91 protein-coding genes, 1 tRNA gene and 3 pseudogenes (1 of these 95 only partly in view) are annotated in these 98,353 nt (G+C 65.0%); 54 read left to right on the top strand and 41 right to left on the bottom strand.

Going from position 1 to position 98,353, the window contains the following annotated elements:
• A pseudogene (locus BRA1253DRAFT_RS43545) lies at positions 1–196 on the top strand (IS5/IS1182 family transposase); the annotation flags it as partial.
• A 135-nt stretch (positions 197–331) separates the two neighbouring features.
• Here BRA1253DRAFT_RS43545 and BRA1253DRAFT_RS13630 read toward each other — a convergent pair.
• On the bottom strand, positions 332–1,258 hold the full coding sequence (locus BRA1253DRAFT_RS13630) for a helix-turn-helix domain-containing GNAT family N-acetyltransferase (protein ID WP_007594986.1): 927 nt from the start codon (positions 1,256–1,258) through the stop codon (positions 332–334).
• A 61-nt stretch (positions 1,259–1,319) separates the two neighbouring features.
• Positions 1,320–1,895 carry a hypothetical protein gene (locus BRA1253DRAFT_RS13625; RefSeq protein ID WP_007594985.1) on the bottom strand — a complete coding sequence of 192 codons (576 nt, stop codon included), beginning with the start codon at positions 1,893–1,895 and terminating at the stop codon, positions 1,320–1,322.
• A 323-nt stretch (positions 1,896–2,218) separates the two neighbouring features.
• On the opposite strand from BRA1253DRAFT_RS13625, the gene BRA1253DRAFT_RS13620 reads away from it, so the two are divergent.
• Positions 2,219–3,058, top strand: coding sequence for an RMD1 family protein (locus BRA1253DRAFT_RS13620; RefSeq protein WP_007594984.1), 840 nt, complete (start codon positions 2,219–2,221; stop codon positions 3,056–3,058).
• 233 nt (positions 3,059–3,291) lie between these two features.
• On the opposite strand, the gene BRA1253DRAFT_RS13615 is transcribed toward BRA1253DRAFT_RS13620, so the two are convergent.
• Together BRA1253DRAFT_RS13615 and BRA1253DRAFT_RS13610 are read right to left on the bottom strand one after the other, a co-directional pair.
• Positions 3,292–4,479, bottom strand: coding sequence for an acetate/propionate family kinase (locus tag BRA1253DRAFT_RS13615; protein WP_007594983.1), 1,188 nt, complete (start codon positions 4,477–4,479; stop codon positions 3,292–3,294).
• An 8-nt stretch (positions 4,480–4,487) separates the two neighbouring features.
• Positions 4,488–6,902, bottom strand: coding sequence for a phosphoketolase (locus tag BRA1253DRAFT_RS13610; protein WP_007594982.1), 2,415 nt, complete (start codon positions 6,900–6,902; stop codon positions 4,488–4,490).
• Between the two features lie 211 nt (positions 6,903–7,113).
• Here BRA1253DRAFT_RS13610 and BRA1253DRAFT_RS13605 point away from each other — a divergent pair, with 211 nt between their 5' ends.
• The 4 genes from BRA1253DRAFT_RS13605 (at position 7,114) to BRA1253DRAFT_RS13590 (ending at position 11,284) form a co-directional block, all read left to right on the top strand.
• The gene (locus tag BRA1253DRAFT_RS13605; protein WP_007594981.1) at positions 7,114–8,277 is read left to right on the top strand and encodes a PA0069 family radical SAM protein; all 1,164 of its coding nucleotides are present in this window, start codon (positions 7,114–7,116) and stop codon (positions 8,275–8,277) included.
• Positions 8,278–8,301: 24 nt separating this feature from the next.
• Entirely contained in the window at positions 8,302–8,757 is a 456-nt protein-coding gene (locus tag BRA1253DRAFT_RS13600) for a VOC family protein (protein WP_007594979.1), read from the top strand.
• An 83-nt stretch (positions 8,758–8,840) separates the two neighbouring features.
• On the top strand, positions 8,841–9,677 hold the full coding sequence (locus tag BRA1253DRAFT_RS13595; protein WP_007594978.1) for a ribonuclease HII: 837 nt from the start codon (positions 8,841–8,843) through the stop codon (positions 9,675–9,677).
• 98 nt (positions 9,678–9,775) lie between these two features.
• Positions 9,776–11,284, top strand: a complete 1,509-nt coding sequence (locus BRA1253DRAFT_RS13590; protein WP_007594977.1) for a glycosyltransferase family 39 protein — start codon at positions 9,776–9,778, stop codon at positions 11,282–11,284.
• A 120-nt stretch (positions 11,285–11,404) separates the two neighbouring features.
• Here BRA1253DRAFT_RS13590 and BRA1253DRAFT_RS13585 read toward each other — a convergent pair whose 3' ends face one another.
• Complete coding sequence (locus BRA1253DRAFT_RS13585; RefSeq protein WP_007594976.1) at positions 11,405–12,214, bottom strand: uracil-DNA glycosylase family protein; 810 nt, start codon at positions 12,212–12,214, stop codon at positions 11,405–11,407.
• Positions 12,215–12,349: 135 nt separating this feature from the next.
• Between BRA1253DRAFT_RS13585 and BRA1253DRAFT_RS13580 the strand changes: the two genes are divergently transcribed.
• From BRA1253DRAFT_RS13580 to BRA1253DRAFT_RS13570, 3 genes are all read left to right on the top strand, one after another.
• A complete protein-coding gene (locus tag BRA1253DRAFT_RS13580; RefSeq protein ID WP_007594975.1) occupies positions 12,350–14,011 on the top strand; it encodes an electron transfer flavoprotein-ubiquinone oxidoreductase in 1,662 nt (553 codons plus the stop codon).
• Positions 14,012–14,347: 336 nt separating this feature from the next.
• Positions 14,348–16,150: a tetratricopeptide repeat protein gene (locus BRA1253DRAFT_RS13575; protein ID WP_007594974.1), complete on the top strand. Its 1,803-nt coding sequence runs from the start codon at positions 14,348–14,350 to the stop codon at positions 16,148–16,150.
• An 86-nt stretch (positions 16,151–16,236) separates the two neighbouring features.
• The gene (locus BRA1253DRAFT_RS13570; RefSeq protein ID WP_007594972.1) at positions 16,237–17,121 is read left to right on the top strand and encodes a 4-(cytidine 5'-diphospho)-2-C-methyl-D-erythritol kinase; all 885 of its coding nucleotides are present in this window, start codon (positions 16,237–16,239) and stop codon (positions 17,119–17,121) included.
• Here BRA1253DRAFT_RS13570 and BRA1253DRAFT_RS13565 read toward each other — a convergent pair.
• The 5 genes from BRA1253DRAFT_RS13565 to BRA1253DRAFT_RS13545 all read right to left on the bottom strand — a co-directional run bounded on the left by BRA1253DRAFT_RS13565 (position 17,118) and on the right by BRA1253DRAFT_RS13545 (position 21,775).
• A complete protein-coding gene (locus BRA1253DRAFT_RS13565) occupies positions 17,118–17,978 on the bottom strand; it encodes an alpha/beta fold hydrolase (RefSeq protein ID WP_007594970.1) in 861 nt (286 codons plus the stop codon). The genes BRA1253DRAFT_RS13570 and BRA1253DRAFT_RS13565 overlap by 4 nt on opposite strands.
• Before the next feature lie 7 nt (positions 17,979–17,985).
• Positions 17,986–18,618, bottom strand: a complete 633-nt coding sequence (locus BRA1253DRAFT_RS13560; protein ID WP_007594968.1) for a LysE family translocator — start codon at positions 18,616–18,618, stop codon at positions 17,986–17,988.
• A gap of 60 nt (positions 18,619–18,678) precedes the next feature.
• Positions 18,679–19,935: a beta-ketoacyl-ACP synthase II gene (fabF, locus tag BRA1253DRAFT_RS13555; RefSeq protein ID WP_007594967.1), complete on the bottom strand. Its 1,257-nt coding sequence runs from the start codon at positions 19,933–19,935 to the stop codon at positions 18,679–18,681.
• Position 19,936: 1 nt separating this feature from the next.
• Positions 19,937–20,452, bottom strand: a complete 516-nt coding sequence (locus BRA1253DRAFT_RS13550) for a helix-turn-helix domain-containing protein (RefSeq protein ID WP_007594966.1) — start codon at positions 20,450–20,452, stop codon at positions 19,937–19,939.
• Between the two features lie 315 nt (positions 20,453–20,767).
• On the bottom strand, positions 20,768–21,775 hold the full coding sequence (locus BRA1253DRAFT_RS13545) for a polyprenyl synthetase family protein (RefSeq protein ID WP_007594965.1): 1,008 nt from the start codon (positions 21,773–21,775) through the stop codon (positions 20,768–20,770).
• Positions 21,776–21,907: 132 nt separating this feature from the next.
• Between BRA1253DRAFT_RS13545 and BRA1253DRAFT_RS13540 the strand changes: the two genes are divergently transcribed.
• The 6 genes from BRA1253DRAFT_RS13540 (at position 21,908) to glyS (ending at position 27,563) form a co-directional block, all read left to right on the top strand.
• A complete protein-coding gene (locus tag BRA1253DRAFT_RS13540; protein ID WP_007594964.1) occupies positions 21,908–22,135 on the top strand; it encodes a DUF2007 domain-containing protein in 228 nt (75 codons plus the stop codon).
• Positions 22,128–22,898, top strand: coding sequence for a tRNA1(Val) (adenine(37)-N6)-methyltransferase (locus BRA1253DRAFT_RS13535; protein WP_007594958.1), 771 nt, complete (start codon positions 22,128–22,130; stop codon positions 22,896–22,898). The genes BRA1253DRAFT_RS13540 and BRA1253DRAFT_RS13535 overlap by 8 nt, the downstream gene beginning before the upstream one ends.
• A 211-nt stretch (positions 22,899–23,109) precedes the next feature.
• Positions 23,110–24,018: a S49 family peptidase gene (locus BRA1253DRAFT_RS13530; protein WP_007594956.1), complete on the top strand. Its 909-nt coding sequence runs from the start codon at positions 23,110–23,112 to the stop codon at positions 24,016–24,018.
• A 118-nt stretch (positions 24,019–24,136) separates the two neighbouring features.
• Positions 24,137–24,328: a hypothetical protein gene (locus tag BRA1253DRAFT_RS13525; protein WP_007594955.1), complete on the top strand. Its 192-nt coding sequence runs from the start codon at positions 24,137–24,139 to the stop codon at positions 24,326–24,328.
• A 200-nt stretch (positions 24,329–24,528) separates the two neighbouring features.
• Positions 24,529–25,464, top strand: coding sequence for a glycine--tRNA ligase subunit alpha (locus tag BRA1253DRAFT_RS13515; RefSeq protein ID WP_007594954.1), 936 nt, complete (start codon positions 24,529–24,531; stop codon positions 25,462–25,464).
• Positions 25,464–27,563, top strand: a complete 2,100-nt coding sequence (gene glyS / locus BRA1253DRAFT_RS13510; protein ID WP_007594953.1) for a glycine--tRNA ligase subunit beta — start codon at positions 25,464–25,466, stop codon at positions 27,561–27,563. The genes BRA1253DRAFT_RS13515 and glyS overlap by 1 nt, the downstream gene beginning before the upstream one ends.
• Before the next feature lie 264 nt (positions 27,564–27,827).
• Here the strand turns inward: glyS and BRA1253DRAFT_RS13505 are convergent, their stop codons facing one another.
• On the bottom strand, positions 27,828–28,181 hold the full coding sequence (locus tag BRA1253DRAFT_RS13505; RefSeq protein ID WP_007594952.1) for a DUF1236 domain-containing protein: 354 nt from the start codon (positions 28,179–28,181) through the stop codon (positions 27,828–27,830).
• A 223-nt stretch (positions 28,182–28,404) separates the two neighbouring features.
• On the opposite strand from BRA1253DRAFT_RS13505, the gene BRA1253DRAFT_RS41445 reads away from it, so the two are divergent.
• The 3 genes from BRA1253DRAFT_RS41445 (at position 28,405) to BRA1253DRAFT_RS13495 (ending at position 33,539) form a co-directional block, all read left to right on the top strand.
• Positions 28,405–28,560, top strand: a complete 156-nt coding sequence (locus tag BRA1253DRAFT_RS41445) for a DUF3096 domain-containing protein (RefSeq protein ID WP_007594951.1) — start codon at positions 28,405–28,407, stop codon at positions 28,558–28,560.
• Positions 28,561–28,656: 96 nt separating this feature from the next.
• The gene (gene ppdK, locus BRA1253DRAFT_RS13500) at positions 28,657–31,611 is read left to right on the top strand and encodes a pyruvate, phosphate dikinase (protein ID WP_007594947.1); all 2,955 of its coding nucleotides are present in this window, start codon (positions 28,657–28,659) and stop codon (positions 31,609–31,611) included.
• 473 nt (positions 31,612–32,084) lie between these two features.
• A complete protein-coding gene (locus BRA1253DRAFT_RS13495) occupies positions 32,085–33,539 on the top strand; it encodes a cell wall hydrolase (RefSeq protein ID WP_007594945.1) in 1,455 nt (484 codons plus the stop codon).
• 4 nt (positions 33,540–33,543) lie between these two features.
• On the opposite strand, the gene nadC is transcribed toward BRA1253DRAFT_RS13495, so the two are convergent.
• The 3 genes from nadC to nadA all read right to left on the bottom strand — a co-directional run bounded on the left by nadC (position 33,544) and on the right by nadA (position 37,228).
• Entirely contained in the window at positions 33,544–34,422 is an 879-nt protein-coding gene (nadC, locus tag BRA1253DRAFT_RS13490; protein WP_007594942.1) for a carboxylating nicotinate-nucleotide diphosphorylase, read from the bottom strand.
• An 11-nt stretch (positions 34,423–34,433) separates the two neighbouring features.
• Complete coding sequence (locus tag BRA1253DRAFT_RS13485; RefSeq protein ID WP_007594941.1) at positions 34,434–36,041, bottom strand: L-aspartate oxidase; 1,608 nt, start codon at positions 36,039–36,041, stop codon at positions 34,434–34,436.
• 80 nt (positions 36,042–36,121) lie between these two features.
• Positions 36,122–37,228 carry a quinolinate synthase NadA gene (gene nadA / locus BRA1253DRAFT_RS13480; RefSeq protein WP_007594940.1) on the bottom strand — a complete coding sequence of 369 codons (1,107 nt, stop codon included), beginning with the start codon at positions 37,226–37,228 and terminating at the stop codon, positions 36,122–36,124.
• Positions 37,229–37,558: 330 nt separating this feature from the next.
• Here nadA and BRA1253DRAFT_RS13475 point away from each other — a divergent pair, with 330 nt between their 5' ends.
• From BRA1253DRAFT_RS13475 to BRA1253DRAFT_RS13435, 9 genes and pseudogenes are all read left to right on the top strand, one after another.
• Entirely contained in the window at positions 37,559–38,812 is a 1,254-nt protein-coding gene (locus BRA1253DRAFT_RS13475; RefSeq protein ID WP_007594939.1) for an MFS transporter, read from the top strand.
• Positions 38,813–38,852: 40 nt separating this feature from the next.
• Entirely contained in the window at positions 38,853–39,839 is a 987-nt protein-coding gene (locus BRA1253DRAFT_RS13470; RefSeq protein WP_007594938.1) for an MDR family oxidoreductase, read from the top strand.
• Between the two features lie 112 nt (positions 39,840–39,951).
• Positions 39,952–40,551: a hypothetical protein gene (locus tag BRA1253DRAFT_RS13465; protein WP_007594937.1), complete on the top strand. Its 600-nt coding sequence runs from the start codon at positions 39,952–39,954 to the stop codon at positions 40,549–40,551.
• A 164-nt stretch (positions 40,552–40,715) separates the two neighbouring features.
• Positions 40,716–40,967 carry a hypothetical protein gene (locus BRA1253DRAFT_RS13460; protein WP_007594936.1) on the top strand — a complete coding sequence of 84 codons (252 nt, stop codon included), beginning with the start codon at positions 40,716–40,718 and terminating at the stop codon, positions 40,965–40,967.
• 207 nt (positions 40,968–41,174) lie between these two features.
• On the top strand, positions 41,175–42,908 hold the full coding sequence (locus tag BRA1253DRAFT_RS13455) for a methyl-accepting chemotaxis protein (protein WP_245285911.1): 1,734 nt from the start codon (positions 41,175–41,177) through the stop codon (positions 42,906–42,908).
• Between the two features lie 328 nt (positions 42,909–43,236).
• Positions 43,237–45,389 (top strand): annotated as a pseudogene (locus tag BRA1253DRAFT_RS13450) (methyl-accepting chemotaxis protein).
• 346 nt (positions 45,390–45,735) lie between these two features.
• The gene (locus BRA1253DRAFT_RS13445; protein ID WP_088940946.1) at positions 45,736–47,400 is read left to right on the top strand and encodes a methyl-accepting chemotaxis protein; all 1,665 of its coding nucleotides are present in this window, start codon (positions 45,736–45,738) and stop codon (positions 47,398–47,400) included.
• Positions 47,401–47,594: 194 nt separating this feature from the next.
• Positions 47,595–49,564, top strand: a pseudogene (locus BRA1253DRAFT_RS13440) (methyl-accepting chemotaxis protein).
• Between the two features lie 287 nt (positions 49,565–49,851).
• Complete coding sequence (locus BRA1253DRAFT_RS13435) at positions 49,852–51,540, top strand: methyl-accepting chemotaxis protein (protein ID WP_007594934.1); 1,689 nt, start codon at positions 49,852–49,854, stop codon at positions 51,538–51,540.
• A gap of 3 nt (positions 51,541–51,543) precedes the next feature.
• Here the strand turns inward: BRA1253DRAFT_RS13435 and BRA1253DRAFT_RS13430 are convergent, their stop codons facing one another.
• The 6 genes from BRA1253DRAFT_RS13430 to BRA1253DRAFT_RS13405 all read right to left on the bottom strand — a co-directional run bounded on the left by BRA1253DRAFT_RS13430 (position 51,544) and on the right by BRA1253DRAFT_RS13405 (position 58,263).
• Positions 51,544–54,258: a DUF2339 domain-containing protein gene (locus BRA1253DRAFT_RS13430; protein ID WP_007594927.1), complete on the bottom strand. Its 2,715-nt coding sequence runs from the start codon at positions 54,256–54,258 to the stop codon at positions 51,544–51,546.
• Positions 54,259–54,307: 49 nt separating this feature from the next.
• Positions 54,308–55,276, bottom strand: coding sequence for a hypothetical protein (locus BRA1253DRAFT_RS13425; protein ID WP_007594925.1), 969 nt, complete (start codon positions 55,274–55,276; stop codon positions 54,308–54,310).
• Positions 55,277–55,496: 220 nt separating this feature from the next.
• A complete protein-coding gene (locus tag BRA1253DRAFT_RS13420; RefSeq protein ID WP_007594910.1) occupies positions 55,497–56,003 on the bottom strand; it encodes a tyrosine phosphatase family protein in 507 nt (168 codons plus the stop codon).
• A gap of 144 nt (positions 56,004–56,147) precedes the next feature.
• On the bottom strand, positions 56,148–56,762 hold the full coding sequence (locus BRA1253DRAFT_RS13415) for a YfbR-like 5'-deoxynucleotidase (protein WP_007594908.1): 615 nt from the start codon (positions 56,760–56,762) through the stop codon (positions 56,148–56,150).
• Positions 56,759–57,385, bottom strand: coding sequence for a DNA-3-methyladenine glycosylase I (locus tag BRA1253DRAFT_RS13410; protein WP_007594906.1), 627 nt, complete (start codon positions 57,383–57,385; stop codon positions 56,759–56,761). Before BRA1253DRAFT_RS13410 ends, BRA1253DRAFT_RS13415 begins: the two co-directional genes overlap by 4 nt.
• On the bottom strand, positions 57,382–58,263 hold the full coding sequence (locus tag BRA1253DRAFT_RS13405; RefSeq protein WP_007594904.1) for a folate-binding protein YgfZ: 882 nt from the start codon (positions 58,261–58,263) through the stop codon (positions 57,382–57,384). Before BRA1253DRAFT_RS13405 ends, BRA1253DRAFT_RS13410 begins: the two co-directional genes overlap by 4 nt.
• A 101-nt stretch (positions 58,264–58,364) precedes the next feature.
• On the opposite strand from BRA1253DRAFT_RS13405, the gene BRA1253DRAFT_RS13400 reads away from it, so the two are divergent.
• The 5 genes from BRA1253DRAFT_RS13400 to BRA1253DRAFT_RS13380 all read left to right on the top strand — a co-directional run bounded on the left by BRA1253DRAFT_RS13400 (position 58,365) and on the right by BRA1253DRAFT_RS13380 (position 62,499).
• Positions 58,365–59,699 (top strand): dihydroorotase, encoded by a 1,335-nt coding sequence (locus BRA1253DRAFT_RS13400; RefSeq protein ID WP_007594902.1) that lies wholly within the window; start codon positions 58,365–58,367, stop codon positions 59,697–59,699.
• A 189-nt stretch (positions 59,700–59,888) separates the two neighbouring features.
• Positions 59,889–60,737 (top strand): sulfurtransferase, encoded by an 849-nt coding sequence (locus BRA1253DRAFT_RS13395; RefSeq protein WP_035993269.1) that lies wholly within the window; start codon positions 59,889–59,891, stop codon positions 60,735–60,737.
• A 105-nt stretch (positions 60,738–60,842) separates the two neighbouring features.
• A complete protein-coding gene (locus BRA1253DRAFT_RS13390; RefSeq protein ID WP_007594895.1) occupies positions 60,843–61,547 on the top strand; it encodes an RNA polymerase sigma factor in 705 nt (234 codons plus the stop codon).
• Positions 61,548–61,637: 90 nt separating this feature from the next.
• Positions 61,638–62,171 carry a DUF4142 domain-containing protein gene (locus tag BRA1253DRAFT_RS13385; protein WP_007594894.1) on the top strand — a complete coding sequence of 178 codons (534 nt, stop codon included), beginning with the start codon at positions 61,638–61,640 and terminating at the stop codon, positions 62,169–62,171.
• A 10-nt stretch (positions 62,172–62,181) separates the two neighbouring features.
• The gene (locus BRA1253DRAFT_RS13380; RefSeq protein ID WP_007594893.1) at positions 62,182–62,499 is read left to right on the top strand and encodes a cupredoxin domain-containing protein; all 318 of its coding nucleotides are present in this window, start codon (positions 62,182–62,184) and stop codon (positions 62,497–62,499) included.
• 93 nt (positions 62,500–62,592) lie between these two features.
• Here the strand turns inward: BRA1253DRAFT_RS13380 and BRA1253DRAFT_RS13375 are convergent, their stop codons facing one another.
• The 4 genes from BRA1253DRAFT_RS13375 to BRA1253DRAFT_RS13360 all read right to left on the bottom strand — a co-directional run bounded on the left by BRA1253DRAFT_RS13375 (position 62,593) and on the right by BRA1253DRAFT_RS13360 (position 64,657).
• Complete coding sequence (locus BRA1253DRAFT_RS13375; protein WP_007594892.1) at positions 62,593–62,859, bottom strand: hypothetical protein; 267 nt, start codon at positions 62,857–62,859, stop codon at positions 62,593–62,595.
• A gap of 253 nt (positions 62,860–63,112) precedes the next feature.
• Positions 63,113–63,490, bottom strand: coding sequence for a TIGR02301 family protein (locus tag BRA1253DRAFT_RS13370; RefSeq protein ID WP_007594891.1), 378 nt, complete (start codon positions 63,488–63,490; stop codon positions 63,113–63,115).
• A gap of 213 nt (positions 63,491–63,703) precedes the next feature.
• Positions 63,704–64,138 (bottom strand): NUDIX hydrolase, encoded by a 435-nt coding sequence (locus BRA1253DRAFT_RS13365; RefSeq protein ID WP_007594890.1) that lies wholly within the window; start codon positions 64,136–64,138, stop codon positions 63,704–63,706.
• 18 nt (positions 64,139–64,156) lie between these two features.
• The gene (locus BRA1253DRAFT_RS13360) at positions 64,157–64,657 is read right to left on the bottom strand and encodes a hypothetical protein (protein WP_007594889.1); all 501 of its coding nucleotides are present in this window, start codon (positions 64,655–64,657) and stop codon (positions 64,157–64,159) included.
• Between the two features lie 63 nt (positions 64,658–64,720).
• Between BRA1253DRAFT_RS13360 and BRA1253DRAFT_RS13355 the strand changes: the two genes are divergently transcribed.
• Positions 64,721–65,485, top strand: a complete 765-nt coding sequence (locus tag BRA1253DRAFT_RS13355) for an SOS response-associated peptidase (protein WP_007594888.1) — start codon at positions 64,721–64,723, stop codon at positions 65,483–65,485.
• Positions 65,486–65,610: 125 nt separating this feature from the next.
• Here BRA1253DRAFT_RS13355 and BRA1253DRAFT_RS13350 read toward each other — a convergent pair whose 3' ends face one another.
• From BRA1253DRAFT_RS13350 to BRA1253DRAFT_RS13325, 6 genes are all read right to left on the bottom strand, one after another.
• Entirely contained in the window at positions 65,611–66,804 is a 1,194-nt protein-coding gene (locus BRA1253DRAFT_RS13350) for a CaiB/BaiF CoA-transferase family protein (protein WP_007594887.1), read from the bottom strand.
• Between the two features lie 35 nt (positions 66,805–66,839).
• Entirely contained in the window at positions 66,840–67,769 is a 930-nt protein-coding gene (locus tag BRA1253DRAFT_RS13345) for a hypothetical protein (RefSeq protein ID WP_007594885.1), read from the bottom strand.
• 280 nt (positions 67,770–68,049) lie between these two features.
• Positions 68,050–68,631 carry a TrgB-like protein gene (locus tag BRA1253DRAFT_RS13340; protein WP_007594883.1) on the bottom strand — a complete coding sequence of 194 codons (582 nt, stop codon included), beginning with the start codon at positions 68,629–68,631 and terminating at the stop codon, positions 68,050–68,052.
• 9 nt (positions 68,632–68,640) lie between these two features.
• A complete protein-coding gene (locus tag BRA1253DRAFT_RS13335) occupies positions 68,641–69,084 on the bottom strand; it encodes a GNAT family acetyltransferase (RefSeq protein WP_007594881.1) in 444 nt (147 codons plus the stop codon).
• Complete coding sequence (locus BRA1253DRAFT_RS13330) at positions 69,081–70,508, bottom strand: FAD-binding oxidoreductase (protein ID WP_007594880.1); 1,428 nt, start codon at positions 70,506–70,508, stop codon at positions 69,081–69,083. Before BRA1253DRAFT_RS13330 ends, BRA1253DRAFT_RS13335 begins: the two co-directional genes overlap by 4 nt.
• Before the next feature lie 22 nt (positions 70,509–70,530).
• Complete coding sequence (locus tag BRA1253DRAFT_RS13325; protein WP_007594878.1) at positions 70,531–71,520, bottom strand: L-threonylcarbamoyladenylate synthase; 990 nt, start codon at positions 71,518–71,520, stop codon at positions 70,531–70,533.
• Positions 71,521–71,588: 68 nt separating this feature from the next.
• On the opposite strand from BRA1253DRAFT_RS13325, the gene BRA1253DRAFT_RS13320 reads away from it, so the two are divergent.
• Positions 71,589–71,665 (top strand) — tRNA-Pro (locus BRA1253DRAFT_RS13320).
• A 200-nt stretch (positions 71,666–71,865) separates the two neighbouring features.
• On the opposite strand, the gene BRA1253DRAFT_RS13315 is transcribed toward BRA1253DRAFT_RS13320, so the two are convergent.
• The 3 genes from BRA1253DRAFT_RS13315 to BRA1253DRAFT_RS13305 form a co-directional block, all read right to left on the bottom strand.
• Positions 71,866–72,192, bottom strand: coding sequence for a hypothetical protein (locus BRA1253DRAFT_RS13315; RefSeq protein ID WP_007594877.1), 327 nt, complete (start codon positions 72,190–72,192; stop codon positions 71,866–71,868).
• Positions 72,193–72,413: 221 nt separating this feature from the next.
• Positions 72,414–72,638, bottom strand: a complete 225-nt coding sequence (locus tag BRA1253DRAFT_RS13310) for a hypothetical protein (protein ID WP_007594875.1) — start codon at positions 72,636–72,638, stop codon at positions 72,414–72,416.
• Between the two features lie 156 nt (positions 72,639–72,794).
• The gene (locus tag BRA1253DRAFT_RS13305) at positions 72,795–72,974 is read right to left on the bottom strand and encodes a hypothetical protein (protein ID WP_371261319.1); all 180 of its coding nucleotides are present in this window, start codon (positions 72,972–72,974) and stop codon (positions 72,795–72,797) included.
• Between the two features lie 258 nt (positions 72,975–73,232).
• On the opposite strand from BRA1253DRAFT_RS13305, the gene BRA1253DRAFT_RS13300 reads away from it, so the two are divergent.
• The 6 genes from BRA1253DRAFT_RS13300 (at position 73,233) to BRA1253DRAFT_RS13275 (ending at position 77,944) form a co-directional block, all read left to right on the top strand.
• Positions 73,233–73,646, top strand: a complete 414-nt coding sequence (locus BRA1253DRAFT_RS13300) for a hypothetical protein (RefSeq protein ID WP_007594873.1) — start codon at positions 73,233–73,235, stop codon at positions 73,644–73,646.
• A 154-nt stretch (positions 73,647–73,800) separates the two neighbouring features.
• A complete protein-coding gene (locus BRA1253DRAFT_RS13295; RefSeq protein ID WP_007594872.1) occupies positions 73,801–74,760 on the top strand; it encodes an N-carbamoyl-D-amino-acid hydrolase in 960 nt (319 codons plus the stop codon).
• Between the two features lie 411 nt (positions 74,761–75,171).
• Positions 75,172–75,792 (top strand): TetR/AcrR family transcriptional regulator, encoded by a 621-nt coding sequence (locus BRA1253DRAFT_RS13290; RefSeq protein WP_035993264.1) that lies wholly within the window; start codon positions 75,172–75,174, stop codon positions 75,790–75,792.
• A 57-nt stretch (positions 75,793–75,849) separates the two neighbouring features.
• Positions 75,850–77,037: an MFS transporter gene (locus tag BRA1253DRAFT_RS13285; RefSeq protein WP_007594854.1), complete on the top strand. Its 1,188-nt coding sequence runs from the start codon at positions 75,850–75,852 to the stop codon at positions 77,035–77,037.
• A 139-nt stretch (positions 77,038–77,176) separates the two neighbouring features.
• The gene (locus BRA1253DRAFT_RS13280) at positions 77,177–77,596 is read left to right on the top strand and encodes a hypothetical protein (RefSeq protein WP_007594853.1); all 420 of its coding nucleotides are present in this window, start codon (positions 77,177–77,179) and stop codon (positions 77,594–77,596) included.
• Positions 77,597–77,734: 138 nt separating this feature from the next.
• On the top strand, positions 77,735–77,944 hold the full coding sequence (locus BRA1253DRAFT_RS13275; RefSeq protein WP_007594851.1) for a hypothetical protein: 210 nt from the start codon (positions 77,735–77,737) through the stop codon (positions 77,942–77,944).
• A gap of 257 nt (positions 77,945–78,201) precedes the next feature.
• Here BRA1253DRAFT_RS13275 and BRA1253DRAFT_RS13270 read toward each other — a convergent pair whose 3' ends face one another.
• Positions 78,202–79,167: a LysR family transcriptional regulator gene (locus tag BRA1253DRAFT_RS13270; RefSeq protein ID WP_007594850.1), complete on the bottom strand. Its 966-nt coding sequence runs from the start codon at positions 79,165–79,167 to the stop codon at positions 78,202–78,204.
• 121 nt (positions 79,168–79,288) lie between these two features.
• Between BRA1253DRAFT_RS13270 and BRA1253DRAFT_RS13265 the strand changes: the two genes are divergently transcribed.
• The 9 genes from BRA1253DRAFT_RS13265 to BRA1253DRAFT_RS13225 all read left to right on the top strand — a co-directional run bounded on the left by BRA1253DRAFT_RS13265 (position 79,289) and on the right by BRA1253DRAFT_RS13225 (position 88,473).
• The gene (locus BRA1253DRAFT_RS13265) at positions 79,289–80,326 is read left to right on the top strand and encodes a class 1 fructose-bisphosphatase (RefSeq protein WP_007594848.1); all 1,038 of its coding nucleotides are present in this window, start codon (positions 79,289–79,291) and stop codon (positions 80,324–80,326) included.
• A 12-nt stretch (positions 80,327–80,338) separates the two neighbouring features.
• Positions 80,339–81,214 (top strand): phosphoribulokinase, encoded by an 876-nt coding sequence (locus tag BRA1253DRAFT_RS13260; protein ID WP_007594842.1) that lies wholly within the window; start codon positions 80,339–80,341, stop codon positions 81,212–81,214.
• 16 nt (positions 81,215–81,230) lie between these two features.
• A complete protein-coding gene (tkt, locus tag BRA1253DRAFT_RS13255; protein WP_007594840.1) occupies positions 81,231–83,252 on the top strand; it encodes a transketolase in 2,022 nt (673 codons plus the stop codon).
• Between the two features lie 14 nt (positions 83,253–83,266).
• Entirely contained in the window at positions 83,267–84,352 is a 1,086-nt protein-coding gene (gene fba / locus BRA1253DRAFT_RS13250; protein WP_007594838.1) for a class II fructose-bisphosphate aldolase, read from the top strand.
• Positions 84,353–84,383: 31 nt separating this feature from the next.
• Positions 84,384–85,844 carry a form I ribulose bisphosphate carboxylase large subunit gene (locus BRA1253DRAFT_RS13245; protein ID WP_007594836.1) on the top strand — a complete coding sequence of 487 codons (1,461 nt, stop codon included), beginning with the start codon at positions 84,384–84,386 and terminating at the stop codon, positions 85,842–85,844.
• Between the two features lie 11 nt (positions 85,845–85,855).
• Positions 85,856–86,263, top strand: coding sequence for a ribulose bisphosphate carboxylase small subunit (locus BRA1253DRAFT_RS13240; RefSeq protein WP_007594833.1), 408 nt, complete (start codon positions 85,856–85,858; stop codon positions 86,261–86,263).
• A 98-nt stretch (positions 86,264–86,361) separates the two neighbouring features.
• Entirely contained in the window at positions 86,362–87,297 is a 936-nt protein-coding gene (gene cbbX, locus BRA1253DRAFT_RS13235; RefSeq protein WP_007594831.1) for a CbbX protein, read from the top strand.
• Positions 87,294–88,031: a ribulose-phosphate 3-epimerase gene (gene rpe, locus BRA1253DRAFT_RS13230; protein ID WP_007594829.1), complete on the top strand. Its 738-nt coding sequence runs from the start codon at positions 87,294–87,296 to the stop codon at positions 88,029–88,031. Before cbbX ends, rpe begins: the two co-directional genes overlap by 4 nt.
• 229 nt (positions 88,032–88,260) lie before the next feature.
• A complete protein-coding gene (locus BRA1253DRAFT_RS13225) occupies positions 88,261–88,473 on the top strand; it encodes a hypothetical protein (protein WP_007594821.1) in 213 nt (70 codons plus the stop codon).
• 114 nt (positions 88,474–88,587) lie between these two features.
• Here BRA1253DRAFT_RS13225 and BRA1253DRAFT_RS13220 read toward each other — a convergent pair whose 3' ends face one another.
• Positions 88,588–89,424 carry a universal stress protein gene (locus BRA1253DRAFT_RS13220; protein ID WP_007594814.1) on the bottom strand — a complete coding sequence of 279 codons (837 nt, stop codon included), beginning with the start codon at positions 89,422–89,424 and terminating at the stop codon, positions 88,588–88,590.
• A 210-nt stretch (positions 89,425–89,634) separates the two neighbouring features.
• Between BRA1253DRAFT_RS13220 and BRA1253DRAFT_RS13215 the strand changes: the two genes are divergently transcribed.
• Positions 89,635–91,173: a Do family serine endopeptidase gene (locus BRA1253DRAFT_RS13215; RefSeq protein WP_007594812.1), complete on the top strand. Its 1,539-nt coding sequence runs from the start codon at positions 89,635–89,637 to the stop codon at positions 91,171–91,173.
• 266 nt (positions 91,174–91,439) lie between these two features.
• A complete protein-coding gene (locus BRA1253DRAFT_RS13210; RefSeq protein WP_007594801.1) occupies positions 91,440–91,802 on the top strand; it encodes a hypothetical protein in 363 nt (120 codons plus the stop codon).
• A gap of 6 nt (positions 91,803–91,808) precedes the next feature.
• Here BRA1253DRAFT_RS13210 and BRA1253DRAFT_RS13205 read toward each other — a convergent pair whose 3' ends face one another.
• Together BRA1253DRAFT_RS13205 and BRA1253DRAFT_RS13200 are read right to left on the bottom strand one after the other, a co-directional pair.
• Positions 91,809–92,114, bottom strand: a complete 306-nt coding sequence (locus BRA1253DRAFT_RS13205; protein WP_007594799.1) for a DUF6496 domain-containing protein — start codon at positions 92,112–92,114, stop codon at positions 91,809–91,811.
• An 86-nt stretch (positions 92,115–92,200) separates the two neighbouring features.
• The gene (locus BRA1253DRAFT_RS13200; protein ID WP_007594797.1) at positions 92,201–92,395 is read right to left on the bottom strand and encodes a DUF3072 domain-containing protein; all 195 of its coding nucleotides are present in this window, start codon (positions 92,393–92,395) and stop codon (positions 92,201–92,203) included.
• A gap of 115 nt (positions 92,396–92,510) precedes the next feature.
• On the opposite strand from BRA1253DRAFT_RS13200, the gene BRA1253DRAFT_RS13195 reads away from it, so the two are divergent.
• Both BRA1253DRAFT_RS13195 and BRA1253DRAFT_RS13190 read left to right on the top strand, forming a co-directional pair.
• Positions 92,511–92,732, top strand: coding sequence for a hypothetical protein (locus BRA1253DRAFT_RS13195; RefSeq protein WP_007594795.1), 222 nt, complete (start codon positions 92,511–92,513; stop codon positions 92,730–92,732).
• A gap of 18 nt (positions 92,733–92,750) precedes the next feature.
• Positions 92,751–92,960: a hypothetical protein gene (locus tag BRA1253DRAFT_RS13190; protein WP_007594793.1), complete on the top strand. Its 210-nt coding sequence runs from the start codon at positions 92,751–92,753 to the stop codon at positions 92,958–92,960.
• A gap of 130 nt (positions 92,961–93,090) precedes the next feature.
• Here BRA1253DRAFT_RS13190 and BRA1253DRAFT_RS13185 read toward each other — a convergent pair whose 3' ends face one another.
• Both BRA1253DRAFT_RS13185 and BRA1253DRAFT_RS13180 read right to left on the bottom strand, forming a co-directional pair.
• Entirely contained in the window at positions 93,091–93,339 is a 249-nt protein-coding gene (locus BRA1253DRAFT_RS13185; protein WP_007594791.1) for a hypothetical protein, read from the bottom strand.
• Positions 93,340–93,434: 95 nt separating this feature from the next.
• Complete coding sequence (locus tag BRA1253DRAFT_RS13180) at positions 93,435–93,692, bottom strand: hypothetical protein (RefSeq protein WP_007594789.1); 258 nt, start codon at positions 93,690–93,692, stop codon at positions 93,435–93,437.
• A 138-nt stretch (positions 93,693–93,830) separates the two neighbouring features.
• Here BRA1253DRAFT_RS13180 and BRA1253DRAFT_RS13175 point away from each other — a divergent pair, with 138 nt between their 5' ends.
• Entirely contained in the window at positions 93,831–94,052 is a 222-nt protein-coding gene (locus BRA1253DRAFT_RS13175) for a hypothetical protein (protein ID WP_007594788.1), read from the top strand.
• Here BRA1253DRAFT_RS13175 and BRA1253DRAFT_RS13170 read toward each other — a convergent pair.
• On the bottom strand, positions 94,049–95,539 hold the full coding sequence (locus BRA1253DRAFT_RS13170) for an HWE histidine kinase domain-containing protein (protein ID WP_007594786.1): 1,491 nt from the start codon (positions 95,537–95,539) through the stop codon (positions 94,049–94,051). The genes BRA1253DRAFT_RS13175 and BRA1253DRAFT_RS13170 overlap by 4 nt on opposite strands.
• Positions 95,540–95,552: 13 nt before the next feature.
• Positions 95,553–98,353, bottom strand: partial view of a HAMP domain-containing protein gene (locus BRA1253DRAFT_RS13165; protein ID WP_007594784.1) — the 3' end only. It continues 3,487 nt past the right edge of the window; the window shows 2,801 of its 6,288 coding nt (coding positions 3,488–6,288); its start codon lies beyond the right edge, outside the window; it ends in the stop codon at positions 95,553–95,555.

Below are 98,353 nucleotides of genomic sequence, written 5' to 3'. Positions count from 1 at the left end.
ACACCTGAAGACCGATGGCCACCTCGGCCGCTGCTACCTCAAAGGCCGCGCCGGCGATGCGGCCAACGTCATCCTCTCAGCCGTCGGCCACAACTTCCGCCGCATCCTCGCCTGGCTCAGAGAACTCTTGTGCCTGTTCCTGATCCAGCTCTGGCGCACGCCCGCCTGTCCGGCCCCGCTCAATTCGGCTTCTTAACGGACGACTATCTATCGGCACGGAGTGCTCGGAGACATACCCCTCACCCTAGTGAGTGAGTGTCTACCAGCAGCGCTGTCCTCTCCCGCAAGGGGCGAGGGCGCATTCATGCGCATCTCGCTCGTTGCGAAATAGTCAGAGATCCCGCTCCCAGGTCTCGCCGATCAGATCGACACCGAAGCTGTGGTGCTTCTCTTCCTTCACGAGCTTGAAGCCTGCACTTTGATAGATGCCACGCGCGGCGACCAGGATACTTTGCGTCCACAGCGTCATCTTGCTGTAGCCCCTCTCGCGCGCACCCTGGATACATTGCTGGACCAGCGCGCGGCCGACACCGAGTCCCCGCGCTTTCTTTTCCACCTGCAACAGCCGCAGCTTGGCAATCTCGTCCGTGGCCTTGACCAGAAAGATCGAGCCGACCGGCTCGCCATCCACTTCCGCAATCCAGCAGTGCTCGCGCGCGGGGTCATAGTTTTTGATGAACTGTGCGCAGATCTCGGCGACCAGGGCCTCGTAGCTGATATCCCAGTTGTAGTCGGCCGCATAGGCGGCGGCCTGCCGGGAGATGACCCAGCCCATGTCGCCGGCGCGATGGCTGCGCAGCATGAAAGCCGCGGGCTGGCTTCGACGCTCCAGCACAGCCTCGATGGTCGCCATAGCCTGCGTGAGCCGCGTTGCATCGCTGGCCGAAAGCTGAGCCAGCATAGCGGCGACCTCATTTTGCGAGCCCAGGTTCAGCTTGGCAAAGGCCTGGCGCCCTTTGGCGGTGAGGCTGAGCTGGTATTGCCTGCGATCCGCGGGCAGGGGCCTGCGGGTGATCAGGCCCTTTTCGTCGAAGCTTTGGACTATGCGGCTGAGATAGCCGGGGTCGAGGCCAAGCTCGTTGCCGATCTCCTTGGCGGCAAGGTCGTCCCGTTGTGCGAGCTCGTAGAGCACGCGGGCCTCGCTGAGCGAGAACGGGCTCTTTCCAAGGTGCTGGTCGAGCACGCCAAGTTTGCGGGTGTAAAAGCGGTTGAAGGCGCGGACCGCTGCGATGTGGTCGTCGGTACCGTTAAATGACATGGGTCACCTTGATACTTGCCATTGTCAAACAATTATTTGACTTTGGCAAGTATCGAGAGTGTTAGCCGACCATGACGATCCGACTGCGCAGCATGATCCGCGACGAGCGGCCGAGCCGCCGCAGCAGCCGCGCCTCGGAGCGGCGGGCTTGGGGCGCGTAGCCGCCGATGCGGTCGTAGTGATCACGCGCGATCAAAAGTCCCTGATCGCCGAAGGGACCGACGAGCTTGCGCATCAGGGCCCAGAGAATATCGCGGAAGCCGGCATCGGCGTAGGGCGAGCGGGCATAGCGGAAGACGGCCGCACGATCCCGGCCGCTGGTCGAGACGGACTGGATGAACTGGGTGGTTTCCTCGATCCAGCCGGTTTCCAGCACAGCGCCCGCAGGGAGGAACATCAGCCAGGACGAACGGGCCTGGAGTGCGCCGGCGGCGAGCGCGGCGCCTTGCGTGGATCCTTCGAAGCCGATGAAACGGCAGCCCGCGACGTCGGCAACGCGCTCGATGACGCCATTGCGGGTGCCGTCGACCAGGAGCACTTCCCGGATGATGCCTGCGGCGGCACCGGGTACCAGCGCGGCCAGAGTGGCGACCGCCGTCTGCTCGACGCCTTCGGTCGGAATGATGACGCTCAGCATGATTGAGGCTTCAGTGTCCACACTTCGGGAGAAGCGTAGCTCATTATGAGGGCGTCATAAAACATGTGGCGCTGCCGAGCAACTTTCCGGCCGCGCTTCGGGTATACGATGGTAAACCGCTGCAGCTGTCGCATCCAAATGTGTCCCGTACGGGGCGGCGATATTGCCGAATGTGTCGCCCCAAGCCTGTCCTGTCCGTATTAGTCCGGAGACGAACCGCAACATTGCGAGGCGCGCCGGCCGTTCGTAAATCCTGCAAGAGGAGGATGCGATAGCGGGAGAACGGGAAAAACCGTGCAATGGTGCTGCTGACGAGGCTTTGAATGAACGCCGATCAACTTGCTGTTAACTCGCCGGCAACATCTCCCAGGCCGGACGGCGCGCCGACCTTGCGGATCCGCGCCGTGATGCTGGGTGAACGCATCAATCCCTCCGGACTCGAAATGGGCGCGACAGTCTCCTCGATGCCGGCCGCCTTCCGCGTCCATGCCGGCCTTGCGGTCATCTTCCGCTACGGCGTCGTGGTGCTGATCGGTCTCCTCCCTTCGGAGGAGAAAGTGCTGATCGACAGCCTGAAGCCCCGCGTGATCGGCGAGTTCAGCCCCTACGAGGAGGAGATCGCGCATGCGCAACTCTGCAAGGACGAAAGCGCCGAGGCTATCCAGCCGGGCGGCCCGATCTGTCTCGCCAAATTCTCCGACGACCGGCTGCTGCTGATCGCGGACGCGCTTGCCAAGAGCACTTCGCTCGCACGTGACGAGCGCCGCGTCGCCGCCGTCTTCGACGTGATCGAGCCATTTGCGCGCAAGCTCGCCGAGCAGGGCCGCACGCCGCCCCGGCGCAAGGGCATCTTGCAATTGATCGGCAATGCGCTTCTCGTCCAGCAGCGCGTCGCCGGCCGTGTTGCGGTGGCCGAGAAACCCGACGTGCTCTGGGAGAAACCCGAACTCGACCGGCTCTATGCCCGCCTTGAAGACGAGTACGAACTGAAGGAGCGCCTGGACACGCTCGAGCGCAAGCTCGCCGCCGTGTCCGCGACCGCCAACGCACTTACCGACATCATCGATACCCAGCGCTCGCTCCGCCTCGAAATCGCCGTGGTGGTGCTGATCGTGATCGAGGTCGCGATCGGGTGTTTCCAGATTTGGTCGGGGACGCATTAGAACGCGCGGGCCGCTGGATCAATTTATCCCGCGAGCGAGATGCTCGTGACTGCGCCCGCGCCCCCTTGCGGGAGAGGGCAGCCCCGCAAGGAGACACAAACTTACAGGGGTGAGGGGTATGTCTCCGCATACTCACATGCATACGTGAGCGACCAAAGAACCCCTCATCCGGCGCTTCGCGCCACCTTCTCCCGCAACGGGCGAAGGGAAGCGACGCCGACGTACGCCGTTGATCACGAGCTGACGGCCCGCAGCACCGCCGCACAATGCCGCGCGATCATCAGTTCCTCATTCGTTGGAATGACGAAGACATCGACTGCGCTATCGCCATCGTTGATGCGCTCGCGCGCCGCCTCATTCGCAGCGGCATCGATGCGCACACCGAGCCAGTCGAGACGCTCACCGATCGCGCTGCGGATTTCCCCGGCGTGTTCGCCGATGCCGCCGGTGAAGATCAGGCAGTCCAGCCCGGCAAGCGTTGTCGCCATCGCCGCCACCTCCTGCGCGGCGCGGAAGGTGAAGAGCTCGACCGCCTCCCGTGCCGCAGCTTCGCTGCTCGCAAGCAGCGTGCGCATATCCGAAGCGATGCGGGAGACGCCGAGCAGGCCCGATTCGTGATAGAGCAGGTGCTGGACATCTTCGACCGACATTTTCTCGTGCTGTTGCAGATAGAGCAGCACGCCCGGGTCGATCCTACCGCAGCGCGTGCCCATCACCAGTCCGTCGAGCGGCGTCAGTCCCACCGTGGTGTCGATGCTGCGGCCGTCGCGCACCCCGCACAGGCTCGCGCCGTTGCCGAGATGCGCGATCACAGTGCGCTTCGCCACGAGCTGTGGTGCGATTCGGGCGAGCCGTCCCGCGACATATTCGAACGAGAGGCCATGAAATCCGTAGCGCCGGACGCCGCGCTCTTCATAACCTCTCGGAATGGCGAAGCGGCTGGCGGGCGGCGCAATGCCGTGGTGGAAAGCGGTGTCGAAGCAGGCGATCTGCGTCAGGTCGGGCCTTATCGCCGTGATGGTGCGGACCGACGCCAGGCAGCGCTGCTGGTGCAGCGGCGCCAGCGGCGTCAGCGCTTCCAGCTTTGCGGTGACATCATCCGTCAGCTCGACCGGAGCGGAATAGTCCGGACCGCCATGGACGACACGATGGCCGACGGCGCGCAAGCGATAGTCGCCGAAACGATCCTCGATGAAGCCGAGCACGTCGGCGAACAGATGATCGCTGTCCGCATCCGATGCTTCCCTCCGTTTCTCGAACAGGTCCTCGCCCACGGGGCCCTTCACGACGAGCCGCGGCTTCGTCTCGTGCTCGTCGAGCAGGCCCTTGCAGAGCAGGGTGGGCTCGGCCGCCGAGATCTCGAACAGGCCGAATTTGACGCTCGACGATCCCGAGTTGAAAACGAGTACCGTGTTCGACATGGCTGCTGTCAGTCGCCTGCCTGCGCCGGCGTGTTGCCGCCGGCGCTGTTCTGCCAGACCCATTCCTGGATTTCCGGCATGTCCTCGCCGTATTCGCGCACATAGCGCGAATGCTCGATCAGCTTGTCGCGGAATTGCTGCTTCACCTGCGCCGCCTTGGTGGCCAGTCCCGGCACGCGCTCGATCGCCTCGATCGCGAGGTGATAGCGGTCGAGCTCGTTGAGCACGACCATGTCGAACGGCGTCGTCGTGGTGCCTTCCTCGGCAAAGCCGCGGACGTGCATGCCGGCGTGGTTGGTGCGGTTATAGGTCAGCCGGTGGATCAGATAGGGATAGCCGTGATAGGCGAAGATCACCGGCTTGTCGCGCGTGAACAGGCCGTCGAAGTCGCGATCGGACAAACCGTGCGGGTGCTGCTCCCTGGGTTGCAGCGTCATGAGGTCGACGACGTTGACGACGCGGATCTTCAACTCGGGCAGCGCCTTGCGCAGCAGGTCGACGGCGGCGAGTGTTTCCAGTGTCGGCACGTCGCCGGCGCAGGCCATCACGACATCGGGCTCGCCATTCGCGTCTTCCGTGCCGGCCCAGCTCCAGATACCGATGCCGGCGTCGCAATGCGTGGCCGCCTCCTGCATCGACAGCCATTGCGGCGCCGGCTGCTTGCCGGCGACGATGACGTTGACGCGGTCATAGGTGCGCAGGCAATGATCGGCGATCCACAGCAGCGTGTTGGCGTCCGGCGGGAAGTAGATGCGGACGATGTCGGCCTTCTTGTTGGCGACGAGATCGACGAAACCGGGATCCTGATGGCTGAAGCCGTTGTGGTCCTGACGCCAGACATGCGAGGTGAGCAGATAGTTGAGCGAGGCGATCGGTCGCCGCCACGGCAGATGCCGGGTCACCTTCAGCCATTTGGCGTGCTGGTTGAACATGGAATCCACGATGTGGATGAACGCCTCGTAGCAGGAGAAGAAGCCGTGCCGGCCCGTGAGCAGATAGCCCTCTAACCAGCCCTGGCAGAGATGCTCGCTCAGGACTTCCATCACGCGTCCGTCCTGGGCGAGATGCACGTCGTAAGGTTTTGTCGGCTCCATCCAGACGCGTTCCGTGGCCTCGAACACCGCATCGAGCCGGTTTGACGCGGTCTCGTCCGGACCCATGATGCGGAAGTTGCGGGCCTCGGCGTTGAGGCGGATGACGTCGCGCAGGAATTTCCCGAGCTCGCGGGTCGCCTCCGCCACGACGCCGCCCGGCTGAGTTACCTCGACGGCGAAGCTGCGGAAGTCCGGCAGCTTCAGCTCCTTCTTCAGAAGGCCGCCATTGGCGTGCGGATTGGCACCCATGCGGCGATTGCCTTCGGGCGCGAGCGCCTGGAGCTCGGCAATCAGCGCGCCGTTGGCGTCGAACAGCTTTTCCGGCTCGTAGCTGCGCATCCAGTCTTCGAGAATCTTCAGATGCGCCGGATTCTCGCGGCAGTTCGCGACCGGCACCTGATGCGCCCGCCAAAAACCTTCGACCTTCTTGCCGTCGACTTCCTTGGGGCCGGTCCAGCCCTTCGGGCTGCGCAGCACGATCATCGGCCAGCGCGGGCGTTCGATGCTCTTGCGGCCGTCGCGGGCGTGCTGCTGGATCGACCGGATGCTGGCGAACGCGACATCCAGCGCGTCCGCCATGGCCTGATGCATCGGCTTGGGATCGTCGCCCTCGACGAACAGCGGCTCGTGGCCGAGCCCGCGGAACAGATTGCGGATCTCGTCGTCGCGCATCCGCCCGAGCACGGTCGGATTGGCAATCTTGTAACCGTTGAGATGCAGGATCGGCAGCACCGCACCGTCATGGGCAGGATTGAGGAACTTGTTGGAGTGCCAGGACGCGGCGAGCGGGCCGGTCTCGGCCTCGCCGTCGCCGACGACACAGGCGACGATCAGGTCGGGATTGTCGAAGGCCGCGCCATAGGCATGCACCAGCGCGTAGCCGAGCTCGCCGCCTTCGTGGATCGAACCGGGCGTTTCCGGCGCCGCGTGACTCGGGATGCCGCCGGGGAAGGAGAACTGTCTGAACAGCTTGCGCAATCCGTCGGCATCGCGCGCGATATCGGGATAGATCTCGCTGTAGCTGCCTTCGAGATAGGTGTTGGCGACCATGCCGGGGCCGCCGTGGCCGGGACCGCAGACATAGATCACGCTCAGGTCCAGCGCGCGGATGACGCGGTTGAGATGGGCGTAAATGAAGTTCAACCCGGGCGTCGTGCCCCAATGGCCGAGCAAACGCGGCTTGATGTGCTCGGGCCGTAACGGCTCGCGCAGCAGCGGATTGTCGAGCAGGTAGATCTGCCCGACGGAGATATAGTTCGCGGCGCGCCAGTAGCGGTCGAGCAGATCGAGGTCGCTGCTCGCTGCGGCCAATTGTTGTTGATTTGTCATGTTCCTGCCGACCTTCACCCGGGATCGTCACCAACCGAGTTCCGGCGAGATCGATCCTTCGGCAGCATCAAACGGGATCGCCGTGACGCCACTGTTGCGTGAGGTCAAAAGCGGGCGCGCGAAGTTTGGGCAGCTCTACTGTGCATGGGGTTGTTTTCACGTTTTTTGTTTGTGTTCTTGATTTGTTCCTTTGGCGTGCTATCTTGGCTTCATGAGTCCAGCATCCTCTCATGCTCTCAAGCACCCGCCGGTCACGGCGCCCTCCGAGCCGGCGGGTGCGCCTTCTGACTTCCCTGAGCTGGCGGTCGCCATCGACCGCCAGCGCAGGCGAGGCCGGGGCGCGCAGTCCAACGCCAGCGGCCGGTTCGAGGCCGAGGCGCGCGTCGCATTCGACGATGGCTGGCAAAGCCTTGAAGAACTGCCTCCGTTCAAGACCACGGTCGGGATCGACACCTCGCGCAAGGTGATTACCCGCAACGATTCTCCCGACATCGGCTTCGATCGTTCGATCAATCCCTACCGCGGCTGCGAGCACGGCTGCGTTTATTGCTTCGCGCGGCCGACCCATGCCTATCTCGGCCTGTCGCCGGGGCTCGACTTCGAGTCGAAGCTGTTCGTGAAGCCCGAGGCGCCGGCGCTGCTCGAGAAGGAGCTTGCAGCGCCGGGCTACGAGCCGCGGATGATCGCGATCGGCACCAACACCGATCCCTATCAGCCGATCGAACGCGAGCGCAAAATCATGCGCGGCATTCTGGAGGTGCTGGAGCGCGCCGGCCATCCCGTCGGGATCGTCACCAAGTCGGCGCTGGTGACCCGCGACATCGACATTCTCGCGCGCATGGCCAAGCGCAACCTCGCCAAGGTCGGGATCTCCGTGACCTCGCTCGATCCGAAATTGGCGCGCACCATGGAGCCGCGGGCGTCCACGCCGCCGAAGCGGCTGGAGGCGCTGAAGCAGCTTTCCGAGGCCGGCATTCCGACCACCGTCATGGTCGCCCCCGTCATCCCCGCGCTGAACGATTCCGAGATCGAGCGCATCCTGGACGCCGCCGCTCATGCCGGCGTCAAGGAAGCCTCCTACGTGTTGCTGCGGTTGCCGCTCGAGGTGCGCGATCTCTTTCGGGAATGGCTGATGGCGAACTATCCGGACCGCTATCGCCACGTCTTCACGCTGATCCGCGACATGCGCGGCGGCCGCGACTACGACGCGAAATGGGGCGAGCGCATGAAGGGCACCGGTCCGATGGCCTGGACCATCGGCCGCCGCTTCGAGATCGCCTGCGACAGGCTCGGGCTGAACAAGCGGCGCTCCAAGCTGACGACGGATCATTTTGCCAAGCCGAAGCGGAACGGCGATCAGCTCAGCCTGTTCTGAGGGACGAAGTGGGAGAGGCGTCGTATGAGTCAGGAACTGCCAGCTCCAATCCCGCGGCTCACCGTCATCACGCTGGGCGTGAATGACATCCGCGCCAGTATTGCCTTTTACGACGCGCTCGGGTTTTCGCGCCGGCTCAAGGTGACCGGTGAGGCCGTTGCGTTCTATGACACCGGCGGTCCGGTGCTCGCGCTGTTTCCCTGGGACCAGCTCGCGGTCGACGCCAGATTGCCGGATCATCCGAGGCCATCGACGTTCCGCGGCATGACGCTCGCTTGGAACTGCCGCGCGCGTGAGGAGGTGGATGCGGTGCTGGCTTTCGCCATCGGCAAGGGAGCCGCGCTGCTGAAGGCCGCGCATGAGACCGATTACGGCGGCTATTCCGGCTATTTCGCCGATCCTGATGGCCATCCATGGGAAGTCGTGGTCGCACCCGGCATCGACGTCGGCGAGGACCGGCGGGTGCATCTGGCGGAATAGGGCGGCTGACTTGAATCTTGAATAGCGGGAATTGTCCGAGGTTCCCGGTTGCGCAGGCCGTGCCGCTTGCGCACGATCCCGCCATGATTCGGGATCAGCCCGCCAAGAAGCCGGCCAAAGGTGCGCCCAAGAAGGCTGCGCCTGAAAACAAGAAAGCTGCGCCCAAAAAAATCGCCAAGGCGCTGGCCGGCACAAAGAGCGCCATCATCGTCGCCCCAAGCTTCCGCCGCGAGCGCGCGCTGATGAAGCGCGGCGTCTGGCCGGTGGCGGGCTGCGATGAGGCCGGCCGCGGGCCGCTGGCGGGTCCTGTGGTGGCGGCGGCGGTGATTCTCGATCCCGACCGCATCCCGCGCGGCATCGATGATTCCAAGCGCCTGACGGCCGAGGAGCGCGAAAGACTGTTCGACAAGATCTGCGCGACCGCCCAGGTCTCGGTGGCCGTCGCCTCGCGCGCCCGCATCGACCGCGACAACATCCTGCGCGCCTCGCTGTGGGCGCTGAAGCGCGCCGTGGTGGCGCTGCCCGAGCAGCCCCGGCACGTCTTCGTAGACGGCCGCGACCGGCTCGACACGGAATGCGATTGCGAGGCCGTGATCGGCGGCGACGGCATCGTCCTGTCGATCGCAGCGGCCTCGATCATCGCCAAGGTGACGCGGGACCGCCTGATGTGCGCGTTGGCTCAGGACTGTCCCGGCTACGGTTTCGAGCAGCACAAGGGCTACGCTGTGCCCGAGCACCTCGACGCGCTCAACCGCCTCGGTCCCACCGTCCACCATCGCAGCTTCTTCGCCCCCGTCGCCGCCGCCCGCGCCAAGCACATGCCCTGGACGGTCGAGCCGGCACAGGATCTGTTTGCGGTGACCGAGATCGAGCTGCAGGTGGACACGAGCCTGGAAGTCGACGCGTCGGCAAATCTCTAGACGAGACTCGGTTGCCACGACGCGCCGCGCCCTCTATCAAAATAGTCGTGAGCGAATAGGGCCGGCTTCACGGGTTGGCTGCATCTTTCGGACGTTGCATGCGGTTTACCTCCCTGGTCATCGAGCTCATTCGCGCGCGGCCGCGGCTGATCGTCTGGATCGCCGTGCTGCTCCAGGCCGCGATGTGGCTGCTCGTGGCGCTGGTGTTTTATCGCAGCCCGCCCGGCAGCCTCGCGACCCTGCTGGCGTTCGGCCGCGAATACCAGGTCGGCACTGATTTGGGTCCGCCCTTGCCGGTCTGGCTCGCCGACATCGCCTATCGCGCCGCCGGCGGCCACGTGTTCGGCGTCTACGTCCTGGCGGAGCTCTGTGGGGTCGCGACCTTCATCGCGCTCTATCATCTGTCCCGCGCGGTGGTCGGCCCCCAGCAGGCAGTGCTGGCCGTGCTGCTGACCATGACGCTGCTGGCCTTCTCCTCGCCCGCACTCGACTTCGGCCCCCTGGTGCTGGCGCGGCCGCTCTGGGCGCTGCTGCTGCTGCATTCCTGGCAGATCATCGGACAGCGCCGCGGCAATGCCTGGTTCGCCTGGTCGATCGAGGCGGGCCTCTTGCTGCTGACGACGCCGGCTGCGATCTTCTTCTTGCTGCTGATCGTCGTCTTCGCGCTCGCAAGCGCGGACGGCCGCCGCACGCTGCGCGCATTCGACCCACTGTTTGCGCTGGTGGTCGTCGCCGTGCTGGCATTGCCCTATGCCGTCTGGCTGATGCGCGCCGAGGTGCTCGTCCTGCCGGCCTTGCCTGAGGTCGCCCAGCTCAATGCCCGCGCCCTGCACGCGGCCTGGCTGCTCGGGGGGCTCCTGCTCGGTGCGGCGGCGATCCCGGCGCTGACGGTCCTCAACACCGGCCTGTTCGTTCCCAAGAGCGAGGAGGCGCCGATCATCTACCGCCCACCGGTCGAGCCGCTCGCGCGCAACTTCGTCTATTTCTTCGCGCTGGCGCCGCCACTCGGCGCGGTGCTGATCTCCGGCCTGCTGGGCCTCGACGCCGTCGTCGGCGGCGCCGGCGTCGTGCTGGTGTTGTCGGGGCTTGCCGTGGTCGTGGGGGCCGGCGATCTCATCGCGATGCGCCGCGCGAGGATGCTGCGGATGGTCTGGGCGGCCGCCGTCGTCGCGCCCGCACTCGGCGTCGTGCTCGCCGTCCTGCTCCTGCCGTGGACCGGTGCCAACGAGATCGCGACCTCGATGCCGGCGCGCGCGATTTCGGACTTCTTCGACGAGAGCTTTGCCCGTCGCACCAATCATCGCCTGCGCGCGGTCGCCGGCGAGACCCAGCTTGCGAGCCTGATCACGCTGCATTCCGGCCGGCCGCATCTCTTCATCGATGCCGAGCCTGCGCGGACGCCTTGGATCAATCAGGCCAAGTTCAGCGAGACCGGCGGCGTCGTGGTCTGGCGCGCCTCTGATACCGGCGGCACTCCGCCGCCGGACATCCTCGCGCGCTTTCCCGGCATCGTCCCGGAAGTCCCGCGCGCCTTCGAATGGCTGGTGACCGGACGCCAGCAACTGCTGCGCATCGGCTGGGCCATCGTGCGGCCGAAGGGGACTTAGTCGCTCGCCCTTTCCCTCGTCATTGCGAGGAGCGCTTGCGACGACGCAATCCAGAGTCCGCGGAAAGATTCTGGATTGCCTCGCTGCGCTCGCAATGACGGGGAAGGGTCGTACGGCTCCTCACGCCCCCGCCAGCGCCTTCGCGATCGCGCGCAGATCCTGCCAGGCCAGCCGCTTGTACGACGGCGAGCGCAACAGATAGGCGGGGTGGAAGGTCGGCAGCGCGCGGATGGTGCGCGCGCCCGTCTCGTAGTCGAACCAGCGGCCGCGGGTGCGCATGATGCCTTCGCGGGTCGACAGCAGCGTCTGCGTCGAGGGATTGCCGAGCGTCACCAGCACATCCGGATTCACCAGCTCGATCTGGCGCTGGATGAACGGCAGGCAGATTTGCGTCTCCTGCGGCGTCGGCGTGCGGTTGCCGGGCGGCCGCCAGGGGATCACGTTGGCAATGTACGCGGTGGTGCGGTTGAGGCCTATGGCTCCTATCATCAAATCGAGCAGCTTGCCGCTGCGCCCGACGAAGGGAAGCCCCTCGATGTCCTCGTCGCGGCCCGGTGCCTCGCCGACGAACATGATGCGCGCCTGCGGATTACCGTCGGCGAAAACCAACCGTGTCGCTGTGTGCTTCAGCGCGCAGCCGTCGAAGCCCTGCATCAGCTCGCGCAGCGCCTCCAAGGTCGGCGCGGTGCGTGCGGCCTCGCGCGCCGAGGCGATCGCGATGTCGGGTGCGGGCGCAGCCTCGCCGCGCAACACCGCCGGCGCGGCGGCCGGCCGTGGCGCCTCGAGCGGAGGTGGGGCGCGCGGGGCCGCAGGTGGAGCATCCAATTCCGCCAGGCGGTCGATCGGTTCCTCTGCGAGCGTGCAATCGACTCCGGCCTCCAGATAGAAGGCGAGAAGCTCTCGGACCGTGGGTGCGGGTTCTGGGATCATTGGAAAGTCTGACTATTAGTCCAGTTTGGGGCGCCTTGCACCCCGGCGAAACGCATTTCCGAGGTTGTCCTACCCGGAAAAATCGGAAACAAGAGGGCGCAATCGACCAAGGACCGTCTCAAGGGCTGAGATCAGATGAGCACCGAAGAACTTCCCCCGCGCGAATCCATGGAATTCGACGTCGTCATCGTCGGCGCCGGCCCCTCGGGCCTGGCTGCAGCGATCCGGCTGAAGCAGATCAATGCCGAACTCAATGTCGTCGTTGTGGAGAAGGGCTCCGAGGTCGGTGCGCATATTCTCTCCGGCGCCGTGATCGACCCGGCCGGGCTCGACAAGCTGATCCCGGACTGGCGCGAGGATTCCGATTGTCCTCTGAAGACCCAGGTGAAGGACGATCGCTTCTACTGGATGACGGGCGGCAGCGCGATCAGGCTGCCTAACTTCATCATGCCGCCGCTGATGGACAATCATCACTGCTATATCGGCTCGCTTGGCAATGTCTGCCGCTGGCTGGCGCGCAAGGCAGAGGCCCTCGGCGTCGAGATCTATCCGGGCTTTGCCGCGGCCGAGGTGCTCTATGACGAGCAGGGCGCGGTGAAGGGCATTGCCACCGGCGACATGGGCATCGGTCGGGACGGCAAGCCGAAGGACTCCTTTACCCGTGGCATGGAATTGCTCGGCAAGTACACGCTGTTCGCGGAAGGCGCGCGCGGCAGCCTGACCAAACAGCTCATCGCGAAGTTCGCGCTGGATACCACGAGCGAGCCGGCGAAATTTGGCATCGGGCTCAAGGAAGTCTGGCAGATCGATCCCGCCAAGCACCAGAAGGGCATGATCCAGCATTCGTTCGGCTGGCCGCTCGATCTGAAGACCGGCGGTGGCTCGTTCCTCTATCACTACGACGACAACCTCGTTGCCGTCGGCTTCGTCGTGCATCTCAACTACGACGACCCGTATCTGTCACCGTTCGACGAGTTTCAGCGTTTCAAGACCCATCCGTCGATCCGCTCCACCTTCGAAGGTGCCAAGCGGCTCGCCTATGGCGCGCGCGCCATCACCGAGGGCGGCTATCAGTCGGTCCCGAAACTCAGCTTCCCCGGCGGCGCCCTGATCGGCTGCGCGGCCGGCTTCGTCAACGTTCCCCGGATCAAGGGCGTGCACAACGCGATGGGCACGGGCATGCTCGCCGCCGAGCACGTTGCGTCCGCCATTGCCGCCGATCGCGCCAATGACGAGATCGTCGATTACGAGAACACCTGGCGCTCCTCCTCGGTCGGCAAGGATTTGTTCCTGGTCCGCAACGTCAAGCCGCTGTGGTCGAAGTTCGGCACAGTGCTCGGCGTTGCGCTCGGCGGCTTCGACATGTGGTGCAACACGCTGTTCGGCGGGTCCCTGTTTGGCACCCAGTCGCACGCGAAGCCCGATCGCGCGACGCTCGATCCGGCCAAGACCCACGCGCCGAGAACCTACCCGAAGCCTGACGGCAAGATTTCCTTCGACAAGCTCTCCTCGGTATTCCTGTCCAATACCAATCATGAGGAGGACCAGCCGGTCCATCTCAAGGTCACGGACATGAACCTCCAGAAGACGTCCGAGCACGACGTGTTTGCAGGTCCCTCGAATCGCTATTGCCCGGCCGGCGTCTATGAGTGGATCGAGGAAGGTTCCGGCCCGCGCTTCCAGATCAATGCCCAAAACTGCGTTCACTGCAAAACCTGCGACGTGAAGGACCCCAACGGCAACATCACCTGGGTTCCCCCCGAGGGCGGCGGCGGTCCGAACTACGAGGCGATGTAGGCGGGGTCCGCAAGCCACGATCCAGGTGACCAAGGCCCAAGGGCGACCAATATTGCGTGACCTTGGCCCTGCGACGCACGTTCGCGTGAGAACCCGGCCGCGGTCGCGGTCCGTGGTCACGATAAGGCCATACTGGCGGCGTCTTGGGGCGCTCTTGACCGGTCACTTGGCCGATTTGGGGCGTGCGGAGGGGATCGCCCGGCCCGAATCCTTGCGGTGAAGCGCCAAAAGCGGCATTGTCGGCCCGACGGTTCCGGGTCCCCATGCCACCGGCCGCGTTCGCATGCGATACGGCCTTCTTCAGACCCAGGCACTACCAACTCAAGGCGAGCCCTGATGTTTTCAAATCGTTTCAACCGCTGGACTGTTGCCGCCATCGCCCTCATGGGCACAGCGATCGCGACGGTCCCCGGCAGGGTCCTGGCGCAGACGCCGGATCATCCGTCCGACACGGCGGCGCAGTTTCCGACCCGAAACGATCTGAAGGCGCTGACCACTTCTGGCAGCTACCTCGCCGCCCGCCACGCCAGCGTCGAGCGCGATGCGGCCTCCGCCGCCGCGTTCTATCGCTCGGCCCTGCGCACCGATCCCAAGAACAACGAGCTGCTCGACCGCGCCTTCATCTCTTCGGTCGCCGACGGTGACATCGACGAAGCCGTCAAACTCGCCGAGCGCATCCTGACCATCGACAAGACCAACCGCGTTGCGCGCCTCGTCGTCGGCGTGCACGATCTCAAGTTCAAGAAGTACGCGACCGCGCAGACCAACATCAACCAGTCGATCCGCGGTCCGATCACCGATCTCGTCGCCACGCTGCTGTCGGGCTGGGCCGCCTATGGTGCGGGTGATGCCAAGGGCGGCGTCGCCACCATCGACAAGCTGGCCGGTCCGGAATGGTATCCGCTGTTCAAGGATCTCCATGCCGGCATGATCCTCGAGCTCGCCGGCAAGGAGAAAGACGCGGGCGCCCGGTTCGAGCGTGCCTACAAGCTCGACGATTCCATGTTGCGTGTCACCGAGGCCTATGCGCGCTGGCTGTCGCGCAACAAGGACTCGGCCGCCGCGACCACCGTCTACCAGGCTTTCGACAAGAAGCTCGCCCGCCATCCGCTGATCGTAGAAGGGTTGCGCGACACCAAGGCCGGCAAGAAGATGCCGCCGCTGGTCGATAGCGCGCAAGCCGGCGCCGCAGAAGCACTCTACGGCATCGGCGCCACACTGACCCGCCGCGGCGGCGAGGATCTGGCGCTGGTCTACCTCCAGCTCTCGCTCTACCTCCAGCCCACCCATCCCCTGGCGCTGCTCTCGCTCGCCGATCTCTATGAATCGGTGAAGCGGCCGCAGATGGCGATCAAGGTCTATGAGCGGGTGCCGGCGTCCTCGCCGCTCAAACGCAACGCCCAGATTCAGCTCGCCATCGATCTGGATTCCGCCGACCGCACCGACGAGGCGATCAAGATCCTCAAGGGCGTCACCACTGAGGATTCCAAGGATCTCGAAGCCATCATGGCGCTCGGCAACATCGAGCGCGGCCGCAAGAAGTTCGGCGAATGCGGCGCGACCTATTCGCAAGGCGTCGACGTGCTGCCGGCCGGCAACGACAAGGCCAACAGCGTCTGGTATTATTATCGCGGCATCTGCGAGGAGCGCTCCAAGCAGTGGGGCAAGGCCGAAGCCGACATGAAGAAGGCGCTGGAGCTGCAGCCCGACCAGCCCCACGTCCTCAACTATCTCGGCTATTCCTGGATCGACCAGGGCATCAATCTCGACGAAGGCATGAAGATGATCAAGCGGGCGGTCGAGCAGCGCCCGGATGACGGCTACATCGTCGACTCCCTTGGCTGGGCCTATTACCGCATCGGCAATTACGAGGACGCGGTGAAGAACCTCGAGCGCGCCATTGACCTCAAGCCCGAGGATCCCACGATCAACGATCACCTTGGCGACGCCTATTGGCGCGTCGGCCGCACGTTGGAAGCCAAGTTCCAGTGGGCGCACGCCCGCGATCTCAAGCCCGAAGCGGATGAGCTTCCGAAGATCGAGGCCAAGATTGCCAACGGAATGACCGACGACAATTCGAACTCCTCGGCTGCGCAGGCGGAGAAGGAGAAGAAAAAGGACGACGGCAAGGGCGGCTGAGTTGAGCGCATGATCCGGAAAAGTGTGTAGCGGTTTTCCGGCAAGATCATGCGTAGGAAGAACTAAGTTCTGGGGGCGTGTCGTCAATGCCGGCGTTGATTGAAGAAGGGCGCGCGAAGGTCAATCTGAGCCTTCGCGTGGTCGGCCGTCGTGCCGACGGCTATCATGATCTCGAAAGCGTGGTCGCGTTTGCCGACTGCGCCGACCGGCTCACGCTTGAGCCCGGCAGCGAGCTGAAGCTCACCACGACAGGGCCACTCGCGGCGGCCTGCGGCGATATGGCCGACAACCTCGTATTCAAGGCGGCCAAGCTCCTGGCCGAAGCCGTTCCGAACCTGAAGCTGGGCGCCTTTGCGCTCGACAAAGTGCTCCCGGTCGCGGCCGGAATCGGCGGCGGCTCGGCCGACGCGGCTGCGGCGCTGCGGTTGCTGGCGCGTCTCAACAATCTTTCGCTCGACGACCCGCGGCTGCAGAAGGTTGCGCTTGCGACCGGTGCCGACGTGCCGGTGTGTCTGTTCTCGCGCGCCTGCGACATGACCGGTGTCGGCGAACAGCTGCTGCCGCTCGCGTTGCCGGGCATGCCGTGCGTGATGGTCAATCCGCGCGTGCCGGTCGCGACCAAGGACGTGTTCCAGGCGCTGGGCCTGCGCAACGGCGAACTCCTGGTCGGCGCCACCTCCGTCCTCGACGCTCCGGCCTGGCCGGGCGAGGGCGCCTCCATTGCCGATTGGGTCGACACGCTCGAGACCGTCGCCAACGATCTCGAAGCCCCCGCGATGCGCATCGAGCCTGTCATCGGCGACGTGCTGGAAGCCTTGCGTGGCTCCGCCGGCGTCAAGCTTGCCCGCATGTCCGGCTCGGGTGCGACGTGCTTTGCGATCTATGGCGAATCTTCCGAAGCGCACGCCGCCGCCGAGACGATCCGCAGGGATCATTCCGGCTGGTGGGTGCACGCGGGGACGCTGAGCTAGGCCAGCCCGAGAAACTCCCGGATCTCACCTAACACCTCCTGCGGCTTGTCATGTTGCAGCCAGTGTCCGGCCCCGGCGATGGTCTCGACGCGCGCCTGCGGAAAGTAGCGCTCCAGGCCTGCGGCTCTCGCGCCAGCCAGAAAGCTTTCGCCGGCATTCAAGAGCAGCGTCGGACAGGTGATACGGGACCATAGCGCGACGTGGTCGTCCGGCCAGAGCCGGTGCGGCGCAGAGGCGCGCTGATAAGGATCGAACTTCCAGCTATAGGTACCGTCCTCGTTCTGCCGTGCGCCATGCGTTGCTAGATGCAGCGCGAGCTCGCGGGACAGCCGCTTGTTGTGAAGCACCATCTGCGCGGCGGCGGCCTCGAGGGTCGAATAGCGGCGCGGTGCGCGGTCGTGCAGCTTGTCGAGTTGACCGACCCATTTGCCGATGCGCTCATGCACCGGCGGTTTTGGAGTATCCGGCAACATCGTGACACCGTCGAGCACGACGAGCTTCGAGACCTGTTCGGGGAATGACCCTGTAAAGATCAGGCTGACCATGCCGCCCATGGAATGGCCGATGAGAGTGACTTGAGGTGCCGCGACGACGCGGACGAGCTGGACGAGATCGTACACATACTCGGTCAGCGCATAGCTGCCGCCTTTGGTCCAGTCGGAATCGCCGTGACCGCGCAGGTCGGGTGCGAGCACGTGAAAATGCGGCTGCAGCGACCGGGCGATGACGTCCCAGCTCCGGCAGTGATCGCGGCCGCCATGAACCAGGATGGCGACCGGCGCGCCGTCGTTGCCCCAATCGGCATAATGCAGCCGCAGGCCGTGAGACTCGTAAGTGCGGCTTTGCGGGGCGAGCATGGTGGAGCTATCCATTCACGGGCCGCCGCGCCAGTGCGAGCGACAGGCCGAGCCCTGCAATGAAGACGCCGGAGCCCTGGGTGAGACGTCGCATCAGATGCGGCCTTCCGATCAACTGCGTGCGTGTCGCGGAGGCCATCAGCACCACCACGATGTCGACGAGCGTGTTCAGCGTCACCGAGATCGCACCCAACATGATGAATTGCAGTGTCGGGTTCGATCCCGCGGGGTCAAGGAACTGCGGAATGAAGGCGAGGAAGAAGGCGGCGGTCTTCGGGTTCAGCGCCTCGACCAGCACGCCGTCGCGAAAGGCGCGCTTGTCGCCGACGGGCTCGCTGTCGAATGACAGCGTGCGGCCGGCGCTGCGAAAGGTCCTGATGCCGAGCCAGACCAGATAGAGTGCGCCGACAAACTTCACGGCGGCGAACAGCTCGGCGCTGGCAAGAATGATGGCGGAGATGCCGAGGCTGCCTGCGACCACATGAACCAGCCCGCCGAGCGCGGTGCCCACGGTCGATGCAAAACCGCTGGCGCGCCCTTCCGACAAGGTCCGTGCCGCGACGTAGAAAATACCGGGGCCGGGAACGGCGGCGATGAGACAAGCGGCGGCCAGGAACAGCCAGAAATTCGTGTTGATCATCCTGCTTTGGTAGCGATGCTTGCCGCGATTGCAAGGCCCCGTCGTCTACAAGGCTTGCGTTTAGCCCATCCGGCGGAAGATCACGCTGGCATTCACCCCGCCGAATCCGAACCCGTTCGAGATCGCGTGCTGCATCGGCATCGGGCGCGCCACACCGGCGACGATGTCGATGCCGTCAGCGGCGGGATCAGGGTTTTCGAGATTGAGCGTCGGCGGCGCGATCTGGTCGCGCAGGGCGAGCACGGTGAAGACCGCTTCCAGCCCACCCGCGGCGCCGAGCAGATGGCCGGTGGCCGATTTGGTCGCGCTCACGGCGATGCCGCGGTGACGACCGAACAGGGCGGCAATCGCGCCAAGCTCGCTCTCGTCGCCGGCCGGTGTCGACGTCGCATGCGCGTTCAGTTGCTGCAAATCCGCAGGCGCAAGCTTCGCCTGCCGGAGCGCGATCTCCATGGCGCGCCGCGCGCCGTCACCGTCAGGCGGACCCGATGTCATGTGATAGGCGTCCGCGGTCGTACCGTATCCGACAATCTCCGCGATCGGCGTCGCGCCACGCGCCAATGCATGCTCCAGCTCCTCGATCACCAGGATGCCGGCACCTTCGCCCATGACAAAACCGTCGCGGTCGCGATCGAACGGGCGCGAGGCGCGTGCGTCATTGAACCCGCTCGACAGTGCGCGGGCCGCAGCGAAGCCGCCGAGGCTGACGATGTCGATGCAGGCTTCCGCGCCGCCGCAGATCGCCACATCAGCCTCGCCCGCGCGGATCATGCGCGCGGCATCGCCGATCGCCTGAACGCCGGCGGCGCACGCCGTGACCGGTGTGCCCAGCGCTCCCTTGTAGCCGTATTTGATCGAGACGTGCCCCGCAGCGAGATTGGCGAGGAAAGAGGGGATCGTGAACGGCGACAGCCGGCGCGGGCCGCGCAGTTCGGTGATGCGCACCGCCTCCGCCATCGCCGGAAAACCGCCGACGCCGGAGGCGATGATCGTCGCGGTTCGTTCCTGTGCTGCCGCGTCCTGCGGTGTCCAGCCGGCCTGCGCCACAGCTTCTGCAGTGGCGAGCAGCGCGAACAGGATGAAGCGGTCCATCTTGCGCTGGTCTTTCGGCGCGGCGGCCTGCGCGGGATCGAAGCCGCCGTCCACATCATCGGCCTTGTCGGGCACGAGGCCGGCAATGCGTGCCGGCAGCGCCTGCGACCATTCCGGCAGCGGGCGCAGCCCGCTTTGACCGGCCAGCAGCCGGCGCCACGACAGTTCGACACCGCAGCCAAGCGGCGACACCGCGCCCATTCCCGTCACGACGATACGACGCATGTCAGTCTCCAGCCGGCGCGACGGCCGGGTTCATGGCTTTGAGCGAGGTCAGCCGTTTGCGCATGAGACGGCTGGCGCGGGGACCGGCGATGATGACCGCATTGGTGAGCGTAATCGGCTGCATGTCGGCGGCATCGACCACCACCGGATTGAATGGACGACGATCGCGCCGGTTCGCGAGCAGGATCGCTTCGCCCTTCGGTGCGAGATGCTTGTTGCCCCAGGCGAGCAGGGTCGCGACCACGGGGAAGAAGTCCCGGGCCTTGTCCGTCAGCACATATTCATAGCGCGGCGGCCGTTCATTGTAGCGGCGGCGGACGAACATACCGCTTTCGGTGAGATGGGCCAACCGCCGCGACAGGATGTTCGGCGCGATCCCGAGGCTTTGCGAAAATTCGTCGAACCTCGTTGCGCCCTGGAACGCATCCCGCAGGATCAAAATGCTCCACCATTCGCCGACCGTCTCCACGGCGCGGCCGACCGGACATTCCTGGATGGAAGGGGATTTGGGCTGCATGAGGCAAAGGTAGGAGAGTGGCTTGCAAAATGCAAGTTACTTGGCGAGCAGTGGCCGATGCGGGTGGAGGGAGCCAAGGCAGCTGCGAAGCTGGAGCTGTCGCTGCGCTCGCAATGACGGTGTTGATGAAGTGGTGAGGCTATCTCAACGATGTCGTCCCGGCGAAGGCCGGGACCCATAGCCACGACTGTTGTTGTGGTGGCACGATGGTGGCCACAGCGCGCTCAGACGACGCTGACCGGGGTAATGGATCCCGGCCTTCGCCGGGACGACACCGAGGGTGTGGCGACCAGCAAGCGCTAAGGATGCGGAGCCCTAATGCGACCGTGCCAGACAGAACGCCACGACCTGCTCCAGCGCGCTCTTCATTGGCGAGGATGGGAACAGCGCCAGCGCGTCCACCGCCATGGCGCCGTAGTGCTGGGCGCGGCTGCGCGTGTCTTCGAGCGCACGATGCTTGTTCATCAGCCCGATGGCGTGGTCGAGGTCGGTGTCGCCGATTTCGCCGCGCTCGAGCGCGCGGATCCAGAAGGCGCGCTCGGTGTCGTTGCCGCGGCGGAAGGCGAGCACGACGGGCAGCGTGATCTTGCCCTCGCGGAAATCGTCGCCGGTATTCTTGCCGAGCTTCGCGCTCTTGCCGCCATAGTCGAGCACGTCGTCGACGAGCTGGAAGGCGATGCCGAGATTCATGCCGACCGAGCGGCAGGCGGTCTGCTCCGCCTTCGGACGATTGGCGATCACGGGGCCGACCTCGCAGGCGGCCGCGAATAGCTCGGCGGTCTTGCCACGGATCACGGCGAGATATTCGTCCTCGGTGGTCGCGGTGTTCTTGGCGGCGGCAAGCTGCATCACCTCGCCCTCGGCGATTGTGGCGGCGGCCGCGGAGAGAATGTCGAGCGCACGGAGCGAGCCGACCTCGACCATCATGCGGAAGGCCTGGCCGAGCAGGAAGTCGCCGACCAGCACGCTCGCCTCATTGCCCCAGAGCATGCGCGCCGACAGCTTGCCGCGGCGCATCTCGCTCTCGTCGACGACGTCGTCATGGAGCAGGGTGGCGGTATGCATGAATTCGACGCTGGCGGCGAGCTTGATATGGCCGTCGCCGGTGTAGCCGGCGAGGTTGGCCATGGCCAGCGTCAGCATCGGCCGCAGGCGCTTGCCCCCGGAGGAGATCAAATGGTTGGCGACCTCCGGGATCATGGTCACGTCCGAACCGGTCCGCGACAGGATCGTGGCGTTGACGCGCTCCATGTCACCGGCGACAAGGGCAACCAGCTCTTCGATCGACGCGCCGGGAGTTTCGAAAGGTACGATGACGGCCACGCCGGTCTCCAATATTTGCCCCGGAAGGGCTATTCTGATGGAAAGACAATAGAAACTGGACGGGGATGCGGCAAGGGCCGTGGAACCATTGACATTTGGCGCTTAATCCCCGTCAGGCAGGAGGCCTGTGTTTTGCGAGAACTGGTTCGGACCAACGATATGGTGCTGGTGTCGGCGATCGGCGCGCTGCTCGACGGCGCCAACATCCATCATCTGGTGCTGGACCAGAACATGAGCATCATCGAGGGCTCGCTCGGCATTTTGCCGCGGCGGATCCTGGTCCACGAGGACGACGCCCTCGAAGCCCGGCAGCTTCTGACCGAGGCAGGCCTCAGCCACGAACTGCGCGGCGATGAGTGAAGCCCTGGCAGACCTCACCGAGGACGCCTTTCTCGGCGGCCAATTGCGGCTGAAGCAGAAGCGGTCCGGCCATCGCGCCGGGCACGATGCCATTCTGCTCGCGGCGGCGACGGAGGCGAGGGCGGGCGACCGTGTCGTCGATCTCGGTGCCGGCATCGGCACGGCCGGGCTTGCGTTGGCTCGGCGCGTTGCCGGGATCAGGCTCGGCCTGGTCGAGATCGATCCCGAGCTGGCGGAGCTTGCGCGCGCCAATGCGGCAGCGAATGCGATTGCCGCCGAGACAATCGTGCTCGACGTCACCGCGGACGCGCAGGCCTTCGCGGCCAGCGGGCTCGCGCCCGACAGCGTCGACGTGGTGCTGACGAACCCGCCCTTCAACGATCCCGCTCGCCATCGCGGCTCGCCCGACCAGGCGCGCCAGATCGCGCATGTGGCGACGGATGAGACGCTGAATGCCTGGGTGCATGCGGCGCGGCGCATCCTCCGATCGAATGGCGCGCTGACATTGATATGGCGCGCAGACGGGATCGCGGAGGTTTTGGCGGCGCTGTCTCGCGGCTTCGGCAGTCTTGTGATTCTGCCGGTTCACGGTGAAGCCGGGCGGCCCGCGATCCGCGTGCTGGTTCGCGCGATCAAGGGCGGAAGGGCTCCGGTACGATTGTTGCCGGGCCTCATGCTCAACGAGGAGTCCCGCGTGCCTAAAAAAGAGGTGATGGATATTCTGGAGGGAAGGGCGGTTCTACCCCTGGTGGAACCGTGCTGAGCTATTGCGGAAGCGATTCCGACTGCTGCTCTTGCGGAGTCGTCAGGCGGATCGCCATGAACAGCGCACCGATCAGCAGCATCAGCAGATAGATTTTCATGGTGTTCTCCGCTGGCCCATTGCAGCCTCTCAACGGGGTTTTTGCAAAACACGTTCCGGGCCCTTCCAATGACAGTCGCGTGATAAGAAATGGTTAATCAGAGGTAACGGCATGGCCGAACAATTGAACGATCGTGAGAGTTCCGGCCTGGCCGACAAGCTCATGCAATATCTGCCGGCGCGCTTCCGTCCCGGCACGGCCGTGGTGCCGGTGGTGCGGTTGTCCGGGGTGATCGGCGCGGTGACGCCGCTGCGCCCGGGCATGACGCTCGCGACCGTTTCGCGGGTGCTGGAGCGGGCGTTCTCGATGCGCAACGCCAAGGCGGTGGCGCTGGTGATCAATTCGCCTGGCGGCTCGCCGGTGCAGTCGCGCCAGATCTACCTGCGCATCAAGCAGCTCGCGGCGGAGAAGAAGCTGCCGGTGCTGGTGTTCGTCGAGGACGTCGCGGCCTCCGGCGGCTACATGATCGCCTGCGCCGGGGACGAGATCATCTGCGATCCGTCCTCGATCCTCGGCTCGATCGGCGTGCTCGGCGGCAGCTTCGGTTTCCAGGAGGCGATCAAGCGGCTCGGCATCGAGCGGCGCCTGTACACTGCCGGTGCGCACAAGGCGATGCTCGACCCGTTTCTCCCTGAAAACCCCGACGACGTCGCCAAGCTGAAGGCGCTCCAGCGCGAGATCCACCAGATCTTCATCGCGCTGGTGAAGGAGAGCCGCGGCACACGGTTGAAGGGCTCCGACGACACCCTGTTCACGGGCGAATACTGGGCCGGCGAGACTTCGATCGCGCTCGGGCTCGCCGACAGCATCGGCGATCTCCGCTCAACTCTTCGTGCCCGCTATGGCGAGAAGGTTCTCACCCCCGTGATTGCCCAGCCGACCGGTCTGCTCTCCAGCCTTTTGGGCCGGAAATCGCCCGGCGCGGGGCAGCTTTCGGCTCTGGAATCGATGGCCGGCCTGCCGGACGACCTGATCTCGGCGGTCGAGACGCGCGCGATCTGGGCGAAATTCGGGTTCTAGACGGAGCCCCTCCGCGCCATTTGGCCCCAAGGAGACTTGAAGCCGTACCAATTGCGGCGCGGCCCGGTCTGCGCAAGAATGAGCGTGGGGGCTGAGCATTGTGAACAAGGAACGACCAATGCCGCCGTTCGTCGCATTCGCGGGCGTCCTGGGTGGGCTTGCCGTGGTCCGCTGGGCCTACAAGACCGCTATCAGGATTAACCAGGAGCTGGAGGAGATGCGCCTCTCGCGCGTCGCCGAGGCCGCCCATGCCGGGGATATTCAGACGCTGAAGCGTGACCCCGTGAGTGGATCTTACCGGCCGGGGTAGCCGCCACAGGCGTCATGCCCGGGGCTTGTCCCGGGCATCCACGTTCTTCGTACCGCGGGGAAGGCGTGGATGGCCGGGACAAGCCCGGCCACGACGAAGAGTTCGTCGCCCTGCGAATCCACCCCCTTCGCCTTGATTCCCACCCCTGCCGTCGATACGGTCCCGCGCGATTCAACCCCCCGCGAGAGCCCGATCTGACGATGGACGCCTCCTTGCCCGCCCATATGCGCCCGGAACGCTCGTTCCAGGGTTTTATCCTCGCGCTCCAGCGGTTCTGGGCCGAGCAGGGCTGCGTGATCCTGCAGCCCTACGACATGGAGATGGGTGCGGGCACCTTCCATCCGGCGACGACGCTGCGCGCGCTCGGGCCAAAGCCGTGGAATGCGGCCTATGTGCAGCCCTCGCGGCGGCCCAAGGACGGCCGCTACGGCGAGAATCCGAACCGGATGCAGCACTACTACCAGTTCCAGGTGATCATGAAGCCGTCGCCGCCGAACCTTCAGGAGCTGTACCTGAAGTCGCTCGCCGCGATCGGCATCGATGCCGCCATGCACGACATCCGCTTCGTCGAGGACGATTGGGAGAGCCCGACGCTGGGCGCCTGGGGCCTCGGCTGGGAGTGCTGGTGCGACGGCATGGAAGTCAGCCAGTTCACCTATTTCCAGCAGGTCGCGGGTGTCGAATGCGCGCCGGTCGCGGGCGAGCTCACCTACGGACTCGAGCGGCTCGCGATGTACGTGCAGGGCGTCGATCGCGTCTACGACCTCAACTTCAACGGCCGCGACGGTGACGCCAAGGTCACCTATGGCGATGTCTTCCTGCAGGCCGAGCGGGAATATTCGAAGCACAATTTTGAGATCGCCGACACCGCGATGCTGTTCGAGCAATTCAAGATGGCGGAATCCGCTTGCAGGAAATATCTCGACGCGGGTTGGAAAGATGGCAAGCGCGAGGCGCATCTGATGTCGCTGCCAGCCTATGACCAGTGCATCAAGGCGAGCCATGTGTTCAACCTGCTCGACGCGCGCGGCGTGATTTCGGTGACCGAGCGGCAGAGCTACATCCTTCGCGTGCGCGAACTGGCAAAGGCTTGCGGCGAGGCCTGGATACACACCGAAGCCGGTGGAGCGGCCTGATGCCTGATTTGTTGCTTGAACTGTTCTCCGAAGAAATCCCCGCGCGCATGCAGGCCAAGGCGGCGGAGGATCTGCGCCGCATGGTCACCGACAAGCTCGTCGCCGAAGGTCTCGTCTACGAAGGCGCCAAGGCGTTCGCGACGCCGCGCCGCCTCGCGCTCACCGTGCACGGCATCCCTGCGCGCCAGCCTGACCTCAAGACCGAACGCCGTGGACCAAAGATCGGCGCGGCCGATGCGGCCGTGCAGGGTTTTCTGAAAGCGACGGGGTTGACGTCGCTGGACGAGGCCAAGATCCAGCGCGACCCGAAGGGCGACTTCTACATCGCGCTGATCGAGAAACCCGGCCGCGACGCGATCGACGTGCTCGCGGAAATCCTCCCCGTGGTCATCCGCACCTTCCCCTGGCCGAAATCGATGCGCTGGGGCGCGCGCTCCGGAAAACCGGGCTCGCTGAGCTGGGTGCGTCCGCTGCACGCGATCACCGCGACGTTCGGGCTCGAGACCGAAGAGCCCGATGTCGTCAAATTCTCGGTGGACGGCATCGAGGCCGGCCAGACCACCTACGGCCATCGCTTCATGGCACCTAGCGCGATCTCCGTGCGCCGCTTCGAGGATTACGAAGCGAAGCTGAAGGCCGCAAAAGTCATCCTCGATCCGCAGGCGCGCAAGGACATCATCTTCGCCGACGCCAAGGAGCTGACCTTCGCGCAAGGGTTCGAACTGGTCGAGGACCAGGCGCTGCTCGATGAGGTTTCGGGCCTCGTCGAATGGCCCGTCGTCATGATGGGATCGTTCGAAGCGGAATATCTCGCGATCCCCGACGAGGTGATCCGCGCGACCATCCGCAACAACCAGAAGTGCTTCGTCGTCAAAGATCCCAAGACCGGCAAGCTGACCAACAAGTTCGTCCTCACCGCCAATATCGAGGCGCCCGACGGCGGCAAGACCATCGTCGCCGGCAACGAACGCGTGATCCGTCCGCGGCTGAGCGATGCGAAATTTTTCTACGAGACGGACCTGAAGACGAAGCTGGAAGACCGGCTGCCGAAGTTCGAGCAGATCGTGTTTCACGAGAAGCTTGGCACGCAGGCCGCGCGTATCAAGCGGATCGAACGCCTCGCCGCCGAGATCGCGCCGCTCGTCGGTGCCGATGTCGCGAAGGCGACGCGTGCCGCGCATCTGGCGAAGGCGGATCTGCTGACGGAAGTCGTCGGCGAATTCCCCGAGGTGCAGGGCCTGATGGGCAAGTACTACGCGCTGGCCCAGGGCGAGGATGCCTCCGTGGCCGCCGCTTGCGAGGAGCACTACAAGCCGCAAGGGCCCGCGGATCGCGTGCCGACCGATCCGGTCAGCGTCGCAGTGGCGCTCGCGGACAAGCTCGATACGCTGGTGGGCTTCTGGGCAATCGACGAGAAGCCGACGGGAAGCAAGGACCCGTATGCGCTGCGTCGTGCGGCGTTGGGCGTGATCAGGCTGATCGCTGAGAACGCACTGCGTCTGTCGATCATGAAGATGGCGGCGTCCGCACTCGCCGGCTTGTCCTTGAAGCCTGCCGATGCGCAGAAGCTTCCGACCGACCTGCTTGCTTTCTTCGCTGATCGCCTGAAGGTTCAGCTCCGAGAGCAGGGCGCGCGGCATGATCTCGTCGACGCCGTGTTCGCGCTCGGCGGCCAGGATGATTTGCTGATGATCGTTCGCCGCGTCGAGGCGCTCGGCAAGTTTCTCGAGACCGACGACGGCAAGAATTTGCTCGCCGGCATCAAGCGCGCCAGCAATATCCTCGGCATCGAGGAGAAGAAGGACAAGCGCAGCTTCGACGGCGCGCCCGATGCCGCGCTCTACGGTCTCGGCGAGGAGAAGGCGCTGGCCAAGGCGATCGACGAGGTGAAGGCGGAAGCCAGCGCTGCTGTCGCGAAGGAAGACTTCGCTGCCGCGATGAGTGCGATGGCCAAGCTACGCCCGCCGGTCGATGCGTTCTTCGAGAAAGTTCGCGTCAACGACGAGGATGCGAAGGTGCGCGAAAACCGCCTGAAGCTGCTCAACGAGATCCGCAGCGCCACGCGTGCGGTGGCGGATTTCTCGAAGATCCAGGATTGACCTCGTGCCCCGGACGCGGCGCAGCGCTTCTTAGCGGTGCGCTGCAGAGCGGGGCCCATGCCGCCGCAAAAGATTCTGGGTCCCGGCTCTGCGCCGCAACGCTACGCGCTGCGTCGCGTCCGGGACACGAGAGCACGCACACACGAAGCACAAAAAGCCCCGCCCGGCGGGGGGAGGACCGGGCGGGGCCTGATGTCCGACTCTACTGCTCGCGTCAGCCTGATTGATGTGACGCGCCGGACACCTAGTCGATCCCTGAAGACGCTAGTCCATCACCTCGACGATGCGCCGCGAGCGCGGCTCGACCAGCACGGTCTCGCCGTTCACGACGGTGTAGCGATAGGTGGTGGCGCCGAAACGTTGCGGCACGTCATAATAGGTCACGCCGCTTTCAGGTAAGGTGGCACCGACCACCACGCGATCCGGGATGCGGAAAGCCGGCACACGTTGTTCGACGACATAGTCGCGGAACGCCGGCCGCTGCTCGACCGCAATGGTCGGACCGCTGTCGACGACGACGGGTGCGCGTCCCACTGTGACGCTGCTTTGCGCCTGCGCCGCAAGGGGCGAGCCGATCGCGGCCGCGAGCGCTGCAAGAGCAAGAATCCTGTTCCGCATGGGCAACTCCTTCGAGAAGGTTTTCGGGAAGCGCCAATGGCGCGACCGGTTGCCAATGCATGCGTCTTCGCGATGTTCCGGAAAACGGCCGCCGCATTCGCGGCATTTTCGGGCAGTTTTCGCGAAGCCGGGAACTCGCGCCCGCCCAGTGCGTCTCTACCCGCGGAACCTAGTCCGCTATGATCCCGCCGCGATTCGCCCCCACCCCACGGAAAGAAAGTTCATGCACATCACCGTCGCCCATATCTCGCCGATCCTGTCGCTGCTTGCGGGTGTGCTCATCCTGATCATGCCGCGCCTGCTGAACCTGATCGTCGCGATTTTTCTCATCATAAATGGTGCGATCGGGCTCGGATTGTTGAAGTGGCTCCATCTCTAGGCCTTCATTCTACGGAACTCTTCGACTTGCGCGGACCTGCCCAAAGTGGTGTAAGGCCCGCGATTACCCATTCCTCTCGCAGGTTGTGTGCAAGCTATGGCCAAAGCCGCCTCGAAAACTTCAGCGAAAATGCCAGCGAAATCAAAGTCCTCTGCCAAGGCGAAAGCCGCGCCGGCGGCCCGCAAGGCACTTGCCAAGCGCGCCCCGAAGCCCGTGGCCAAGGCTGCTGCCAAGCCGGCTGTGAAGCCTGCGGCCAAGGCCGTTTCCAAGGCTGTTGCGAAGGCGCCGAAGAAGCCGGTTGCGCCGAAGGTCGCCGCGAAGTCGGTACCGAGCAAGGCTGCTTCAACCAAGGCGGCGCCTGTTGCGGCCAAGGCCGGCAAGTGGGTGTTCACGTTCGGGGACGGCAAGGCCGAGGGCAAAGCGGAGATGCGCGACCTGCTCGGCGGCAAGGGCGCCAACCTCGCCGAGATGGCCAATCTCGGCCTGCCGGTGCCTCCGGGCTTCACCATCCCGACCTCGGTCTGCACCTATTTCTACGCGCACGACAAATCCTACCCCAAGGAATTGAAGTCGCAGGTTGAGAAGGCGCTCGACCATGTCGGCAAGTTGACCGGCAAGATCTTCGGCGATTCCAGGAACCCGCTGCTCGTCTCCGTGCGTTCCGGCGGCCGCGCCTCGATGCCGGGCATGATGGACACCGTGCTCAATCTCGGCCTCAACGACGAAACCGTGGAAGCGCTGTCGGAACTGTCGGGCGATCGCCGCTTCGCCTATGACAGCTATCGCCGCTTCATCACCATGTATTCGGACGTGGTGCTCGGCTTCGAGCATCATCATTTCGAGGAAATCCTCGACACCTTCAAGGACAGCCAGGGCTACACGCTCGACACCGATCTCACCGCCGACGACTGGGTCGATCTGGTCGGCAAGTACAAGGACGCGGTCGCGCGCGAAACCGGCAAGGATTTTCCGCAGGATCCGCACGACCAGCTCTGGGGCGCCATTGGCGCGGTGTTTTCATCCTGGATGAACGCGCGCGCGGTGACCTACCGCAGGCTGCACGACATTCCGGAATCCTGGGGCACCGCGGTCAACGTGCAGGCCATGGTGTTCGGCAACATGGGCGAGACCTCGGCGACCGGCGTTGCCTTCACGCGCAATCCCTCGACCGGCGAGAGCAAGCTCTACGGCGAGTTCCTGATCAACGCGCAAGGCGAGGACGTGGTGGCGGGCATCCGCACGCCGCAGGACATCACCGAGGAAGCGCGCAAGGACTCGGGCTCCGACAAGGCGTCGATGGAATCGGCGATGCCGGAAGCCTTCAACGAGCTGACCCGGATCTACACGCTGCTCGAGAAGCACTACCGCGACATGCAGGACATGGAGTTCACGGTCGAGCAGGGCAAGCTCTGGATGCTGCAGACCCGCGGCGGCAAGCGCACCGCGAAAGCGGCGCTGCGCATCGCGGTCGAGCTCGCCAATGAAGGCCTGATCACCAAGAAGGAAGCGGTGACGCGGATCGACCCCGCCTCGCTCGATCAGCTGCTGCATCCGACCATCGACCCCAATGCCAAGCGCGACGTGATCGCGACCGGCCTGCCGGCCTCGCCGGGTGCGGCCTCCGGCGAGATCGTGTTCTCCTCGGACGAGGCGGCCAAGCTTCAGGCCGACGGTCGCAAGGTGATTCTGGTCCGGATCGAGACCAGCCCCGAGGACATCCACGGCATGCACGCCGCCGAAGGCATCTTGACCACCCGTGGCGGCATGACCTCGCATGCTGCGGTGGTCGCGCGCGGCATGGGCAAGCCCTGCGTCTCCGGTTGCGGCACCATCCGCGTCGATTACGGCCGCGGCACCATGAGCATCGGCTCGCGCACCTTCAAGACCGGCGACGTCATCACCATCGACGGCTCGCTCGGCCAGGTGCTCGCCGGCCGCATGCCGATGATCGAGCCCGAGCTGTCCGGCGAGTTCGGCACGCTAATGAAATGGGCCGACCAGGTCCGTAAGATCGGCGTGCGCGTCAACGCGGACACGCCGGAAGACGCGCACACCGCGATCAAGTTCGGCGCGGAAGGCATCGGCCTGTGCCGTACCGAGCACATGTTCTTCGAGGAGACGCGCATCCGCACGGTGCGCGAGATGATCCTCTCCGAGGACGAGCAGTCGCGCCGCGCTGCGCTGGCAAAGCTGCTGCCGATGCAGCGCGCCGACTTCGTCGAGCTGTTCGAGATCATGAAGGGTCTGCCCGTCACGATCCGCTTGCTTGATCCGCCGTTGCACGAGTTCCTGCCGCACACCCATGCCGAGGTCGAGGAAGTGGCGCGCGCCATGAACACCGACCCGCGGCGCCTGGCCGACCGCGCGCGCGAGCTGTCGGAGTTCAACCCGATGCTCGGCTTCCGCGGCTGCCGTATCGCGATCGCCTATCCCGAGATCGCCGAGATGCAGGCGCGCGCGATCTTCGAAGCGGCAGTCGAGGCCGAGAAGCGCACCGGCAAGGCCGTCGGCCTCGAGGTGATGGTGCCGCTGATCGCCACCAAGATGGAGCTCGACCTCGTCAAGGCGCGCATCGATTCCACCGCGAAGGCGGTGATGCGCGACACCAACACCAAGCTGACCTACCAGGTCGGCACCATGATCGAGCTGCCGCGCGCCTGCCTGCTCGCGGCCGAGATCGCGGAGAGCGCCGAGTTCTTCTCGTTCGGTACCAACGACCTCACGCAGACGACCTACGGCATCAGCCGTGACGATGCCGCGAGCTTCCTCGGCACCTACGTGTCCAAGGGCATCCTGCCGATCGATCCCTTCGTCGCGCTCGACCAGGAAGGCGTCGGCGAGCTCGTCAAGATCGGCGTCGCACGCGGCCGCAAGACGCGCGCCTCGCTCAAGGTCGGCATCTGCGGCGAGCACGGCGGCGATCCCGCCTCCGTCGCCTTCTGTCACGCGATCGGCCTCGACTACGTCTCCTGCTCGCCCTACCGCGTCCCGATCGCCCGCCTCGCGGCGGCGCAAGCCGCGCTCGGCAAAGCGGTTGCGAGCCAGGCATAAGCCGATTTGAAATGCTGAATGCGGAGAGGCGGGGCCAAGCCCCGCCTCTTTCTTTTTGAGGCTCGACTGCTTCCACGCCGTCATTGCGAGCGTAGCGAAGCAATCCAGAATCTTCGTGCGGCAGCAGTCTGGATTGCTTCGTCGCAAGAGCTCCTCGCAATGACGAGCTTGAGGAGCGTGCGTGTGAGCACATCGCGCAATACCGGGAACCCATCGCGCGTCCCGTAATGACACGTGCGAGCAAGAGTTCCTTCACCATTCGCGTTGACCAATTGTTTACCGCGTCGCGTGAGGGCGCATTTACCAATGCGCATCATCGCCCCGTGAAAACACCTGCGATTGATTGCGTGTGCCGCATGCGCAACGCCGATTAACGCCCCGGCAACCTAAATTAGATACTCACGATAAAGATCGAATTGCACGGATGTACTGCGGCTCGATTTTTCTAGCGTAAGCGTAGCGTGAGCGTATCGATGTTTTTGTTGCGTACCCATCCGAAGGGCGCGCGGTTCGCGTCCTTCGGCATCGGTCTCTGCATCTTCGCATTGATGCCGAGAGAGACCGGCTATCAGGACATTGCCTCGCTGCTGGCGCGCCAACCCGGCGTCGCGGAGCGTTGGCAGAAGCAGGTATTCTCTGCTGCGTCCTCCATACAGCTGGCCACTTACAGTTTTTCCCGGCCGATCGGCACTTCGGCTCCGCAGAGCGCGATGGTTCGTCTCGCGAGCCTCGACGGCCGCGACGTCACCGGCGCGATCAGCCGCAATCCGGCGCTGCAGGCGCCGCCGCGCTACCAGGCCGCCGATTTTCCCAAGGTCGATCGCTCGATGAAGGGTGACCGCCTCGCAACGGTCACACCGACGCAGGCTCCCGAAGCGGGCGCGCCGACGGCAGCGCCGACGCAGGAAGATCCCGCGACGTCGAACAGCTCGGTGTTCGGCGCCAAGACCGTCGCGCTGCCACAGGCGATGTCGCCGGAGTCCGCGGCCGCGCTCGATCCCGAACTCGCGGAGGCGCTGCGCGCGCCGCCGCTGCCGCAATACACCAATGCGCCAAAGGCCAGCGACGCCGCGCGCTCGATCGCGCTCCAGCCGCTCGAAGCGCTGAAGCAGGCCACCATTCCGGCTGCACCGCCGCGCGATCCGTTCCGCGTCAAGATCTCGAACCTATTCTTCGGCAGTTCCTCGCTCGGCGGCAACGTCGAGAGCATCGAGAGCTGGCAACCCGGTGCGGAGCCGCTGATCGTGATGCCCGACCCCGACATGAAGGTGACGGCCTCGCTGTCGCCGCCGTCGGAGGATCTTGCGAAGGATATCGAAAGTGGCGAGAGCGTCGCGCCGAAGGGTGAGGTCAACGTCGACAACCAGCGTGCCAGATCGCCGGCGGAACGGCTCGCGCTCGACGACAAGTCGCGCGCGAAGTCCGAAAAATGCCTCGCGGAGGCCGTCTATTTCGAGTCCCGCGGCGAAGCCGTGCGCGGTCAGATGGCGGTTGCGCAGGTGGTGATGAACCGCGTGTTCTCCGGCAAATATCCGGACACGGTGTGCGGCGCCGTCTATCAGAACAAGCACCGGCATCTCGCCTGCCAGTTCACCTTTGCCTGCGACAACAATGCCGACGTGATCCGCGAGCCCGAGATGTGGGAGCGTGCGAAAAAGATCTCGAAGGCCATGCTCGACGGCCAGATCTGGCTGCCCGAGGTCGGCAAGTCCACGCACTACCACGCCTACTGGGTGCGCCCGTCCTGGGTCGCCGAGATGAAGAAGATGTACAAGACCGGCGTCCACACCTTCTATCGCCCACGCGCCTGGGGCGACGGCAGCGAGGAACCGAGCTGGGGCACGCCGGCGCAGACCGCCGCGCTCTCCGCCGAACTCACCCAGGAAGCCAAGAGCTCCGCCGAGATGGGCACGACCGAGCGAAGGTAGCGCCTCACATCTCGATATCCAGCGCGCAGTCGAAATTCGGTGCCGAATGCGTCAGCGCGCCGGCTGAAGCGTAGTCGACGCCGGTCGCCGCGATGGCTGCGATCGAGCCCAGGGTGACGCCGCCGGATGCCTCCAGCTTGAGGCGTCCCTCGTTGATCCCAACGGCCTCGCGCAGCGTCGCAATGTCCATGTTGTCGAGCAGCACGGCGTCGGCAAGGCCGGTGTCGAGCACCTCGCGCAACTGCGTCAGCGTGTCGACCTCGATCTCGATCTTGACGAGATGGCCGGCATGGGCGCGGGCGCGCTCCAGCACGGGGCGGATACCGCCGGCGACCGCGACGTGGTTGTCCTTGATCAGGATCGCGTCGTCGAGCCCGAAGCGGTGATTGAAGCCCCCGCCGCAACGTACCGCGTATTTCTCCAACGCCCGTAATCCCGGCGTGGTTTTTCGCGTGCAGCAGATCCGCATCCGGGTGCCCTCGGTGCGCGCAACATAGTCCGCCGTGAGCGTCGCAACGCCTGACAGGCGGCCGACGAAATTCAGCGCGGTCCGCTCCGCCGTGAGGACGGCGCGTGCCGGCCCCGAGATCGTCAGCACCTGCTGCCCGCGGGCGACGCGCGCGGCGTCGCGAACATGTGCGCGTACCTCGATGTCGGGCGAAAGCCTTTGCAGGGTGGCGAGCGCCAGCGGCAAGCCGGCGATCACGCCGGATTGCCGTGCGACCAGGATCGCTTGCGCCTTCGTTGCCTCGGGGATCGTCGCAAGCGAGGTGATGTCGCCGGCGCGGCCGAGATCCTCATCGAGCGCGCGGTGCACAGCCTCGTCGATCGCGAGCGGGGAGAGGAAGGCGTCGGGGTAGAGCAGAGAGGTTGGGGTGATCATGGCGGACTCCGTCAAGCGATCATGGGTTGCGCGATGCGTGGTGTCGGGCGTTCGGTTAGGCCATCTGCGATCTCGCGCACTGCTGCGAGCGTCGTCATCGTGCGTTGCGCGAGCGCGGGAACGTCCGCGGAATGGTCGGAGCGGAAATGCGCGCCGCGGCTCTCGCGCCGGTTCCAGGCCGACGCCGCCACGAGCAGGGCTGCCGTTGCCATGTTGCGGACCGTGATGCTCGCGGCCTCGCATTCGAGCGCGGCGAAGCTGCGGACCGCCTCCGCAAGCCCCTCACCATTGCGGATCACGCCGACATGCGCGCTCATCAGCGTCCGCAGCCGGTTCACGTCCGCAGCATCCGGCGCGTCGCCCCGCGGCGTCGGCACGTCCGCAAGGCGCGCGGGCGAGGGAATGGTGCGGCCGGCGATGTCGTCGGCGATGCGCGCGGCGTAGACCACGGCCTCCAGCAGCGAATTCGACGCAAGCCGGTTCGCGCCATGCGCGCCGGTGGACGACACTTCGCCGCCGGCCCAGAGCCCGTCGATCGAGCTGCGGCCGCGATCGTCCACCGCGATGCCGCCCATGTGATAGTGCGCCGCCGGTGCGATCGGGATGGCCTGCGTGGCGGGGTCGATGCCGGCGGCGATGCAGCTTGCATGAACGGTCGGGAACCTGTCGGCAAAACGTGCGCCCAGCGCCTGCCGCGCATCGAGGAAGGCGCCGCGCCCGGCCGAGATCTCCGCGAACACGCCGCGGGCCACGATGTCGCGCGGTGCGAGCTCGGCGAGCGGATGGCGCGCCGCCATGAAACGCTCGCCACGGCCGTTGATCAGCGTCGCGCCTTCGCCGCGCAGGGCTTCCGTGGCGAGCGGCGCGGGATCGCGGCCGACCATGATGGCGGTCGGGTGAAATTGCACGAATTCGGGATCTGCAATGACCGCGCCGGCGCGTGCGGCGATCGCAAGGCCGGATCCGCTGGCCTCGCGCGGATTGGTGGTGACGGCATAGAGATGGCCGATGCCGCCGGTGGCGAGCACCACCGTCCGCGCAGCGAGGAGGACCGGCCGTGCGGCGTAATTGCGGACTTCGCGCAGTTGAAGGCCGATGACAGCGCCGTTCTCGGTCAACAGCGCTTCGGCGACAAAGCCTTCGATCAGCCGGATCGATGGTGTGCGCCGCACGGCCTCGCTCAGGGCTGCGATGATGGCGGCGCCCGCGCCGTCGCCGCGCACATGCACGATACGCCGCGCCGAATGTGCGGCTTCGCGCCCGACGGCGAGCCTGCCTGCGAGATCGCGGTCGAACGGCACGCCATAGGCGAGAAGATCGTGAATCCGCGGCGCGGCCTCGCGCGCGATTTCCAATGCGACAGCTTCGTCGACGATGCCGCCGCCAACGGCGATCGTATCCGCGGCGTGCGCTTCCGGCGTATCGCCTTCAGCTATTGCGGCGGCGATGCCGCCTTGCGCCCATGCGGATGACGCGCCCTGTCCGAGCGGCGCGGCCGAGATCAATGTCACCGGCCGCGGCGCGAGCTTCAATGCGCAAAAGAGTCCGGCGAGACCGCCGCCGACGATGACGACATCGTCGGCGCTGCGGGCGAGGGGGTGGATGGTGTTTGTTGTCATAGCTTTCTCCAAGCTCTCAGCTGTCGTCCCGGCCTAGTGCGCAATTGCGCACTAGGCCGGGACGACCGCTGTGTGTGTTGCTAGTTCTTCAGATTGATCATCCGCTCGACCGAGCGCCTTGCGCGGTCCGCAAGCGTGGGATCGATCGTGACCTCGTCGCGAAGCGTCAGCAGGCTCTCCAGAATGTTGGCGAGCGTGATGCGCTTCATGTGCGGGCAGATGTTGCAGGGACGCAGCATCTCCACATCGGGCAGCTCGGCGCGCACATTGTCGGCCATCGAGCATTCCGTGATCATCACCAGCCGCCGCGGCCGCCGCTCGCGCACCCAGTTGATCATGTGCGCGGTCGAGCCCGTGAAGTCGGCCTCGGCCAGCACGTCCGGCGGGCATTCGGGATGGGCGATGATCTGAACGGAGGGATCGGCCTCGCGGTAGCTGCGCAGCTCGGCGCCGGTGAAACGCTCGTGCACCTCGCAGGCGCCCTTCCAGGCAATGATCTTCACGTCGGTCTTCGAGGCCACGTAAGTGGCGAGATAGCGGTCAGGCAGGAAGATCACGCTGGGCGCGCCGAGGCTCTCGACCACCTGAACCGCGTTCGACGAGGTGCAGCAGATATCGACCTCGGCCTTCACCTCCGCGGAGGTGTTGACATAGGCGACGACAGGCACGCCGGGAAATTTTTCGCGGAGCAGGCGGACGTCGGCACCAGTGATGCTGGCGGCGAGCGAGCAGCCCGCGCGCGTATCAGGGATCAGCACCGTCTTGTCCGGATTGAGCAGTTTCGACGTCTCCGCCATGAAGTGCACGCCGCACTGGACGATGATGCCGGCCTTCACCCTGGTGGCTTCGACCGCGAGCTGGAGCGAATCACCGCCGATGTCGGCGACGCAGTGGAAGATCTCCGGCGCCTGGTAATTATGCGCGAGAATCACCGCGCCGCGCGCCTGCTTCAGTTCGTTGATCGCCTTGATCGTCGGGGCCATCAGCGGCCATTCGATCGGCGGGATCACCTGTTTCACGCGCTCGTAAAGCGGTGCGGTGGCTCGCTCGACCTCCGGCGTCCATTCCAGTGAAGGCATCGGCAGCGGAGGTCCGGTTCGCGCCTGCCCCGGCCGTGCCGGCGCGATGACGTGGCCCTGCGGCCGGTTGGCAAAGTCGTCGGGGCCGTAAATTCCAGTTAGCGGCATCGAAGCCTCCCGAGTATGTCAGTTGTACTCAATATGAGTATATTTGTGGCCTGAGAAATCCGGCCGAGGGGGCCGGTGGACCTTCGATATGCTCAATTTGAGTAAATCGAAGATAACACGGCGCGCGGCGGGCCGCCAGATCTTGCCGCACACATTTCCGTCAAGTCCGGCGCCCGGCGCGTCGGCTAAGGTCGCGAGGAAATGCAATGCTCCCGCGCCAGCTCTTCGCGGAATGCAATCGTTTTTGACTTGGGGTTTTCATGCAGATGCATTAAACGAGCTGGCTCGCGGCTGCCATTTGCGAATCCGCGACGACGCACGAGGAACAGCATGTCGACACAGATGGGCGAGCTCGGTTCGGTCTCCCGTTCCTCCTCCTGGCGTACGCCGGCGATCATCATTCTCTGCGGCTGCGCGATCGGGATGCTCGGCTTCGGCCCGCGCTCGGCGCTCGGTTTCTTCGTACAGCCGATGAGCCATGAATATGCCTGGGGCCGCGACGTGTTCGGCCTCGCGATCGCGTTTCAGAATTTGCTGTGGGGACTGGGCCAGCCCGTCGCCGGCGCGGTCGCCGATCGCTTCGGCCTGTTCCGGGTAATGTGCGTCGGCGCTCTGCTCTATGCCGGCGGCTTGCTCCTGATGCGCTATTCCTCGACGCCGCTGTCGCTCAACATCGGCGCTGGCGTCATGGTTGGCTTCGGTCTCGCCGGCTGCTCGTTCAATCTGGTGCTCTCGGCATTTACCAAGCTCTTGCCGGCCGAGAAGCGCGGCCTTGCGCTTGGCGCCGGCACTGCGGCGGGATCGTTCGGGCAGTTCCTGTTCGCGCCGATCGGTGTGGCCCTGATCGACAATTTCGGCTGGCAGCAGGCGCTCACCGTGTTCGGCTTCCTGATGCTGCTGATCATCCCGCTGGCGCTGGCGCTCTCGACGCCGCCGGTCGCAAGCACGGCAAACGCGGCGCCCGCGGACCAGCAGACTTTCACCAAAGCGCTCGCGGAAGCCTTCGGCCATCGCTCCTACGTGCTGCTTGTGCTCGGCTTCTTCACCTGCGGCTTCCAGCTTGCCTTCATCACGGTGCATCTGCCGGCCTTCCTGGTCGATAACGGCATCTCCACGCAAGTCGGCGGCTGGGTGATCGCCGCGATCGGCCTGTTCAACATCATGGGATCGCTGAGCGTCGGCTATCTCCAGAACTCACTTCCCAAGCGCTACATCCTCTCGAGCATCTATTTCACCCGCGCGCTTGCGACGTTTGCCTTCATCTCGTTCCCGATCACGCCATTCTCGGCGATTGCGTTCGGCGCGGTCTCCGGCCTGACCTGGCTGTCGACCGTGCCGCCGACCTCGGCGCTGGTCGCGATCATGTTCGGCACGCGCTGGTTCGCCACCCTCTATGGCTTCGCCTTCGTCAGCCATCAGGTCGGCGGCTTCCTCGGCGTCTGGCTCGGCGGCATTGTGTTCGAGCGGTTCGGTTCCTACACGCCGATCTGGTGGCTCTCGATCCTGTTCGGCGTGCTCTCGGCGCTGATCAATCTTCCGATCGTGGAAAAACCGGTCCAGCGGGCGGTTGCGCAGCCTGCCTGATCGGCTAAACATCCCCTGAAACAAGTCAGGGAGTTTTGCTGTGGCGACGTTCAAGGCGATCCGGATCGACAAGGCGGACAAGGGCACCACCGCGCAGCTCACGCAGTTCGACGAAGCCGAGCTGATGGAGGGCGACGTCACCGTCCGCGTGGAATGGTCGACATTGAACTACAAGGACGGCCTTGCGCTCACCGGCAAGGCGCCGGTGGTGCGCCGCTTTCCGATGATTGCCGGCATCGATTTCGCCGGCACCGTCGAGCAGTCCTCGCATCCGCAATGGAAGGCGGGCGATAAAGTCGTCTGCACCGGCTGGGGCATGGGGGAGACCCATCTCGGCGCCTATGCCGAGAAGGCGCGGGTGAAAGGCGACTGGCTGGTCGCTCTTCCGCAGGGCCTGTCGGCGCGCGACGCCATGGCGATCGGCACCGCCGGCTTCACCGCGATGCTGTCCGTGCTGGCGCTGGAGAAGCACGGAGTGTCGCCGAACAGCGGTCCGGTCGTGGTGACGGGCGCGGCGGGCGGCGTCGGCTCGGTTGCGACCGCCGTGCTCTCGAAGCTCGGCTATCACGTCATCGCGTCCACCGGCCGTGCCTCCGAAGCCGGCTATCTGAAAGAGATCGGCGCGACTGAGGTGATCGACCGCAACGAATTGTCAGCGGCCGCCAAGCCCATCGCCAAGGAGCGCTGGGCGGGTGGCGTCGACAGCGTCGGCTCGACCACGCTCGCAAATCTCCTGTCGATGACAAAGTATGGCGGCGCGATCGCGGCCTGCGGCTTGGCGGCCGGCATGGACCTGCCGTCTTCCGTCGCGCCCTTCATTTTGCGCGGGGTGTGCCTTCTCGGCATCGATTCCGTGATGTGCCCGATCGAGCCGCGGAAAGCCGCCTGGCAGCGCCTGGCGTCCGATCTGGATCGGACAAAACTAGCTGAAATTACTCACGAAATTCCGCTTTCCGAAGTTCCGGAGTGGGGCGCGAAAATCCTGGCCGGCCAGGTCCGCGGTCGCACCGTTGTAAAAATTCTCTAACGGCGTTCAGACTTTACCAACCATGCTGCTTCAATGTCGCCATGGTTAGTATGGTAAGCAGCGGGTAAAGAGATAAGGCATAGCCCGCTGCGGGGTTGGTTCGGAGTTGAGCATGCTTGCGCGTATTGTGTTGGGGGCGGTCACGGCGGTAGCGACGTTTGCGCCGGCCATTGCTGGAAGCATGAACGCCGATGAGGCGCGCCGCTTCGTCGCCGGGAAGGTGTTTGCTTTCACCTGCTTTGACGGCACCCGCGGGGCTGGCCGCATCATGGACGACCTCGGCGCCGCCGGCGCTGTGCAGTTCTCGGGTGCAGGTCCGGTGAAACATCTCCGTCTGCCCGGCAACACGCTTCAGATCCGCGGCCAGAACGTCTGCGCCTCGATCAAGGGCATTCCGTTCGAGCCCTGTTTCAACCTTGAAAAGACCGACGATCGCAGTTTCCGCGGCTCGGTGTCGGGGATGGGCTTCGCCTATTGCGACTTCCATCACCAAGGCGGCAACCAGATGCTGATGGCGCGCGCCGTCGCGCGGCCGCGCTCGCTGCGCACCTCGGAACACACGGGTTCGGTCGGCGCGACCAACACCGAAGTCGCCGCGCGTGTCGAGACCCCACGCGTCGAGAGCAGCCGGCTCGAGCCGGTGAAGCCGCAAGTTAAATCGGAGCCCGCCAGGGACGACGCCCCGCTGGAGCTGCGCCGCTCGACCCAGTGAGTTGGCTGCGCAGGACAGTCCGCGCACTTTGTCGTTGAGAGCTGCCATCAAACACGAAGCCGCCGCGCCGTAGTCATACGGACGGCGGCTTTCATGCGTTGGTAGCTGTTCGCGCCCCAGTTTGCGTACGGCCGGGGGGCGCGGCCCGATAAAAGGGTTCAACGATGTCGCTGTACTTCTTCCGTATCAGCACGGGCCGCTATTCCGGTGCTGCCGACCAGCCATATGAGTTCGAGGACCGCGCCGCGGCCTGGACCGAGATGACCGAAGTCTGTGCCAATTTGCTCGGCGGCATCTCACGCGGCCTGAAACAGGACGCCGAATGGCGCATGGAGCTGCTCGACGAGAACAAGGAGCCGGTGTTCCGGATCAGCCTGATCGGCGAGAGCCAGAAAGCCCTTGGTCGCACTGGCTAGAAATCGGGCATCTTACCGCCGCGTGTGGTTAACTTGTTAAGCGCGCGGACCGTGCCATTTTTCAAGGGATTTCCCGGCGAAGCCGGTATTTGTCCGGGGGTGGCCGTTAACCGGATCACCACACCTGAAGCTCAGTTCTTAGGCAAGGGCGATCAACGCCGAGGGCGGCCGACAATGACTTGGCCGCGCATCCCGGGAAACGCCCTCATGTCGAGACTCATCCAGAATCTACAAATTGGTACCAAGCTCGCGCTCGCTTCGGTGTTCGGCGTTATTCTCGTCGGCGCCATGATCGCGAGCCAGGTCATCGGCAACAACACCGTGCGTCATTCCAACCAAGCAGCAATTGCGCAGCAGGAATTGGTGCGCGAGGCCACCGAAGCCAAGCTTGGAATACGTGGCATGCAGCTCGCTGTACGCGACATGCGTCTCGCCAACAATCAGGGTGACTTGCAAAAGGCGAGCGAGACTCTGCTGGAGCGGTCGAAAGCGCTGAACGGCGTCATCGATTCCATGCTCAGATTGACGCACTCCCCGGAAAATCGCGCGCGGATGGAGAAGCTCAGGTCTACGTCCGCCGATTACCTGAAGGGCGCACAGCAGAACGCCTCTTTTCGCAGCGAGGCCATTGCCGTTGCGGCCACGGACCCCGCGCGCGCGGCCAAGATTTCCGAGGAAGGCGCGCGCCAGATCCGTGAGGTGACGCTGCCGCTTGCGACGCAACTGGATAATTTGACCAGCGAGATCGCCGATTTCGCCAAGCACAAAGGCGAGGAAGAAATCGCTGCCGCGACCCAGGAGATGGCCGCGAGCGAGCGTCTCGGCATGGTGGTCGGTGCGTGCGCCGTGCTCGTCCTCGTCGGTTCATGGCTGATGTCCTTCCTGACCATCGCGCGGCCGATCCGCGCGCTCACGGTTGCCATGGACAAGCTCGCTGGCGGTGACTTCTCCGTGGTGCTGCCGGGGCTCGGCCGCAAGGACGAGGTTGGCGGCGTCGCCGCGTCCGTCGAGAAATTCAAGATCGTATCCGAGCAAAAGGCGCGCGAGGATGCCGAGGCCAAGATCAGGCAGGACCAGGTCGCAGCCGCGCAACGCAAGGCAGAGATGCACAAGCTCGCGAACGGCTTCGAAGCTGCCGTCGGGGAGATTGTCGACACCGTCTCCTCGGCCGCGACGGAGCTCGAAGCGTCGGCCTCGACGCTGACCTCGACGGCGGAGCGGGCACAGGAACTGACGATAGTGGTTGCTGCGGCCTCGGAGGAGGCGTCGACCAACGTGCAGTCGGTGGCGTCGGCCACGGAGGAGCTGTCGTCCTCGATCACCGAGATCAGCCGCCAGGTGCAGGAATCGGCGCGGGTCGCGAGCGAGGCGGTTACCCAGGCCCGCACCACAACGGACCGTGTCGGCGAATTGTCCAAGGCGGCGGCTCGCATTGGCGACGTGGTCGAGCTGATCAACACCATCGCCGGCCAGACCAACCTGCTGGCGCTCAATGCCACCATCGAGGCGGCACGCGCCGGCGAGGCCGGTCGTGGCTTTGCCGTGGTGGCTTCCGAAGTGAAGGCGCTGGCCGAGCAGACCGCAAAGGCGACCGGCGAAATCGGCCAGCAGATTTCGGGCATTCAGGCCGCGACGCAGGACTCGGTCGCCGCCATCAGCGCCATCAGCAACACCATTGAAAAGCTGTCCGAGATATCGTCCACGATCGCCGCGGCCGTCGAGGAGCAGGGCGCGGCGACGCAGGAAATTTCCCGCAACGTGCAGCAGGCGGCGGAAGGCACCCATCAGGTCTCGTCCAACATCACCGACGTGCAGCGCGGCGCGGGCGAAACCGGCTCGGCATCCTCGCAGGTGCTGGCAGCCGCGCAGTCGCTGTCCGGCGACAGCAACCGCCTCAAGCTTGAGGTCGGAAAATTCCTCGACACCGTGCGCGCCGCCTAAGAACCTCGTTCCGGACAGCTCGGAAGACGCCCTGCCTCCTTAGGCGGGGCGTTTTTGCATCCGATCGTCGCCGCGAACGTCTCGCGCACGCCTTCGGCGAACGTCGGCTGCAAAAACAAACAGCGGCGACCTCAAGCTGAAATTTACAACTTGCTCGCGAAATTACCCCTTCGATTTCAACTATTTGGGCTGAAATCTCAGTATTTCTCCGAACCCTCCCGTTAACCAGAATGCGAAAACACGAGGACTAGATTCTCCGGCAAGGGCGATCAACGTCCATGCAGCCGGCAAGGACTTGGCTGCGTGTTTCCTTCGGGGAAAACGTACCATGTTGAGCCCTGCACATCATCAGGCCCGAACTCAGGCCGCCAGCGCGTGGAGTCGGCTCGGACATGTTCGGATCGGCACGATCTTGCCGATCATCATCTCTGCCCTGGTCTTGCTGGGGTTGGCCTCGGCCGGATTCATCGCCTATGAGGCCATCCTCAAGAGGCGAGAGTCCGGGGCATTCCTGAAGGTCAATGCAGTTACCCAGCTGCTGCTGCGCAGCGCAGGACATTGGGCGATTGAACGCGGGCTGACCAACGCCGTGCTGAAGTCTCCTGATGTCGTCAGCCCCGAGCGCCGTGCCGAAATCGCAAAGGCGCGCGCGACGGCCGACGAGGCCTTTCGGCAAGCCATCCTCGATATCAGCGCGATTCCCGAAATGGCGGCGGGGCAAAGACAGATTGCGGACGCAGCGACGAAATTCGAGGCGCTGCGTCTCTTGCGTGAGAAGGCCGACGTGGGAATGTCGCGCCCGCGCGTCGAACGCGAACCTGACCTCGTCGATGGCTTCGCGCCAACGATTACGGAGGTGATCGACGTCGCGAGCAACCGCTTGCGGCTGACGCTCGAAACTCTCACCAGCCCGCCCGTGGCAAGGCTGGCGCAGCTCATCGGCTTGCGACATCTGACAGCTCAGATGGCCGAGAATGCGGAAGGGAGCGGGCCCTGCTGGCCGGTGTCGTCGGTGCGCGTGCGAAGCTCGGGATGGAGGGCTATGAGCGCCTTTCGGCGCTGCGGGCCAAGGTCGAGCTCGCATGGGACACCGTATTGCCGGTGCGGCTGCGCTCGGACCTCGCCCTGCAGATCGGCGAGGCGATGACGGAGGTCGAGAAGTCCTATTTTGGACTCTACGGTGAAACGCGGGCGCTTGTGCTCGCCGGTGGCGAAGCCGGGGACTACAAGATCACGGGACCCGAGTACTTCACGCGGGCCACTGCCGGCATCAATGCGGTGCTGAAGCTCGGTGAAGCCATTGGCGCGGCCGCTGACCGCGAAGCCACGATGCAGGCAGAAGTCAGCACTCGTAATTTCGCTTTCACGGTCGTGTTGCTCTGCGCCTCGGTGATGCTCGCTGGCCTCAGTTTCTGGATCACCTTTGGCCGGATCCTCAAGCCGCTTTCAGCCATTTCGGTTGCGATGGGTGGGCTCGCCAATGGCGACTTCACGACGGTCGTACCAGGCACCCGCCGAGGTGACGAGGTCGGCGAGATGGCACGGACCGTTGAAGTCTTCAAGCAAAACGGCCTCGAAGTCGAACGCATGCGCGGCGATCACGCTGCGGCCGAGAAGCGGGCAGCCGAGCAGCGCAAGGTGGAAATGCGGAAGCTGGCCGACGGCTTCGAAGCCGCGATCGGGGAGATCGTCGACACCGTGTCCTCGGCAGCGACCGAGCTGGAAGCCTCGGCGTCGACGCTCACATCGACTGCGGAGCGTGGGCAGCAGCTCACGACCATGGTTGCTGCGGCCTCCGAGGAGGCGTCCGCCAACGTACAGGCGGTGGCGTCGGCGACCGAGGAGCTGTCGTCCTCTATCACCGAGATCAGCAGGCAGGTGCAGGAATCGGCCCGCGTGGCCCACGAAGCTGTCGGCCAGGCGCGTGTCACCACCGAGCGTGTCGGCGAATTGTCCAAGGCGGCGACGCGGATCGGCGCCGTGGTCGAGCTGATCAGCACGATCGCAGGTCAGACCAATCTCCTGGCGCTCAACGCGACCATCGAGGCCGCGCGCGCCGGCGAAGCGGGTCGCGGCTTTGCGGTTGTCGCCTCCGAGGTCAAGGCACTCGCCGAACAGACCGCGAAGGCCACCGGTGAGATCGGGCAGCAGATCGCCAGCATCCAGACCGCGACCGAGCATTCGGTCGGCGCAATCAAGGACATCAGCGGCACTATCGAGAAGCTCTCGGAGATTTCCTCCACGATCGCGGCGGCCGTGGAAGAGCAGGGCGCGGCGACACAGGAAATCTCCCGCAACGTGCAGCAGGCGGCGGAAGGCACCCATCAGGTCTCGGCCAACATCACCGACGTGCAGCGCGGGGCGAGCGAGACCGGCTCGGCGTCGTCGCAGGTGCTGGCGGCGGCCCAGTCGCTCTCTGGCGACAGCAACCGTCTCAAGCTCGAAGTCGGCAACTTCCTCGATACCGTGCGCGCAGCGTGACGCGGCATCGCGCAGCGCAAGCGGAACGCGAGATCGGGTTCGTCTGCTGAGCGACGACGCGCCCGCGCACTGGGATCGACGTTAACGCACGTGACGCGGCAAATTCGCGAGGCGTGTTTCGATTGCGCGGGATGGTTGCGATAATCCGGCAATTGAGCGACATATTCAGTATTTCTACTCAAGCGGCATCGCCTCGCGCTTAACGTTAATGGAAAGCTCGCAGACTAGCCTCCAAGGCTGTTCGCGCGCTTCGCCGCGACAATGCGTATCCCGGGGATGTTTTCGACGATGTTCAGCCACCAAACTCGCCATCACCTCGGCGCTGACCCTCGCGCTCGTTGCGCTGATGATCCTCCTCCAGATGAGCGGAAGTGCCGAGGTCCAGAAGCTCAACAATAGCGCATCGGGACAGCAGGCGATCGCGCAAAACGCCGCGGAAGCGAAGGCGTCGGTGCGGGGCATGCAGATCGGCATTCGCGACATCCTGACCTCGTCCTCGCCTGCCGAGTTGCAGAAGGCCGCCAGCTATTTCAACGACCGCCAGACGGCTGCCCTTAAGTTTTCCGGTGAAATGGCAGGGCTCTCGCAATCGCCGGAGAACCACAAACGTATCGACCGCCTGACCGTGTTGATTGGCAATTTCCAGAAAGGCGAGCAGCAGATCGAGGCGATCCGTAAGCAGGAGCTCGCGCTCGAGTCGAGGAAGGACGGCGAAGCGGCGACGCAATTGGCAAAGCTGACCGCTGAAATCATCCGCATCCGCAAGGAGATGCTGATGCCGACCAACGCGGAAATATCGGAACTGGCCGACGAGATCACGAACTTCGCCAAGCATAAGAGTGCAGAGGCGCGCACGGCGGCGGAAACAGAGGCTGCGTCCGTTGCGCGGACGTCATTCGTCGCAGGCGTGCTGGTCGCGCTGGTCCTGATCGGCGCGTGCGTCTTCTCGATCTTCAGCATTGCCCGTCCGATGCGCGCCCTGACTGTCGCGATGGAGAAGCTCGCGGGCGGCGACTTCGCTGTGGTGCTGCCGGGCCTCGGCCGCAAGGACGAGGTCGGCGGCGTTGCCGGTGCCGTCGAAAAATTCAAGACCGTATCCGAGCAGAAGGCGCGCGAGGAAGCGGAAGCCAAGATGCGGCAGGACCAGATGGCGGTCGAGCAGCGCAAGGCCGAGATGCGCAGGCTTGCCGACAGTTTCGAAGGCGCCGTCGGCGAGATTGTCGGCACGGTGTCGTCGGCCTCGACCGAACTCGAAGCGTCGGCCACGACGCTGACCTCGACCGCCGAGCGCACGCAACAGCTCACGACCGTGGTTGCAGCAGCCTCGGAGGAAGCCTCGACCAACGTGCAATCGGTGGCGTCTGCGACCGAAGAGCTGTCGTCCTCGATCACCGAGATCAGCCGCCAGGTGCAGGAATCGGCGCGGGTCGCGAGCGAGGCGGTGACCCAGGCCCGCACCACAACGGACCGTGTCGGCGAATTGTCCAAGGCGGCGGCTCGCATTGGCGACGTGGTCGAGCTGATCAACACCATCGCCGGCCAGACCAATCTGCTGGCGCTCAATGCCACCATCGAGGCGGCACGCGCGGGCGAGGCCGGTCGTGGCTTTGCCGTGGTGGCTTCCGAAGTGAAGGCGCTGGCCGAGCAGACCGCAAAGGCGACCGGCGAAATCGGCCAGCAGATTTCGGGCATCCAGGCGGCGACGCAGGACTCGGTCGCCGCCATCAGCGCCATCAGCAACACCATTGAAAAGCTGTCCGAGATATCGTCCACGATCGCTGCGGCCGTCGAGGAGCAGGGCGCGGCGACGCAGGAGATCTCGCGCAACGTGCAGCAGGCGGCGGAAGGCACCCATCGGGTCTCGTCCAACATCACCGACGTGCAGCGCGGCGCGGGCGAAACCGGCTCGGCATCGTCGCAGGTGTTGGCAGCCGCGCAGTCGCTGTCGGGCGACAGCAACCGCCTCAAGCTCGAGGTCGGCAAATTCCTCGACACCGTGCGCGCGGCCTGACGGGCGCATATCTCTGAGAGAACTGCAACCGCCGCGCGTAGAAGCGCGGCGTTTGCGCGCGTGCATATTGCGGCGCCGCGACGAAGACCGCGCAGGGTTAACTTTCCGGAAAACCGATGCAGTCATGATCCCCGCAATATTCCGGGCGCTGAGTCGCCCTCACGTATTGCGTATCGACGTATTGGAGCACACTCATGAGCGGCCCTTCCATTCGCCTCGCCCACAAGGTCATGGCGATCGGACTGTTCGGATTGTTGGGCCTCGTCGGCTTCGGCGCGATCTACGAGATCGGCAGTCTCTCCCAGGACGCCTCTCGCGAGATTGCCAACCGGGCTCGTGCGATCGCCGACATCGACAAGCAGCTCTCGATCGAGATGCTGGAGGCTCGCCGGGACGAGAAGAACTTCCAGCAGCGCCGCAACGAAAGCTACGCCAAGGCCCATGCCGAATTGATCGGCCCGATCAACCGCGACTTCGAGGAGATCGAGCGGCTGGTTGCGGCCGGCGGCATGGGCGCGCTGTCCGACCGGATGAAGCAGGCGCATGACGGCTTCAAGCGATACGCGTCGGACTTCGGCGCATTGGTGGCCGCGGAGACCCGGCTCGGCCTGAACGAGACGCTGGGCCTCTCCGGCTCGCTCCGCGCCGCCGTGCACGACATTGAGGCCAAGCTCAAGGAGATCGACGATCCCAGGTCCACGAGCTGGATGCTGATGATGCGCCGGCATGAGAAGGATTTCATGCTGCGGCGCGACCCAAAATACATCGCCGAGATGAAGAAGGCCGCAGTTGAATTCTCCAAGGCGATAGAGGTTGTCGCGGTCCCTACGGCGGTGATGAACGACATCACGGCCAAGCTGCAGAAATACCAGTCCGAGTTCGCGGCGTGGGCCGACACTGCACGGCAGAGCGCAGCCCTTGACGCCAGCATGATGAAGACCTTCCGCGAGCTCGAGCCGGGTATGGTCGAGGTACGCAATACAGTCGAAGGCCTGTACAAGCAGGCCAATTTGGGGAAGCCGCGACCCGCGATGCCGTGCGCATATGGATGATGGTCGCCTTCGGCGTCACCGTCGTAGTGCTCGCCGCAGTCGGCTTCCTTCTGGGGCGTTCGATCTCGAAGTCGCTTGCCGGCATGGTCGGTGCGATGACGCGGCTTGCGCGCGGCGAGCTTTCGATTTCCGTTCCCGGCATCGGGCGCAGGGACGAGATCGGCGAGATGGCCGGTGCCGTCGAGGTGTTCAGGACCAACATGGTGGAGGCCGAGCGGCTGCGCGTCGAGCAGATCGATGCCGAGGCGCGCGGGCGCCAGCAGCGTAAGGCCGACATGCACCGGCTCGCCGATAATTTCGAAGGCGCGGTCGGCGAGATCATCGATACTGTTTCATCGGCTGCAACCGAGCTCGAGGCGTCTTCGAACACGCTGACGCAGGCCGCCGAGCGCGGCAACGGGCTTGCCACCGTCGTGGCGGCCGCCTCCGAAGAGGCCTCCGCGAACGTGCAGTCGGTGTCTTCAGCGAGCGAGGAAATGACCTCCTCGATCTCCGAGATCAGCCGTCAGGTGCAGGAATCGGCGCGTGTCGCCGATGTCGCCGTCGAGCAGGCCCAGCGCACCAATGCGCGCGTCGCCGAGCTGACCAAGGCCGCTTCCCGCATTGGCGACGTGGTCGAGCTGATCAACACCATCGCCAGCCAGACCAATCTGCTGGCGCTCAACGCGACGATCGAAGCGGCGCGAGCGGGCGAGGCCGGCAAGGGTTTTGCCGTGATCGCGACTGAAGTCAAGGCGCTCGCCGAGCAGACTGCGAAAGCGACCGGCGAGATCAGCCAGCACATCGGTGCGATCCAGACCGCAACGCAAGACTCAGCCGGGGCGATCAAGGAGATCGGCGACACCATCGCGCGGATGTCGGAGATCTCGTCGACCATCGCGGCCGCGGTCGAGGAGCAGGGCGCCGCCACGCAGGAGATCTCCCGCAACATCCAGCACGCCGCGAATGGCACCTCCGAAGTCTCAGCGAATATCGGCCACGTCCAGCGCGGCGCAGGCGAAACCGGGGCTGCCTCGGCGCAGGTGCATTCGGCTGCGCAATCCCTTTCGCAGGAGAGCAACCGGCTGAAGAGCGAGGTCGCGCGCTTCCTGGAATCGGTACGGGTGGCGTGACAGCCGCTGCCGCGTTGGTCGCATGTTGCGGCGCAAGCGGACACGCTGCGCGTGGCAGCATGAGGTGGCTGCGAGCTGCAACAAATGGTTGCATGAGAAATAGCGACTGTCGGAAGTGTCCCGTAATTTTACGTAGGTCCCTGTTAACGCCTGCTTGCGACTATGTGTGCAATCTCACGGGATAAGAACCAGCCAGCATTGTTGAACTGACATCCGTCTCCCCACCGTCGTGGCGATCACGGCGCAAATGATTTGCGCGTTGTCAGGTAACATCGGGATTTGTCGTGATGTCGAAATTGTCGATCGTCTTCAAGCTTCTGGCCGTGCTGTCGGTCCTCGTTCTTTCGCTCGCCGGTGTCGGCGTGACGGCGATCGGCACCATGCAGAACATCAATTCCCATACGGTCGAGATTGCGGAGAGCTGGCTGCCCAGCGTGCGCGCGCTTGGCTCGCTTCGCGCCGACATCAACGAGCTGCGCGTGGCGCTCCGTCTGCATCTGATGCAGGACAGCGTCGAGGGCAAGGACGCCGCCGAGAAGCGCTTGGCCTCGCTGCGCGCGCGCATCGACCAGACCCGCAAGGTCTACGAGCCGCTGATCACCTCCGCCGAGGAGCGCTCGCTCTATGGGCAATGGAGCACGGCGTGGGCCGAGTATCTGAACGGCGTGCAGGACGTGATGGCGTTGTCGCGCAAGGGCGTCGGCCGTTTCCCAGCCGACGCTAACGAGCTGTTGCAGACCAAGGTCGCGAAGATGGCCCAGGCCGCCGACCCGCTGCTTCAGAAGGGCATCGAGATGAACAATCGCGGCGCCGAGCTGGAGACCAAGCAGGCCGCTGACAGCTATGCCATGATCTTCCGCGTGCTGGTCGGCATCATCGTGCTCTCGGTCGTGATCGCGATCGGCGCCGCCTATTATCTCGTGCGCGACGTTTCCCGTGGCATTGCCTCGATTATCCGCCCGATGCAGTCGCTCGGCGAGGGTGACCTTTCGGCCGAGGTGCCGCATCGCGGCGAGCGGACCGAGATCGGCTCGATGGCGGATGCGCTGCAGATCTTCAAGGAGGCGCTGATCGCCAAGAAGGCCGCCGACGAGGCCGCCGCGCGCGACGCCGAAGTCAAGATCGAACGCGGCCGCCGCGTCGACGCCATCACCCGCAAGTTCGAAGCCATGATCGGCGAGGTCGTCGGCACCGTATCCTCGGCCTCCACCGAGCTCGAGGCCTCCGCCTCGACGCTGACCAACACCGCGCAGCGCGGACAGGAACTCGCGACCGTCGTCGCAGCCGCCTCCGAGGAAGCCTCGACCAACGTTCAGGCGGTAGCATCCGCTTCGGAGGAGCTGTCGTCCTCCATCACCGAGATCAGCCGCCGGGTGCAAGATTCGGCGCGGATGGCCGCGGAGGCCGTCGAGCAGGCGGCGCGGACCAACGACCGCGTCAACGCGCTGTCGCAGGCGGCGTCCCGCATCGGCGACGTCGTCGAGCTCATCAACACCATCGCGGGCCAGACCAATCTGCTGGCGCTGAACGCGACCATCGAGGCCGCGCGTGCCGGTGAAGCGGGCCGCGGATTCGCGGTCGTCGCCTCCGAGGTCAAGGCGCTGGCGGAGCAGACTGCGAAAGCCACCGGTGAGATCGGGGCGCAGGTCTCAGGTATCCAGGCGGCGACGCAGGAATCGGTCAGTGCCATCCAGGAGATCGGCGGCACCATCGAGCGGCTGTCCGAAGTGGCTGCGGCCATCGCTGCCGCAGTCGAAGAACAGGGCGCGGCCACGCAGGAAATCTCGCGTAACGTCCAGCAGGCCTCGGTCGGCACGCAGGAGGTCTCGTCGAACATCACCGATGTGCAGCGGGGTGCGTTCGAGACCGGCGAGGCCTCGAACGAGGTGCTGTCGGCGGCAAAATCGCTCGCGACCGACAGCACCCGTCTCAAGGTCGAGGTCGCGCAATTCCTGGAATCGGTTCGCGCGGCCTGATCCTCAAATGCTCGTCTGCGGAGCCGGCGGCGGTGCGACCTGCCGCCGGAACAGGATGCGCTGGTAGAGCCAGCCGATCGCGACCAGCACGATGCCGAGGCACATGAAGGACAGCGCGCGGTAGACGCCCGTCAGCGTCGACATGTCGATGACGAAGGCCTTCAGGATCGTCAACGCGATCACGACGGCCGACGCCAGCCGCGCCCGCTCCGAATTGACGAGAATGCCGACGCCGAGCAGCACCACGCCGAAGCCGAGCCAGCCGATCGAATAGGTATATTGCTCGGCGCCCGTCGTCTCCCCGGAGGAGAGGATCGGGCCGTGATAGAAGCGGCGGATCTCCAGCGTGACATAGGTCAGCGCGAACAGCAGCGCGCCGCCCGCAATCGTGTTGGCGTAGGCCTTGCCGCGTTCGCCGGCCACGGCATAGGACAGCAGCAGCATCAGCACCGCTGGCAGCGCGTAGCCGAGCAGCAGCAGGTTGAACACGGCGCCGCCGACGTCGGTGCGCCACAGCAGCGGGTTCTCCAGGATCAAGAGGCCGAACACGCCCACGAGCCCGGCGATCGCCGTGAGCACGACCGCGCCGACATTGTGCACGATGCTGCGGCTGCGCTGCCGCAGACGCTCCAGCCCGATCGCCATGGCGAGCATGACGCTGACCTGCAGCGCGCATTCGAGCAGCGACGGTGCCGACGTCACGTCGCCGCCGGTCGCAAAGTGCCGGATCTCCATGAAGGCGAGCAGCGCGGTGAACAGGATCGCGGCGCTCTCGATCATGCGCAACGGGGCGTCGTCGCCGCGGCGGCGCAGGAACAGGCTCGCCGCCCAGAACGATGCCGCCGGCACGCCGTAGCCCCACAACAGCCAGTTGAAGATCGGCGTGGTTCCGACGGCGTCGCCGACGATGCGTGGATCAAAGCCGATCCGAGCGGTGACCAGGCCTGCGAAGATCGCGGCCAGCCAGCGCAGGAACGGGATCGGCCGCTGCATCGAGATCCAGGCGGTGCCGAGCGACATCAGCGCGAGTGCGATCGTGAGCCAGCCCTTCTCCAATGCAAATGTCAGCGCCAGCGCCAGCGCACCGAGCGTGCCGGTCGCGAACAAGGCCGTGGAGATCATGGCGCCCGGCCGGGTCTCGCGGCGCGCAAGCGCTTCGGTGGCAGCGCCGAAGGCGGCGGCGAGCAGCACCGCGAGAATGGCGAACGGGATCGAGCGGTCGAGGTGCGCGATGCGTGCGTAGAGCGCGACCAGGATCGCGATCGGCGTCGCGACACCCGCGACCGACCACACCACCGGAATGATCGCCGAGTTCGAACGGCCCTGCGCGAGGAATCCCGCGATGCCGAAGCCGGCGGCGAAGATCGCCGCCATCACCAGATGCAGCGTCACCGCGCTGTCGATCGCCGTCGGTGCGATGCCGGCGATGGGGCCGCCCGGCAGCACCAGCATGTCGGGATTGGCGCGCACCGCCCATTCGGCGAACACGATGAAGACGGTCGCGGCGGCCGCGCCGAGCGCGCCGGTGGCCGCCGGCGCGCGCCAGGCGACAAGCAGCGTCGCGCCGACGAGCAGCGTGAAGGCGATCAGCGCCAGGTCCGCATGCGCGCTCGACAGCACGATCAGCATCGCGCCGAACAGATAGGCACCGAGCGAGCCCGACGAGACCGGCTCGATTTCACCGTCCTCGATCGTCGGGCCGAACATGAAGCCGCAGACGACGAGAAGAGCGGCAAGAACGAAGCCTGCGATCACATGCAAAGCGTGCGGCGCGACCTGCAAGTCGCTGGTATCGAGCCCCGGAAAGATCCAGAGCACGGCGAAGGCGATCGTGGTGACCGCAAGCCAGCGCCACAACCGGATACGGGCGAGGCCGAAGCTCGCGGCGGTGACGATGGCGAGATAGATGTAGAGTGCCCAATAGTTCGGCTTGTCGCTCGAGACGAGGATCGGCGTCACGAACGCGCCGACTACGCCGAGGCCCGCGAGCGCGGGCCCGTGCAAAAGCGCTGCAGCCAGCGTGCCGAGCGCGACGAGGCCGAGCAGCACGAAGGCGGTCGCGGGGACGAGGAATCCATAGAGCGCGTAAGCCGCGTAGATGGTCGCAAATGCCACCGCCGTGCCGGCCGCGGTGAGGATCGCGGGAATGTTGGCGATCGGCAGCGCGGCGATGTTGGAGATGCTCTCCTTGCGGCGTGACCATTCGCCGGCGCCAAGCAGCGCCAGCGCGAACACGCCGCCAAGGAACACGCGCACACCGGGGCCGACGAGGCCGGCCTCGATCGAATAGCGCACCATGAAGAAGCCGCCGAGCGCGAGCGCAAGGCCGCCGATCCACACCACCCAGCGCGTGCCGAGCCGTTCCTCGAAGCCGGGCGCGGGCGCGGGTGCGGGCCGCGGCGGCGGCGCGTCGGCCTCGGTGCTCGCTTCGAGCGGAGGCGGTGAAACATCCTCCGTGACGGGCGGGGGCGGCGCCTCGGCTCCCGGTTCGGCTTGGGGCACAAGCGGCGGCGGCGCTGCAGAAGTCGTCGCGGACGCTTCAGCCCACACATCTGCCGGGATCCGCGGCGGCTGCACGGGCCGTTGCGCGTGGAACGTCGCTTCGAGCGAGCTCAGCCGTCGTCGCAGCTCAGCCGCCTGGCTGGAGGCCTTGATCGCGATGATGAAAGCGATGACCGCAATGATCAGCGCGAAGACGTCGAACGGGCCGTCAGACATAAAGCCTCCAGGCAATCGGCGGGCAGGGGCCGATCGCGCATATCTCGGGTTAGCGCCGGGAGCGTACGCGCAAGCCCGGCGCGGGCCGCTCCTGGAGCACGTCGCGACGGAAGCGGTAGAGCGCCGCCGGACGTCCGCCCGTCTGTGTCGACATCACCCCGGTCGGTTCGACCAGGGCTTCCATTTCGACCAGGCGGCGGAAATTTTGTTTGTGCAGGTGTCGGCCGGAGATCGCCTCCACCGTATACTGCAATTCGGTGAGTGTGAACTCGGCGGGCAAAAGTTCAAAGACCACAGGACGATACTTCAGTTTTGCACGCAGTCGCGCGATCGCTGTCGCAAGAATCCGGCGGTGGTCGAAGCGCATGGATGTGCCGAGCGCGGGCAGTGCCTTGCGCGCTAATGCCGCAGGGCGACCGTCGCGCCGTGCTTCCTCGACCAGCCCGGCCTCGTACAGGAGCTCGTAGCGGTCGAGCACGCGCTCCTCGTCCCAGGACGCGCCGTCGAGACCGAAATAGAACCGCACGCGATCCTTGCGCGGCAGTGCGCGCGTCGTCTCCGGCGTCTCCTCTTCGGCCCACTCGGTCAATGCCGGGATGATGTCGTCCGCGATGATCGCGGGCGGCCCCTCGCGCCAGTCTTCCCACGGCAGGAAGCGATACCACGGCGCGAAGCTCGCACTCGTGGCTGCGAGTTCGCCGCCGATGGCGCGCGTCAGTGCGAGATAGCCGATCGACACCATGTGCGCGCCGATGTCGCCGGCTTCGGCATGCCGGCCGCGATCGCCGAACGTGTAGAGCTGTTCGACATAGCCGAGCCGCAGGCCCGTCTGTTCCTCGACCCAGGCCCGCAGGCCGATCTCGAAAGTGCGGTGGCTCGGCGCATCGAACGGGCCGAACGGCAGGCCGGCCAGTCCGTCACTGTCGCGCGCGGTGAGGATCAGCGGCTCATGATTCTCGATCGCGACGATCGCGGCAGTCAGGCCGATCTCGATCGGCGTCAGCAGCTTTTCGCTCATGCGATGGCGATCGCGTGAGTGATGAGATAGGTATGCCAATTGTTTGAGCCGGTCTCGCCGCGGGCTCGCTGTAACCTCTCCCGCTTGCGGGAGAGGTCGGCGCGCAGCGCCGGGTGAGGGCTTTCTCCTCTAGGGGACTGTCCCGATGCGGAGATACCCTCTCCCCACCCCTCTCCCGCAAGCGGGAGAGGGAGCACACCTCTGCTGTGGTGCGCAACTGTCATTCGAGCTCGATCACGAACGGGCGGCCCTCGACCATCATCGCGCCCGGGCCCATCTCGTCGAGTGCGCGCAGCATGCGGCCGTTGCGTCCCAGCGCACGGTCGGCAAGGCTGACGATGCGGCGGTTCGGCGAGGCGATCGGGGAAGCCGCTCTAATCTTCTTTGCGATCTCGGTCTCGTCGCGATCCGGATTGAGTGCGCACACGGCGGCGAAGGCGCTCGCGGTGGAGCGGCTGATGCCGGCATAGCAATGCACCACCAGCGGCGCGTCGCGGTCCCAGCTGCGCACGAAGTTCAGCACCTGCTCGATATGCGTTTCCGATGGCGCGACGAAGCCGTCCATCTCCTCGGTGATGTCGTCCATCGATACCTTGAGATGGTTGGCCGGCAGCACCGACACCGGCCGCGCCACCTGCTCGACATTGGCCATCACGGTCAGCACGTGGCTGGCCTTGGTGAGGCGGACGGTTTCGGGAAGGGCGGCGAGGGAACAGACGTGGATCATGGCGGACCTTTTTGGCGGCGAGTATAGCGAGCGCCCGTAGGGTGGGCAAAGGCGCATCGCGCCGTGCCCACCATTTCGCAACTGCGCATCTCCACCAGTTTGGTGGGCACGCTTCGCTTTGCCCACCCTACGAAGGGATAGGGTTCACGCAAACACGGCGCCAAACCGCTCCAGAAACTGCTTCTCGGCCCGGGCAGCCGTCCAGGGGGTGAGATAGTCGCGCCGGACGCTGTCGGGCAGGCCCGGATCGCGGCCGAACAGGCGCCTGGACTCGCTTTCGCTGAAGCCGGCGAGCGTCGTCGCCTCCAGATAGGCCGCGCCGCGATCGGCGGCCTTGATCGCCAACGTGATCTCCTCCGGCAGCACCGGCGGCAGGCCAAAGCGGATGTGGATGGCGCCGAGTAGGCGTTTTTCGACTGCCTTGTAATGACCGTCGAGCACGGCCTTGAACGGCGATATCATATCGCCGATCACGTATTCGGGCGCATCGTGCAGCAGCGCGGCAAGCCGCACGCGCAGATCCACGCGCGGGTTCTCGTGCCGAATCACGGTTTCGACCAGCAGCGTATGCTGCGCGACCGAGAAGATGTGTGCGCCGATGGTCTGGCCGTTCCAGCGGGCGACACGCGCCAGCCCATGCGCGACGTCGGCGATCTCGATATCGAGCGGGGAGGGATCGAGCAAATCGAGCCGCCGGCCCGACAGCATGCGCTGCCAGGCACGAGACGCCACATCGGGTGACGACTTCCTGGCCGTCATTTGGACTTGAGGCGCGGCTTGCGCTGCGTCTTGCCGCAGCTCGCGTGACAATGGCAGTCGACGAGATGATCGTTGACCATGCCGGTCGCCTCCATGAAGGCATAGACGATGGTCGGGCCGACGAATTTGAAGCCGCGCGAGGACAGCTCCTTGGAGATTTGCGTGGAGAGCGGCGTCGAGGCCGGTACGCTCGCGGTGGTCTTGAAATGATTGACCTTGGGCCTTCCGTCCATGAAGTCCCACAGGAATTTCGAGAAGCCGGGGCCCTTCTCCATGATGTCGAGATAGGATTTCGCGCTTGATATTGTGCCGTCGATCTTGGCCTTGTTACGCACGATGCCGGCATCGTTCATCAGCGCGTGAACTTTCTTCTCGTTGTAGCGTGCGATCTTTTCCGGCTGGAAATCGTCGAAGGCTTTGCGGAAATTGTCGCGCTTGCGCAGGATCGTGATCCAGGACAGGCCGGCCTGGAAACCGTCGAGGATCAGCTTCTCATAGAGCGCGCGGTCGTCATATTCCGGCACGCCCCATTCGGTGTCGTGATAGGCGACGTAGAGCGGATCCTCGCCGGGCCAGGGGCAACGCGTCTTTCCGTCGGGATGCAAGCGTGGAGCACGGCTCATGCGATGGGTTGCTTCGTCGGAATGCGGACGATTTCAGGTTCCGCTAGCCTCACAGCGAGGCCACCGGCAGTCAGCGCCTGTCCTGCGTCGAGCGCATCGGCGACGCGGTCGATGCGCACCAGCGCGATACCCTTGCCCTGCGCCGACGAGCCCATCGTGCCGACCGGCTTGTCGCCGGCGAGAATGCTGACGCCGGGCTCAGGCGAGGAGTCCTCGAGCAGTACCTTGACACTGCGGGTGCGGGCGGTGCCGCGATGCTGCATGCGCGAGACGACCTCCTGGCCGACATAGCAGCCCTTGTCGAAATCGACACCGGCCAAACGGTCCATGTTGGTCTCGTGCGGGAACGCATCGCTGTACGTGAAATCGAGCCCGCCGCGCGGCACGCCGAGCGCGATGCGGTGGGCCTCGTAGGCGGCGGCGTCGACGAGCTCGGCGCCGATCAGATCGGACAGCTTATGTTTGAGATCTTCGGGGATCAGGATGCGGGTGCCGAGGTCTTCATTGCGCGGATCGGCGAAGGCGAGGTCGGGCTGGGCCGCAGGCTTGCCGTCCCAGGCCGCGAGCACGCCGAGATCGTCGGACAGGTTTTCCACCGTGACCTTGGCGCGCAGCTTGTAGAATTTCAGCTTGGTGGCGAGGCCGTCGGCAAGCGGCTTCGGGCAATCGATCAGGAACCCGCCGCCATGGCCGGCAGGCGCTTCCGTGATCAGGAAATCTACGATGATCTTGCCCTGCGGCGTCAGCAGCGCGCCGAATCGGCCGAGGCCCGGCTTCAGCTTGTCGACATCGGTCGTGACGAGGCCATTGAGGAAGTTGCGCGCATCCTCGCCCGCGACCTTGATCACGCCCCGGTCCGGAAGAAACGCTGATTTCATACGAAAATCTCTTGCGACATGTTGCTCCGGAACGTAAGCCCGCAAGGCAAAAACGACAAGACCTCAAGCCCTGCGCTTGGGGACGAGAGAGGCCTTCAGCCATGACCCAGCGTTTCGACGTGATCCTCAAGGGCGGCACTGTCGTCAACCAGGACGGCGAGGGAGCCCGCGATATCGGCGTCGTCAACGGCCGCATTGCCGAGATCGGCACCCTGTCGCAGGCTTCCGCCGCGGAGGTGATCGACTGCAAGGGCCTGCACATCCTGCCCGGCGTGATGGACACGCAGGTGCACTTCCGCGAGCCCGGGCTGGAGCAGAAGGAAGACCTCGAGACCGGTTCGCGCAGCGCCGTGATGGGCGGCGTCACCGCCGTGTTCGAGATGCCGAATACGTCACCGCTCACGGTGACGGAAGCCGCCTTCACCGACAAGGTGAAGCGCGCCCATCACCGCATGCATTGCGATTTCGCCTTCTTCATCGGCGGCACGCGCGAGAACGTGCAGGACCTGCCGGTGCTGGAGCGCGCGCCGGGCTGCGCCGGGGTCAAGGTGTTCATCGGCTCCTCGACCGGCGCGCTCTTGGTGGAGGATGACGAAAGCCTGCGCCGCATCTTCCAGGTGATCCGCCGCCGCGCGGCGTTCCACGCCGAGGACGAGTACCGCCTCAACGACCGCAAGTCGCTGCGTATCGAGGGCGACACGCGCTCGCACCCGGTGTGGCGCGACGAGACCGCGGCGCTGATGGCGACGCAGCGCCTGGTGAAGCTCGCGCACGAGACGGGCAAGCGCATCCACGTGCTGCATATCTCGACCAAGGAAGAGATCGAATTTTTGCGCGACCACAAGGACGTCGCCTCCTGCGAGGCGACGCCGCATCATCTCACGCTGGTGGCGCCCGAATGCTACGAGCGGCTCGGCACGCTGGCGCAGATGAATCCGCCGGTGCGCGGCGCCGATCATCGCGCCGGGATCTGGCGCGGCATCGAGCAGGGCATCATCGACGTGCTCGGCTCCGATCATGCCCCGCATACGCTCGAAGAGAAGCAGAAGATCTATCCGGCCTCGCCCTCCGGCATGACCGGCGTGCAGACGCTGGTGCCGCTCATGCTCGATCATGTCAATGCGGGTCGGTTGTCGCTGGCGCGTTTCGTCGATCTCACCAGCGCCGGCCCCGCGCGCCTCTACAATATGGCCTGCAAGGGCCGCATCGCCGCCGGCTACGACGCCGACTTCACCGTCGTCGATCTCAAGCGCAGCGAGACCATCACCAACAAATGGGTGGCCTCCAAGGCCGGCTGGACCCCCTATGACGGGTTGCGCGTCACCGGCTGGCCCGTCGGCACCTTCATCCGCGGCCGCCGCGTGATGTGGCAGGGCGAGCTCGTGACGGCCTCGCAAGGTGAGCCGGTGCGGTTTCTGGAGACGTTGAAACAGTAGGGAGCGGCACAAGCGTTCCGCACTCCCGGCGTCGTCCTGGCGAAAGCCAGGACCCATTACCCCGACTGCATCTTGTGCGAAGACTGGTGGCCAACACTTGGGCGCCACAACTTGATCCTGTGGTAATGGGTCCTGGCTTTCGCCAGGACGACGCCGAGGGAGGAATGAACGTCCCAACCGACACCCCTCATCACCACCGAGCAACTCGCCGCCATACTCGGCGATCCCAATCTCCGCCTCTACGACTGCACGACCTACAACGAGCCGGTGCCGCCGGGCAGCGACGTGCCCTATCGCGCCGTGCCCGGCGACAAGACGTTCGAGGCCGGCCACATTCCAGGCGCCGATTTTCTCGACCTGCAAGGCGAGTTCTCCGACGCCTCTGCGCAGCAATTCTTCATGATGCCTGACGTGGCCCAGCTGGAGACCGCCTTCGGCCGCCACGGCCTCGATGCGTCCAAGTCCGTCGTGCTCTACAGCATCGGCACCATGATGTGGTCGACGCGGTTCTGGTGGATGCTGCGCTCGCTCGGCGTTGACGCGCGGGTGCTCGACGGTGGCCTCGACAAATGGAAGGAAGAGGGGCGGCCGGTCGAGACAGGCGCGCCGAAGGGCTATCCGGCCACCACCTTTAAGGCCATACCGCGCGCAGGCTTCTTCGTCGATAAGAATGCAGTGAAGGCACGGCTCGGCGATCCCGCGACTGTTATCGTCAACGCGCTCGGTTCCCAGTTTCATCGCGGCCTCGAGCCGAGCCGCTATGGGCGGCCCGGCCGGGTTCCCGGCAGCGTCAACGTTCCCGCGGCGGTTCTCACCAATGCCGACAAGACGCTGACGACGCTCGCCGATGCCGAAGCCAAATTCGCCGCGGCAGGCGTCACCTGCGACAAGAATGTCATCCTATATTGCGGTGGCGGCATCTCGGCGACGATCGATTTGCTGCTGCTGACGCAGCTCGGTTATGACAAGCTGACGCTGTACGATGCTTCGATGGGGGAGTGGGCGAAGGATCCGGCGCTGCCGATCGAGACGGATTAGGACATTCCCTGGTCTCTCCCCCAGGGGAAGGACAGAAACTTGGGAACCTTTCCCTTGGGGCCGCATCCAATGTCCGGAACGAAGCCAAACAAGCAGGTGACCGCCATGCCACGGACCGCAGCCGGCCTGTCCGCCGGCGCTAAGACTTCAGAAATCCGGACATTGGAAGCCGAACTGGTCGAGCGGGCGCGGGGCCGTGACGAGGCCGCGTTACGCGAGATCATGCAGGCCAACAATCGCAGGCTCTATCGTCTGGCGCGCGGAATTCTGCGCAGCGACAGCGAAGCCGAGGATGTCGTTCAGGAAACCTATATCCGCGCCTTCACCCATCTCGACGGTTTTCGCGGCGAGTCCGGTCTGTCGACATGGCTGTCGCGCATCGCCATCAACGAGGCGCTTGGCCGGACGCGAGGCGCCAGGCCGCATGTCGAGCTGGGCTCGGTGCCCGAAGCGACGCTCGAGGCGCAGATCATCAAATTTCCCGCTTCTCCCGCAGGCGATCCGGAAAGGACCATGGCCCAACGTGAAATCCAGCGCGTCGTCGAGCGCGCCATCGATGAGTTGCCGGATGTCTTCCGCATGGTCTTCGTCGCACGCGTGATGGAAGGCATGAACATCGAGGAGACCGCCGAGCTGCTCGGCGTCAAGCCCGAGACCGTGAAGACGCGACTGCACCGTGCGCGCACCATGTTGCGCGAGAACGTCGAGAAGGAGATCGGTCCGGTGGTGATGGATGCGTTCCCGTTCGCCGGGTGGCGCTGCGAGCGGCTGACCGTGTCAGTGCTGAAGCGGCTCGGCATCGGCGGCTGAATTTTTCGGGAACGTTCGCGCGAAAATTCCATCCAACGCCTGTGAAGCAACGCGCCGGCAAAACATCCGGCACCACAGGAGTGTCAAACCATGTTCGTTCGTTGGACCACGGCGATCGCCGCTGCAATTTTGTTGTCGAGCCCCGCGCTGCTGCAAGGCGCCAGAGCAGCCGACAAGCTGACCAATCCGCAGATCGCCCATATCGCCTACACCGCGGGTGTGATCGACATCAACGCAGCCAAGCAGGCGCAGAAGAAAGCCAAGAACAAGGACGTGAAGGCGTTTGCCGACGACATGCTGCGCGACCACGAGGCCGTCAACAAGCAGGCGCTCGCGGTGGTCAAGAAGCTGAACGTCACGCCTGAAGACAACGACACCAGCAAGGCGCTGTCGAAGCAGGCGAGCGAGAAGCTCGCCGAATTGGACAAGCTGAGGGGTGCGGCCTTCGACAAGGCCTACGTCGCAAACGAGGTCGCCTACCACAAAACCGTCAATGGCGCGCTGGAAACCCAGCTCATTCCGTCCGCCAGCAATGCCGAACTGAAGAGCCTGCTGCAGACCGGCCTGAAAATTTTCCAGGGCCATCAGCAGCACGCCGAGCACATCGCGGCGGAGCTGAAATAGGGAGGCGATGATGCCGGGACGATTGTCTGCGATCGCGTCAGCGGTCCTGCTCGTGGCGTTGGCCGTCCCGGCGCACGCCGCGACCATAGAGATCACGATGGAGAACCTCGAAGTGTCGCCGAAAGACGCTTCGGCGAAGGTCGGCGACACCATTGAATGGATCAACAAGGACGTGTTCGCCCACACCGCGACGGCCAGGAACGGCGATTTCGACGTCAACTTGCCGGCGAAAAAATCAGGGACGTTGGTCCTCAAGAAGGCAGGCACGGTCGATTATTACTGCCGCTATCATCCCAACATGAAAGCGACGCTCAAGATCGAGCCGTAACGGGTTGGGGAGCGCATTCCCGACGGCAGCGGAAACTGGCCCCGCCCGCGTGGCGGGGGCGTTTTCGGCAAGGCTTACTGCCTGAAGAAAGACTTACTGTCGGGAGATGTCGACCGAGAATTCGCCGTTGCGGATGCGGCCAGGAAAGCCTTCGACGAACTTCGCCACCGCGTCCTCGCCATAGGTGCCGACCAGCTCGGCAAGGGCCGCGAACAGGCTCGCCTGCGCCAGGCAGTCGCCGTCGACGCCGTCATGGCGCGCTTCGGCCCAGGCCTCGTTGAGATAGCTCAGTGCGGCCTGTTTCTGCTCGTGATCGGGCAGCGGCGCGCGTGCGGGGGCGTAGGACACTGGATGGCTCATGAAACTCGTCAGGGCTGGGGCGCAATCCACGGCGATGCGCTGTGCGAGAGGTGTAGCACGCGGGTTAACGCCCGCTAGGCCACTTCTTTAGGAACGGTTAACGGCTGTGTACAAAGTCGATGACAGGGTTCCCGCCGCTGTCATTCCGGGGCGCGCGCAGCGCGAGCCCGGAATCCATCTGGTCGCAGAGACGGTGGAAGAATGGATTCCGGGCTCGCGACGTCGTCGCGCCCCGGAATGACGAATGGAGAGTTCAGTTCGCGTAACGCGCCGTGAGATCGCGCGAGATCTTCGCGCCTTCCTCGATGTAGCGGCGGATCGCCACCGTCGCGGCCGGCGTGCAGCTCCGGTAGGTCTGCTGAAAACCGTTATAGCCGCGGTTGAAGCCGGCGATCATGCGGGTGCGGCGTTCGCCCGCGGGGGTTTCGGCATCGATCAGCGCCTGCATCTCGCTGCGCCATTTGTTGCCCTCGTTGGACCCGCAGATGCCGCGCAGATAGTGCAGCCCGCCGAGGATCTCCGCCAGCCGCTGCAAATCGCCGTCAAACGGCGCTGCCCCGTCCTGAGCCCTCGTGGGCACCGAGGCGCAGGCGAGAATCAGGGCAAAAATGGCCAGAAATCGCATCGACATCGGCCGGGTGTATGCCTCCTCGGGGCGACAGACGCAAGGCGCCGGGCCGCGCGAGCGGTGCGCTCCCTCCCCCGCTTGCGGGGGAGGGTCGGGGAGAGGGTATCTCCGCAGGCGAGCACCCCCAAGAGGAAAAAGGCCTCACCCGCCGCGCTCTCGCGCGTCGACCTCTCCCGCAAGCAAGCGGGAGAGGTGCGGCGGAGTTCGCTGTGCTGCCTATGCCTCGATCAGGCGCGCGGCGGACTGGATGACCTCTTCCAGCCCGCCGGTCAGCTTGAGGTCGCCAAGGCTCGCCAGGGCCTGCGGGGCGATCCAGCGGAAGTCGTCGAGCTCGTCGTTGAGAACCGGCTCCCGGGCCACCCAGCGGGCGGCAAAGGACATGATCAGGTAGTGGCCGGCGCCGGCCGCGGCCGGCAGCACTTCGCGCCAGCCCGTGAGGCCAATGATGTCGATATCGAGCCCGGTCTCCTCGTCGATCTCGCGCGCCAGCGCCTGGTGCAGCGATTCGCCGAACTCGACCCGGCCGCCGGGCAGCGAATAGAACCCCTTTGCCGGCGAGCGTGCACGACGGGTCAGAAGCACCTTGCCGTCACGAAAAATCGCGGCACTGACCGCGATCTGGGGACGGGTCGGCTGAACGATCGCAGCCATGACTTCACCTGCTCGAGCTCAGTTCGCCATGATATTGTCGACGTCGGCTTCAGCGCCGCCATTGATAATGCCGCCGCAGGCCGCGATCAGCGGCCTGACCCACTGGGCGGCCTGCTCGGCGAGGCGAACGCGGGTCGTGTCCTTCTCGACCTCGCGCATGGCCGAGCCGACCGCGGTCAGGATCGAGGTCATGGTGTCCGTGAGGTGGTCAAACTGGGCGCGCACGTTCGGGTCGGCCTTTTCGTAGGCCTCGATCGCCAGATCCCGGGCCTTGAAATTCGAGGCGGTGAAATGCTCGGCATAGGACAGCGGCGACCAGGTCAGAAAATCTTCCGCGCATTCCGGCATGTCGGGCACCATTTCCAGCAGCATCACGGCTTCATTGAAATGGTTGAGATAGTCGGTGGCAAGCCCGGTCCGCGGGTTGATGTTGGCCACGCGCAGCCGCTCGGCCCAGGCCGCGGCCTCTGGCGCCGTCTGTCCATGCATTCGCGCCGGCTGGGAGACCGTTGAGCTCATCTGCCGCAGTGTTAACGTTCGGGGTTAAAAGGACCTGAACGGACCCTATATAGGCCATCGAGGATGTGTGGACGCTTCGTCATAACTTCGGCCCCCGCGGCTTTGCGGCAACTGTTCGGCTACATTGAGCAGCCGAACTTCCCGCCCCGGTTCAATGTGGCCCCGACACAACCGATTCCGGTCGTGCTGGCCGAGAACGGCGCGCGTCATTTTCGCCTGATGCGCTGGGGACTGCTGCCGGGCTGGGTCAAGGATCCCCGCGGGTTTACGCTCCTGATCAATGCGCGTTCCGAGACGGTGCTGGAGAAGCCCGCCTTCAAACGCGCGATTCGCCGGCGCCGCGGCCTGATTCCGGCCGACGGCTATTACGAATGGAAGACGGAGGATGGCCGCAAGCAGCCCTTCTTCATCCATCGCGCCGACGGCGCGCCGCTCGGCTTTGCCGCATTGTTCGAGACCTGGGTTGGGCCGAACGGCGAGGAGCTCGACACGGTCGCGATCGTCACGGCGGCGGCAGGCGAGGATCTCGCCACGCTGCATGACCGCGTGCCCGTCACCATCAGCCCGCGCGATTTCGAGCGCTGGCTCGACAGAAGCAGCGATGACGTCGATGCCGTGTTGCCGCTGATGACCGCGCCGCAAATCGGCGAATTCGCCTGGCACCCGGTCTCCACCCGCGTCAACCGCGTCGCCAACGACGACGACCAGTTGCTCCTTCCGATCAGCGCGGAGGAGATGGAAGCGGAGCTAGAGGCCGCGAAACCGAAGCGGGCGGTGCGGAAGGCCGCGGCCGGCTCGGCGGATGACGGGCAGGGGTCGTTGTTCTGAACACTGGCGCCGTAGGGTGGGCAAAGCGAAGCGTGCCCACCATTGCGCACCGAAGAAGCGGATAGGTGGTGGGCACGGCGCGTTGCGCCTTTGCCCACCCTACGGCAGCGGAGTTTGCGGCAGCCCTACACAATGTCTTTCGCCCGTAGTCCCGCGATCTCCGCCGCGTCAAATCCCAGCTCGCCCAGCACCGCGTCCGTATCCGCACCGAGCTCCGGCGCCATGCGGTCGAGCCTGCCGCCGCCATGCGCGAGCTTGAAGCCGCTGCCGGCGAAGCGCAGGCGACCGTAGGGCGTATCGAGCTCTTGGATTGCGCCGCGCGCCTTGATCTGCGGATGGTCGATCACCTCTTCGACTTTCCAGATGCTGGCGCAGGGCGCGCCGGCATCCTCCAGGATTGTCTCCCATTCGCGCGCCGGCCTGGCCGCGAGCGCCGCTTCGATGATGGCGCGCAGGGCCGGTTCGTTTTCGTTGCGGGCGAACCAGTCGGCGAAGCGCGGATCGGACAGCGTATCCTCGCGGCCGAGCGCAGACATCAGCGCGCGATATTGCTTCTCGTTGTTGACGGCGAGCAGGATGTGACCGTCGCCGCATCTAAACAAATTCGCAGTGGTCCTGCGGCTGACGGCCTGATTGCCCGACAGCTGCTGGCGATGGCCGGCGACCGACCAGTCCGCGATCTGTCCCGACAGGAATGCCATCGTCGCCTCCAGCATGGAGACGTCAATGAGTTGGCCCTTGCCGGTGCGATCGCGCTGGTACAGCGCGCTCGACACGCCAAAGGCAGCCGTGGCGCCCGACAGCACGTCGCACACCGCAAAGCCCGCACGAGTTGGCCCAGTCTCCGGATGACCCGTGATCGCCATGATGCCGGACAGCGCCTGCATCTTGCCGTCATAGCCGGGGCGCAGCCGATCCGGACCGGTCTGGCCGAAGCCTGACACCGCGCAGTAGATCAGTTTTGGATTGATTGCGGACAGCGCCTCATAGCCGATGCCGAGCTTGTCCATGACACCGGGGCGGAAATTCTCCATGACCACGTCGACCTGCGCGGCGAGCTTCTTCACGATCGCGATCGCATCGGGCTTTTGCAGATCGAGCGTCAGGCTCCGCTTGTTGCCGTTGATGGCCTGGAACGCCGGCGCCAGCCCGCGCTCGGCCCATTCGCGGCTGAGCGGCGTGCGGCGCATGTCATCGCCCTCGCGCCGCTCGACCTTGATGACGTCGGCGCCCAGGAGCGCGAGCTGGTAGCTCGCATAGGGGCCTGCCAGCACTTGCGTGAAGTCCAGGATCTTCACGCCCTCGAACGGTCGCGTCACGTCGCTCTCCCTTTTGTTGTGGTTGTCGGAGGACGTCAGGCGGCGCGATTGCCGCGCGCGATCTCCTTCTGCTTGTCGAATTCGGCGCGGCGGCGCGCCAGCTCTTCGGCTGAGAGCTGCGCGACGTTGTTGTAGTCGAGCTTCCAGGAGGCGTCCTCGCTCCAGCGCAGCGGCGACTGCATGGTGGTCTGCGGGCCGCTCGCGGTCTCCAGCAGTTTCAGCGCCAGCTCGAGCGTCTGCGCCTGCGAGACGATGTCGTGCGGCTTGCCGGCGGAATTGCCGAGCGGGAAATCCGAGAACAGGAAACGCGGCACGGCGGCGTGCTCGATGATGTCCTTGGCGCAGCCCATGATCACGGTCGGAATGCCGTTGGCCTCGAGATGCCGCGCCACCAGCGCCGTGGTCTGATGGCAGACGGGACAGTTCGGAACCAGCACCGCGACATCGACCTTGTCGGCAAGGCAGCGCGCCAGAATTTCCGGCGCGTCGGTGTCGAGGGTGACGCGATGGCTGCGGTTGGTCGGCGCCCCGAAGAAGCGCGGGGCCACCTCGCCGATGCGCTCCGCAGCGCTCGCCTTCAAAAGCTGCGGCAGCGGAAACCAGGTGCCGTTGTCGGTGGCCGTGGTGTGCTTGCGGTCGTAGCCGATATGCGAGATGCGAAGGTCGTGCTGCTTCGCCGTGTCGCCGTCATAGACCTGGTAGAATTTCGCGCCGCCATTATACGCCGCGCCCGGGCCCTGGTCGCCCTTGGTGGGGTCGTACGGCGCGGCCGTCGTGATGATAGTGACGCGTGATTGCGACAGCGGCTTCTTCAGCGGCTGGAACGGCGCCTCGGTGTAATGGGCCCAGCGATACGCCGTGGTGTAGCCAATCGCGGCGTAATAGTCCCGCGTGCGCTGCATATAGGGGACGGGGGCGTCATAGTCGGGCGCAAAGCCAAATTCGTCGTCGCGCGAAGCGGACATGGGCGCGTCTCCTGGTTCTTGTTGGCGACAGACTAGAGATAGTCGGGGGAGAGCTCAACGGGGGGCAGTGCGATGCAGGTCAGAATTGCAGCGCTGATACAGCGAGTCCCGCTTTTTCCCCTCTCCCCTTGCGGGAGAGGGTGGCTCGCCGCGAAGCGGCGAGACGGTGAGGGGTCTCCGTCCGCGTGCTCAACTGCATGAGATGCGCGCGCGGAGAGAAACCCCTCATCCGGCGCTTCGCGCCACCTTCTCCCGCAAGGGGAGAAGGAAGGAAGACAACCTACCGAAACACATGCAGCGCCACATGCTGCAGCAGCATGATCGCCTTGGCGTCGATGATGCGCCCGTCCGCGATCATCGCCAGCGCCTCGTCGATGCCAAGCTCCAGCACCTCGATGTCCTCGCCTTCGTGTTCAAGGCCGCCACCGTCGCTGACCCGCATCTCCGGCTCGTACTCGGCGACAAAGAAATGGAGCTTCTCGGTGATGGCGCCGGGACTCATGAACGCTTCGAACACCTTGTGGACGTGGTGCAGGCGATAGCCGGTTTCTTCCTCCGCTTCGGCGCGGATGCGTACCTCGGGCGAGGCATCGTCCAGCACGCCGGCGGCGGCTTCGATCAGGAGATCGTCGTAACCGCGGATGAAGGCCGGCAGGCGGAATTGCTTCACCAGGATCACCGTACGGCGTGCCAGATTATACGGCAGCACGGCGGCGGCGTTGTCGCGCTCATAGGTCTCGCGGTGCTGGGTCTGCCATTCGCCATTGGCGCGCCGGTACTCGAACGTGGTGTTCTTCAGCGTGGTCCAGCCGTCCGAGAGCACGCGGACGTCCTTGATGCGGACGCGGTCGGAAATCGTCATGGCTCGATCTCAATTGCTTGGCGTTGTGGTGCGGCCGTCGAGCCACTTCTGAAACATCACCGAGGTCGATTCCTCGAAACCCAGCGACTGGTAGAACGCATTGGCCTGCTCATTGCCGCGCCGGACCAGGAGCTGGAGCTTTGCGATGCCGGCCGCGCGCAGCCAGTCCTCGGCCGCCGCCATGATGACGCGGCCGTAACCACGTTTCTGGCTATCCGGATCGACCGCGACGTAATAGACCCAGCCGCGATGGCCGTCATGGCCGACCATCACGGTGGCGACGATGGCGCCGCCGTCGCGGCCGAGCAGGATGGTGGAATTGTCGCGCCGCCGCGCCAGCGCGATGTCCGCATGCGGATCGTTCCACGGCCGCGTCAGGCCGCAGCGCTGCCACAGCGTGACCACGGGCTCGACATCGGCCTCGGTGATCGCATCGATCGTGAGCGCACTCACAGCACTTTTCCCGGGTTCATGATTCCAAGCGGATCGAGCATCGCCTTGATGGACCGCATCAGCTCGATTGCAGTCTTGTCCTTCACATCGGGAAGCTCGTCGCGCTTGAGCACGCCGATACCGTGCTCCGCCGAGATCGAGCCGCCCATGCGCAGCACGATGGCGAACACGACCGCGTTCATCTGGTGCCAGCGCGCCAAATAGTCCGCGGTGTTGGCGCCGATGGGCTGGCTGACATTGTAGTGCAGATTGCCGTCGCCGAGATGGCCGAACGGCACCGGCCGCGCGCCGGGGATCAGCTTCACCACGGCTTCATTGGCTTCGGCGATGAAGGCGGGCACGGTGGCCACCGGCACGGAAATGTCGTGCTTGATCGAGCCGCCCTCCGGCTTCTGCGCCGACGACATCTCGTCGCGCAGCTTCCAGAAGCCGGCGCGCTGGGTGAGATTGGCCGCGATCACCGCGTCGTCGACGATCTCGTCCTCCATGGCGCGGCCGAGGATCGTTTCCAGCGGCGTGCGGGCGTCATCGCCGGGGGACGACAATTCCATCAGAACGTACCAGGCATGCTTTTGCGCCAGCGGATCGCGCACGTCGATGCCGTGGCGGATCGAGAAATCGACTGCCATCTCCGACAGCAGCTCGAAACTCGTCAGCGCATTGGCGGCCTCGCTTTGCGCGATCGCCAGCAGTTTCAGCGCGGCGTCCGGCGACTTCAGCCCGACGAAGGCGGTCTCGATCGACCGCGGCTTCGGAAACAGTTTTAGCGTCGCCGCGGTGATGATGCCGAGCGTGCCTTCGGCGCCAATGAAGAGGTTGTGCAGATTGTAGCCGGTGTTGTCCTTCTTCAGCTTCGAGAGCACGCCGAGCACGCGCCCGTCCGCCAGCACCACCTCGAGCCCCAGCGCCATCTCGCGCGCGACGCCATAGGCGAGCGCGGCCGTGCCGCCGGCATTGGTCGAGAGATTGCCGCCGATGGTGCAGCTCCCTTCCGCGCCCAGCGAAAGCGGAAACAGCCGGTCCACGTCCGCGGCCTTCTGCTGCGCGATCTGCAGCACCACGCCGGCCTCGCAGGTCATGGTGTTGGAGGCGGTGTCGATCTCGCGGATCTTGTCAAGCCGCCGCAGCGACACCACCACCTCGCCATTGTGCGGGGTCTGGCCGCCGACGAGCCCGGTGTTGCCGCCCTGCGGCACCAGCGCGATCTTGTGCTCCGAAGCGAGCTTGCAGATCGCGGCGACCTCCGCGGTCGAGCCTGGGCGCAGCACCAGGGGCGAGCGGCCGTGGAACAGATTGCGCTCCTCGGTGACATAGGCCTCGATGTCGGCCGCATCGGTGATCGCGTGCCTCTCGCCGACGATCTTGCGGAATTGTTCGATCAGCTCGGGCGCAAGCGGAGGGGTGGCGGAATGATTAATGTTCATTGTCTTGTCTCTTGCTTCGCTCTTATCTCGCCACGGCCGCCCGGCGCAGCCGGTCGTTGATCGCTTCGCCTAGATCCTCCTCGGGGATCGTCATCACCGCGATCGCCCGCGGGCGCCTCTCATCGAGGGCGCGAAGATAGCCGAACAGATTGGCGGCGGCTTCATCGAGATCACCGCTGGGCGACAAATTCATGACCGCGGCAGCGGCCTCCAGGCCAGGCAGGCGCGCGGGGCCGAACGCCAGCAGCGCTTCACCCGGCGCGACGTCCTGCGCATTGAGCCGCACATGGGCGCGCGGCGCGTAATGCGAGGCCAGCATGCCCGGCGCCAGCGGCTGGCTGTCGTCGCTGTCGGCCTCCGCCGGCAGTCGCGCCAGCGGTGCGCCGAGCACGGCCTCGATCCGCTCGCGTGACAGGCCGCCGGGCCGCAGCAGCATCGGCGCCGCAAAGCAGCCGACGATGGTCGATTCGACGCCGACCGTAACCGGCCCGCCGTCGACGATCAGGTCGATCCGGCCCGCAAGGTCGCCCTCGACATGGGCGGCCAGCGTCGGCGAGACGTGGCCGGAGAGGTTGGCAGACGGCGCCACCACAGCCCCGCCAAAGGCGCGCAGGATCGCCTGCGCCACCGGATGGGCCGGAATGCGGATCGCGACCGTATCGAGACCCGCAGTGGCAAGCTCGGCCACCGGGCAGTCTTCCGTCTTCGGCACCACCAGCGTCAGCGGCCCCGGCCAGAACGCCTCCGCAAGACGCAAGGCGCAGGCGTCGAATCGCCCGACCCTCTGCGCGGCCGCGAGGTCGGCGACATGCGCGATCAGCGGATTGAAGGCCGGCCGCCCCTTGGCGGCGTAAAGATGGGCGATCGCGCCGGCATTTCCGGCATCCGCCCCGAGCCCGTAGACCGTTTCGGTCGGGAACGCGACCAGCCCGCCGGCGGCCAATGTCCGGGCGGCAGCCTCCGCGCCAGCCTCGCCGGCCGGTAAAATCAGCGTTTCAAGACCCGTTTTCACAGGGATAAGATTCCTCAGCTCGGCCGCTTGCGGTGCGCCAAACCCGACGCTATAAGCCGGCCTCTTGTCGGAGTGTGGCTCAGCCCGGTAGAGCACTGCGTTCGGGACGCAGGGGTCGCAGGTTCGAATCCTGCCACTCCGACCATTCTTCCAAAAGTCGACGTTTTCCTAAGGCTCGTTCCCAATGGCTTGGCGGACCGGCCGCCGGCGCCCGGGAGCGCCTTCTTGCAACGATTTTCGGGGCGGGTCCACGGCCGATTTGGCCGGGCAGGGCGGCTTGTGTGAGCGGCATGGCTCGGCATTTGCCGATATCAATGACTCGGCGTTGTAAGCTAGGTCAGAGGACTACCGCCGCGCCACCAGCACGCCGATCATGAACGCCACCATCAGCGCCGGCAGCGGCGCCTCGCGCACCATGCCGCGAACGACGTGTGTCCAATGTTGCTCCGGGACGAGGCTCGGAGACCTGATCTCCGGCGTTGGCGTGATGCCCCATTCCGACGCTAGCTCTGCGACCTCGCTCGATGCGAGCCGCACGCCATCGCGGACGCGGAAGATCGCTGCGTCGGATCGTTCGCCTGGTGCGAGCGCCATCAGCGTCGCGACGGCTGTGCGCAACGTCATCTCGCCGTAGCCTTGCAGCCTGACCGATTCCTCGGGGTCGGACGTCATCGCAAATACCTCACAGCGCCAAATGCTCTACAGCGCGAAGTGGCGCGCGATGGTGAAGGCCATCGTCGCGCACAGGACCAGCGTGGATACCGCGCCGGCCACGCCGCGCACGAGATCGGCCCGCGTCAGGTGCCTGGTCATGATCTTGCTCCATGCTCGGCATGGCAATGGCGGGGAGGCGGCGTTGGTTCCTTGCGCGACGGGCGAATCGCGAACCGCGGCTATTTCCGCAGCAGCTCGCTCAGTGCGGCCGTCGCCTCGGCGCAGCGGATATCGTCGATTTCGCGCGACAGGCTGAGGGCGCTCGATCTGAGCTCTTCGACTTTCCAGCTCTCGGGGTGCTGGGTCTCGAGTTGACCGAGCCGCTTGTTCAGATCGTCCAATCTGGTCTGCAACTGCTCGACGCTGGCAGCCCCGTTCACCACCCAGACTCGTTGCGCACGCATCGTCGTTCCCCTGCTCGTCTCACGGCGTTGTGAGAGGGGTTCGTGGCCGCAATGGGAGTTTCTTTTGTCCGGCTTCAGACGGACGGGAACCGTTGCAGATCGGCAACGGGAGTTCCTTCGTGTTAGCGCGCGTCTGGAGCTCGGCCCGTCGCCGCATCAGGCCGCGCGCGGCCACTCGGTCGATTGCTTTTCAAGCCGGCTTTCGAGAATGGCGACGCTCACCCGGATATTCTCGCGCCGAGCCCGCAGGTTGTGCGCGAGCATGGGGTAGGCGACGTTCTGGGGATCGCAGATTCCAGCCTTCCGCTCTTCCTCCAGAATGTCGGCGTCGATCATTCGCAGGCGCCAGCGCAGGTCGGAGATCAATGCGTGGAGCTGTGTCGGCATGGTCGCTTCGAAACGGGACGTCGGGTGCATGATCGCCTCACGATGAGACAGACCCACTGCGGGTCTGAGGGATTTGACTGCCGTGCAGCAAGCGGAATGCCAGTGGGCGGCTGAGCGTCTCGCGCGATTGCTCGACGGCGCACCGGAACGATTGCCACTTTTTCCCGTTGCTGCAGGGGCCTCGACAACGAGGCGATCGAGGGACCCATGCCGCTCATCCGCTATTTCGTCTTCACCGGCGGCGCTCTGCTCGCCCTCCTGTACCTCGCTGACTACTACCTCGCCGGCCCCCTAAGCGCCGCCGCCGAAACCGGACCGGACCTCTCGATCGCCCGAATTCATTCTGCACAGACCTGGCCGGAGAAGATCGTCTTCGACACCAACGTGCGACAGATTCCGTTGACCAAAACTGTGGCGTCAACGTCAGACGCGGCGGCGCCAGTCGCGCCGGACGGTACGCGCCAGGCATTTGCCATGGCGGCGCAGCCCGCCGCGGAGCCCAGGCAGGCCAAGGCGGCCTCTCCGAACAAGCGCGTCGCGGAGCGGCATCGTCGCCGCCAGCCGTCGCGCATGGCGGCGCGCGGTCAGTTCTTCAACGAGCCCGTTGCCGCAGAATGGTGAGTGGCGCTCCGCAATTCATCGTCGGCGCTTCCCACGTGACGGGCGGGCTGCCTCTCGGTTGGGCACCGTGCCGGACAGCGAGGCTGTGCGCGCGACGCATCGCGCGATAGTCTCTGCCGCAACCTGACCAGGGAAGCGGACGAGGGAAAGATTCGTGGCGAGATTTGTGACGATCGCGGCCGGCCAGCTTGGCCCTGTGGCGCGGACCGAGACCAGAACCGCGGTCGTGGCGCGCCTGATGACCTTGATGCGCCAGGCGCACGCCAACGGTTGCGACCTGATCGTCTATCCCGAGCTCGCGCTGACCACGTTCTTTCCGCGCTGGTATTTCGAGGATCAGGCGGAGATCGACAGCTTCTTCGAGCGCGAGATGCCGGGGCCGCAGACGCAGGCGTTGTTCGATCTCGCGCGCGAGATCGGCATCGGATTCTACCTTGGCTATGCCGAGCTGACGGTCGAGGCCGGAATGGTCAGGCGCTACAACACCTCGATCCTGGTCGAAAAGAGCGGCGCCATCGTCGCCAGATATCGCAAGGTTCATCTGCCCGGGCATGCCGAGCACGAGCCCTGGCGCGAATTCCAGCATCTGGAAAAACGCTATTTCGAGCCCGGCGATGGTTTTGGCGTGACCGAGGCCTTTGGCGGCGTGATGGGGATGGCGATCTGCAATGACCGCCGCTGGAGCGAGACCTATCGGGTGATGGGCCTGCAGGGCGTCGAGATGGTGATGATCGGCTACAACACGCCGGTGCACAATCCGCCCGCGCCCGAGCATGACGATCTCTCGCTGTTTCACAATCATCTGGTGATGCAGGCCGGCGCCTACCAGAACGGCACCTTCGTGGTCGGCGTCGCCAAAGCGGGTGTCGAGGAGGGCGTCGACCACATCGGCGGAAGCTGCGTCATCGCGCCCTCCGGCGAGATCATCGCGCGATGCACGACCAAGAGCGACGAGATCGCGCTCGCCCGCTGCGATCTCGATCTCTGCAACTCCTACAAGCGCACCACCTTCAATTTCGACGTTCACCGTCAGCCGCAGGCGTACGGGATGATCGTCGAACGGAAGGGCGTGACCATGATGGCGGATGGAACGCCGGTGCGAACGACGGGGTGATCTCCTGTAGCCCGGGTGAGCGTAGCGATACCCGGGGCCGCTCGCGCGGCGTTCGCACCTTCCCGGATTACGCTTGCGCTCCATCCGGGCTACGGGACTTCCTGTGTCGCCCCCTGTCAGTCCGCCGCCGCTTAGAGGCGATGCTATCCCGTGCTTCGCTCGGAATTGGCCATGTCGCGGCAGTCAGGCGCAACAATCTCAAATGTCGTCCTGGCGAAGGCCAGGACCCATACCGCGAGGTCAAGCGATTTGACGCGGTATCAATCCCACCGAACGAATGTCCGCCAAACCCCTCCCTGGATAATGGGTCCTGGCCTTCGCCAGGACGACGCCTGAGCCATCAGTTTGATCCGTGATCGCATCACAACCAAGTGTCTTTATTCGGAAACAATCATTCCCTATTATCCCGCAATGCAAAAGACCGCCCGCAAATCCCAGCCGATTGCCCGTCCGCCCGGCCGTCCCCGGGAGTTCGACATGGACACCGCGCTCGACAGGGCCGTCCGCGTGTTTTCCGAGCGCGGTTATCATGCCACCTCGATCGGCGATCTCACCACGGCGATGCGGCTGGCGACCGGCAGCGTTTACAAGGCATTTCGCGACAAGCATGCGGTGTTTCTCGCCGCCTTCGAGCGCTACGTGGCCCTGCGCCAGGAGCAGACGCGTAGCGCGGCGGCGAAAGGCGCCAATGGCCGCGAGCGGCTGCGCAACATGCTGCTGTCGTATGTAGAGCATTCCCAGGGCAGCGAGGGGCGGCGCGGCTGCCTCGTGGTCGGCAGCGCCGTCGAATTGTCCGCGGTCGATCCGGTGGTCGCCGCCCTCGTCAGCGCGCGGCTGGAAACCAACGAAGGCTTCATCGCCGGCCTCATTCGCGAGGGGCAGGCCGACGGCTCTATACCCCGCCATGTCGCCGCCGATGACACCGCGCGGCTGATGATCTGCATCACGCAGGGCCTGCGCGTCGTCGGCAAGGCGCGCCTTTCGCTCGACGGCAAGCGCCTGGTCGCTGTCGCGATGAAGCTGCTCGCCTGAATTTTTTGTCATATTAGGGAACAAGCGTTTCCTATAGTTCGGAGACTGTGTGAAACGATGAATGCCACGATCGAGACCGCGCCGGATCCGGATGCAGTGTCGCAGCTCCTGACCTTCGTGCTTGCCGCGGCCTGTGGCATGGTCGCCGCCAACATCTATTACGCCCAGCCGCTGATCGCCCCGATCAGCGCCGCGCTCGGCCTGTCGCATGAAGCGGCGGGGCTGATCGTCACCATGACGCAGATCGGCTACGGCGTGGGGCTTCTCTTCATCGTGCCGCTCGGCGACTTGGTCGAGAACCGTACCCTGATCTGCTCCGTCATCACGCTCGGCGCGGCAGCCCTGCTCGCCGCGGGGTTCGCGTCCCACGCGCTGCCTTTCCTGATCGCCGCGCTGTTCATCGGGCTCGGCTCGGTCGCGGTGCAGATCATCATTCCCTATGCGGCGCATCTGGCGCCGGCAGCCATTCGCGGCCGAGTCGTCGGCAACGTCTCGACCGGCCTGATGCTCGGCATCATGCTGGCGCGGCCGGTGTCGAGTTTCGTCACGGCGATGCTGTCGTGGCACGCGGTGTTCTTCTCTTCGGCCGCGCTGATGATCGTGCTCGCAGCCGTGCTCTGGATGACGCTGCCGAAGCGTAAGCCGGTCGCGCGGATGCATTACGGCGAGTTGCTGCTGTCGATGCCGCATCTGGCGCGGACCACGCCGCTGCTGCGCCGCCGCGCGCTGTACCAGGCCAGCCTGTTCGGCGCCTTCAGCCTGTTCTGGACCGTGACGCCGCTGCTGCTCGCGAGCGAGTTCGGCTTCACCCAGAGCGGCATCGCGCTGTTCGCGCTCGCCGGTGTCGCCGGCGTGTTCGCGGCGCCGATCGCGGGGCGGCTTGCCGATCGCGGCCACAGCCGCATGGCAACACTGGTCGCGCTGCTGCTCGCGGCCGTGGGCTTCCTGATCACGCATGTCGGCGCGGCCGGATCGGTGCTGAACCTCGCCTGCCTGGTCGTGGCCGCGATCGCGATCGACATCGGCGTGCAGGGCAACGTCGTGCTCGGCTTCCGCGCGATCTTCGCGCTGGGGCATGAGCACCGCAGCCGCCTCAACGGCCTCTACATGGCGACGTTCTTCACGGCGGGCGCGGCGGGCTCGGCGGTCGGCGCCTGGGCGTTTGCGCAAGGCGGCTGGACGCTCGCATCGGCCATTGGCCTCGCGTTGCCCGTCGCAGGGCTGATCTATGCGGCCACCGAGTAGCGGCCGCGGTGGTCCAGATTGCGCGATTCGGCCCGTTTACCAAGGCCGTCCGGCCGGCAATTTCCACCTCGCAGTTTCCCTGCCGCTGTAGTACTTTGGTCGCAAGCGAGCCTGGTTAACGGGCGGCAGGGGGAGGCTGATGAGGCGTGCGGGGCTGGTTGGCGTACCGCGGGTACGACCATGGTCGTGGCAGGCGTTTCTGCTTGGATTCGTCGTTGTCGCGATGTCGGCTGCGCTCCAGGGCGTCTGTGTTGCGCTCGGCGCAAAACTTTATTTCGCGGCGTTCCTACCCAGCCTGTTCGTGCTCGGCATTGTCGCGGGCGCACCGGCGGCGGCGTTCGCCGCGGTGCTTACAATTCCGCTGGTGTGGTGGGCGTTCATGCCGCCCTTCTTCGAGTTCAATTCGCTGACCAGCGCGCATGCCGATTCCATCAAGCTGTTCTGCCTGCTCGCCGTGCTGGTGATCGGCCTTGCCGATCTCTGCCGTGCGACGATGGCGATCATCAGCCGCGGCGGGTTGAAGCCGCGGAGCGAGAGCGCGGCAACGAATTCGCAATAGATCGGCCTTGCGCGGTCGCGCACGTTGCGCGCAGGCAACAGTCCGGAAACCATTCGCACGCTTGCTGTGCGGCGCTAACTTTTCGAAAAAGATTTGGCCGCAATTTCTCCCCCGGGAATGACGAGGGAGTTTTCGGACATGAACGGCCAAATCACCGGGCACGCCATCTTGGAGAACGTGCGCCGCTACCGCGGTATCGCGTCGCTCTATCGCCAGACCGCTGCATTCCGTCCGGGCCAGAGCTGGTCGCTGCTCGAGCAGGCGAAGGATTGGGAAGCGCGGGCGCTGCTGGAGCTGGAAGCCTATTTTGCCGCGCGGATGGACTACGCCGCGACGCGTGCGGCCTGATCGTTAACCATCGGCGCGGCCTTGGGCAGGCCCGCCGAGGGGCCGGTCGTCGGGTTGCGTACGGAGACCACGGGGCGATTACGGAGTTCTCTCGACGCCCGCCTGTGCTAGCAACGTCCCGACCGAGACATCCCAATTCGGCCGGGGCAAGCGATGACCACCTTTAACCGCATCTTCACGACCGAGCGCCTGCTCCAGATCATCGTCATTCTCGCGGCCACGGTCGCGATGAAGCTGATGGGCTGAAATTCGACGGGCTATCGCGCGCCGAGTTCGGGCAATTCGGGAAGATAGTTCGACCCCTCCGATCCCAAGAAATCGAACATCGCCTGCGCCGGTGGCAACAGCACCTTGTCGCTGCGGCGGATCACGTACCATTGCCGCACGATCGGCAGGCCCGCGACGTCGAGCACGATCAGCCGGCCCTCGGTGAGCTCGTGCGCCACGGTGTGGGCCGAGATGAAGGCGATGCCGAGCCCGGCGATGACAGCCTGCTTGATGGTCTCGTTGCTGCTCATCTCCATGCCGATGATCGGCTCGAGATCCGACCTCTGGAACATGCCTTCCATCAGTGTCCGCGTGCCCGAGCCGGGCTCGCGGGTGAGGAAGGTCTCGTGCACGAGGTCGGTCAGGTTGAGGCCGGAATCCTTCTCCAGCCAGTGCCCCCTGCGGGCGACGATGATGTGCGGATTGCGTCCGAGCTGCCGGACGTCGACGCTGACATCGGCCGGTGGCCGACCCATCACCGCGAAATCGAGATCGTAGCCGTGCATGGCCTCGCGGATCTCCTCGCGATTGCCGACCGTGAGCTTGAGCTCGATCTTCGGATACCGCTTCGAGAATGCCGCGATCGCGTGCGGCACGAAATACTTTGCAGTCGAGACAGCGCCGAGATGCACCGTGCCGCCGGTCCGCCCCGCAAGCAGGTCGAGCGCGCCCTGGCAGTCGGCGATTGCGGCTTCGACCCGCTCGGCGAGGGTAAGCACCTCCTTGCCCGCCTCCGTCAGCAGCATGCCGTCGCCGGTCCGCTGCAGCAGCGGCAGTCCGGCGAGATCCTGAAGCTGGCGCAGTTGCTGGGTCACGGCCGGCTGCGTCAGGCCGAGTTGGGTCGATGCGGCCGTGACGCTGCCCTTGGCCGCGAGCGCCGCGAGCGAGCGAAGCTGCCGGATCGTCAGATGCCGGAGCTGTGCTGAGGCATTATAAGATAATTCTTTGGCACTCATTATGAATAGAAATTTTCCTTATTAAGCCACCCCTGTCAATCTCATCGTTGTTGGCACTGACCGCACCGGACCTCCAGCGGGGAGGGAACTGGATACGGCACCAGCAAGGGGATGGACGCAGATGACCGGGCAACTCAGGCTGGACGACCACCTTCAGCGGTATTCCGAGACGGCGCCGCATGCGCTGGCCGTGGCGGCCGCGGTCGACGCCATCGCGGCAGCCGCGATCGAGATCGCCGATCTCATCGCGACGGGAGACCTTGCGGACGCATCGGGCCTGACCACCGGCCGTAATAGCGACGGTGACGTCCAGCGCGATCTCGACGTGCAGGCCGACGCGATCCTGCGCCGCTGCCTCGGCAAGTTGCCGATTGCGGCACTGGCGTCAGAGGAGATGCGCGAACCGCAGATCGGCGACCGCGCGGCGAAGATCTGCGTCGCGATCGATCCGCTCGACGGCTCCTCCAACATCGACATCAACATGACCGTGGGCACGATCTTCTCGATCCTGCCCGCGCCCGATGATCTCACGCTCGCCTTCCATCAGCGCGGCTCGGCGCAGCTCGCGGCGGGGTTCGTCACCTACGGCCCGCAGACCTCGCTGGTGCTGACGCTTGGCGAGGGTGTCGACATCTTCACGCTTGACCGCAAGTCCGGTTGCTTCCGTCTCGCCCGCAGCGCCGTGCAGATCTCGGAGACGTGCGAGGAGTTCGCGATCAACGCCTCGAACCGCCGGCATTGGGAACAGCCGGTGCGCGCCTTCGTCGACGAATGCCTCGCCGGTGTGGAAGGGCAGGCCAATCACAATTTCAACATGCGCTGGGTCGGCTCGCTGGTTGCCGAGGCCTATCGCATCCTCACCCGCGGTGGCGTGTTCCTCTATCCCTCCGATGCACGGCCCGGTTATGGCGACGGCCGCCTGCGCCTCGTCTACGAGGCGCACCCGATGGCTTACATCATCGAGCAGGCCGGCGGCTCGGCTTCGACCGGGCGCGAGCGCATCCTCGAACTCTCGGCGCAGAGCCTGCACCAGCGCGTGCCGCTGATCATGGGCTCGAGCAACGAGGTGCAGCGCGTCGAGGAGCTGCATTGCGATCCCTTGCTGGTCGCCAGCGTCTCCGCACCGCTGTTCGCGCGGCGCGGCTTCTTCCGGCTGTGAGCGAGGCATCCTATGTCCAGGAAGTATCCGATCATCTCCATCACCGGCTCTTCCGGCGCCGGCACCACGTCGGTCAAGAAGACCTTTGAGCAGATATTCTTCCGCGAGAAGGTCAACGCCGCCTACATCGAAGGCGACGCCTTCCATCGCTACGATCGCGCGGAAATGCGCACGCAGATGGCGAAGGAGGCCGATCGCGGCAACAGGCATTTCAGCCATTTCAGCCCCGAGACCAACCTGTTCGAGGAGCTGGAGCGGGCGTTCCGCGACTATGGCGAGAGCGGCACAGCGATGACGCGGCACTACGTCCACGATGCCGAGGAATCCGCGCTGCATGGTGCCGCACCCGGCACCTTCACCGAATGGAAACGACTGCCGGAGAGCTCCGATCTGCTGTTCTACGAAGGCCTGCACGGCGCGGTCGTCACCGACAAGGTCAACGTCGCGCGCTATGCCGACCTCAAGATCGGCGTCGTGCCCGTCATCAATCTCGAATGGATCCAGAAGCTGCATCGCGACCGCAGTGCGCGAGGCTATTCGACCGAGGCCGTCACCGACACCGTTCTGCGGCGGATGCCCGACTACATCCACTACATCTGCCCGCAATTTTCCGAAACCGACATCAACTTCCAGCGCGTGCCCACGGTGGACACCTCCAATCCATTCATCGCGCGCTGGATCCCGACGCCGGATGAATCGATGGTCGTGATTCGCTTCAAGAATCCCCGCGGCATCGACTTCCCCTATCTGCTCTCGATGCTGCCGCAAAGCTGGATGTCCCGCGCCAATTCGATCGTCTGCCCCGGCGCGAAGCTCGATCTCGCCATGCAGCTCATCCTGACGCCGCTGATCATGCAGCTGATCGAGCGCAAGCGAAACCTGAAGTGAACAAGGAGAGTATCCGATGAACATCTCCGTCCACGCTGACGCCGACCTCACGGCGGTTGCGCACAGCGATCTCGCCAATGCCGTCCGCTTTCTCGCGGTCGATGCCATCGAGACCTCGCAGTCCGGCCATCCCGGCCTGCCCATGGGCATGGCCGATGTCGCGACCGTGCTGTTCTCGCGCTTCCTGAAATTCGACTCGGCTCACCCCAATTGGCCGGACCGCGACCGCTTCGTGCTGTCGGCGGGCCATGGCTCGATGCTGCTCTATGCATTGCTCCATCTCACCGGCGGCGACCTCAGCCTCGATGACATCAAGGCCTTTCGGCAATGGGGCTCGAAGACGCCGGGGCATCCGGAATATGGCCACACGCCGGGCGTCGAGACGACGACCGGTCCGCTGGGGCAGGGGATTGCGACCGCGGTGGGCATGGCCCTCGCCGAGCGCATGGCCAATGCGCGGCATGGCGATGGCCTCGTCGACCACTTTACGTATGTGATCGCCGGCGACGGCTGCCTGATGGAAGGCATCAGCCAGGAAGCGATCTCGCTCGCCGGCCATCTCGGGCTGGGCCGCCTGATCGTGCTGTTCGACGACAATGGCATCTCGATCGACGGCCCGACCTCGCTCGCGACCTCCGACGACCAGCTCGCGCGCTTCGCTGCCTCCGGCTGGTCGGTTCGCCGTGTCGACGGGCACGATCCCGAAGCAGTTGCGCAGGCGATCGCCGAGGAGCGTGAGAGCACAAGACCGTCATTGATCGCCTGCCGCACCATCATCGGCTATGGCGCGCCGGATCGTCAGGGCACCGAGAAGGCGCATGGCGCGCCGCTCGGCACCGAGCAGGCGGCAGCGGCGCGGCGAGCGCTCGGCTGGGACTATCAGCCCTTCGTGGTGCCAATCCCGATCCTGAAAGCATGGCGGATGATCGGGCAGCGCGGGCAGGTCGCGCGTCTCGCCTGGCTCGATCGCTATGAATGCGCGACGCCCGAGCAGCGCGATCTGTTTGTCGAGGGCAAGACGGTTGCCCTGCCGAACGCCTATGCCCAAGCCTCGGCGAAATTGCGCGAACGCTTTGCCACCGAGCGTCCGAAGCTTGCGACGCGGCAGGCGTCGCAACAGGTGCTCGACGGCATCGCAGGGACGATTCCCGGATTTGTCGGCGGCTCGGCGGACCTCACGCATTCGAACCTGACGCATGCCAAGGCGCAGACCCCGGTCAAGCGCGACGCGTTCGCCGGCGATTACATCCATTATGGCATCCGCGAGCACGGCATGGCGGCCGCGATGAACGGCCTCGCGCTGCACGGCGGCTTCATTCCCTATGGCGGCACCTTCCTCGCCTTCTCTGATTACAGCCGGCCGGCGATCCGCCTTGCGGCGTTGATGCGGATCCGCGTCATTCATGTGATGACCCATGACTCCATTGGTCTCGGTGAGGACGGCCCCACGCATCAACCAGTCGAGCATCTCGCAGCGCTTCGCGTCATTCCGAACCTGCTTGTGTTCCGGCCGGCCGACGCGGTTGAGACGCTGGAAGCCTGGGACTGCGCGCTCCAAGCTGAAAATCGTCCCTCCGTGCTGTGCCTGTCCCGTCAGGCCCTGCCGACCTTCCGCAGCGATGTCCGTGGAAGAAACCGCGTCGCACGCGGCGCCTATCTGATTGTTTCGCCGGACGGCGGCCGAGACGTGACGCTCATTGCAACAGGTTCGGAAGTCTCGACTGCGCTGGAAGCGGCTCGCCTGCTTGCCACCGAGCATATCCGCGCGGCCGTCGTCTCCGCACCCTGCTTCGCGTTGTTCGAGGAGCAGCCGGAGGACTACCGCGCTGCCGTGCTCGGCACTGTGCCCCGGGTGGGCATCGAGGCGGCAGTCGCCGGCGATTGGCATCGCTGGATCGGCACCGAGGGCGAATTCGTCGGCATGCGCGGCTTCGGTGCTTCAGCGCCGGCCCCGGTGCTCTACCGCGAATTCGGCATCACGCCACAAAGCGTTGCGGAAGCCGCCCGGCGGGCGATGGCCCGCACAGGCAAGCAATAACAGGAGGAATTGTCGTGGCCCGTATCACCCTTCGCCAACTGCTCGACCACGCCGCCAGTCACGGTTACGCGGTGCCGGCGTTCAACATCAATAACATGGAGCAGGGTATCGCGATCATGCAGGCGGCGGCCGAGGTCGATGCGCCCGTCATCATCCAGGCTTCGCGCGGCGCGCGCAGCTATGCCGGCGACCTCATGCTCTCGCACATGATCGACGCGCTGGAGCGGACCTATCCGGACATCCCGCTCTGCATGCACCAGGACCACGGTAATGACGAGGCGACCTGCGCCTCCGCCATCGCGCATGGCTTCACCTCGGTGATGATGGACGGCTCGCTCAAGGCCGACGCCAAGACCGCGGCCGATTACGCCTACAATGTTGCGATCACCAGCCGCGTCGTCGATCTCGCGCATTGGGTCGGCGCTTCCGTTGAAGGCGAACTCGGCGTGCTCGGCTCGCTCGAGCATGGCGGCGGCGAGCAGGAGGATGGCCACGGCGTCGAAGGCACGGTCAGCCATGATCAGTTGCTGACGGATCCCGACCAGGCGGTCGACTTCGTCCGCGCCACCAAGGTCGATGCGCTCGCGATCGCGATGGGCACCTCGCACGGCGCCTACAAGTTCAGCCGCAAGCCGGACGGCGACATTCTGGCCATGCGGGTGGTCGAGGAGATTCATCGCCGGCTGCCGAACACGCATCTCGTGATGCACGGCTCTTCCTCGGTGCCGCAGCCGCTCCAGGACATGTTCAACCAGTTCGGCGGCGAGATGCCGCAGACCTGGGGCGTGCCGGTCGAGGAGATCGTCCGCGGCATCAAGAGCGGCGTGCGCAAGGTCAATATCGATACCGACTGCCGACTGGCGATGACCGCGGTGTTCCGCAAAGTTGCGGCGCAAACGCGCTCGGAGTTCGATCCACGCAAATTCCTCAAGCCGGCGATGGATGCGATGCGCGAGCTCTGCCGCGAGCGCTTCGAGCAGTTCGGGACCGCAGGACACGCCAGCCGGATCAAGGTCGTTCCCTTGAGCGAGATGGCGCGGCGCTACCGCGCCGGAGAACTCGATCCGAGCGTCGACGCCCGCGAGCCTGTCGCAGCCTAATCATTCAGAGAGAGAAGAGCAGGAGAGAGCCATGAACGCACACGCAGGAACCGTCCGCGGCAAGGAAAGATATCGATCGGGCGTGATGGAATACAAGCGCATGGGCTATTGGGAGCCTGACTATGTGCCAAAGGACACCGATGTCATCGCGCTGTTCCGCGTCACGCCGCAAGAGGGCGTCGATCCGATCGAGGCGTCGGCCGCTGTCGCCGGCGAATCCTCGACGGCGACCTGGACGGTGGTGTGGACCGATCGCCTGACCGCCGCGGAGAAGTATCGCGCAAAATGCTATCGCGTCGATCCGGTGCCGGGCACGCCGGGCTCGTATTTCGCCTACATCGCCTATGACCTCGACCTGTTCGAGCCGGGCTCGATCGCCAACCTCTCGGCCTCGATCATCGGCAACGTGTTCGGCTTCAAGCCGTTGAAAGCGCTGCGTCTGGAAGACATGCGCTTCCCCGTCGCTTATGTGAAGACGTTCCAGGGACCGGCAACCGGCATCGTGGTCGAGCGCGAGCGGCTCGACAAGTTCGGCAGGCCGCTGCTCGGCGCCACCGTCAAGCCCAAGCTCGGGCTTTCGGGCCGCAATTACGGCCGCGTGGTCTACGAGGCGCTGAAGGGCGGGCTCGACTTCACCAAGGATGACGAGAACATCAACTCGCAGCCGTTCATGCACTGGCGCGACCGCTTCCTCTATTGCATGGAGGCGGTGAACCGCGCGCAGGCGGCCTCCGGCGAGGCGAAGGGCACCTACCTGAACATCACCGCGGGAACGATGGAGGACATGTACGAGCGCGCCGAGTTCGCGAAGGAGCTCGGGTCGTGCATCGTCATGATCGACCTCGTGATCGGCTACACCGCGATCCAGTCGATGGCGAAATGGGCGCGTCGCAACGACATGATCCTGCATCTGCATCGCGCCGGTCACTCGACCTACACGCGGCAGAAGAGCCACGGCGTGTCGTTCCGTGTCATCGCCAAGTGGATGCGGCTTGCCGGCGTCGACCACATCCATGCCGGCACGGTGGTCGGCAAGCTCGAAGGTGATCCGAACACCACGCGCGGCTATTATGATGTTTGCCGCGAGGACTTCAACCCGACCAAACTCGAACACGGCCTGTTCTTCGACCAGTCCTGGGCGAGCCTGAACAAGATGATGCCGGTCGCCTCCGGCGGCATCCATGCCGGCCAGATGCACCAGCTGCTCGACCTGCTCGGCGAGGACGTCGTGCTGCAGTTCGGCGGCGGTACCATCGGCCATCCCATGGGCATCGCGGCCGGCGCGATCGCCAACCGCGTGGCGCTGGAAGCGATGATCCTCGCCCGCAACGAGGGCCGCGACTATGTCCACGAAGGTCCGGAGATCCTGGCCAGGGCGGCCGAGACCTGCACGCCCCTGAAAGCCGCACTCGAGGTCTGGAAGGACGTCACCTTCAACTATGAATCCACCGACACGCCCGACTTCGTGCCGACCGCGCTCGAAACCGTTTGAGGAGATTTGACATGAAGCTGACCCAAGGCTGCTTCTCGTTCCTGCCCGATCTGACCGACGACCAGATCACCAAGCAGGTGCAGTATTGCCTGACCAACGGTTGGGCGGTGAACATCGAGTTCACCGACGATCCGCATCCCCGCAACACCTATTGGGAGATGTGGGGCCTGCCAATGTTCGATCTCCAGGACGCCGCCGGCGTGATGATGGAGCTCGCCGAATGCCGCAGAGTGTATGGCGACCGTTACATCCGTCTCAGCGGCTTCGACTCCAGCCACGGCTGGGAGTCGGTGCGGATCTCGTTCATCGTCAACCGCCCGCCGCAGGAGGCCGAGTTCGAACTGGTGCGGCAGGAGGTGGGCGGACGCGCGATCCGCTACACCACCGTGCGTCGGCAGCCCGCGCACGCGCCAACCTAACTCATTCTCCTCCGCGCGGAGCACTCCCTGCTCCGTTTCCTTGGCGGACCACTGCTTCGCCGCTCCCCCGCGGCGAAGCCCTTTTCTTCGAGGTGCCGATGCTGGATGTTCCCCACGCAATGACCACTGAACCCGGCGAGACCAGTTTCGATCTCCGCAAGGAGGCCGAAGCGGCTGGAATCACCGGCACGCTGCAACAGCTCGAGCAGGAGCTGATCGGATTGAAGCCGGTGAAGAACCGCGTGCGCCAGATCGCGTCGCTCTTGCTGATCGAACGTATCCGGCAGCGTGCGGGACTGGCTTCGTCGCCGCCGACGCTGCACATGTCGTTCACCGGAAATCCCGGCACCGGCAAGACGACCGTTGCGCTCCGCATGGCAAAGATCCTGCACGGCCTCGGCTTCGTGCGGCGCGGGCAGGTGATCTCGGTGACGCGCGACGATCTCGTCGGCCAGTATATCGGCCACACCGCGCCGAAGACCAAGGAGATCCTGAAGAAGGCGATGGGCGGCGTGCTGTTCATCGACGAGGCCTATTATCTGCACCGTCCCGACAACGAGCGCGACTACGGCCAGGAGGCGATCGAGATTCTGCTCCAGGTGATGGAGAACCAGCGCGAAGACCTCGTCGTGATCCTTGCCGGCTATGGCGAGCGAATGACCAGCTTCTTCGCCTCCAATCCCGGCTTCCGCTCGCGCATCGCCCATCACATCGACTTTCCGGACTATGCGGAAGCCGAGCTGCTCGTCATCGCGGAGCTGATGCTGAAGGAACGGGGTTATCGCTTGTCGGCGGCGGCGCGCGAAGCTTTCGAGAAATACATTGCGCTACGCCGGACCCAGCCGTTCTTTTCGAATGCACGCTCGATCCGCAATGCCGTCGACCGCATCCGCCTGCGGCAGGCCGATCGCCTGGTATCCGATCTCGATCGCATGCTCGAGATCGCCGACCTCGAAACGATCGATCCCATGGACGTCCTGGCGAGCCGCGTGTTTAGCGGCGTTGCGGACGCGCAGGGGAGTGCGAAGCCATGACCAGAGAAATCCTCATCGCGCCGTCGATCCTGGCTGCGGATTTCGCCCGCCTCGGCGAGGAGATCGCGGCGATCGACGCTGCGGGTGCCGACTGGATTCATTGCGACGTCATGGATGGACATTTCGTTCCGAACATCAGTTATGGCGCGGACGTCATCAAGGCGATCCGGCCGCTGACGAAGAAAATATTCGACGTGCATCTCATGATCGCGCCGGCCGATCCCTATCTCGAGGCGTTCGCGAAGGCCGGCGCGGATCTCATCACGGTGCATGCCGAAGCCGGTCCGCACCTCGATCGCTCGCTCCAGGCCATCCGCGCGCTCGGTAAGAAAGCCGGTGTCAGCCTGTGTCCCGCCACTCCCGAAAGCGCGATCGAATATGTGCTCGATCGTCTCGATCTCGTCCTGGTGATGACGGTCAATCCGGGCTTTGGCGGCCAGTCCTTCCTGGAGTCCCAGCTCGAGAAGATCGGGCGGATTCGAAGCATGATCGGCGACCGGTCGATTCGGCTCGAGGTGGACGGCGGCATCACGCGCGACAATGCCGCTGCCGTGGCCGCTGCGGGTGCCGATACGCTTGTGGCGGGCTCCGCCGTGTTTCGCGGCAAGAGCAGCGCAGACTATGCCGGCAACATCGCCGCCATCCGCGCTGCTGCGGAAGCCGGCAGGGTTCCGGAGCTGCAACATAGTTCGGCGCAGACGATCCGGACCGGTGAGCCCGCGCTCATCCGGTAGGCTACCGGATACAGGCGGAGCGAGCCGGTACCCGAATGGGCTGTGCCAGGGCCTGCCACTTTCCACCAGACATATTGAGTCTACGCTGATTGGAACTTTCGGCCCAACACGCGTTTGCCTAGAATCAAGCGGGTCAAGCGCGCGGCGGGCGCAGCAAATCTTTTGCACAACCGCCATCGCCCTGACGCAAATAAGGGCAATAAGCTCTGTGAATGCGAGGGAGGGTCTCATGGACAACGTACGTCGCTACCGCGCGCTAGCGTCCCTCTGTCGTCAGCAGGCCGCCTACCGGCCGCTCCAGAGCTGGGAACTGCTCGGCCAGGCCGAACATTTCGAATATCTCGCCGAAGTCGAACTCAAGGCGCATTTCGACGCGTGCAATGCGCAACACGACGAGGACGGCGTCGAGGCCACGGCGTGGGAGAGACCCGCTGCGGCGTGACGGTCCAACTCGTTCGAAGATGACCTGAACTTGCCGGTGCCGGCACCGCTCAAGGACGCGGTTGTCGGCCCGAACGACAGGTCTTGTGACCGGCCCGACCTGGTCGTCCCTCGATTAATGCGACATCAGCGTCGGAACGGTCATGGCTTCCAGCATGGCGCGGGTGACGCCGCCGAGGAACCGCTCCTGCAGTCGCGAATGGCCGTAGCCGCCCATGACCAGAAGATCGAGGTTCTCATCGGCTGCCAGCGACAGCATGGTCGGCTGAATGTCGGAGCGCGCCGCCGACAGGTTGACGGTGCGGGTCGACAGTCCGCGCCGGCCGAGGTGCCTTGCCAGATTGCGCGTCGAGACTTCGTCGGGAACCATGTCTGTTTCGTTGATCGCAATGATCACGATCTCCTCGGCGCGAGCCAGGAATGGTGCGGCGTCGCGCATGGCGCGCGCGGCGAGGCGGCTGCCATCCCAACAGATGCCGATTCGTTTCGCCTTGAACGCTCCATGGAAGGTGTAGGGCAGGAAAAGCACCGGCCCGCCCGCCTGGAACAGGATCTCGCGGGGCACATCGTTGTCGAGTGAGCCTTGCGCCGGATCCGGCTGGAGCACGATGCTGAGATCGTGCAGCCGCGCCATCTCGCCAAGCAACCCGACCGCATCCCCCGGCATCGCCCCGAGTGGGTGGCATGTGTAGGAAATGCCGGCGTTCATCGCTTCGCTCTTGAACACCGCGAGCGCCGCCTCGGCCCTCTCCACTGCGCTTTCGCGCTCCATCTCGAACACCGCCGCCACGGCGGCGCCGCCCTCCATGACGTAGGCTGCACTGGTTGCCACATAACCAACCGCGACTGCGTCGAGATGGGCGTTGAGGCCCGCTGCGAGTGAGATCGAGCCATCGATCACCGGGCGCATCGGCCGCTCGGTAGGGATGTGGACGAGAATGTCTTTGTACATGACGCGCCTCCGGTGGACATCATCCGGTGGCTGCAGTCTTTCACGGTGCGCAGGGCCCGCGTTGAGCTGCATCAAACGTGCAGTCTCGACTTTTGGCCGTGTCGCCGGCCCCGGCTACTTTGCCAAGATTTAATCGCGTGGACGGGACGCTGTAAGGTGGCGACCACCATGTTGGGTCCAAGGCGACTTACCGAACATGGACATATCGACATGAACGATCACGTCAATTCCGACACCACCGCGTCCCGCAAGATCCTCAGACCGCGCCGACTCGCGCTGCTCGGCACCGTGGCCGCGCTTGGCCTGGCCGTGCTGGCGACTGCTCCCGGCTCTTCGCCGTTCGGCGCAACCTCCTTCATTGCGCCCGCCCAGGCCGCGGAGAGCGCCGCGACGCCGCCGGGCTTCGGCGACCTCGTCAGCAAGGTCAAACCCGCCGTCATCTCGGTGCGGGTTAGGATCGACCAGGACAACGACAAGAGCGCGATGCTGCAACAGAACCGGATGGATTCGGACGAAGCATCGCCGTTTGACCAGTTCTCACGGCAATTCGGCTTCCGCGGCCCGGGTGGCATGGAAGGCATGCCGCGCCAGCACCGCCAGATGATCACGGGTGAGGGCTCCGGCTTCTTCATCTCAGCGGACGGGTACGCCGTGACCAACAACCACGTCGTCGATCACGCCGAGTCGGTGCAAGTGACGATGGACGACGGCGCGATCTACAGCGCGAAAGTGGTCGGCACCGATCCGAAGACGGACCTCGCGCTGATCAAGGTCGAGGGAAAGAAGGATTTTCCGTTCGTCAAATTCTCCGACCAGAAGCCGCGTATCGGCGACTGGGTGGTCGCGGTCGGCAATCCCTTCGGCCTCGGTGGCACCGTGACCGCCGGCATCGTCTCGGCCAGCGGCCGCGACATCGGCAACGGTCCCTATGATGACTTCATCCAGATCGACGCGCCGATCAACAAGGGTAACTCCGGCGGCCCGGCCTTCGACATGAATGGCAACGTGATCGGCGTGAACACTGCGATCTTCTCGCCCTCCGGCGGCTCGGTCGGCATCGGCTTCGACATTCCGGCCTCGACCGCAAAGCTCGTCGTCGCACAGTTGAAGGACAAGGGCGCGGTCACACGCGGCTGGCTCGGCGTGCAGGTGCAGCCGGTGACGTCGGATATCGCCGACAGCCTCGGCCTCAAGGAGGCGCGCGGCGCGATCGTCGACAATCCGCAGGACGGCAGCCCGGCAGCGAAGGCGGGCATCGAGGCGGGCGACGTCATCACCGCCGTCAATGGCACCGCGATCAAGGATTCCCGCGATCTCGCCCGCACCATCGCCACCCTGGCGCCAGGCACGTCCGTGAAGCTCGATGTCGTCCACAAGGGCGACAACAAGACGGTGACACTGGCGCTCGGCGAGTTGCCGAACGAGCGACAGGCTAGAGCCGACGAGGGCAAGTCGCAGCCAGATGCCGGCATGCCGCCGCGTCTTGGCCTCAGCCTGGCTCCGGCCGGCGACGTCCAGGGCGCCGGCCAGAAGGGCGTCGTCGTCACCGAAGTCGATCCGCAAGGTCCGGCCGCGCAGCGCGGCATCCAGACCGGCGACGTCATCCTCAATGTGGGGGGCAAGGCCGTCGCCAATATCGGCGATGTCCGTTCGGAGCTGGCGCAGGCGAAATCGTCCGGCAAGCGCAGCGTGCTGCTGCAGGTCAGAAGCGCGCAGGCGACGCGGTTCGTGGCGGTGCCGCTCGCATAAGTCGAACGTCGATCGGCGCAACTCCAAAAAGGCGGCCTACGGGCCGCCTTTCCTGTTCGCCTTCAGGATTTCGGATGCCCGCCGATAACATTCTCGTTAACGGCAGGGAGGATGACCCGGTTCGTCCGAAAAAGCCGTGTTCGTTCATCACAATTACGGATCTCGTATGGACTCGGCGGCAATGAAGCCGCCGACGATTGCAAGCGTGGAACTTCGAACTTGCCGCCGCTGAGCCGGCCGGCAATTCGTATTTGATCGGTGCCGACATGGATCGATTGAAGCTCTCGCTGACGGCTGCGCTGCTCGTGGCGCCGTTCGTGCTGTGGGGCGGAAACGCTCTCGGGCGTGACGACGGCCGCTACGCGGACTCACCTCTCAAGCCGTGGTTCGACGGCCTGCGCAGCCATCTCGGTCCGTGCTGCTCGGATGCGGACGGGTTTGCCGTCGCCGATCCCGATTGGGACTCGCACAATGGACATTATCGCGTGCGGCTCGACGGCGAATGGGTCGAGGTACCGGACGAAGCCGTGATCACCGAGCCGAACCGGGCCGGCCGCACCATGGTGTGGCCGGTGAAGACCGCGTTCGGTGTGTCGATCCGCTGCTTCATGCCGGGCAGCATGATCTGACGGAGGTCAGCGCGACCGTTTGGAGGATTTGCGCTTCGACGTTTTCTTCGAACTCTTCTTGGAAGTTTTCCGAGATGTCTTCTTTGATGTCTTCTTGGACGACTTCCGTTTTGCGGCTTTCTTCGGGACCTTCTTGCCCTTCTTGCGCGCTTTCGACAGGCCGATCGCGATCGCCTGCTTGCGGCTCTTCACGCGTCCGCCTCGACCGCCAGGTCCGCTTTTCGCGGTCCCCTGCTTGTAGCGCTTCATCTCGCCTTCGACATCGCTGCCGGAGCTGCGCGAGTAGCGGCGCTTCTTTGCCTTGCGTGCCATGCATGTTCTCCCTTGGCCTGGGAAAACAATCCGAGACAGGCATAGTTCCGAAAGCGCAAGCAACGTGGGGGGATACGCGGCCTAGCCTAGAAGGAATCCGCCAGCTCGATCTCCGCTTCCAGCACCTGAATGCGCCGCGCTGCCTCGCTGGAGGACAGATCCCGCGCATATTGCGCGGGTTGATATGCCTCTTCGCTCAGCCGTTTCAGCCGGAGGCCCTGCGCCCGCGTCATCTGCTCGGTGAGGAAAGCTTTGGCGTCGTATCTACCCTGAACCTGCATATCGCTTCTCCCTTCTGAAATCGTGACTTGACTATATGTTCTTATTTTGTTCTAACAAGTCATGGACAATAGAATTAATGAAATTCGACATAAAATCAGCGCCTTGAGGTTGGAAATGGCCGATATCGAGGTGTCCGTCCGCGAACTCGTCGAGCGCGATCGCGACTGCACGGAGAAGGCCCTGGCGCAGATGGATCTGCGCCGGAAAATCAATCTGCTGATCGGCGAATGGAAGGCTGCAGGTGGCGGCGATGTCCTGCCGAATGTCCGCGATAGGATGCGCCTTCGTTCCGCGAAGGCAGCAGGTAGTCCTCTGCGCGTGGTCGCGCGCCGCTGAGAGCTTTGGGAGCGCACGGTGGAGGAAGACCCGGATGTGTACCGGATTCTAAAGCTGCGCGCCGAGATTCTCGAACTGGGCTCTGCGATCCGGCAGCTGCAACGCGAGGGGCTCGACGACGCCGCGGCCCAGCTCTTGATCGCCCGCAAGCGGGCACGGCTCGATCATCTGGTGAAATCAGATCCTGCCGGCGTTCATCCTGGCATCCTGGGCATCCATCGTAGCTGAGCCTTGGCGCAACGCGACGTGCCGGGCTCGTCGATACCGCATATTGACGAAGCGGCCTGGGAAAAAGTTCGTTTGAACACCAAAGCAAAAGGCCCCGCGATCGCGGGGCCTTCATGATTTCGGGGAACACCTACTTGGTGTTGCTCATGCCGCCCTTGTTGTTCGTCATGGTGCCGCCCTGGTCGGAGCCGGGGCCGGAGCCGCCCTGACCGGAGGGATCAGCACCCTTGGAAGACTTGGTGTTGGCGCCCGTGGTGGTCTGCGACGATGACATCGAGGATCCGTGTTTTGCCTTGTGCGACTTGGCCTGCACGGCGAACGGTGCGGCGGCGAGGCCGGTTGCCAACATCACGGCAAGAGCGAGCTTGGTGGTCTTCATATGCGGGAACTCCCTGAGTTGAATTGACGCAGGCAGCCAACTGCCATTGGTCGCAGGAGTTCCGAACAAAGGAGTTCCGGTAAAGCACGCATCCTTCAAGATTGCTTGTCCTCTTCGAGGATGAATACGACCCCGGTCAGTGTTGCGCCGATCGCGAACGTCGTCACCAATGTGAGGGCGAAAACGACAACGGCCTGCCTTCCGCCGTGACTCAGCAAATTGGCGACGCCGGGATTGGACAGCACGAGCAAGAGGCTGAAAGCGAGTCCCAAGGCTGCGCCCATCATCGCGTGCGTCATCAGCTTGACGAGCCCGCTGGGAGAGATCAGGTCCGACGACTTCTTCGCGCGCATGGAACTCTATCCCAATCTCGCAAGCAACGCCTGCGACACGCGCCGGTTCCATCCGCATGAAGGAATCGTTATCGCCCGCTTCATCCGACGTTCATGCCGGGTGGGCGAGAATGACCCTGCAACACGGGAACATTCGATATGGGTAAGGTGGTCTTTCTCTATCGCTCTCTGGCTTATCGCAACGCTGCTGCGGACATCCTCCGCAAAGCGCGCAAACTGCCCCGCGGCGCGGAGCGAAGCGCGGCGCGCCGCTATGCCAAGGCGCTGCGCGATCTCGCCCAAACGGAAGCCTGGCTCGAAGGGCGGGTCGCGCGCGAACCGCAAACGACGCAGCGCAGGAAGAGTGCGGCCTCCGGTTAACCGGACGCGCGCTGCAATTCGGCGGAGCTCGCGGCTTCGAAGTTGCCGGGCGTGGTCGTCGCGGCGGTCTTGCGGACCAGCGGCACCTCGAGCCGGCACAACAGACCCTCGGCGCGCCAATCGAATCGCGCCTGCCCGCCGAGCTGGGACTCGACGCTCGCAAGCAGGCTCCGCGTACCAAAGCCGCGGGATTTCGGCGTCATGACGAGCGGGCCGCCGGATTCCTCCCAGGTGAGCGTGAGCAGCTCGTGCTCGACCTGCCAGCCGATTGCGAGCCGTCCCGTCCGCGTCGAGAGCGCGCCATACTTCGCCGAGTTGGTGAAAAGCTCGTGCAGCGCCAGCGCCAGCGTCTGGGCGGTCGCCGGCAGCAACTGAACTTCGGACCCCGCCAATTTGATCTGGCCGCCGAGGGAATAGGGCGCAAGCTCCTCGTCGATCAGCTTCGAGAGTTCGGCACCCTGCCAGCTCGACAGTGACAGGATCGTATGCACGCGCGCCAGTGCATTGATGCGTCCCTCGACGGCGCTGACATAGGCTTTGACCTCGTCGGCGCGGGTGAGGCGCACAATCGATTGCGCCAGCGCCAGCGCATTCTTGGCGCGATGATCGACTTCCCGCGCCAGGAGAGTCTGCCGTTCCTCGGCGCGCTTGCGTTCGGTGATATCCACCGTCACGCCGCTGACGCGCATCACCCGACCACTATCGTCAACCGTGGCGGCGGCCGTGCCGACACACCAGCGCACATCGCCGTCGGGCCGCACGATGCGGAACTCCGTTTCATAGGAGCGTGTGCCCTTGTTGAATTCGGCGATCGCCTTGCGCAACTGATCGACGTCATCCGGATGCAACAGCGCCTGAACGTTGGCCGGATTCACCGCGAAGCTCTCCGGCCCAACACCAAAGATGCGGTATTGTCCCTCGTCCCACATCCAGTCGCCGGTGATCCAGTCCCAGTCCCAGGAACCCATCTTGCCGGCGGCGATCGCCATGCTGCGCCGCTCTTCGCTCTCGCGCAGCTTTGCAGTGGAATTCTCCAGCTCGGCGGTGCGTGCGCGCACGCGGTCCTCGAGATCCTGGTTCAGTCGTTCGAGTTCGCGCGTCTTGCGATAGAGCTCCGCAAACACCTTGACCTTGGCGCGCAGCACCTCCGGCACGACGGGGACCGGGACGTAGTCGACGGCGCCCATCTCGTAGCCGCGCAGGCGGTCGATGTCGCTGACTTGAATGGCCGAGATGAAGATCATCGCGGTCTTCTGGAAGCGCGGGTGCTCACGGATCATCGCGGCGAGCTCGAAGCCGTCGAGCTCGGGCATGCAGACGTCGACCAGGATCACCGCGATCTCGGTCTTGAGCAGCACCTCGAGAGCCTCGCGACCGGACGAGGCGATCACGAGGTTCTGGCCGAGATCCTTCAGGATCACCTCATAGGCGAGCAGCTTGGCCGGCTGGTCGTCGACGAGGAGGATGTTGACCTTTTCGTGGTCCATACGGGCATCCAACTCAGCGGTGCAGCCACATGCGGATTGCAAGCAGCAATTGATCGGTGTTGACGGGTTTGGCGAGGTAGTCGGACGCGCCGGCCTCGAGGCATTTCTCGCGGTCGCCCTTCATGGCCTTGGCCGTCAACGCGATGATCGGAAGACGGGCGAAGGTCGGATTTTCACGAATGACGCCGATGGTCTGATAGCCATCCATCTGCGGCATCATGATGTCCATCAGCACGATGGCGATCTCCGGGTTGGATTCGACCAAGGTCACCGCCTCGTTGCCGGTCGTGGCCGTCAGCACCTTCATGCCGCGCCGCTCCAGCACGCTCGACAGCGCGAAGATGTTGCGGGCGTCGTCGTCGACGAGCAGGGCTGTCTTGCCGATCAGGTCTTCGTCGGAACTGTTCAGCTTCTCGAGCATGCGCTGCTTCTCGACCGGCAACTCCGTGATCACGCGATGCAGGAACAGCGCGGTCTCGTCAAGCAGGCGCTCCGGCGATTCCACGCCCTTGACCACGATGCTTCGCGCCATGGTGTGGAGCTCCGCATCTTCCTCGGCCGACAGCTCGCGGCCGGTGAAGACGACGACCGGAACGTTCGAGAGCGCCTCGTCGTTGCGGATCTGGTCCAGCACCTCGAAGCCGGTCATGTCGGGCAGGCGCAGGTCGAGCACGACGCAATCACAGGGGGTCTCACGCAGCATCGAGAGCGCGTCGGCACCGGTGCCGGTCGTCACGATCTCGATGTCGTCGTGATGCAGGAGTTCGCGGATCGAGAGCTGCTCGGCCTCGTTGTCTTCGACGATCAGCAGCCGCTTGCGCCGCGGTCGCGCATATTCCTTGATCTGCGTCAGCGCGGCCGAAACGCCCTCGGTCGTCGTCGGTTTGTTGACGAAGGAGAAGGCGCCGCGCGCCAGCGCATGCTGGCGGTCCTCGTCGAGCGTGATGATCTGCACGGGGATGTGGCGGGTCAGCGGATTGTGCTTGAGCTGGCTCAACACGGTCCAGCCGAGCATATCCGGCAGGAATACGTCGAGCGACACGGCCCTCGGCTGGTACTGCTTTGCTAGCTCCAGCGCCTCCGCGCCGCGTGCGGCGACCAGCACCTTGAATCCCTTGTCGCGCGCGAGGTCGACCAGCACGCGTGCGTAGTGCGGGTCGTCCTCGACGATCAGGAGGATACTGTCGCCGGGTTCGAGGTTGAGCCGGTCGTCGGGAAGCTGCTCGATGACGCGCTGCGGTTCGGCTGTAGCGGGCTGCAGCGCCGGCGGCTGGCTTTGTTGGGGCGTCGCGCGGGGCGCGAGCGTCGGGCCGGAATATTTCAGCGGCAGGTAAAGCGTGAAGCACGAGCCCTTGCCCGGCAAGCTGCGCAGGTGGATCTCGCCGCCGAGCAGGCTTGCGAGCTCGCGGCTGATCGCAAGGCCGAGGCCGGTGCCGCCATATTTGCGGCTGGTGCCGGCATCCGCTTGCTGGAACGCCTCGAAGATCAGCTTCTGCTTCTCCAGGGGGATGCCGATGCCGGTGTCGGACACTTCGAATGCGATCACGGCCGGCGCCGAATTCAGCACCGGATGATCCGTGCCCCAGCCGCCGACCGCTGCGGCGACCTTCAGGCGCACCTCGCCTTCGGCGGTGAACTTGAAGGCGTTGGAGAGCAGGTTCTTCAAAACCTGCTGCAGGCGCTTGGAATCGGTGACGAGGCTGCGCGCGAGATTCGGATCGACGTCGATCTTGAACGACAAATTGCGGTTCTCCGCCTCGTGACGGAACGGCCGCCCGACCGTCTCGAGCAGGTTCGCGGTCAGGATTTCCTCGGCGTCGACCGTCACCGTACCGGACTCGATCTTGGAGAGATCGAGAATGTCGCTGATGAGATTGAGTAGGTCGGTGCCGGCGCCGTGGATGGTGCGGGCGAATTCGACCTGCTTGCCGGTGAGATTGCCGTCCGGATTGTCGGTGAGCTGCTGGCCGAGGATCAGGATCGAGTTCAGCGGCGTGCGCAGCTCGTGGCTCATGTTGGCCAGGAATTCGGACTTGTACTTCGAGGTCAGCGCGAGTTCGGTCGCCTTTTCCTCCAGGGCGCGGCGGGCCTGCTCGATCTCCTGGTTCTTGCGCTCCACTTCGACGTTGCGCTCGGCGAGTTGCTGCGCCTTCTGTTCGAGCTGGTCGTTGGTCTGCTGCAATTCGCGCTGCTGGGTCTGGAGCTCGCCGGCGAGCTGCTGCGACTGCTTGAGCAGGCCTTCGGTCTGCATCGTCGCCTCGATCGAGTTGAGCACGATGCCGATCGAGTCCGTGAGCTGCTCCAGGAAGGTCATCTGCGAGGTCGTGAAGGAGGTGAGCGAGGCGAGCTCGATGACCGCCTTGACCTGGCCTTCGAACAGCACCGGCAGCACCACGAGGTTCTTCGGCGCGACGCGAAGCAGCGCCGAATTGATCGGCACCACGTCGGGCGGAATGTCCGCAATTACGCGCGGGCGCCGGTCGAGCGCGCATTGGCCGATCAGGCCGTCGCCGAATGGCAGCACGCGCGGATACGGATAGACGCCGTCGCCGGCATAGGAGGCAAGCAGCAGGAGCCGCGGATTGTCTTCGTTCTCGACCTGATAGATCACGCCGGTATGCGCGTTCACCAGCGGCGACAATTCGGTCAACAGCAGGCGACCGACGGTGGTGAGGTCGCGCTGGCCCTGAAGCATGTTGGTGAATTTCGCCAGATTGGTCTTCAGCCAGTCCTGCTCGGTGTTCACGTCCGTCGTGAGACGGAGGTTGGTGATCATCGTGTTGATGTTGTCTTTCAGCTCCGCGACCTCGCCGC

The sequence above is a fragment of the Bradyrhizobium sp. WSM1253 genome (genome assembly GCF_000244935.1).
Lineage (GTDB): Bacteria > Pseudomonadota > Alphaproteobacteria > Rhizobiales > Xanthobacteraceae > Bradyrhizobium > Bradyrhizobium canariense.
The sequence above is the reverse complement of the archived record's forward strand: the minus strand, read 5'-3'. Positions and strand labels throughout refer to the sequence as shown.

What these genes read in the sequence shown, in the direction of transcription:
- BRA1253DRAFT_RS13630 (WP_007594986.1), bottom strand. Translation starts at nt 1,258, where the DNA reads ATGTCATTTAACGGTACCGACGACCACATCGCAGCGGTCCGCGCCTTC.
- BRA1253DRAFT_RS13625 (WP_007594985.1), bottom strand. Translation starts at nt 1,895, where the DNA reads ATGCTGAGCGTCATCATTCCGACCGAAGGCGTCGAGCAGACGGCGGTC.
- BRA1253DRAFT_RS13620 (WP_007594984.1), top strand. Translation starts at nt 2,219, where the DNA reads ATGAACGCCGATCAACTTGCTGTTAACTCGCCGGCAACATCTCCCAGG.
- BRA1253DRAFT_RS13615 (WP_007594983.1), bottom strand. Translation starts at nt 4,479, where the DNA reads ATGTCGAACACGGTACTCGTTTTCAACTCGGGATCGTCGAGCGTCAAA.
- BRA1253DRAFT_RS13610 (WP_007594982.1), bottom strand. Translation starts at nt 6,902, where the DNA reads ATGACAAATCAACAACAATTGGCCGCAGCGAGCAGCGACCTCGATCTG.
- BRA1253DRAFT_RS13605 (WP_007594981.1), top strand. Translation starts at nt 7,114, where the DNA reads ATGAGTCCAGCATCCTCTCATGCTCTCAAGCACCCGCCGGTCACGGCG.
- BRA1253DRAFT_RS13600 (WP_007594979.1), top strand. Translation starts at nt 8,302, where the DNA reads ATGAGTCAGGAACTGCCAGCTCCAATCCCGCGGCTCACCGTCATCACG.
- BRA1253DRAFT_RS13595 (WP_007594978.1), top strand. Translation starts at nt 8,841, where the DNA reads ATGATTCGGGATCAGCCCGCCAAGAAGCCGGCCAAAGGTGCGCCCAAG.
- BRA1253DRAFT_RS13590 (WP_007594977.1), top strand. Translation starts at nt 9,776, where the DNA reads ATGCGGTTTACCTCCCTGGTCATCGAGCTCATTCGCGCGCGGCCGCGG.
- BRA1253DRAFT_RS13585 (WP_007594976.1), bottom strand. Translation starts at nt 12,214, where the DNA reads ATGATCCCAGAACCCGCACCCACGGTCCGAGAGCTTCTCGCCTTCTAT.
- BRA1253DRAFT_RS13580 (WP_007594975.1), top strand. Translation starts at nt 12,350, where the DNA reads ATGAGCACCGAAGAACTTCCCCCGCGCGAATCCATGGAATTCGACGTC.
- BRA1253DRAFT_RS13575 (WP_007594974.1), top strand. Translation starts at nt 14,348, where the DNA reads ATGTTTTCAAATCGTTTCAACCGCTGGACTGTTGCCGCCATCGCCCTC.
- BRA1253DRAFT_RS13570 (WP_007594972.1), top strand. Translation starts at nt 16,237, where the DNA reads ATGCCGGCGTTGATTGAAGAAGGGCGCGCGAAGGTCAATCTGAGCCTT.
- BRA1253DRAFT_RS13565 (WP_007594970.1), bottom strand. Translation starts at nt 17,978, where the DNA reads ATGCTCGCCCCGCAAAGCCGCACTTACGAGTCTCACGGCCTGCGGCTG.
- BRA1253DRAFT_RS13560 (WP_007594968.1), bottom strand. Translation starts at nt 18,618, where the DNA reads ATGATCAACACGAATTTCTGGCTGTTCCTGGCCGCCGCTTGTCTCATC.
- fabF (WP_007594967.1), bottom strand. Translation starts at nt 19,935, where the DNA reads ATGCGTCGTATCGTCGTGACGGGAATGGGCGCGGTGTCGCCGCTTGGC.
- BRA1253DRAFT_RS13550 (WP_007594966.1), bottom strand. Translation starts at nt 20,452, where the DNA reads ATGCAGCCCAAATCCCCTTCCATCCAGGAATGTCCGGTCGGCCGCGCC.
- BRA1253DRAFT_RS13535 (WP_007594958.1), top strand. Translation starts at nt 22,128, where the DNA reads ATGAGTGAAGCCCTGGCAGACCTCACCGAGGACGCCTTTCTCGGCGGC.
- BRA1253DRAFT_RS13530 (WP_007594956.1), top strand. Translation starts at nt 23,110, where the DNA reads ATGGCCGAACAATTGAACGATCGTGAGAGTTCCGGCCTGGCCGACAAG.
- BRA1253DRAFT_RS13525 (WP_007594955.1), top strand. Translation starts at nt 24,137, where the DNA reads ATGCCGCCGTTCGTCGCATTCGCGGGCGTCCTGGGTGGGCTTGCCGTG.
- BRA1253DRAFT_RS13515 (WP_007594954.1), top strand. Translation starts at nt 24,529, where the DNA reads ATGGACGCCTCCTTGCCCGCCCATATGCGCCCGGAACGCTCGTTCCAG.
- glyS (WP_007594953.1), top strand. Translation starts at nt 25,464, where the DNA reads ATGCCTGATTTGTTGCTTGAACTGTTCTCCGAAGAAATCCCCGCGCGC.
- BRA1253DRAFT_RS13505 (WP_007594952.1), bottom strand. Translation starts at nt 28,181, where the DNA reads ATGCGGAACAGGATTCTTGCTCTTGCAGCGCTCGCGGCCGCGATCGGC.
- BRA1253DRAFT_RS41445 (WP_007594951.1), top strand. Translation starts at nt 28,405, where the DNA reads ATGCACATCACCGTCGCCCATATCTCGCCGATCCTGTCGCTGCTTGCG.
- ppdK (WP_007594947.1), top strand. Translation starts at nt 28,657, where the DNA reads ATGGCCAAAGCCGCCTCGAAAACTTCAGCGAAAATGCCAGCGAAATCA.
- BRA1253DRAFT_RS13495 (WP_007594945.1), top strand. Translation starts at nt 32,085, where the DNA reads ATGTTTTTGTTGCGTACCCATCCGAAGGGCGCGCGGTTCGCGTCCTTC.
- nadC (WP_007594942.1), bottom strand. Translation starts at nt 34,422, where the DNA reads ATGATCACCCCAACCTCTCTGCTCTACCCCGACGCCTTCCTCTCCCCG.
- BRA1253DRAFT_RS13485 (WP_007594941.1), bottom strand. Translation starts at nt 36,041, where the DNA reads ATGACAACAAACACCATCCACCCCCTCGCCCGCAGCGCCGACGATGTC.
- nadA (WP_007594940.1), bottom strand. Translation starts at nt 37,228, where the DNA reads ATGCCGCTAACTGGAATTTACGGCCCCGACGACTTTGCCAACCGGCCG.
- BRA1253DRAFT_RS13475 (WP_007594939.1), top strand. Translation starts at nt 37,559, where the DNA reads ATGTCGACACAGATGGGCGAGCTCGGTTCGGTCTCCCGTTCCTCCTCC.
- BRA1253DRAFT_RS13465 (WP_007594937.1), top strand. Translation starts at nt 39,952, where the DNA reads ATGCTTGCGCGTATTGTGTTGGGGGCGGTCACGGCGGTAGCGACGTTT.
- BRA1253DRAFT_RS13460 (WP_007594936.1), top strand. Translation starts at nt 40,716, where the DNA reads ATGTCGCTGTACTTCTTCCGTATCAGCACGGGCCGCTATTCCGGTGCT.
- BRA1253DRAFT_RS13455 (WP_245285911.1), top strand. Translation starts at nt 41,175, where the DNA reads ATGTCGAGACTCATCCAGAATCTACAAATTGGTACCAAGCTCGCGCTC.
- BRA1253DRAFT_RS13445 (WP_088940946.1), top strand. Translation starts at nt 45,736, where the DNA reads ATGATCCTCCTCCAGATGAGCGGAAGTGCCGAGGTCCAGAAGCTCAAC.
- BRA1253DRAFT_RS13435 (WP_007594934.1), top strand. Translation starts at nt 49,852, where the DNA reads ATGTCGAAATTGTCGATCGTCTTCAAGCTTCTGGCCGTGCTGTCGGTC.
- BRA1253DRAFT_RS13430 (WP_007594927.1), bottom strand. Translation starts at nt 54,258, where the DNA reads ATGTCTGACGGCCCGTTCGACGTCTTCGCGCTGATCATTGCGGTCATC.
- BRA1253DRAFT_RS13425 (WP_007594925.1), bottom strand. Translation starts at nt 55,276, where the DNA reads ATGAGCGAAAAGCTGCTGACGCCGATCGAGATCGGCCTGACTGCCGCG.
- BRA1253DRAFT_RS13420 (WP_007594910.1), bottom strand. Translation starts at nt 56,003, where the DNA reads ATGATCCACGTCTGTTCCCTCGCCGCCCTTCCCGAAACCGTCCGCCTC.
- BRA1253DRAFT_RS13415 (WP_007594908.1), bottom strand. Translation starts at nt 56,762, where the DNA reads ATGACGGCCAGGAAGTCGTCACCCGATGTGGCGTCTCGTGCCTGGCAG.
- BRA1253DRAFT_RS13410 (WP_007594906.1), bottom strand. Translation starts at nt 57,385, where the DNA reads ATGAGCCGTGCTCCACGCTTGCATCCCGACGGAAAGACGCGTTGCCCC.
- BRA1253DRAFT_RS13405 (WP_007594904.1), bottom strand. Translation starts at nt 58,263, where the DNA reads ATGAAATCAGCGTTTCTTCCGGACCGGGGCGTGATCAAGGTCGCGGGC.
- BRA1253DRAFT_RS13400 (WP_007594902.1), top strand. Translation starts at nt 58,365, where the DNA reads ATGACCCAGCGTTTCGACGTGATCCTCAAGGGCGGCACTGTCGTCAAC.
- BRA1253DRAFT_RS13390 (WP_007594895.1), top strand. Translation starts at nt 60,843, where the DNA reads ATGCCACGGACCGCAGCCGGCCTGTCCGCCGGCGCTAAGACTTCAGAA.
- BRA1253DRAFT_RS13385 (WP_007594894.1), top strand. Translation starts at nt 61,638, where the DNA reads ATGTTCGTTCGTTGGACCACGGCGATCGCCGCTGCAATTTTGTTGTCG.
- BRA1253DRAFT_RS13380 (WP_007594893.1), top strand. Translation starts at nt 62,182, where the DNA reads ATGCCGGGACGATTGTCTGCGATCGCGTCAGCGGTCCTGCTCGTGGCG.
- BRA1253DRAFT_RS13375 (WP_007594892.1), bottom strand. Translation starts at nt 62,859, where the DNA reads ATGAGCCATCCAGTGTCCTACGCCCCCGCACGCGCGCCGCTGCCCGAT.
- BRA1253DRAFT_RS13370 (WP_007594891.1), bottom strand. Translation starts at nt 63,490, where the DNA reads ATGTCGATGCGATTTCTGGCCATTTTTGCCCTGATTCTCGCCTGCGCC.
- BRA1253DRAFT_RS13365 (WP_007594890.1), bottom strand. Translation starts at nt 64,138, where the DNA reads ATGGCTGCGATCGTTCAGCCGACCCGTCCCCAGATCGCGGTCAGTGCC.
- BRA1253DRAFT_RS13360 (WP_007594889.1), bottom strand. Translation starts at nt 64,657, where the DNA reads ATGAGCTCAACGGTCTCCCAGCCGGCGCGAATGCATGGACAGACGGCG.
- BRA1253DRAFT_RS13355 (WP_007594888.1), top strand. Translation starts at nt 64,721, where the DNA reads ATGTGTGGACGCTTCGTCATAACTTCGGCCCCCGCGGCTTTGCGGCAA.
- BRA1253DRAFT_RS13345 (WP_007594885.1), bottom strand. Translation starts at nt 67,769, where the DNA reads ATGTCCGCTTCGCGCGACGACGAATTTGGCTTTGCGCCCGACTATGAC.
- BRA1253DRAFT_RS13340 (WP_007594883.1), bottom strand. Translation starts at nt 68,631, where the DNA reads ATGACGATTTCCGACCGCGTCCGCATCAAGGACGTCCGCGTGCTCTCG.
- BRA1253DRAFT_RS13330 (WP_007594880.1), bottom strand. Translation starts at nt 70,508, where the DNA reads ATGAACATTAATCATTCCGCCACCCCTCCGCTTGCGCCCGAGCTGATC.
- BRA1253DRAFT_RS13315 (WP_007594877.1), bottom strand. Translation starts at nt 72,192, where the DNA reads ATGACGTCCGACCCCGAGGAATCGGTCAGGCTGCAAGGCTACGGCGAG.
- BRA1253DRAFT_RS13310 (WP_007594875.1), bottom strand. Translation starts at nt 72,638, where the DNA reads ATGCGTGCGCAACGAGTCTGGGTGGTGAACGGGGCTGCCAGCGTCGAG.
- BRA1253DRAFT_RS13305 (WP_371261319.1), bottom strand. Translation starts at nt 72,974, where the DNA reads ATGATCGACGCCGACATTCTGGAGGAAGAGCGGAAGGCTGGAATCTGC.
- BRA1253DRAFT_RS13300 (WP_007594873.1), top strand. Translation starts at nt 73,233, where the DNA reads ATGCCGCTCATCCGCTATTTCGTCTTCACCGGCGGCGCTCTGCTCGCC.
- BRA1253DRAFT_RS13290 (WP_035993264.1), top strand. Translation starts at nt 75,172, where the DNA reads ATGCAAAAGACCGCCCGCAAATCCCAGCCGATTGCCCGTCCGCCCGGC.
- BRA1253DRAFT_RS13285 (WP_007594854.1), top strand. Translation starts at nt 75,850, where the DNA reads ATGAATGCCACGATCGAGACCGCGCCGGATCCGGATGCAGTGTCGCAG.
- BRA1253DRAFT_RS13280 (WP_007594853.1), top strand. Translation starts at nt 77,177, where the DNA reads ATGAGGCGTGCGGGGCTGGTTGGCGTACCGCGGGTACGACCATGGTCG.
- BRA1253DRAFT_RS13275 (WP_007594851.1), top strand. Translation starts at nt 77,735, where the DNA reads ATGAACGGCCAAATCACCGGGCACGCCATCTTGGAGAACGTGCGCCGC.
- BRA1253DRAFT_RS13270 (WP_007594850.1), bottom strand. Translation starts at nt 79,167, where the DNA reads ATGAGTGCCAAAGAATTATCTTATAATGCCTCAGCACAGCTCCGGCAT.
- BRA1253DRAFT_RS13265 (WP_007594848.1), top strand. Translation starts at nt 79,289, where the DNA reads ATGACCGGGCAACTCAGGCTGGACGACCACCTTCAGCGGTATTCCGAG.
- BRA1253DRAFT_RS13260 (WP_007594842.1), top strand. Translation starts at nt 80,339, where the DNA reads ATGTCCAGGAAGTATCCGATCATCTCCATCACCGGCTCTTCCGGCGCC.
- tkt (WP_007594840.1), top strand. Translation starts at nt 81,231, where the DNA reads ATGAACATCTCCGTCCACGCTGACGCCGACCTCACGGCGGTTGCGCAC.
- BRA1253DRAFT_RS13245 (WP_007594836.1), top strand. Translation starts at nt 84,384, where the DNA reads ATGAACGCACACGCAGGAACCGTCCGCGGCAAGGAAAGATATCGATCG.
- BRA1253DRAFT_RS13240 (WP_007594833.1), top strand. Translation starts at nt 85,856, where the DNA reads ATGAAGCTGACCCAAGGCTGCTTCTCGTTCCTGCCCGATCTGACCGAC.
- cbbX (WP_007594831.1), top strand. Translation starts at nt 86,362, where the DNA reads ATGCTGGATGTTCCCCACGCAATGACCACTGAACCCGGCGAGACCAGT.
- rpe (WP_007594829.1), top strand. Translation starts at nt 87,294, where the DNA reads ATGACCAGAGAAATCCTCATCGCGCCGTCGATCCTGGCTGCGGATTTC.
- BRA1253DRAFT_RS13225 (WP_007594821.1), top strand. Translation starts at nt 88,261, where the DNA reads ATGGACAACGTACGTCGCTACCGCGCGCTAGCGTCCCTCTGTCGTCAG.
- BRA1253DRAFT_RS13220 (WP_007594814.1), bottom strand. Translation starts at nt 89,424, where the DNA reads ATGTACAAAGACATTCTCGTCCACATCCCTACCGAGCGGCCGATGCGC.
- BRA1253DRAFT_RS13215 (WP_007594812.1), top strand. Translation starts at nt 89,635, where the DNA reads ATGAACGATCACGTCAATTCCGACACCACCGCGTCCCGCAAGATCCTC.
- BRA1253DRAFT_RS13210 (WP_007594801.1), top strand. Translation starts at nt 91,440, where the DNA reads ATGGATCGATTGAAGCTCTCGCTGACGGCTGCGCTGCTCGTGGCGCCG.
- BRA1253DRAFT_RS13205 (WP_007594799.1), bottom strand. Translation starts at nt 92,114, where the DNA reads ATGGCACGCAAGGCAAAGAAGCGCCGCTACTCGCGCAGCTCCGGCAGC.
- BRA1253DRAFT_RS13200 (WP_007594797.1), bottom strand. Translation starts at nt 92,395, where the DNA reads ATGCAGGTTCAGGGTAGATACGACGCCAAAGCTTTCCTCACCGAGCAG.
- BRA1253DRAFT_RS13195 (WP_007594795.1), top strand. Translation starts at nt 92,511, where the DNA reads ATGGCCGATATCGAGGTGTCCGTCCGCGAACTCGTCGAGCGCGATCGC.
- BRA1253DRAFT_RS13185 (WP_007594791.1), bottom strand. Translation starts at nt 93,339, where the DNA reads ATGAAGACCACCAAGCTCGCTCTTGCCGTGATGTTGGCAACCGGCCTC.
- BRA1253DRAFT_RS13180 (WP_007594789.1), bottom strand. Translation starts at nt 93,692, where the DNA reads ATGCGCGCGAAGAAGTCGTCGGACCTGATCTCTCCCAGCGGGCTCGTC.
- BRA1253DRAFT_RS13175 (WP_007594788.1), top strand. Translation starts at nt 93,831, where the DNA reads ATGGGTAAGGTGGTCTTTCTCTATCGCTCTCTGGCTTATCGCAACGCT.
- BRA1253DRAFT_RS13170 (WP_007594786.1), bottom strand. Translation starts at nt 95,539, where the DNA reads ATGGACCACGAAAAGGTCAACATCCTCCTCGTCGACGACCAGCCGGCC.